Annotated in this window: 98 protein-coding genes and 1 other annotated feature (1 of these 99 running past the window's edge); of the genes, 83 read left to right on the forward strand and 15 right to left on the reverse strand. The window is 38.1% G+C overall.

Going from position 1 to position 115,343, the window contains the following annotated elements; genetic code table 11:
- From dnaA to IGM04_RS00070, 14 genes are all read left to right on the forward strand, one after another.
- Complete coding sequence (gene dnaA / locus IGM04_RS00005) at positions 1–1,344, forward strand: chromosomal replication initiator protein DnaA (protein WP_002356013.1); 1,344 nt, start codon at positions 1–3, stop codon at positions 1,342–1,344.
- 201 nt (positions 1,345–1,545) lie between these two features.
- Positions 1,546–2,676 (forward strand): DNA polymerase III subunit beta, encoded by a 1,131-nt coding sequence (gene dnaN, locus IGM04_RS00010; RefSeq protein WP_002356014.1) that lies wholly within the window; start codon positions 1,546–1,548, stop codon positions 2,674–2,676.
- A 579-nt stretch (positions 2,677–3,255) separates the two neighbouring features.
- The gene (gene yaaA, locus IGM04_RS00015; protein ID WP_002356015.1) at positions 3,256–3,501 is read left to right on the forward strand and encodes a S4 domain-containing protein YaaA; all 246 of its coding nucleotides are present in this window, start codon (positions 3,256–3,258) and stop codon (positions 3,499–3,501) included.
- Positions 3,488–4,615, forward strand: coding sequence for a DNA replication/repair protein RecF (recF, locus tag IGM04_RS00020; RefSeq protein ID WP_010824889.1), 1,128 nt, complete (start codon positions 3,488–3,490; stop codon positions 4,613–4,615). The genes yaaA and recF overlap by 14 nt, the downstream gene beginning before the upstream one ends.
- A complete protein-coding gene (gene gyrB, locus IGM04_RS00025; RefSeq protein ID WP_002359210.1) occupies positions 4,612–6,561 on the forward strand; it encodes a DNA topoisomerase (ATP-hydrolyzing) subunit B in 1,950 nt (649 codons plus the stop codon). The genes recF and gyrB overlap by 4 nt, the downstream gene beginning before the upstream one ends.
- 55 nt (positions 6,562–6,616) lie before the next feature.
- Entirely contained in the window at positions 6,617–9,118 is a 2,502-nt protein-coding gene (gene gyrA / locus IGM04_RS00030) for a DNA gyrase subunit A (protein ID WP_002361457.1), read from the forward strand.
- Positions 9,119–9,292: 174 nt separating this feature from the next.
- Positions 9,293–9,595 (forward strand): 30S ribosomal protein S6, encoded by a 303-nt coding sequence (gene rpsF / locus IGM04_RS00035; RefSeq protein ID WP_002356019.1) that lies wholly within the window; start codon positions 9,293–9,295, stop codon positions 9,593–9,595.
- A 44-nt stretch (positions 9,596–9,639) separates the two neighbouring features.
- On the forward strand, positions 9,640–10,206 hold the full coding sequence (gene ssb / locus IGM04_RS00040; RefSeq protein ID WP_002364599.1) for a single-stranded DNA-binding protein: 567 nt from the start codon (positions 9,640–9,642) through the stop codon (positions 10,204–10,206).
- 25 nt (positions 10,207–10,231) lie between these two features.
- Positions 10,232–10,471, forward strand: a complete 240-nt coding sequence (gene rpsR, locus IGM04_RS00045) for a 30S ribosomal protein S18 (protein WP_002356021.1) — start codon at positions 10,232–10,234, stop codon at positions 10,469–10,471.
- 156 nt (positions 10,472–10,627) lie between these two features.
- Positions 10,628–12,652, forward strand: a complete 2,025-nt coding sequence (locus IGM04_RS00050; RefSeq protein WP_002363542.1) for a DHH family phosphoesterase — start codon at positions 10,628–10,630, stop codon at positions 12,650–12,652.
- A gap of 5 nt (positions 12,653–12,657) precedes the next feature.
- Positions 12,658–13,110, forward strand: a complete 453-nt coding sequence (rplI, locus tag IGM04_RS00055; RefSeq protein ID WP_002356023.1) for a 50S ribosomal protein L9 — start codon at positions 12,658–12,660, stop codon at positions 13,108–13,110.
- A gap of 272 nt (positions 13,111–13,382) precedes the next feature.
- A complete protein-coding gene (gene dnaB / locus IGM04_RS00060; protein ID WP_002381331.1) occupies positions 13,383–14,750 on the forward strand; it encodes a replicative DNA helicase in 1,368 nt (455 codons plus the stop codon).
- Between the two features lie 237 nt (positions 14,751–14,987).
- Entirely contained in the window at positions 14,988–16,280 is a 1,293-nt protein-coding gene (locus IGM04_RS00065; protein ID WP_002359213.1) for an adenylosuccinate synthase, read from the forward strand.
- A 124-nt stretch (positions 16,281–16,404) separates the two neighbouring features.
- Positions 16,405–17,274, forward strand: a complete 870-nt coding sequence (locus tag IGM04_RS00070; protein WP_002359214.1) for a DegV family protein — start codon at positions 16,405–16,407, stop codon at positions 17,272–17,274.
- 291 nt (positions 17,275–17,565) lie between these two features.
- On the opposite strand, the gene IGM04_RS00075 is transcribed toward IGM04_RS00070, so the two are convergent.
- Positions 17,566–19,197 (reverse strand): ABC-F family ATP-binding cassette domain-containing protein, encoded by a 1,632-nt coding sequence (locus IGM04_RS00075; RefSeq protein WP_002359215.1) that lies wholly within the window; start codon positions 19,195–19,197, stop codon positions 17,566–17,568.
- Positions 19,198–19,449: 252 nt separating this feature from the next.
- On the opposite strand from IGM04_RS00075, the gene IGM04_RS00080 reads away from it, so the two are divergent.
- From IGM04_RS00080 to IGM04_RS00110, 7 genes are all read left to right on the forward strand, one after another.
- Entirely contained in the window at positions 19,450–22,335 is a 2,886-nt protein-coding gene (locus IGM04_RS00080) for a sigma 54-interacting transcriptional regulator (RefSeq protein WP_002367555.1), read from the forward strand.
- A 202-nt stretch (positions 22,336–22,537) separates the two neighbouring features.
- A complete protein-coding gene (locus IGM04_RS00085; protein ID WP_002385473.1) occupies positions 22,538–23,050 on the forward strand; it encodes a mannose/fructose/sorbose PTS transporter subunit IIB in 513 nt (170 codons plus the stop codon).
- A gap of 234 nt (positions 23,051–23,284) precedes the next feature.
- A complete protein-coding gene (locus IGM04_RS00090) occupies positions 23,285–24,277 on the forward strand; it encodes a mannose/fructose/sorbose PTS transporter subunit IIA (protein ID WP_002356030.1) in 993 nt (330 codons plus the stop codon).
- A 34-nt stretch (positions 24,278–24,311) separates the two neighbouring features.
- On the forward strand, positions 24,312–25,115 hold the full coding sequence (locus tag IGM04_RS00095; protein WP_002356031.1) for a PTS mannose/fructose/sorbose transporter subunit IIC: 804 nt from the start codon (positions 24,312–24,314) through the stop codon (positions 25,113–25,115).
- 22 nt (positions 25,116–25,137) lie between these two features.
- The gene (locus IGM04_RS00100) at positions 25,138–26,049 is read left to right on the forward strand and encodes a PTS system mannose/fructose/sorbose family transporter subunit IID (protein ID WP_002356032.1); all 912 of its coding nucleotides are present in this window, start codon (positions 25,138–25,140) and stop codon (positions 26,047–26,049) included.
- A 161-nt stretch (positions 26,050–26,210) separates the two neighbouring features.
- Entirely contained in the window at positions 26,211–26,588 is a 378-nt protein-coding gene (locus IGM04_RS00105) for a DUF956 family protein (RefSeq protein WP_002356033.1), read from the forward strand.
- A gap of 247 nt (positions 26,589–26,835) precedes the next feature.
- A complete protein-coding gene (locus IGM04_RS00110) occupies positions 26,836–27,363 on the forward strand; it encodes an HdeD family acid-resistance protein (protein ID WP_002356034.1) in 528 nt (175 codons plus the stop codon).
- A 47-nt stretch (positions 27,364–27,410) separates the two neighbouring features.
- Here the strand turns inward: IGM04_RS00110 and IGM04_RS00115 are convergent, their stop codons facing one another.
- The gene (locus tag IGM04_RS00115) at positions 27,411–27,614 is read right to left on the reverse strand and encodes a hypothetical protein (RefSeq protein ID WP_002381332.1); all 204 of its coding nucleotides are present in this window, start codon (positions 27,612–27,614) and stop codon (positions 27,411–27,413) included.
- Between the two features lie 197 nt (positions 27,615–27,811).
- Between IGM04_RS00115 and IGM04_RS00120 the strand changes: the two genes are divergently transcribed.
- The 5 genes from IGM04_RS00120 to mprF all read left to right on the forward strand — a co-directional run bounded on the left by IGM04_RS00120 (position 27,812) and on the right by mprF (position 34,790).
- Positions 27,812–28,582: a MurR/RpiR family transcriptional regulator gene (locus tag IGM04_RS00120; protein ID WP_002387434.1), complete on the forward strand. Its 771-nt coding sequence runs from the start codon at positions 27,812–27,814 to the stop codon at positions 28,580–28,582.
- A 148-nt stretch (positions 28,583–28,730) separates the two neighbouring features.
- Positions 28,731–30,299: a maltose/glucose-specific PTS transporter subunit IIBC gene (gene malX / locus IGM04_RS00125; RefSeq protein WP_002361463.1), complete on the forward strand. Its 1,569-nt coding sequence runs from the start codon at positions 28,731–28,733 to the stop codon at positions 30,297–30,299.
- 14 nt (positions 30,300–30,313) lie between these two features.
- The gene (locus tag IGM04_RS00130) at positions 30,314–31,528 is read left to right on the forward strand and encodes a MalY/PatB family protein (protein WP_086317558.1); all 1,215 of its coding nucleotides are present in this window, start codon (positions 30,314–30,316) and stop codon (positions 31,526–31,528) included.
- 99 nt (positions 31,529–31,627) lie between these two features.
- Entirely contained in the window at positions 31,628–32,008 is a 381-nt protein-coding gene (locus tag IGM04_RS00135) for a RidA family protein (protein WP_086317559.1), read from the forward strand.
- A gap of 190 nt (positions 32,009–32,198) precedes the next feature.
- Complete coding sequence (gene mprF / locus IGM04_RS00140) at positions 32,199–34,790, forward strand: bifunctional lysylphosphatidylglycerol flippase/synthetase MprF (RefSeq protein ID WP_016633036.1); 2,592 nt, start codon at positions 32,199–32,201, stop codon at positions 34,788–34,790.
- A 1,325-nt stretch (positions 34,791–36,115) separates the two neighbouring features.
- On the opposite strand, the gene IGM04_RS00145 is transcribed toward mprF, so the two are convergent.
- The 3 genes from IGM04_RS00145 to IGM04_RS00155 form a co-directional block, all read right to left on the reverse strand.
- Positions 36,116–38,731: a YfhO family protein gene (locus tag IGM04_RS00145; RefSeq protein ID WP_086317560.1), complete on the reverse strand. Its 2,616-nt coding sequence runs from the start codon at positions 38,729–38,731 to the stop codon at positions 36,116–36,118.
- A gap of 543 nt (positions 38,732–39,274) precedes the next feature.
- Positions 39,275–39,784 carry a ClbS/DfsB family four-helix bundle protein gene (locus IGM04_RS00150; RefSeq protein ID WP_086317561.1) on the reverse strand — a complete coding sequence of 170 codons (510 nt, stop codon included), beginning with the start codon at positions 39,782–39,784 and terminating at the stop codon, positions 39,275–39,277.
- Positions 39,785–39,791: 7 nt separating this feature from the next.
- Positions 39,792–40,259, reverse strand: a complete 468-nt coding sequence (locus tag IGM04_RS00155) for a VOC family protein (protein WP_002368625.1) — start codon at positions 40,257–40,259, stop codon at positions 39,792–39,794.
- 64 nt (positions 40,260–40,323) lie between these two features.
- On the opposite strand from IGM04_RS00155, the gene IGM04_RS00160 reads away from it, so the two are divergent.
- Complete coding sequence (locus tag IGM04_RS00160) at positions 40,324–41,271, forward strand: helix-turn-helix transcriptional regulator (RefSeq protein ID WP_002389777.1); 948 nt, start codon at positions 40,324–40,326, stop codon at positions 41,269–41,271.
- Between the two features lie 91 nt (positions 41,272–41,362).
- Here the strand turns inward: IGM04_RS00160 and IGM04_RS00165 are convergent, their stop codons facing one another.
- Together IGM04_RS00165 and proB are read right to left on the reverse strand one after the other, a co-directional pair.
- Positions 41,363–42,616, reverse strand: coding sequence for a glutamate-5-semialdehyde dehydrogenase (locus IGM04_RS00165; protein ID WP_002385467.1), 1,254 nt, complete (start codon positions 42,614–42,616; stop codon positions 41,363–41,365).
- Positions 42,603–43,418: a glutamate 5-kinase gene (gene proB / locus IGM04_RS00170; protein WP_002389550.1), complete on the reverse strand. Its 816-nt coding sequence runs from the start codon at positions 43,416–43,418 to the stop codon at positions 42,603–42,605. The genes IGM04_RS00165 and proB overlap by 14 nt, the downstream gene beginning before the upstream one ends.
- Positions 43,419–43,737: 319 nt before the next feature.
- On the opposite strand from proB, the gene IGM04_RS00175 reads away from it, so the two are divergent.
- From IGM04_RS00175 to IGM04_RS00270, 20 genes are all read left to right on the forward strand, one after another.
- Entirely contained in the window at positions 43,738–44,223 is a 486-nt protein-coding gene (locus IGM04_RS00175) for a dUTP diphosphatase (protein WP_002361472.1), read from the forward strand.
- A 78-nt stretch (positions 44,224–44,301) separates the two neighbouring features.
- Positions 44,302–45,672 carry a DNA repair protein RadA gene (gene radA, locus IGM04_RS00180; protein WP_002356050.1) on the forward strand — a complete coding sequence of 457 codons (1,371 nt, stop codon included), beginning with the start codon at positions 44,302–44,304 and terminating at the stop codon, positions 45,670–45,672.
- 103 nt (positions 45,673–45,775) lie between these two features.
- On the forward strand, positions 45,776–46,921 hold the full coding sequence (locus tag IGM04_RS00185; RefSeq protein WP_002368622.1) for a PIN/TRAM domain-containing protein: 1,146 nt from the start codon (positions 45,776–45,778) through the stop codon (positions 46,919–46,921).
- A gap of 18 nt (positions 46,922–46,939) precedes the next feature.
- Positions 46,940–47,413, forward strand: a complete 474-nt coding sequence (gene ispF, locus IGM04_RS00190; RefSeq protein ID WP_002367570.1) for a 2-C-methyl-D-erythritol 2,4-cyclodiphosphate synthase — start codon at positions 46,940–46,942, stop codon at positions 47,411–47,413.
- 52 nt (positions 47,414–47,465) lie between these two features.
- Positions 47,466–48,923, forward strand: a complete 1,458-nt coding sequence (gene gltX / locus IGM04_RS00195) for a glutamate--tRNA ligase (RefSeq protein ID WP_010783845.1) — start codon at positions 47,466–47,468, stop codon at positions 48,921–48,923.
- Positions 48,922–49,128: a binding site (T-box leader), on the forward strand. It overlaps the preceding gene by 2 nt.
- Positions 49,129–49,192: 64 nt before the next feature.
- Positions 49,193–49,732 carry a serine O-acetyltransferase EpsC gene (gene epsC, locus IGM04_RS00200; protein ID WP_002356054.1) on the forward strand — a complete coding sequence of 180 codons (540 nt, stop codon included), beginning with the start codon at positions 49,193–49,195 and terminating at the stop codon, positions 49,730–49,732.
- A complete protein-coding gene (gene cysS, locus IGM04_RS00205) occupies positions 49,725–51,137 on the forward strand; it encodes a cysteine--tRNA ligase (RefSeq protein ID WP_086317562.1) in 1,413 nt (470 codons plus the stop codon). The genes epsC and cysS overlap by 8 nt, the downstream gene beginning before the upstream one ends.
- Positions 51,134–51,532: a Mini-ribonuclease 3 gene (locus IGM04_RS00210; protein WP_002356056.1), complete on the forward strand. Its 399-nt coding sequence runs from the start codon at positions 51,134–51,136 to the stop codon at positions 51,530–51,532. The genes cysS and IGM04_RS00210 overlap by 4 nt, the downstream gene beginning before the upstream one ends.
- Positions 51,522–52,379: a 23S rRNA (guanosine(2251)-2'-O)-methyltransferase RlmB gene (rlmB, locus tag IGM04_RS00215; protein ID WP_002356057.1), complete on the forward strand. Its 858-nt coding sequence runs from the start codon at positions 51,522–51,524 to the stop codon at positions 52,377–52,379. Before IGM04_RS00210 ends, rlmB begins: the two co-directional genes overlap by 11 nt.
- 14 nt (positions 52,380–52,393) lie before the next feature.
- Positions 52,394–52,924, forward strand: a complete 531-nt coding sequence (locus tag IGM04_RS00220; RefSeq protein WP_002356058.1) for an NYN domain-containing protein — start codon at positions 52,394–52,396, stop codon at positions 52,922–52,924.
- A gap of 85 nt (positions 52,925–53,009) precedes the next feature.
- The gene (locus tag IGM04_RS00225; protein WP_002356059.1) at positions 53,010–53,576 is read left to right on the forward strand and encodes a sigma-70 family RNA polymerase sigma factor; all 567 of its coding nucleotides are present in this window, start codon (positions 53,010–53,012) and stop codon (positions 53,574–53,576) included.
- A gap of 57 nt (positions 53,577–53,633) precedes the next feature.
- Positions 53,634–53,936, forward strand: a complete 303-nt coding sequence (locus IGM04_RS00230; protein ID WP_002383497.1) for a Veg family protein — start codon at positions 53,634–53,636, stop codon at positions 53,934–53,936.
- A 180-nt stretch (positions 53,937–54,116) separates the two neighbouring features.
- Entirely contained in the window at positions 54,117–54,968 is an 852-nt protein-coding gene (gene ispE / locus IGM04_RS00235) for a 4-(cytidine 5'-diphospho)-2-C-methyl-D-erythritol kinase (protein ID WP_086317563.1), read from the forward strand.
- Between the two features lie 166 nt (positions 54,969–55,134).
- A complete protein-coding gene (locus tag IGM04_RS00240; protein ID WP_002367576.1) occupies positions 55,135–56,088 on the forward strand; it encodes a metal ABC transporter substrate-binding protein in 954 nt (317 codons plus the stop codon).
- Between the two features lie 25 nt (positions 56,089–56,113).
- Positions 56,114–56,806 (forward strand): metal ABC transporter ATP-binding protein, encoded by a 693-nt coding sequence (locus IGM04_RS00245; RefSeq protein WP_002356064.1) that lies wholly within the window; start codon positions 56,114–56,116, stop codon positions 56,804–56,806.
- Between the two features lie 161 nt (positions 56,807–56,967).
- Positions 56,968–57,807, forward strand: coding sequence for a metal ABC transporter permease (locus tag IGM04_RS00250; protein ID WP_002383493.1), 840 nt, complete (start codon positions 56,968–56,970; stop codon positions 57,805–57,807).
- 143 nt (positions 57,808–57,950) lie between these two features.
- A complete protein-coding gene (gene purR / locus IGM04_RS00255; RefSeq protein WP_002381336.1) occupies positions 57,951–58,772 on the forward strand; it encodes a pur operon repressor in 822 nt (273 codons plus the stop codon).
- Between the two features lie 201 nt (positions 58,773–58,973).
- A complete protein-coding gene (glmU, locus tag IGM04_RS00260; protein ID WP_002356067.1) occupies positions 58,974–60,359 on the forward strand; it encodes a bifunctional UDP-N-acetylglucosamine diphosphorylase/glucosamine-1-phosphate N-acetyltransferase GlmU in 1,386 nt (461 codons plus the stop codon).
- 441 nt (positions 60,360–60,800) lie between these two features.
- Positions 60,801–64,835, forward strand: a complete 4,035-nt coding sequence (locus tag IGM04_RS00265) for a 5'-nucleotidase C-terminal domain-containing protein (RefSeq protein ID WP_086317564.1) — start codon at positions 60,801–60,803, stop codon at positions 64,833–64,835.
- A 135-nt stretch (positions 64,836–64,970) separates the two neighbouring features.
- A complete protein-coding gene (locus tag IGM04_RS00270; RefSeq protein ID WP_002361487.1) occupies positions 64,971–66,650 on the forward strand; it encodes a peptide ABC transporter substrate-binding protein in 1,680 nt (559 codons plus the stop codon).
- Positions 66,651–66,696: 46 nt separating this feature from the next.
- Here the strand turns inward: IGM04_RS00270 and IGM04_RS00275 are convergent, their stop codons facing one another.
- Positions 66,697–66,921, reverse strand: a complete 225-nt coding sequence (locus tag IGM04_RS00275) for a DUF896 domain-containing protein (protein WP_002386409.1) — start codon at positions 66,919–66,921, stop codon at positions 66,697–66,699.
- A 14-nt stretch (positions 66,922–66,935) separates the two neighbouring features.
- Positions 66,936–67,922 (reverse strand): LLM class flavin-dependent oxidoreductase, encoded by a 987-nt coding sequence (locus IGM04_RS00280; RefSeq protein WP_002356071.1) that lies wholly within the window; start codon positions 67,920–67,922, stop codon positions 66,936–66,938.
- Between the two features lie 399 nt (positions 67,923–68,321).
- Between IGM04_RS00280 and IGM04_RS00285 the strand changes: the two genes are divergently transcribed.
- The 6 genes from IGM04_RS00285 to IGM04_RS00310 all read left to right on the forward strand — a co-directional run bounded on the left by IGM04_RS00285 (position 68,322) and on the right by IGM04_RS00310 (position 76,005).
- Entirely contained in the window at positions 68,322–69,296 is a 975-nt protein-coding gene (locus IGM04_RS00285) for an Abi family protein (protein ID WP_002407578.1), read from the forward strand.
- 246 nt (positions 69,297–69,542) lie between these two features.
- Positions 69,543–70,157 (forward strand): Holliday junction branch migration protein RuvA, encoded by a 615-nt coding sequence (ruvA, locus tag IGM04_RS00290; protein ID WP_025187792.1) that lies wholly within the window; start codon positions 69,543–69,545, stop codon positions 70,155–70,157.
- A 12-nt stretch (positions 70,158–70,169) separates the two neighbouring features.
- Complete coding sequence (ruvB, locus tag IGM04_RS00295) at positions 70,170–71,186, forward strand: Holliday junction branch migration DNA helicase RuvB (RefSeq protein WP_002381340.1); 1,017 nt, start codon at positions 70,170–70,172, stop codon at positions 71,184–71,186.
- A gap of 141 nt (positions 71,187–71,327) precedes the next feature.
- Positions 71,328–72,026 carry an N-acetylmannosamine-6-phosphate 2-epimerase gene (locus IGM04_RS00300; RefSeq protein WP_086317565.1) on the forward strand — a complete coding sequence of 233 codons (699 nt, stop codon included), beginning with the start codon at positions 71,328–71,330 and terminating at the stop codon, positions 72,024–72,026.
- A 177-nt stretch (positions 72,027–72,203) separates the two neighbouring features.
- The gene (gene ygjK, locus IGM04_RS00305; protein ID WP_086317566.1) at positions 72,204–74,543 is read left to right on the forward strand and encodes an alpha-glucosidase; all 2,340 of its coding nucleotides are present in this window, start codon (positions 72,204–72,206) and stop codon (positions 74,541–74,543) included.
- Between the two features lie 544 nt (positions 74,544–75,087).
- A complete protein-coding gene (locus tag IGM04_RS00310) occupies positions 75,088–76,005 on the forward strand; it encodes a helix-turn-helix domain-containing protein (protein ID WP_048941923.1) in 918 nt (305 codons plus the stop codon).
- A 42-nt stretch (positions 76,006–76,047) separates the two neighbouring features.
- On the opposite strand, the gene IGM04_RS00315 is transcribed toward IGM04_RS00310, so the two are convergent.
- On the reverse strand, positions 76,048–76,701 hold the full coding sequence (locus IGM04_RS00315; RefSeq protein ID WP_002356081.1) for a Crp/Fnr family transcriptional regulator: 654 nt from the start codon (positions 76,699–76,701) through the stop codon (positions 76,048–76,050).
- A gap of 273 nt (positions 76,702–76,974) precedes the next feature.
- Here IGM04_RS00315 and IGM04_RS00320 point away from each other — a divergent pair, with 273 nt between their 5' ends.
- The 13 genes from IGM04_RS00320 (at position 76,975) to IGM04_RS00380 (ending at position 85,125) form a co-directional block, all read left to right on the forward strand.
- Positions 76,975–77,868: an SDR family oxidoreductase gene (locus IGM04_RS00320; RefSeq protein ID WP_002359245.1), complete on the forward strand. Its 894-nt coding sequence runs from the start codon at positions 76,975–76,977 to the stop codon at positions 77,866–77,868.
- Positions 77,869–77,880: 12 nt separating this feature from the next.
- The gene (amaP, locus tag IGM04_RS00325) at positions 77,881–78,453 is read left to right on the forward strand and encodes an alkaline shock response membrane anchor protein AmaP (protein ID WP_002381343.1); all 573 of its coding nucleotides are present in this window, start codon (positions 77,881–77,883) and stop codon (positions 78,451–78,453) included.
- A 12-nt stretch (positions 78,454–78,465) separates the two neighbouring features.
- On the forward strand, positions 78,466–78,657 hold the full coding sequence (locus IGM04_RS00330) for a DUF2273 domain-containing protein (RefSeq protein ID WP_002356087.1): 192 nt from the start codon (positions 78,466–78,468) through the stop codon (positions 78,655–78,657).
- Positions 78,658–78,669: 12 nt separating this feature from the next.
- Positions 78,670–79,182 carry an Asp23/Gls24 family envelope stress response protein gene (locus IGM04_RS00335; protein ID WP_002383483.1) on the forward strand — a complete coding sequence of 171 codons (513 nt, stop codon included), beginning with the start codon at positions 78,670–78,672 and terminating at the stop codon, positions 79,180–79,182.
- A gap of 58 nt (positions 79,183–79,240) precedes the next feature.
- Positions 79,241–79,801, forward strand: coding sequence for an Asp23/Gls24 family envelope stress response protein (locus IGM04_RS00340; protein ID WP_002356090.1), 561 nt, complete (start codon positions 79,241–79,243; stop codon positions 79,799–79,801).
- A 23-nt stretch (positions 79,802–79,824) separates the two neighbouring features.
- Positions 79,825–80,067, forward strand: coding sequence for a GlsB/YeaQ/YmgE family stress response membrane protein (locus IGM04_RS00345; protein WP_002356092.1), 243 nt, complete (start codon positions 79,825–79,827; stop codon positions 80,065–80,067).
- A gap of 164 nt (positions 80,068–80,231) precedes the next feature.
- Complete coding sequence (locus tag IGM04_RS00350) at positions 80,232–80,747, forward strand: hypothetical protein (protein ID WP_174125705.1); 516 nt, start codon at positions 80,232–80,234, stop codon at positions 80,745–80,747.
- Positions 80,748–80,902: 155 nt separating this feature from the next.
- Positions 80,903–81,418: a hypothetical protein gene (locus tag IGM04_RS00355; protein ID WP_033594356.1), complete on the forward strand. Its 516-nt coding sequence runs from the start codon at positions 80,903–80,905 to the stop codon at positions 81,416–81,418.
- Positions 81,418–82,815, forward strand: coding sequence for a DUF2974 domain-containing protein (locus IGM04_RS00360; protein WP_086317568.1), 1,398 nt, complete (start codon positions 81,418–81,420; stop codon positions 82,813–82,815). Before IGM04_RS00355 ends, IGM04_RS00360 begins: the two co-directional genes overlap by 1 nt.
- The gene (locus tag IGM04_RS00365) at positions 82,812–83,117 is read left to right on the forward strand and encodes a hypothetical protein (RefSeq protein WP_016630651.1); all 306 of its coding nucleotides are present in this window, start codon (positions 82,812–82,814) and stop codon (positions 83,115–83,117) included. Before IGM04_RS00360 ends, IGM04_RS00365 begins: the two co-directional genes overlap by 4 nt.
- Positions 83,118–83,126: 9 nt before the next feature.
- The gene (locus IGM04_RS00370) at positions 83,127–83,393 is read left to right on the forward strand and encodes a hypothetical protein (RefSeq protein ID WP_086317569.1); all 267 of its coding nucleotides are present in this window, start codon (positions 83,127–83,129) and stop codon (positions 83,391–83,393) included.
- Between the two features lie 296 nt (positions 83,394–83,689).
- On the forward strand, positions 83,690–84,925 hold the full coding sequence (locus tag IGM04_RS00375; RefSeq protein WP_002356101.1) for an MFS transporter: 1,236 nt from the start codon (positions 83,690–83,692) through the stop codon (positions 84,923–84,925).
- Positions 84,926–84,945: 20 nt separating this feature from the next.
- Complete coding sequence (locus IGM04_RS00380; protein WP_002381345.1) at positions 84,946–85,125, forward strand: hypothetical protein; 180 nt, start codon at positions 84,946–84,948, stop codon at positions 85,123–85,125.
- Between the two features lie 206 nt (positions 85,126–85,331).
- On the opposite strand, the gene IGM04_RS00385 is transcribed toward IGM04_RS00380, so the two are convergent.
- Together IGM04_RS00385 and IGM04_RS00390 are read right to left on the reverse strand one after the other, a co-directional pair.
- Positions 85,332–86,816 carry a helix-turn-helix domain-containing protein gene (locus IGM04_RS00385; protein WP_002396762.1) on the reverse strand — a complete coding sequence of 495 codons (1,485 nt, stop codon included), beginning with the start codon at positions 86,814–86,816 and terminating at the stop codon, positions 85,332–85,334.
- Positions 86,810–88,297, reverse strand: coding sequence for a helix-turn-helix domain-containing protein (locus IGM04_RS00390; RefSeq protein ID WP_086317570.1), 1,488 nt, complete (start codon positions 88,295–88,297; stop codon positions 86,810–86,812). Before IGM04_RS00390 ends, IGM04_RS00385 begins: the two co-directional genes overlap by 7 nt.
- 709 nt (positions 88,298–89,006) lie before the next feature.
- Between IGM04_RS00390 and fss1 the strand changes: the two genes are divergently transcribed.
- The 7 genes from fss1 (at position 89,007) to IGM04_RS00425 (ending at position 103,443) form a co-directional block, all read left to right on the forward strand.
- Positions 89,007–95,105 carry a fibrinogen-binding MSCRAMM adhesin Fss1 gene (gene fss1 / locus IGM04_RS00395; protein ID WP_179189082.1) on the forward strand — a complete coding sequence of 2,033 codons (6,099 nt, stop codon included), beginning with the start codon at positions 89,007–89,009 and terminating at the stop codon, positions 95,103–95,105.
- A gap of 273 nt (positions 95,106–95,378) precedes the next feature.
- Positions 95,379–96,293, forward strand: coding sequence for a diacylglycerol/lipid kinase family protein (locus IGM04_RS00400; protein ID WP_002407569.1), 915 nt, complete (start codon positions 95,379–95,381; stop codon positions 96,291–96,293).
- A gap of 81 nt (positions 96,294–96,374) precedes the next feature.
- Positions 96,375–97,880 (forward strand): helix-turn-helix domain-containing protein, encoded by a 1,506-nt coding sequence (locus IGM04_RS00405; RefSeq protein ID WP_086317572.1) that lies wholly within the window; start codon positions 96,375–96,377, stop codon positions 97,878–97,880.
- A 344-nt stretch (positions 97,881–98,224) separates the two neighbouring features.
- Entirely contained in the window at positions 98,225–98,464 is a 240-nt protein-coding gene (locus tag IGM04_RS00410; protein ID WP_086317573.1) for a hypothetical protein, read from the forward strand.
- Positions 98,461–101,565, forward strand: coding sequence for a glycosyl hydrolase family 28-related protein (locus IGM04_RS00415; protein WP_438756588.1), 3,105 nt, complete (start codon positions 98,461–98,463; stop codon positions 101,563–101,565). The genes IGM04_RS00410 and IGM04_RS00415 overlap by 4 nt, the downstream gene beginning before the upstream one ends.
- Before the next feature lie 176 nt (positions 101,566–101,741).
- Positions 101,742–102,503, forward strand: coding sequence for a formate/nitrite transporter family protein (locus IGM04_RS00420; RefSeq protein WP_002389593.1), 762 nt, complete (start codon positions 101,742–101,744; stop codon positions 102,501–102,503).
- Positions 102,504–102,657: 154 nt separating this feature from the next.
- Positions 102,658–103,443, forward strand: coding sequence for a lipoprotein (locus IGM04_RS00425; RefSeq protein ID WP_002356118.1), 786 nt, complete (start codon positions 102,658–102,660; stop codon positions 103,441–103,443).
- Positions 103,444–103,501: 58 nt separating this feature from the next.
- Here the strand turns inward: IGM04_RS00425 and IGM04_RS00430 are convergent, their stop codons facing one another.
- Positions 103,502–104,122, reverse strand: a complete 621-nt coding sequence (locus IGM04_RS00430) for a helix-turn-helix transcriptional regulator (protein WP_002383467.1) — start codon at positions 104,120–104,122, stop codon at positions 103,502–103,504.
- A 316-nt stretch (positions 104,123–104,438) separates the two neighbouring features.
- Here IGM04_RS00430 and IGM04_RS00435 point away from each other — a divergent pair, with 316 nt between their 5' ends.
- Genes IGM04_RS00435 through serS form a run of 4 tightly spaced genes read left to right on the forward strand, consistent with a single transcriptional unit; the run spans position 104,439 to position 108,427 of the window.
- Positions 104,439–105,539, forward strand: a complete 1,101-nt coding sequence (locus IGM04_RS00435) for a PTS sugar transporter subunit IIC (protein WP_002386389.1) — start codon at positions 104,439–104,441, stop codon at positions 105,537–105,539.
- A complete protein-coding gene (sdaAB, locus tag IGM04_RS00440) occupies positions 105,526–106,221 on the forward strand; it encodes an L-serine ammonia-lyase, iron-sulfur-dependent subunit beta (protein ID WP_002387470.1) in 696 nt (231 codons plus the stop codon). Before IGM04_RS00435 ends, sdaAB begins: the two co-directional genes overlap by 14 nt.
- Positions 106,222–106,235: 14 nt before the next feature.
- The gene (gene sdaAA / locus IGM04_RS00445; RefSeq protein WP_002356122.1) at positions 106,236–107,129 is read left to right on the forward strand and encodes an L-serine ammonia-lyase, iron-sulfur-dependent, subunit alpha; all 894 of its coding nucleotides are present in this window, start codon (positions 106,236–106,238) and stop codon (positions 107,127–107,129) included.
- Positions 107,130–107,155: 26 nt separating this feature from the next.
- Complete coding sequence (serS, locus tag IGM04_RS00450) at positions 107,156–108,427, forward strand: serine--tRNA ligase (protein WP_086317575.1); 1,272 nt, start codon at positions 107,156–107,158, stop codon at positions 108,425–108,427.
- Between the two features lie 36 nt (positions 108,428–108,463).
- Here serS and IGM04_RS00455 read toward each other — a convergent pair whose 3' ends face one another.
- Both IGM04_RS00455 and IGM04_RS00460 read right to left on the reverse strand, forming a co-directional pair.
- On the reverse strand, positions 108,464–109,414 hold the full coding sequence (locus IGM04_RS00455; protein WP_016614437.1) for an alpha/beta hydrolase: 951 nt from the start codon (positions 109,412–109,414) through the stop codon (positions 108,464–108,466).
- A gap of 130 nt (positions 109,415–109,544) precedes the next feature.
- Positions 109,545–110,024 (reverse strand): arginine repressor, encoded by a 480-nt coding sequence (locus IGM04_RS00460; protein WP_002356125.1) that lies wholly within the window; start codon positions 110,022–110,024, stop codon positions 109,545–109,547.
- A 218-nt stretch (positions 110,025–110,242) separates the two neighbouring features.
- Between IGM04_RS00460 and IGM04_RS00465 the strand changes: the two genes are divergently transcribed.
- From IGM04_RS00465 to IGM04_RS00490, 6 genes are all read left to right on the forward strand, one after another.
- Positions 110,243–110,755 (forward strand): arginine repressor, encoded by a 513-nt coding sequence (locus IGM04_RS00465; protein ID WP_002387472.1) that lies wholly within the window; start codon positions 110,243–110,245, stop codon positions 110,753–110,755.
- A 296-nt stretch (positions 110,756–111,051) separates the two neighbouring features.
- Positions 111,052–112,278, forward strand: a complete 1,227-nt coding sequence (gene arcA / locus IGM04_RS00470) for an arginine deiminase (RefSeq protein ID WP_002356129.1) — start codon at positions 111,052–111,054, stop codon at positions 112,276–112,278.
- Between the two features lie 25 nt (positions 112,279–112,303).
- On the forward strand, positions 112,304–113,326 hold the full coding sequence (argF, locus tag IGM04_RS00475; RefSeq protein ID WP_160747730.1) for an ornithine carbamoyltransferase: 1,023 nt from the start codon (positions 112,304–112,306) through the stop codon (positions 113,324–113,326).
- 105 nt (positions 113,327–113,431) lie between these two features.
- Positions 113,432–114,364, forward strand: a complete 933-nt coding sequence (arcC, locus tag IGM04_RS00480) for a carbamate kinase (protein ID WP_002356132.1) — start codon at positions 113,432–113,434, stop codon at positions 114,362–114,364.
- Positions 114,365–114,388: 24 nt separating this feature from the next.
- A complete protein-coding gene (locus tag IGM04_RS00485; protein WP_002356133.1) occupies positions 114,389–115,081 on the forward strand; it encodes a Crp/Fnr family transcriptional regulator in 693 nt (230 codons plus the stop codon).
- Between the two features lie 47 nt (positions 115,082–115,128).
- Positions 115,129–115,343, forward strand: partial view of a YfcC family protein gene (locus tag IGM04_RS00490; protein WP_002383451.1) — the 5' end (the start) only. Its footprint extends 1,237 nt past the window's final position; 215 of the gene's 1,452 nt are visible here — the first part of the coding sequence; its start codon is at positions 115,129–115,131; the stop codon falls past the right edge of the window.

Genomic DNA, 115,343 nt, shown 5'->3' on the forward strand with positions numbered 1-115,343 from the left:
ATGCCCGACGTGGAAAGTTTTTGGCATAGCCTTGAAGAAGCCTATCAAGCGATTTTGTCGGCGCCAAGTTTTGATGCTTGGATTAAAACCACACGCCCTTTGAAATTAGACAACAATCAATTGTGGCTAGAAGTCCCTTCTGCAGTTCATCGTGATTACTGGGAAAAAAATCTTTCGGCAAAAATTGTCGAAACTGGATTTAAATTGACCGGTGCAGAAGTGATGCCCCATTTTGTTGTTGCCGATGAAAAAGACGCAGCACTGGCACAAGAACTCGAAGAACCTGCCGAAGAAGAAGTTGTTTTTAGTGAACAAAGTAAAAAAGCGATGCTTAATCCTAAGTACACTTTCGACACCTTCGTTATTGGTAAAGGAAACCAAATGGCGCACGCTGCAGCGCTTGTTGTTGCCGAGGATCCAGGTTCGATTTACAATCCCCTTTTCTTCTATGGTGGTGTAGGGTTAGGGAAAACCCATTTGATGCATGCTATTGGTCATCAAATGTTAGTGAATCAACCAGATGCCAAAGTCAAATATGTTAGTAGCGAAACGTTTACGAATGAATTTATCAACTCAATTCAAACAAAGACATCCGAACAATTTCGGAAAGAATATCGCAATGTTGACTTATTATTAGTCGATGATATTCAATTTTTGGCGGAAAAAGAAGCAACATTGGAAGAATTTTTCCATACCTTCAACGATCTTTACAATGAAAATAAACAAATTGTTTTAACAAGTGATCGCCCGCCGAATGATATTCCAAAATTACCTGAACGATTAGTCTCTCGCTTTGCTTGGGGTTTGTCTGTTGATATCACCCCGCCTGATTTAGAAACACGGATTGCAATTTTGCGCAAAAAAGCAGATGCCGAGCGTTTAGAAATTCCGGATGATACACTAAGTTATATCGCTGGTCAAATTGATTCCAACATCCGTGAATTAGAGGGTGCTTTGGTCCGCGTTCAAGCCTTTGCAACTATTAATGGAGAAGATATTACCACTAGTTTAGCGGCGGACGCCTTGAAATCTCTAAAATCAGTTGGTAGTAAAAATCAATTGTCCATTTTACAAATTCAAGAAGAAGTATCCAAATATTATCATGTGCCTCTTAAGGATTTAAAAGGGAAAAAACGGGTGAAAACAATTGTGGTTCCTCGTCAAATCTCAATGTATCTTGCTAGAGAAATGACCGACAATTCCTTGCCAAAAATTGGTGCCGAATTTGGCGGCAAAGATCATACAACGGTGATTCATGCGCACGAAAAGATTCAGCAATTATTGGAAAAAGATCCAGCGATTCAAAAAGAAGTCAGTGAAATTAAAAATTTATTGAACTCTTAGGATGTGGAAAACTAAACAAAAAAGAACAAAGTTATCCACAACTTATACACAAGTGGATAACTTAGTAAAATCAATGCTTTTTTGACTTTTCCACAGAATCAACATGCCCTATTACTTTTATTATTTATTTATATATAATATACAAAACAGTGGCGTACAAAATTAGAATGTATTGAAAATACTTAAAAAGGAGTTTACATTATGAAATTAACGGTCAAACGAAGTGTCTTTTTACAAGAATTACAAACTGTTCAACGAGCAATTTCTTCTAAAACAACGATTCCAATCTTAACAGGTGTTAAAATTGTATTATCAGAAGATGGCTTATCACTTACTGGGAGTAACGCGGATATTTCAATTGAAAGTTTTTTAAGTAAAGATGATGAAAAAGCTCAAATGACCATTGAACGCACAGGTAGCATCGTTTTACAATCTCGTTTCTTTGGCGAAATTATTCGTAAATTACCAGAAGATATGTTCACAATGGAAGTTCTAGATAACAATCAAGTTGCAATCACTTCAGGAAAAGCTGATTTTACGGTTAATGGATTAGATGCGGATAATTATCCGCACTTACCAGTAATTGATACTCAAAACCAAATGAAATTACCTGTTCATTTATTGACAAAAATTATTAGTGAAACAGGATTTGCTGTATCGATGCACGAAAGTCGTCCAATTTTAACTGGGGTTCACTTTATTTTAGAAAATCAAAAATTACTTGCCGTTGCGACAGATTCACATCGTTTAAGTCAACGTGTGATCCCGACAGAACAAGCAGTAGAAGACTTTAACATTGTAATTCCAGGAAAAAGTTTAACTGAACTTTCTCGTTCATTAACCAATGAAGAAGAAATGGTTGAAATCAGCATTATGGAAAACCAAGTGCTATTTAAAACAGAAACAATGTACTTCTATTCTCGTTTGTTAGAAGGAAATTATCCTGATACCAACCGTTTAATTCCAACTAGCCATAACACGCAAATTGAATTTTATGTACCAGAATTGCTTTCAGCAATCGAACGTGCCTCTTTACTTTCTCATGAAGGACGTAACAATATTGTTCGCCTTTCAATTTCACCAGACTCTGTTGTTTTATATGGAAATTCACCTGAAATTGGAAAAGTCGAAGAAGCTTTAAACTATGAAAATGTTTCTGGTGAAGCGTTGGATATTTCTTTCAACCCAGATTATATGAAAGATGCGTTGCGAGCGTTTGGCGATATGAATATTACCGTGAAATTCCTTTCTCCAATTCGTCCGTTTACATTGGAGCCAACCGAAACAGAACTAGATTTCATTCAACTAATTACACCGGTTCGTACAAATTAATCATGTTTAAAAAAGACCTTCGGAAAATCACTATGATCGCCGAAGGTTCTTTTTTGTCGTCTGTTTAAAGCCGATAAACGCTGCTAGATAAGCTTTTTATAACTAGAATAGCTTTTACGCTAATATGATTGTGAATGTTTGAACTATCGTTTGACGAATAAATTCTGCCTTTTTTTTCGTGGATAAAGAAAAAAGCCCTTTAATTTTTCGTTTAAGGGCTGTTCATTTTTTTATGAATATTTCCTAGTGAAAGAAGTTTACGTTGCTTAAAACGACGCTCAGACCTCTACAAGCTACTTTTCTTCAATGCATGCCCTCTTCGTTTGTCTTTGAGTTACCCCAAATTGTTTTTTAGTTAAACGCTACTCGTCATTTCTGCCAAATCAGGCCCCTTTTTTCTCAAGAAAATATCAATTTCCGTTTTAAAATGCTTTTTAAGAGTTTTTTTATCCTAATAATATTTTCGGTCATTTAGAATTAAAATTGCTTAGAATGAAAATTAGACAGATAAATTTGTTTTCTCTTATGAAAAAGGGTATAATATATATGAGAACGTATTAGAAAAAAGAGGGATGCACATTGAAAAAAACGTTTGTTTTAGCAACTGAGTATATAACGCTTGGTCAGTTTCTTAAAGAAATCAACGTCATTGGTAGTGGCGGCCAAGCCAAATGGTATTTGGCAGACAATAGCGTGTTTGTTGATGGCGAGTTGGAAAATCGTCGCGGACGGAAACTTTATGCGGGCATGATGATTGAGATACCTGAAGAAGGTACTTTTTTTATGGTGAAAAACGGAAACGAGTCCGACGATGCGGCTGAATGAGCTGACACTTCAGCATTATCGTAATTATGAAACAGTCAACTTAGATTTTCCAAAAACGTTAAATCTTTTTTTAGGCGAAAACGCCCAAGGAAAAACCAACTTGTTAGAAAGCATTTATGTTCTAGCAATGACACGAAGTCATCGAACCAGCAATGAAAAAGAATTAATTGGCTGGGAACAAGCAGCAGCTAAAATTAGCGGTGTGGTTGAAAAAAAGACAGGCACCGTGCCGTTGGAAATTTTAATTTCCAACAAAGGACGTAAAACCAAGGTTAACCACATTGAGCAAAAAAGGCTCAGTGCGTACATTGGGCAACTGAATGTTATTTTATTTGCCCCAGAAGATTTATCTTTGGTGAAAGGCTCACCTCAAGTCCGCCGGAAATTTATTGACATGGAACTCGGACAAGTGAGTCCTATTTATCTTTATGATCTTGTCCAATATCAGTCTGTTTTAAAGCAACGGAACCAATACCTAAAACAACTAGCTGAAAAGAAACAAACAGATACTGTTTATCTGGATATTTTGACAGAACAGCTAGCTGAATTTGGCGGGAAAGTTCTATACGCTCGGTTAGGTTTTCTTAAAAAATTAGAACACTGGGCAAACTTACTCCATCAAAAAATTAGTCATGGACGCGAAACGCTCACCATTGACTACGCATCAAGCATCCCAATTGACAACACGGATCTTTCCTTAGAAGCACTTCAAAATCAATTGCTCCAACAATTAATGAACAATCGTAAGCGTGAATTGTTTAAAGCGAATACTTTTTTAGGCCCTCATCGTGACGATTTGCTGTTTATTGTCAATGGTCAAAATGTTCAAACGTATGGCTCACAAGGCCAACAGCGAACGACAGCTTTAAGTATTAAATTGGCAGAGATTGATTTGATGCATTCAGAAACAGGAGAATATCCTGTGTTATTACTAGATGATGTCATGAGTGAATTAGATAATGAACGTCAAATTCACTTGTTAGAAACGATTGAAGGCAAAGTTCAAACGTTCTTAACGACAACTAGTTTAGATCACATAAAAGACAAGCTAACAGTTGAACCAGATATTTTTTATGTTCAACAAGGCAAGATAGAAAGGAATTCAGCGACATGACAGAAGAAGAAAAAAACATGAGAGAACGTGCGCAAGAATATGACGCTAGTCAGATTCAAGTTTTGGAGGGCTTAGAAGCTGTCCGGAAACGTCCTGGTATGTACATAGGTTCTACTAGTGGCGAAGGGTTACACCACTTAGTATGGGAAATCGTTGACAACTCTATCGACGAAGCCTTAGCAGGATTTGCTAAATCAATTCAAGTAATTATCGAACCAGACGATAGTATTACTGTTATCGATGATGGTCGTGGAATTCCAGTCGGGATTCAAGCCAAAACAGGTCGCCCAGCTGTGGAAACAGTGTTTACAGTGCTACATGCCGGCGGGAAATTTGGCGGTGGCGGCTATAAAGTATCAGGTGGCTTGCACGGTGTTGGTTCCTCTGTTGTTAATGCTTTATCGACCAGTTTAGATGTTCGTGTTTATAAAGATGGCAAAGTGTACTACCAAGAATATCGTCGTGGTGCGGTTGTTGATGACCTAAAAGTTATCGAAGAAACGGATCGTCACGGAACCACTGTTCACTTTATTCCAGATCCTGAAATTTTTACAGAAACAACCGTTTATGATTTTGATAAATTAGCAACACGGGTTCGTGAATTAGCCTTTTTAAATCGAGGCTTACACATTTCAATTGAAGACCGTCGTGAAGGACAAGAAGATAAAAAAGAGTATCACTATGAAGGCGGGATTAAGAGTTATGTTGAGCATTTAAATGCCAATAAAGACGTTATTTTCCCAGAGCCAATCTTCATTGAAGGAGAGCAACAAGATATTACAGTGGAAGTGTCAATGCAGTATACAGATGGCTACCACTCAAATATTTTAAGTTTTGCCAACAATATTCATACTTATGAAGGCGGAACGCATGAATCTGGTTTTAAAACTTCTTTAACACGTGTGATTAATGACTATGCACGTAAACAAAAATTGATGAAAGAAAACGATGAAAAATTAACTGGGGAAGATGTTCGTGAAGGCTTAACCGCAGTGGTTTCCATCAAACATCCCGATCCTCAATTTGAAGGACAAACGAAAACGAAATTAGGGAACTCAGAAGTACGGACCGTTACGGATCGTCTATTCTCAGAATACTTTACAAAATTTTTAATGGAAAACCCAACAGTCGGCAAACAAATTGTCGAAAAAGGCATGTTGGCTTCAAAAGCTCGTTTAGCCGCTAAAAGAGCCCGTGAAGTCACCCGTCGTAAAGGCGCGTTAGAAATTAGCAACTTGCCAGGGAAGCTGGCTGATTGCTCAAGTAAAGATCCGGAAAAATGCGAATTATTTATCGTCGAAGGAGACTCGGCCGGCGGTTCAGCAAAACAAGGCCGTAGCCGTGAATTCCAAGCCATTTTACCAATTCGTGGGAAAATCTTGAATGTCGAGAAAGCCAGCATGGATAAAATTTTAGCCAATGAAGAAATTCGGTCATTATTTACAGCTATGGGAACAGGCTTCGGCGAAGATTTCGATGTTTCTAAAGCACGTTATCACAAACTAGTGATTATGACCGATGCCGATGTCGATGGTGCGCATATTCGAACGTTGTTATTAACCTTGTTCTATCGCTTCATGCGGCCAATTGTTGAAGCTGGTTATGTGTATATTGCCCAACCACCACTATATGGTGTGAAACAAGGGAAAAACATCACCTACGTTCAACCAGGCAAACATGCTGAAGAGGAACTAGCAAAAGTGTTAGAAGAATTACCTGCTTCACCAAAACCAAGTGTTCAACGTTACAAAGGGTTGGGTGAAATGGATGATCACCAACTTTGGGAAACAACAATGGACCCAGAAAAACGATTAATGGCGCGAGTGAGTGTCGATGATGCCATTGAAGCTGACCAAATTTTTGAAATGCTAATGGGCGATCGTGTGGAACCACGTCGTGCGTTTATCGAAGAAAATGCCCATTACGTGAAAAACTTGGATATTTAATGTGTCGCAACGTTGTAAGAGACGCTAGAACATATATTTAGAGGGGAAAAAATTCATGAGTGAAGAAATTAAAGAAAACATTCAAGACGTCAATCTGACCAGCGAAATGAAAGAATCTTTCATTGACTACGCAATGAGTGTTATCGTAGCCCGCGCGTTACCTGACGTTCGTGACGGTTTAAAACCTGTTCATCGCCGAATCTTATATGGAATGAACGAATTAGGGGTAACCCCTGATAAACCACACAAAAAATCAGCCCGGATTGTTGGGGATGTTATGGGTAAATATCACCCCCATGGGGACAGTGCGATTTACGAATCAATGGTGCGGATGGCACAACCTTTTAGTTATCGGGCTATGTTAGTTGACGGCCACGGAAACTTCGGTTCTGTCGATGGTGACGGCGCTGCCGCTATGCGTTATACCGAAGCACGTATGAGTAAAATTGCTTTAGAAATGCTACGAGATATTAACAAAAATACAGTCGATTTCCAAGGAAACTATGATGATTCAGAACAAGAACCAGTAGTCTTACCTGCTCGTTTTCCAAACTTACTAGTTAACGGAACAACGGGGATTGCGGTGGGGATGGCAACAAATATTCCACCACACAATTTAAGTGAAGTGATTGATGCAACAAGTTTATTGATGGACAATCCTGATGTAACGACGAATGAATTGATGGAAGTGTTACCTGGACCAGATTTTCCAACAGGCGGTTTAGTGATGGGGAAATCAGGGATTCGCCGAGCATATGAAACAGGGAAAGGTTCGATTACTGTTCGTGCAAAAGTTGAATTGACTGAAATGCCGAATGGAAAAGAACGTATTTTAGTAACTGAATTGCCTTATATGGTGAATAAAGCCAAATTAATCGAACGAATTTCTGAATTACACAGAGATAAACGAATTGAAGGAATTACTGATTTGCGGGATGAATCTTCTCGTGAAGGCATGCGGATCGTCATCGATGTTCGTCGAGATGTGAGTGCCTCTGTTGTGTTAAACAACTTGTACAAAATGACTGCCTTACAAACATCTTTTGGTTTTAACATGTTAGCCATCGAAAAAGGCGTACCGAAAATTTTAAGCTTGAAACGTATTTTAGAAAATTACGTCGAGCACCAAAAAGAAGTCATTACTCGCCGGACGATTTTTGACAAAAACAAAGCAGAAGCACGGGCGCATATTTTAGAAGGTCTACGAATTGCCTTAGATCATATCGATGAAATCATTGCCATTATCCGTGGATCACAATCAGATGACGAAGCAAAAGCAACGTTAATTGAACGCTTTGAATTTTCAGATCGTCAAGCGCAAGCGATTTTAGATATGCGTTTACGCCGTTTAACAGGCTTAGAACGCGACAAAATTGAAAATGAATATCAAGAGCTATTGAAATTCATTGCGGACTTAGAGGACATTTTAGCCCGCCCAGAACGCGTCATTGAAATCATTAAAACAGAGTTAAATGACGTTCGCACAAAATTTGGTGATGCACGACGCACAGAATTATTAGTAGGTGAAGTCTTAAGTCTTGAAGATGAAGATTTAATCGAAGAAGAAGAAGTCGTGATTACGTTAACCAATAACGGCTACATTAAGCGGATGGCAAACTCCGAATTCCGGGCGCAACGCCGCGGTGGACGTGGTGTCCAAGGGATGGGCGTTCATGATGATGATTTCGTGAAAAACCTAGTTTCTTGTTCAACACACGACACGTTATTATTCTTTACGAACACTGGGAAAGTTTACCGAGCAAAAGGTTACGAAATCCCTGAATACGGTAGAACAGCAAAAGGAATTCCAGTGATTAACTTACTGGGAATTGATTCTGCAGAAAAAATTCAAGCGATTATTTCTGTTGAGGGCAAAGCGGAAGCAGGTAAATACTTGTTCTTCACAACCTTAAAAGGAACCGTCAAACGGACAGCCGTAACAGCCTTTTCTAATATCCGTAGTAATGGATTAATCGCCATTAGCTTAAAAGAAGATGATGAGTTAGTTAACGTGGTAACGACTAATGGCAATCAGAAGATGATTATCGGAACACATGCAGGATACTCTGTCACGTTTGATGAAAATACTGTACGTGATATGGGCCGGACAGCATCAGGTGTTCGGGGAATCCGTCTCCGCGAAAATGATTATGTGGTCGGTGCAGCGATTCTGGATGAAAACAAAGAAGTCCTAGTCATTACTGAAAATGGTTATGGTAAGCGTACAAAAGCTTCTGAATATCCAGTTAAAGGACGTGGCGGTAAAGGGATTAAGACAGCAAATATCACTGAGAAAAATGGTCCATTAGCTGGTTTAACCACGGTCAATGGGGATGAAGATATCTTATTGATTACGAACAAAGGCGTCATTATCCGCTTTAACGTTGATTCTGTTTCTCAAACAGGACGCGCAACATTAGGGGTTCGTTTAATGAGAATGGAAGATGGTGCCAAAGTGGTAACAATGGCTGTTGTAGAACCAGAAGAAGTGGAAGAAGAAATCGTTGAAGTTGTAGAAACAACAGAAAACGAAACAACATCAGAAACAGAAGAATAACATAAAAAAGTTTCGCCAGTTGGCGAAACTTTTTTATTGGGGCTTTTCAAAACTATTTCTTGCTTTTGTCCATCAATTAGCATATAATTAGAGATTGTGAACTACCTTTTTAGGTATGTTCTCCTTGCTCTTAGCCAACTAAGAGCCTTGAAGTCCATAGGGAGGTGAAAATCAATGAGTCAAGATACGAAGTACGAAATCATGTACATTATTCGTCCGAACATTGATGAAGAAGCAAAAACTGCTTTAGTAGAACGTTTCGACACAATCTTAAAAGATAACGGAGCAGAAGTTATCGAATCTAAAGATTGGGAAAAACGCCGCTTAGCATATGAAATGAACGGATTCCGTGAAGGCATCTATCATATCGTTAACGTTACTTCTCCATCAACAGCTGGCGCAATCAACGAGTTTGATCGTTTAGCAAAAATCAATGACGATATTATCCGTCATATGATCGTGAAGGTAGAAGCATAATTTGTTTCACATGAAACATTTATTGACGAAAGGAGATGTTTTGAATGATTAATAACGTTGTATTAGTCGGAAGATTGACAAAAGATCCTGACTTACGTTACACCGCTAGTGGTTCAGCTGTTGCGACCTTTACACTTGCTGTAAACCGTAACTTTACGAATCAAAATGGTGACCGTGAAGCAGACTTTATCAACTGTGTGATTTGGCGTAAACCCGCAGAAACAATGGCTAATTATGCCCGTAAAGGTACATTATTAGGTGTTGTCGGAAGAATTCAAACTCGTAACTACGAGAACCAACAAGGTCAACGTGTCTACGTAACTGAAGTGGTTTGTGAAAACTTCCAATTGTTAGAATCTCGTTCTGCTTCAGAACAAAGAGGAACTGGCGGCGGTAGCTTTAATAACAACGAAAATGGTTATCAATCACAAAATCGTAGCTTTGGTAATAACAATGCCGGTTCTGGATTTAATAACAACAACAATAGTTTCAATCCATCATCTTCTCAGTCGCAAAACAATAACGGTATGCCTGATTTCGATAAAGATTCTGATCCATTTGGTGGCTCAGGTTCATCTATCGACATTTCAGATGATGATTTACCATTCTAAACGAATTTGATAGGAGGGAACAAGAATGGCACAACAAAGAAGAGGCGGACGTAAACGTCGGAAAGTCGACTACATCGCAGCAAACCACATCGAATACATCGATTATAAAGATACTGAATTGTTAAAACGATTCATTTCAGAACGTGGCAAAATTTTACCACGTCGTGTTACAGGTACTGGCGCTAAAAACCAACGTAAATTAACGATTGCTATTAAACGCGCACGTATCATGGGATTATTACCATTCGTTAGTGACGAACAATAATTTTATGACAATTTCCAGAACCAAAGAGCTTGCTCTTTGGTTCTTTTTTATCTTGACTAGTGTTTCACGTGAAACATAACAAGGTTCGCAGAATGAAGTGTTTTGTGATAAAATAAAGGATGAAATAACTAGTGAATCACCAGAGCAATATGCTCGTTGGAACAAGTCGCCTCAAAGGTCTGCAGAAAGATTGGAGGCAAAAAAATGCAAAAGAAGAGAATTCAAAAAAACGGTTTCTTAATTGTTGTGGGTCTTCTCTTAGTAGAATTTCTCCTCTATTTCTTACTGACAAATAAATGGCTGCTATTGGCGGTAATTATCGCATTAGATATCTTTCTCTTAGTGGTTATTCGGCTGTTGATTAGAGATGTAGAAATTACGAACGTAGAAAAGATTCAAGAAGCAAGTTCCATTGCTGAACAATCGTTGGATTATGTTGTGAATGAAGTACCTGTAGGAATTATTACGTATAACGGGGAAACACGCGCGGTAGAATGGCTTAATCCTTATGCTGCTTCTATTTTTAATAAAGACAATCAGCTAACGTTAACCGCTAGCCAAGTTACGTCTTATTTAGAATTAGCAGAACGAAACCAAGATATTTTTACGATTGACGAAAATACCTATCGCTTTAGCGTCAATAAAGAACAACATACAATTACTTTTGAAGATATCACTAAAGAAAGTAATTTGTATCAAGAAAAAGTCGAAATGCAAACGGCTATTGGCATTGTGTCTGTCGATAATTATGATGATGTCACCGATACAATGGATGAGAAAGAAATTTCTTATTTGAATAGTTTCATTACGACGATGGTTTCTGATTGGATGGACCAATACAAAGTTTTTTATAAGCGAATCAACGCAGAACGTTATTTTTTCATTGCCCAATGGGAAGATATTCAAAAAATGATGGACGAAAAATTTTCTATTTTGGATACGATCCGTAAGGAATCAGCTAACCATGAAGTAGCCATTACGTTAAGCATGGGGATTGCTTATGGGGGGCCAACATTAGATCAAACCGGGACCACGGCTCAAACAAACCTAGATACAGCTTTAGTACGTGGCGGCGATCAAGTGGTTGTAAAAGAAGCCAAAGATGAAGCGAAGCCGTTATTTTTTGGTGGAAAAACGGCAGTAACGACGAAACGTTCCCAAGTACGTTCTCGCGCAATGAGCATGGCAATTAAGGGAATTATTGCGGAATCTGCTGACATCTATATTATGGGCCATCGTTATCCAGATATGGATGCGTTAGGTTCAGCATTTGGTGTTGCTCGTTTAGCCTCGTTTAATAATCGAAAAGCGTGGATTGTTTTAGATGAAAATGAAATCATTCCCGATGTCAAAAGAGTGTTAGAGGCGATTAAAGAGTACCCAGAATTAGAAGAGCGCATTATTAGTCCTAAAGAGGCCATGAAGCGCAAGAAAGAAAGTAGCTTATTAGTTATGGTAGATTACCATAAACCGTCTCTATCGATCTCACAAGAGCTCTATGAGCGTTTTGATAAAGTAGTAATCATTGATCACCATCGACGAGGAGACGAATTTCCAGCAAAACCCTTGCTTTCTTATATTGAATCTTCTGCCTCTTCTGCTTCAGAATTAGTCACAGAATTGATCGAATACCAAAGTAATAGCGCAAATAAACTGCAGGCCTTTGAAGCAACCATGATGTTGGCGGGAATTGTGGTTGATACGAAAAGTTTCAATACACGAACGACGGCGCGAACATTTGATGTGGCTAGTTATTTACGAACTTGTGGAGCAGACTCATCTTTAGTACAATATCTATTAAGTTCTGATCTTACAAGCTATCTGGAAATGAACAACTTAATCTCTAAAAGCGAATATGTCACAAAAGATACCGTCGTTGTTGCCGGGAGTGAAGACAAAGAATATGATAGTGTCACAGCTGCCAAAACAGCGGACACATTACTTTCTATGGCAGGGATTAATGCAGCATTTGTCATTACCAAGCGGACGGATCAACAGATTGGCATTAGTGCTCGGAGTAATGGTTCAATTAATGTCCAAATTATTATGGAAAATTTAGGTGGTGGCGGTCACTTTACTAATGCGGCAGTACAATTATCAAACGTAACAGTAGCAGAAGTAAAAGAGCAACTACTTGATGTAATTCGTCAAAATATTAATGAAATGTATGAACAGGAGTGAAGGAAATGAAAGTCATTTTTTTACAAGACGTTAAAGGAAAAGGAAAAAAAGGGGACGTAAAAGAAGTGCCAACTGGTTACGCCCAAAACTTTTTAATTAAAAATGGTTATGCGAAAGAAGCCAATAAAGGGAGCATGAGTGCGTTAGCGGGTCAAAAGAAAGCCCAAGAAAAACATGAAGCAGAAGTTTTAGCACAAGCAAAAGAAATGCAAGCCTTTTTAGAAGATGAAAAGACTGTTGTAGAGATCAAGGCAAAAGCTGGAGAAGACAGCCGTTTATTTGGCTCAATTCCTTCAAAACAAATTGCAGAAGCCTTAAACAAACAATACAATGTAAAATTGGATAAACGCAAAATCGAATTAGCCAACCCAATTCGTTCTCTAGGTTACACTAACGTACCAGTCAAACTACATCATGAAGTTACAGCGAAAATTAAGGTTCATGTCGTAGCGGAATGATACAATCGATAAAAAAGAAGCCGATTTCTCCGGCTTCTTTTTTATGCCAAATAAATTACTCTAATTATTTTTATAATATTTAAAAATCAAATATACAACAATTTAAATTAACGAAAGTATTATATTTTTATTAATTGTATATTTTTTAAAATTGGGAAGTGAACTAAAAATAGAGAAATCAGCAGAGAAAAAATGTACTTTTTTTAATGAAATTGTGTTAAAATGGATAGACTAAATGAACCAGAAAGTAAGACATCGTGGGAGAGAACAAAATGAATGAATTATTGCAAGATAGGGTACCGCCACAAAATATTGAAGCGGAACAAGCCGTTTTAGGTTCTATTTTCTTAGATGCAGATGTGCTAATAGAAGCGATGGAATATGTGGAACCTAAAGATTTCTATCGTCGTAGTCATCAGTTGATTTTCCAAACGATGATGACCTTAAGCGACCGAAATGAAGCGATTGATGTGGTAACAATCAAAGATCGCCTAGAACAAGAGAATTTGTTAGAAGATGTTGGTGGACTAAGTTATCTGTCAGATTTAGCTTTAGCTGTGCCGACAGCTGCCAATGTCATTTATTATGCAAAAATTGTTGAACAAAAATCGTTGCTGCGCAACTTAATCCAAACTGCTACAGAGATTGTAACTAAAGGCTTTGAGCAAGGTGAAGATGTTGAATCTATTTTGGATGATGCAGAACGAAGCATTTTAGAAGTCTCTGAAAAGCGGAATCGCAGTGGCTTTTTATCAATTTCAGATGTTCTAAATACAACTATTGCGAATATTGACCAATTATACCAAAATGATGAAGAGATTACTGGTTTACCTACAGGCTATCAAGCATTGGATAAAATGACTGCTGGCTTGCAAGCGGAAGAGCTAATTATTTTAGCGGCCCGTCCAGCGGTAGGGAAAACCGCTTTTGCATTAAATATTGCCCAAAATGTCGGCACCAAAACAGATAAAGCTGTCGCTATTTTTAGTTTAGAAATGGGGGCAGAATCATTAGTGAACCGGATGCTTTGTGCAGAAGGATCCATTGAGGCCAGCCATTTAAGAACAGGGCAATTATCTGAAGAAGAATGGCAAAACTTAATTATTGCGATGGGTAGTTTGTCCCGTGCGAATATCTATATTGATGACACACCAGGGATTAAAATTACCGAAATTCGTGCGAAATGTCGTAAATTAGCACAAGAAAAAGGCAACTTAGGTCTAATTTTGATCGACTACCTACAATTGATTGAAGGAACTGGAAAAGAGAACCGCCAACAGGAGGTTTCTGATATTTCACGTCAATTAAAAAAATTAGCGAAAGAGTTAAAAGTCCCAGTTATCGCTTTGTCACAGCTTTCTCGTGGCGTGGAACAACGTCAAGATAAACGTCCTGTGTTAAGTGATATTCGTGAATCAGGTTCCATTGAGCAAGATGCCGATATCGTTGCCTTTCTTTATCGTGATGATTACTACGATCGTGGTGAAGGAGAAGACGGCGATCATGAGCCACCAGAAGTTGACAATGTTGTAGAAGTCATCATTGAGAAAAACCGTAGTGGTGCGCGTGGAACGGTCGAATTACTTTTCATTAAAGAATATAATAAATTTTCTTCGCTTTCGCCGAGGACAGAATTTTAAAAAAACGAACTCATTTTTTGAGTTCGTTTTTTTGCTTATTAAGGGATTAAAATCAGAGAGTAAAACACGAACAATATTCGTATATTTTATTATTTTACAAAAACATAACTAAAAATGTTCGTATTTTTGACAGAAACGCTTTTGATTGTGAAAGAATATTCGATTTTTACCCTTGAAAGGGACTGGTTTTACTGGTACAATGATTCAGGACAAAAAAATTATGAACGAGGTGTTCGAATGTCATCAGTAGTAGTTGTTGGAACGCAATGGGGCGACGAAGGTAAAGGAAAAATTACAGACTTTCTAAGTGAAAACGCAGAAGTGATCGCTCGTTACCAAGGCGGAGATAACGCCGGACATACCATTAAATTCGACGGCGTAACGTATAAATTACATTTAATTCCTTCAGGGATTTTCTATAAAGAAAAAATTAGTGTAATTGGTAACGGCGTAGTTGTGAATCCAAAATCTTTAGTAAAAGAATTAGCTTATTTAAAAGAAAATAATGTTGCCACTGATAATTTACGTATTTCAGATCGTGCCCATGTCATCTTGCCGTATCATATTAAATTGGATCAATTGCAAGAAGATGCGAAAGGTGAAAACAAGATTGGGACAACGATTAAAGGAATTGGCCCAGCCTACATGGATAAAGCAGCACGGGTGGGAATCCGTATCGCTGATTTATTGGATAAAGAAATTTTTGCGGAACGTTTGCAAATTAACTTAGAAGAAAAAAATCGTCAATTCGTTAAAATGTTTGATAGCGAAGCCATTGAATTTGATGATATTTTTGAAGAATACTATGAATACGGACAACAAATTAAACAATATGTTACAGATACTTCGGTTATTTTAAACGATGCATTAGATGCTGGAAAACGGGTTTTATTTGAAGGGGCACAAGGTGTCATGTTGGATATCGATCAAGGAACCTATCCATTTGTTACTTCCTCTAATCCAGTAGCTGGTGGCGTAACTATCGGTAGTGGCGTTGGTCCATCAAAAATTAATAAAGTGGTTGGTGTCTGCAAAGCGTACACTTCACGTGTCGGTGACGGCCCATTCCCAACAGAATTATTTGATGAAACAGGAGAAACCATTCGTCGTGTCGGTAAAGAATACGGAACAACAACAGGACGTCCGCGTCGTGTCGGTTGGTTTGATTCAGTAGTTATGCGTCATTCAAAACGTGTATCAGGAATTACAAACTTGTCATTAAACTCGATTGACGTGTTAAGTGGTTTAGAAACGGTGAAAATTTGTACAGCTTATGAACTTGATGGTGAATTAATTTATCATTATCCAGCAAGCTTGAAAGAATTAAGCCGCTGTAAACCAGTTTATGAAGAATTACCAGGTTGGTCTGAAGATATCACTGGTTGCAAAACTTTAGCCGATTTACCAGCTAATGCTCGTAACTATGTGCATCGGATTTCAGAATTAGTTGGTGTGCGCATTTCAACATTCTCTGTAGGTCCAGACCGTAACCAAACGAACGTTTTAGAAAGCGTTTGGGCACAAATTTAAGCAGATTTTTAAGGGAACGTAAAGGATGGCTTATGCCAGTTCAGCCTTTACGTTCTTTTTTAATTTTATATAAAAATGAAAAACTATGGTAAAATAAAAGAAAACATGAAGGGGGCAATTGTCCGTGAATTATCAATTAGTGACAGATTCTTGTTGTGACTTGCCGTATACATACTTAAAAGAAAACCAAGTACCTTTTATTAGCATGAATATTCAAATTGACGGGAAAGAATATCGCGATGATTTAGGTGAAACGTTTGATTATCAGAACTTCTTAACGGCTATTAAAAATGGAAGTATGCCCACTACCTCTCAAGTTAATGTGGGACGCTACAATGAATTTTTCCGTCCTTTTGTGGAGCAAGGGTTACCGGTGATTTATTTAGCTTTTTCATCTGGGTTAAGTGGCTCTTATCAAAGTGCGTTGCAATCAGTAGAGATGTTAAAAGAAGAGTACGATAATGTAGAAATTCATATTATTGACACAAAAGCAGCTAGCTTAGGTCAAGGGATGTTAGTCCGAGAAGCCATTCGATTACAAACAGATGGTCATTCATTAGGAGAAGTTGTTGCCTATCTTGAAGAGCAAAAAATGAAACTTCACTCGTGGGTAACGGTAGATGATTTAAAACATTTAGAACGTGGCGGACGGATTTCTAAAACAGCGGCAGCACTTGGTGGCTTAATGAACATTAAACCAATTATTCGCGTGGATGCGGCAGGCAAACTAGCATCCGTTGGTAAAACTCGTGGACGAAACAAGTCCTTGCAAAAGATTGCGCAAGAAACGATTCAAGGCATTGTAGAGCCAATGAAACAAACACTGTTGATTGCATATGCGGGAACGAAAGATGACGCGGAAAAAGTCAAAGAATTAATTGAAAAAGAAATAGAGGTTAATGAGATACTGATTTATCCTCTAGGACCCACCATTACTAGTCATACCGGAATAGGTTGTATTGCTGTGTTTTCTTTTGGTGAAAAAAGAAAATAAAAAATGAGCCTGGGACAAAAATCACTTTGGATTTTTGTCCCAGGCTTAAAAATTGATAAACGGCGGGAACAGAAGCAACACTACGCGTTGCTCCGATCTCAACAACTTCTAAGAGCTAAAGCTCTAAGAGTTGAAGGTCCTTCGGAAATAAGCCGAAATTGTTGAGAATCACGAAGAACGTAGTGATTCGATGATGAACAATACCTACTTGGTCTCCAAAAATTATAGAACAATTTTCGGAAATTCCTTCTTATTTCTCGGAGTTAAACGCTTCTGTCCCGACCTCATTTTTTAATAATCTGAACTGAATAAAACGTCCATTTGTTTTTGAATTTCTGGGTTTTCCAAGAATTCATCATAGGTTGTTTCTGCTCGATCAATGACCCCTTTATCAGAAACAGCAATAATTCGGTTCGCTAATGTTTGGATAAATTGGTGGTCATGTGAAGCAAAAAGAATTGAACCAGTGAAAGCCATCAACCCATCATTTAACGCAGTGATTGATTCTAAGTCTAAGTGGTTCGTTGGATCATCTAAAACTAAGACATTGGCTTTGGAAAGCATTAATTTTGAAAGCATGACACGCACTTTTTCGCCTCCGGAAAGAACATTGACTGGTTTTAGTACCTCTTCACCAGAGAATAACATCCGACCTAAGAAACTACGTAAGAACGTATTGTCATCTTCTTCTTTACCAGCAAATTGACGTAACCAATCTAAAATGGTTAATGGCTCTTCAAAGTCTTTGCTGTTGTCTTTTGGTAAATAAGCTTGGCTAGTTGTAACGCCCCAACGAACAGAACCTGTATCGGGAGTAATTTCGCCCATAATCACTTTGAATAACGTAGTCGTTGTAATATCTGAGTCAGCGATGAATGCCACTTTATCATCTTTTGTTAAGTTGAACGAGATATTATCTAAGATTTTTTTGCCATCAATCGTTACAGAGACATTTTCAACTTGTAATAAGTCATTGCCGATTTCACGTTCTGGTGTAAAACCAACGAATGGATAACGACGAGAGGAAGGTTGAATGTCATCTAAGGTAATTTTATCTAACATTTTTTTACGAGACGTTGCTTGTTTTGATTTTGAAGCATTGGCGCTAAAACGAGCGATAAAGTCTTGTAATTCTTTGATTTGTTCTTCTTTTTTGGCATTAGATTGTGCTTGCAATTTTGTCGCTAGTTGGCTTGATTCCAACCAGAAATCATAGTTACCAACGTAAAGTTTGATTTTACTAAAGTCTAAATCTGCCATGTGAGTGCAGACTTTGTTTAGGAAATGACGGTCATGGGAAACCACGATAACGGTATTTTCAAAGTTGATTAAAAATTCTTCTAACCAATTGATTGAGCGGGTGTCTAAACCATTTGTCGGCTCGTCTAATAGTAAGACATCTGGTTTACCAAAAAGAGATTGAGCTAATAACACTTTGACTTTTTGACCAGCTGTTAATTCGCTCATTTTTTGATCATGTAATTCTTCTGGAATGTTTAGCCCTTGGAGTAAAACAGCTGCTTCAGGTTCTGCTTCCCAACCGTCAAGTTCAGCAAATTCGCCTTCTAGTTCTGCGGCACGAATCCCATCTTCATCTGAAAAATCTTCTTTCATATAGATAGCATCTTTTTCTTTCATTACTTCGTAAAGACGTTTATGTCCCATAATTACAGTTTCTAAAACAGTGTAGTCTTCGTAGTCAAAGTGATTTTGTTTCAGCGTTGCTAGTCGCTCATTAGGACCCATTGAAACCACGCCAGTTGTCGGTTGAATCTCACCTGATAAAATTTTAAGAAACGTTGATTTTCCTGCACCGTTTGCGCCGATTAAGCCGTAACAGTTGCCAGGAGTAAATTTAATATTCACTTCTTCAAAAAGTTTACGATCTGGAAATTGTAAACTTACATCATTAACAGTAATCAATTGTTTTCCTCGCTTTTAATATATTCTTGAACCTCTCTGCATTATATCGGCTACAGAACCTTTTTTCAAGGAGTTTCAATCTTTTTACAGAAACGAATAAAAAGGTGGGTTTTTTATAGAAAAAAGGCGCTTTTTTAAAATGTTTCATGTGAAACAGAAATTTTTTTCATGAAAGGGTTTTTAGTGTATTTTTTTAATGATACACTGTATCATGTAAATTAATTAGTGTATCGATTAAAGGAGCCATCAAAAATGAAGCGGATTGAAAAAATCTATCAATATGTTAAAGAGCAAACGAAGAATTTAACGCCAATGACCTTAACAAGTGATGCGGGAGTCACGACACAAGAAATTTCAGAACGTTTAAACATTCAGCGGACCAATGCTAGTAAAGATTTGAATCAACTGGTTCGTGAAGGGCGCTTGAAAAAATTATCTGGTCGACCAGTAAAATATGTCGCGCAGGTGGCGTTTCAGCATCGACCATTAACCAAGCCAGTTAAAAGTTATCGGGAAAAATCAATGGATCATTCCACAAAAACTTTTATCGAACCATTGGTTGAACCAGTAGTCACGACCAGCAAAACCCCAGAAGTTGAAGATATTTTCAAAAAAATTATCGGTTCAGCTGGAAGCATGAAAACGCCGGTGGAACAAGCCAAAGCAGCGATTTTATATCCGCCAAAAGGCTTGAATTGTTTAATTACTGGACCAACAGGTTCTGGGAAAACTTATTTTGCTCATGCCATGTTTCAATTTGCGAAGCTGAACCAAATTGTGGCCAAAGAAAAAGAGTTTGTGGTGTTTAACTGTGCAGACTATGCGCATAATCCAGAACTTTTGATGTCGCATTTATTTGGGTATGTAGAAGGGGCCTTCACAGGCGCTACGAAAGCGAAAGAAGGGATTATTGATGAAGCAGATGGCAGCATTCTGTTTTTAGATGAAGTACATCGGTTACCACCCGAAGGACAAGAAATGATTTTTTATTTTATGGATCACGGCGTGTACGCGCGTTTAGGTGAAACAGTGAAATCACATCATGCGGATGTTCGGATTATTTGTGCTACGACGGAGAATCCTACTTCTTCTTTATTGAATACTTTTGTGCGACGCATTCCGATTATCATTCAATTACCGAACTTTAGTGACCGTCCTGCGAAAGAAAAAATTGACCTCCTAAAAGTGATGGTTTCAATGGAAGCAGCGCGGATTCAACGGCGAATCTCTTTGTCAGAAGATGTGGTCAAAGCGTTAATTGGAAGTGTTTCTTATGGAAATGTCGGTCAGCTAAAATCGAATGTGCAACTTGTGACTGCGCGAGGGTTCCTTAATCAGATGGAACAAGAGGAATTAATGATTACGATGGACGAATTAACGGACAATATTAAAGAAGGCATTATGCAACTTGCCAGTAATCGAGAAGTATTGTCGGAGTTATCGAAATATCTGGAACCGCAATTAGTGGTATCACCAAATGAATCTTTAGTAGCTATTCAGTCAGATGCCTATGAATTGCCTTACAATCTATATGAGATTATTGGAGATAAAGCGGCTCTCTTAAAAGCAGACGGCTTGGACCAAGAACTAATTAATAATTTTATTACAACGGATATCAATGTTCATTTAAAATCTTTCTACAAAGATTATGGGTTCACCTTTGATACAGAAAATAAATTGGCTGAAATTGTTGACCAACGAATTATTGATGTCACCAAGAAAATTTATAATTTTGCAGCGAAGCGGTTATCGTATTCGTTTCAACCCAACTTTATTTATGCAATGAGTTTACACATTAGTTCTTTCTTGAAACGCATCCAATTAGGCAAAGATCCTAAGCATCCTTTAAATGAAAGTATTCGAAATATGGTTTTAGATTATCCAACAGAGTTTGAAACAGCGAAAGAAATTAAAAATATTATTGAAAGTAGTTATCAGATGGAGATTCCTGAATCTGAAAGTTACTATTTAGCTGTTTTGCTCATTTCTTTAAGAGAAAATCCTGAGGCTGGCCGGATTGGCATTGTCGTGGCTGCGCACGGAAATAGTACCGCTAGCAGTATGGTACAAGTGGTTTCTCAATTGTTAAATGTTGATAATTTGAAGGCTGTGGATATGCCGTTAGATATGCCACCGAAAGAAGCTTTGCGTAAAATCGTTGAAGCAGTTGGTGAAGTGAATGAAGAAAATGGTGTACTATTATTAGTGGACATGGGTTCATTAAGTACGTTTTCAGAAGAAATTGTACGCCAGACAGGCATTGATGTGCGGACAGTAGACATGGTGACCACGCCAATTGTTCTTGAAGCGGCCCGCAAAACCGCATTAATTGATACGCAATTGGAAACACTTCACGAGTCTTTAAAAAACTTTCATGGCTATGCCGATATTCGCCAAAGTGAAACGAAACAAATCATTGAAAATTGGAAAACAAGAGCAATTATTGCTATCTGCGCTTCTGGAGAAGGAACTGCGCGCCGAATGAAAGAGCTTATTGAGGAAGCTGTCTTGCCACAAATAGACTGGCATTTAGAAGTGATTCCTTTGTCCATTGTAAATATGAAAGAAGTCTTGCCTAAAATTCAAGAAGACTATGAAATTATTGCGACAACTGGGATTACCAATCCCAAAATTGGAGTTCCTTATATTTCCATGGAAAATTTCTTTTCCGGTGAAGCAGAAAAAATTATTCAGCAATTACTAGCAGAGCGGAAAGAAGAAGTAATGAATAAGCCGTTGGACGAAGCGGCAGCAAAAGAAATTTGTCTCAAATATATGGAGCAAAGTTTCACTTTTATTAATGGAAAAAAAATCATTGAGCTGTTGTGGTCATTCGCTAAAAATATCCAAACCCAATTAGCGATGCCAGAAGAGTACACATTTTACATCAATTTGATTATGCACACATCGGGCATGTTGGAGCGTATTTTACGGAATGATACACTGACGGTTTCAGAAAAGGAACTTGGTCGATTGGTTCAAGAACCAATTTATCCAGTGATTGTGGCCTCAATTGAGACTATGGAAGAAGCTCTTAATATGGATGTTCCAGCAGAAGAAGTTTATTTTATCGCACAGTTAGTCAAAAATGCCCAGTGTATCGAAGATAAAATCACCGAAATTGATACACTAGATTAATACAGAAAAATCGATACACTATTTATTAGTGTATCGATTTTTTAATTTTCTTAAAAAAACCTATAATTTTCTAGGTTTCGAACCGATACACTAAAGTTGGCACGAAACTTGCTTGTAATAAGGTGTCCCTTTTTATCTAAAATTTTTAAGTAAAAAGACAAAGGTCCTAACCTTTAAAAATGAATTTAAAGGAGCATTCCCGATGGTAATGGATATTCGTTTAGCTCGAATTGATGATCGATTAATTCATGGCCAAGTAGCAACTGTTTGGGCAAAATTGACGAACATTAATCGCATTTTAGTGGTTAGTGATTCCGTTGCTCATGACAATTTGAGAAAAGCCTTGTTGGTCCAAGCTGCTCCACCTGGTGTCAAAGTAAATGTCATCACTGTTCAAAAAATGATTGATGTTTACCCTGATCCTCGTTTTGATTCGTTTCGAGCCATGTTGTTATTCACTAATCCTTTGGACGTGAAACGAGTGGTCGAAGGCGGTGTACAACTAACTTCTGTGAATATTGGCGGAATGAGTTTCAGTACAGGCAAGCGAATGATTACGAATGCAGTCGCAGTGGATGCCAACGATTTAAAAGCATTTCTGTTTTTAAATGAACAAGGTATTGAATTGGAAATTCGAAAAGTCGCAGCAGACAGCCAAGTGAATTTGATGGATTTACTGAAAAAAGAGCGTAGCAAAGAAAATAACGCCAGCTGACGTTCATTTTTACAGACGAAAGACATTGAAAGGATGTGGTGGCCTAGGACCAACATCATTGCTTCATGAACTGTATTGATAAAGGCAAGTGCTGATGTTGAAAAAAATCAAGAACTATTGAAATTTTTTCATTTATTTTTGTCAGAATCTGATTTATCTGATTTTTTTCAAAAAGTGAAAGCGTTTAGCAGTACAACCATGAAAAAAAACATCAATTATACAGGAGGTATAAAAATGGTAGGAATTATCCTAGCAAGTCACGGTGAATTTGCTGAAGGGATCTTGCAATCTGGTGCAATGATCTTTGGCGAACAAGAAAATGTAAAAGCAGTTACGTTAATGCCTAGCGAAGGTCCCGATGATGTAAAAGCAAAAATGCAAGAAGCCATTGCATCGTTTGACAATCAAGACGAAGTACTATTTTTAGTTGACCTATGGGGAGGAACACCATTTAACCAAGCGAACTCATTGTTAGAAGATCATAAAGACAAATGGGCAATCGTTGCAGGTATGAATTTACCAATGGTTATTGAAGCATATGCTTCTCGTTTCTCTATGGAATCAGCACAAGAAATTGCGACACACATTCTTGAAACAGCAAAAGATGGTGTCAAAGTTAAACCAGAAGAGTTACAACCAGCAGAAGCACCAAAAGCTGCTGCGACAGAAGATGCACAGCCAAAAGGTTCGTTACCACCAGGTACAGTTGTTGGCGATGGCAAAATTAAATTTGTGCTAGCACGTATTGATTCACGTTTATTACATGGTCAAGTAGCAACAGCTTGGACAAAAGCAACACAACCAAACAGAATTATTGTTGTTTCTGATGCCGTTGCAAAAGATGATTTACGCAAGAAATTAATCGAACAAGCAGCTCCTCCAGGAGTAAAAGCCAATGTTATTCCAATTAGTAAAATGATTGAAGTAGCGAAAGATCCACGTTTTGGCAATACAAAAGCATTATTATTATTTGAAAATCCTGAAGACGTCTTAAAAGTGGTTGAAGGCGGCGTAGAAATCCCAGAAGTAAACGTTGGTTCAATGGCTCACTCTGTTGGAAAAGTCGTTGTAAGCAAAGTATTATCAATGGGTCAAGAAGACGTTGATACGTTTGATGAATTAAAAGCCAAAGGCATCAAATTTGATGTGCGTAAAGTGCCAAATGATTCAAAAGCGAATATGGACGAAATTTTGAAAAAAGCAAAAAATGAGTTAGCAAACGCGTAACTCGCCAAATACAAATCAAAATAGGAGGCTTATCATGTCTGTTATATCAATTATTTTAGTTTTACTCGTTGCCTTTCTAGCTGGTATGGAAGGGATTTTGGATGAGTTCCAATTCCACCAACCGTTAGTAGCATGTACATTAATCGGATTAGTTACTGGTAATTTAGAAGCCGGAATTGTTTTAGGTGGTACTTTACAAATGATCGCGTTAGGTTGGGCGAACATCGGGGCTGCCGTTGCACCGGATGCCGCTTTAGCATCTGTTGCCTCAGCAATTATTTTAGTTTTAGGTGGCCAAGGTGTTAAAGGTGTTCCTTCAGCGATTGCCATCGCAGTTCCTTTAGCGGTTGCAGGTTTGTTCTTAACAATGATCGTTCGGACAGTTGCGGTTCCAATCGTTCACATGATGGACGCGGCTGCTGAAAAAGGCAACATTAAACAAGTTGAAATGTTACACATTTTCGCTGTATGTTTACAAGGTATTCGTATTGCGATTCCAGCAGGTGCGTTACTATTCATTCCTGCTGACACTGTTCGTAATTTCTTAGAATCAATGCCAGCTTGGTTAACTGATGGTATGGCTATCGGTGGTGGTATGGTCGTTGCCGTAGGTTATGCATTAGTAATCAACATGATGGCAACAAAAGAAGTATGGCCATTCTTCATTATCGGTTTCGTAGTCGCAGCGATTTCTCAATTAACATTAATCGCATTAGGTGCTTTAGGTGTCGCTTTAGCTCTTATTTACTTGAACTTATCTAAAATGGGCGGTTCTTCTAACTCAAATGGCGGAGGCAACTCTGGCGACCCATTAGGCGATATTTTAAACGACTACTAATTCTGAAGGAGGAGCAAAGAAAATGGCAGAAAAAATTCAATTAACTAAAAAAGATCGTTTAGCTGTAGCTTGGCGTTCAACATTTATCCAAGGTTCTTGGAACTATGAACGTATGCAAAACGGCGGCTGGGCATTCTCAATGATTCCAGCAATCAAAAAATTATATAAAACGAAAGAAGAACGTTCAGCGGCGTTAAAACGTCACTTAGAATTCTTTAATACACACCCATACATTGCCTCACCAATCCTTGGTGTAACATTAGCTTTGGAAGAAGAACGTGCCAATGGCGCACCAGTTGATGACGTAGCGATTCAAGGGGTTAAAGTTGGGATGATGGGTCCTTTAGCCGGTGTCGGTGACCCAGTTTTCTGGTTTACTGTTCGTCCAATGTTAGGCGCTTTAGGTGCTTCCTTAGCAATGGGTGGTAACATCTTAGGCCCAATCTTATTCTTCGTTGCTTGGAACTTAATTCGTTGGTCATTCATGTGGTATACACAAGAGTTTGGTTACAAAGCAGGTTCTAAAATTACTGATGACCTTTCAGGTGGTTTACTACAAGATATTACAAAAGGTGCTTCTATTTTAGGGATGTTCGTACTGGCCGCATTAGTTCAACGTTGGGTATCGATTAAGTTCTTACCAATTGTCTCACAAGTTAAGTTAGACAAAGGTGCTTATATCGAGTGGGATAAACTTCCTGCTGGCGGTGAAGGAATGCATAAAGCCTTTGAACAAGTGAACCAAGGCTTGGCGCTTTCACCAACGAAAGTTACTACTTTACAAGATAACTTAGATCAATTGATTCCAGGTCTAGCACCATTACTACTTACATTCTTATGTATGTGGTTATTGAAGAAAAAAGTTAGCCCAATCGTTATCATTCTTGGTTTATTCGTAGTCGGCGTAGTCGGCCACTTAATCGGCTTATTATAAGAATGACGAGGTAAGTTTATTACTTCTAATCAAAAAAAGCGGAAGAGAAGTCGAGAAACTTTTCTTCCGCTTTTTTAAACAAAGATGTAATTTTGTTTGTTTCGATCAGGAAAGAAACGTATAATAAAGAGGAATTAGTCGAATGAAATGGAGCAGATAACATGGTACAATCATTAAACACAAAAGTTGATTTAGTTATAGATGCGACGGCATTTACAGGATTAACAGATTATGGACAAATTATGATAGGTGACCGCGGGTTTGAATTTTACCATGCCAAAGATCCACGTAAGTTTATCCAAATTCCGTGGGAAGAAGTCGATTACGTGTTGGCTTCAGTAATGTTCAAAGGAAAATGGATTCCTCGTTATGCGATTCAAACCAAGAAAAATGGGACGTATACGTTTGCTTCAAAAGAGCCGAAGCGAGTGTTACGAGCTATTCGTGAATATGTTGACCCAGATCATATGGTCCAATCTTTGAGTTTCTTTGATGTCATAAAAAGAGGGATTCTCTCGATTGGGAAAAAGAAAAAATAATTTATAACTGTTACTTTTTTATAAACTAGATGAAAAAGTAGCGGTTTTTTTGTGGGAAAACGAGGGACTTATTTATACAAAAAAGGCACAATTTTGCACCAAAAAAGAGACAATCAAGTGATACGTTGTTTTTAATGGAGTTATCATTGAAATGGTTTTCAGAAAGCACGATGAAAATATTTGACACCTTGTAAAATAGTAGTAACATAATAAGTGTAATAAATTATTTTATAGAGGAGTGAGTGTCATGGAACAACGACAACATCATGGAATGGACTGGGGTTCATTAGTATTAGGAATTCTATTTGTTCTGACTGCATTAATTTCTTTCCAAAATCCTGCCGGTAATTTAATTGCCATTGTGATGGTTTTTGCGATTTTTGCTATTATTAAAGGGATTTTCGAAATTTTTGTACGTAATCGTATGAAAGAATTGCTAGGCTACAAAGCTTATGCACCAATCATCTTAGGGATTATTGATATCCTAATTGGTGTTTACTTATTGTTTAACTTAAATATTGGTGTCGCTGTGTTACCATTTGTTTTTGCAATTTGGTTTTTATTCGACTCAATTTTCGGCTTATTTACTTTAGATTTTGCTAAACGAGTAAGCACAGGTTACTTCTGGTTCACATTAATTGTTGACGTTTTAGGGATTATCTTAGGTGTAATGTTATTATTTAATCCATTGTCTTCAGCATTAACTCTAAGCTTCTTAGTTGGCTTCTACTTTATGATGTTTGGTATTAGTAATATTGTATATGCTTTTAGATAAAAGAAGTAAAAAAACAGGTTTTCCGAAAAGGAAAACCTGTTTTTTTTTTAATAACGACGGCGGCAGTTGCCATTATTTCCCGAAATTGTTCGAACAAGCCACACGATAATCGCTACGGGAACTAAAATTTTTACTGCTAGCCACAATAAGCTTCCCACGATACCGACAACGGCACTAAAGAGTGAACCGACAACTAAAAATAAAAGGACCACTAAAAGAATATTTATAAACATTGGTCGTTGATTATTCATACGTACTACCTCCAAATTTTTCCTGTTTTCTATATACAGAGTATAGCAAGAAAGCGCAACAAGCACCTCCATCGGAAGGCTGATTTTTTTCTCTGGCGAATGATGGAGCCGCTGTTGGTTATTTTGGACTTTCTTATTGAAATAATCAGAATATTCTGGTGTATAATTATAAAAAAGGATTTAAAGTGAGGGATTGGATGTCGACTGAGGGATTAATCGCTTTGTTAGAAAAGAAACGAAATCATTTAAGTAAAATTGAAAATCAAGTACTGGATTATATTTTGACGCATATGACGGAAATTAGTTCACAAACCATTTATGAGGTGGCGCAGGCGTTGTTTGTCTCAACAGCCACTATTTCTCGAACAGCAAAACACTTAGGTTATCGAGGCTTCCAAGAATTAAAATACGCGATCGTCCAATCGGTGCAGAGCGAGAGCACAGAAAGCGATAGTCGTAGTTTTCAAGCTATTACGCAACAGTTGATCGCCAATGTGCAAGACAGTTTTCAACAAATGGATGAAGCCAAAGTCGCGGAAATGCTTAAAATGATTGAGCGTGCGAATACGATTGAAGTGTTCGGTGTTGGTGGCAGTTTTCCTATTTGTACTGATTTTGCACGAAAGCTAACATTTTTAGGAAAAAAAGCCTATGCACGATCTGATTGGGATGAACAAGCGGCAGCAGTTAAGAATCTGGATGGACAGGATTTAGCCATTTTTGTCAGTTATACAGGAGAAACTAAAGGGATTTTAGCGTATGCACGTGTAGCGCAGGAACAGCAAGTGCCGATGATTAGTTTGATTTCGACTAAAGGAAGCACCTTGGAAAAATTGTCGACGACGACGTTATTTGCCAAAGGGACGACACGTTATCATCAGCGCGTGGATTTAAGTTCAAGAATTGCTGTCATTTGTTTGTTCGATACGGTTTTATTAATGTACGCAGAGGCAAAGCAACCGCGGTAATTTTATGCAACACCATACTAAATGATGTAAGGGGATACAGAAAGAGTGTAGCCTCTTTTTTCTTTGTTTTGGGCTAGTTATAATGAGGGTAATGAATGTAAACGCAATCATTTTTAGCTTTGTAAAGAATGAATGGAGGAGTTAAGAAATGGCAGTAAAGAAAAAGAAAGCGACTTTCTGGGAGTTTTTCCAAGGATTAGGCAAAACGTTTATGTTGCCAGTGGCTTTATTAGCTTTTATGGGGATTTTGTTGGGATTAGGAAGTTCTTTTTCCAGTGAATCAATGATTGAAACGGTCCCGTTTTTAGGAAAGCCCGCAGTGAAAATTATTTTCCAATTTATGTCGACAATTGGTGGTTTTGCGTTTGCCTATTTACCTGTCATGTTTGCAATGGCCATTCCGTTGGGGTTAGTTCGGAAAGAAAAAGGAATTGCTGCGTTTTCAGGTTTCGTAGGCTATACGGTGATGAATTTAGCGATTAATTTCTATTTAGTGCAGACGAATCGCCTCGTGGATCCTGAGCAGTTGCGGGAAGCCGGCCAAGGAATGGTTTTTGGGATTCAAACGATTGAAATGGGCGTTCTTGGTGGAATTATCGCTGGGCTTATTGTCTATAAGTTGCATAATCGATTTTATACGGTGCAACTACCAGATAGTTTTGCCTTTTTTTCTGGCGCACGGTTTGTACCAATTATTACTTCATTAGTGATGGCCTTCGTGGGCTTAGTAATTCCGTTAGTTTGGCCACTTTTCGCGCTAATGATTATGGCGATTGGCCAACTTATCCAACGTTCTGGTATTTTTGGGCCTTTTCTGTTTGGTTCAGGGGAACGTCTACTGTTACCGTTTGGGTTGCATCATATTTTGGTTTCCATGATTCGTTTTACTGAAGCAGGTGGTTCAGCGGTGGTGGCTGGCAAAGAAGTGTTTGGTGCGTTAAATATTTTCTATGCAGAATTGCAAAATAATTTACCGATTTCACCAAGCGCAACAGCTTTCTTGTCACAAGGGAAAATGCCGACCTTTATTTTTGGCTTACCAGCGGCGGCACTTGCGATGTATCATACTGCAGCTCCGGCGAATCGACATAAGATTAAAGGCTTACTCCTTTCGGGTGTAATTGCTACGGCTATCACTGGCATTACAGAACCAATTGAATTTTTATTTTTATTTATTAGTCCATTATTATGGCTGTTTCATGTCATTATGACTGGTCTAGGTTTCATGGTAATGGCTTTATTGGGTGTTGTGATTGGGAACACTGATGGCGGGCTACTGGACTTTGTTATTTTTGGCTTGTTACAAGGAACTTATACAAAATGGTGGTGGGTTCTCATTGTCGGCGCTATCTGGTTTGTTGTTTATTATTTCGTCTTTAAAACAGTCATTGTAACCTTTGATTTAAAAACACCTGGACGAGACAAGGTCTTAGATGAGACTGAATATACCGATCAAGAAGTTCAATATAAGAAAACGGGTGGCTATGATGCGCCTGGGATTTTAGCGGCTTTGGGTGGGCAAGAGAATATTCAAGCTATTGATAATTGCATTACGCGTTTACGTTTAGTGTTAGCAGATGCTAATAAAGTAGATGATGACAAATTAAAGCAATTAGGGGCTTTAGGTGTCGTGCATTTAGATGCGCAGAATGTACAAGTGATTATCGGAACCAAAGTGACAACGGTCCGTAATCAATTAGAGATGATTTTAGGTTAGAAAAAAGACAGAAGGTGAAGAGTGTGTCGTTTGATAAAGCAATTGATCGACGAGGAACGTATTGTACACAGTGGGATTTTGTAGAAGACCGATTTGGGGAAGCGGATTTGCTTCCCTTCACTATTTCCGATACGGATTTTGCTGTGCCAGAGGCAGTTATGGCAACATTACAGGAGCGTTTGAAACATCCAGTATTTGGCTATACGAGGTGGAATCATCCGCAATTAAAAGAAGCAATTCAAACGTGGTACCAGACAAGATTCCAGACGAAGATTGAAGAACACTGGATTATGTATACCCCGACCGTTATCTACGGGATTTCTGCTTTGATTCAATTATTAACTAACGAAGGGGAGGGCATTATTTTACAAACACCTGCCTATGATGCATTTTTTAAAGTTATTCAGGAAAATAAGCGGCAAGTAGTGGCGAATGAACTGCTTTATCAAGAGAAGCGCTACAGTATTGATTTTATTGATTTAGAAAAAAAACTAGCGCAACCAGAAAATCGCTGTTTGCTTTTATGTTCCCCGCATAATCCAACAGGACGTGTTTGGGAGCAATGGGAATTAGAGCGAATGGTTTCATTGTGCCAACAGTATGATGTGTTTTTACTTTCTGATGAAATTCATATGGATATCGTTAATAAAGGCCATGTTCATCGACCAATTACGCAATTTGGTTATAAAAAATCTGCCATTATTACCAGTGGCACGAAAACCTTTAATTTTCCAGGGCTGATTTTTGCTTACACCTTAATTCCAGATAACGAATTGCGTGACGCTTTTCAGCTCAAATTAAAAAACGCCGATGGTTTATCATCAACAAGTATTTTGGGAATGTTAGCAACCATGACGGCCTATCAAAAATGTGGTACTTGGGTTGACGAGTTGAATGATTATTTAGCGGAGAACCAACGTTACGTGAAAGATTTTTTACAGACATATTTGCCAAAAATTAAAGTGACGGAGCTGGAAGCCACTTACTTAATGTGGTTGGACGTATCAGCGGCAGTTCCAGATGTGGCCCGCTTACAAGAGGCTTTAGTTTCTGTGGGGAAAGTCGCCATTATGGACGGCTCGATTTATGGCGGTAATGGACAACGATTTTTACGGTTAAATATTGGCTGTTCGCAAGCAAAACTACACGAGGGACTTGAAAGGATGCGCCAAGGTTTTGAAGCTGTTTTACAAAAGGATGGCACAGCATCAGCACTTGGGAATAATTGAGAAAAGATAGCATTCCGAAATTGGTTGCAGTACAATGGAAAAATAGAAACAAATAAAATAACAAAAAGTAACAACTTGTCATTTACTGGGGGAAAAGAAATGAAAACAATTAAAACAAAGCAAGCACCACAAGCAATTGGGCCATATTCACAAGCAAAAATTGTGAATGGTTTATTGATTACTTCTGGTCAGATTCCACTGGATCCTGAAACAGGCAAGGTGGTTGGGACAACGATTAAAGAACAAACCAATCAAGTACTGAAAAATATTCAAGGGATTTTAACAGAAGCTGGTAGTGATTTTGCTCATGTAGTCAAAACGACATGCTATTTACAAAATATGGCGGATTTCACGGCATTCAATGAAGTCTATGCTGAGTATTTTAGTGCGGAATATCCTGCACGCACAACGATTGAAATCTCTAAATTACCGATGGATGTGTTGGTGGAGATTGAGATTGTCGCAGAAGTAGTGGCGTAAAAAATACAGTTAAAAGAGTGAGAAAAAATCGTCTTAGATTTTTTTCTCACTCTTTTTTTCAATAAAACAATACGATTCAGCCAAAATGTCTAGCCGTGCTGGAAAATTTTCAGCAAATAGGCTACCATGGAAGAAAATCGATAAAACGAAAGTTAAATGAATAGAAAAGAGATATGAAAGAGGCTATAAGATGAAAAAAAATATTAGCCAACTAACGCAGTGGTTGAAAGAACACAGTTTATTATTGAAACTAATTTTTCTTGGTTCTGTATTAGTTTTCGTGGCTAACCAAGTGACACATATCGCTCAAGGCATGACCTGGGCGGATATTTTTTCCACGATGGAACAACAAAGTACGGGGCGTTTAATTGGTATGGTCTTGGCAGGACTATTAGGGGTTATTCCGATGCTCCTTTATGACTATGTAGTCGTTAAATTATTGGAAAAAGAAGGTAAGCCACCAATGAAACGAATGGATTGGTTAACTTCGGCTTGGGTCACCAATACCATTAATAACTTAGCGGGTTTTGGCGGCGTGGTTGGGGCAACGCTACGGATTAATTTTTACGGAAAAGATGTACCGCGGGGCAAGGTTGTAGCAACGGTCTCAAAAGTTGCTCTGTTCTTGATTTCAGGGTTATCTATTTTATCTTTTGTGGCGTTTGTTGATTTATTTTTTATTCGAACCCAAAATGTTTTTCGTGAATATTGGGTTTGGTTATTATTGGGCAGCCTGATTGCGCCAGCGCTCTGGTTTTTCACGTATTTAAAACGGCGAACATTGTTTAAAACATTTTTTCCAAAAGCAGTGCTCCTATTATTCGGCGCTTCATTAGGTCAATGGCTAGGTGGGATGTTTGCTTTCTTGATGATAGGTCGCTTGATGCAGGTGCCAGTTTCGATGGTTTCTGTTTACCCAATGTTTGTTATCGCTACGTTAATCGGGATGTTGACCATGGTTCCTGGTGGTATGGGAACGTTTGATGTCTTAATGATTTTGGGCTTGTCACAATTAGGGATTGATCGATCACAAGCGGTCGTCTGGTTGTTGTATTATCGTTTGTTTTATTATGTGACGCCTTTTATGACAGGAGTTATTTTGTTCTTGCAACAAGCAGGCATGAAAGTCAATCAATTTTTTGATAATTTACCTCGGTTATTTTCACAAAAAGTGGCGCATTTTATTTTGGTGGCGGCGTTATATTTTGCAGGAATTATGATGGTTCTATTGTCGACTGTGACGAATTTGTCGAATGTCAGTCGTTTATTCCAAGTGTTACTTCCCTTTTCTTTTAATTTTTTAGATCAAACATTGAATTTATTTGTAGGATTCTTGTTATTAGGTTTAGCTCGAGGCATTTCTATGAAAGTGAAAAAAGCTTATTGGCCTACAATTATTTTACTAGGATTTTGTATTGTAAATACGGTGGCACGAACGACTTCGTGGCAGTTGATTGCTGTTTATGCTGTTATTTTATTGGCGGTTATTTTGGCTCGTAAAGAATTTTATCGTGAAAAGTTTGTTTATTCATGGGGCGCTTTAACGGTAGATAGTATTTTGTTTGGCTGCTTGTTTATCGGTTATGCGGTTGCTGGCTATTACGCCGCACGACCAGCTGGTGGCAATCAAGTTATCAATCACTTTTTGTTGTTTCCGTCAGATGATGTTTGGTTTAACGGATTGATTGGATTAAGTATTTCCTTGATTGGTTTATTCTTTTTGTATCAATATTTAGCCGAAACAACTGTTACTTTAGGTGAGGGGTTTGAGGAAGCGCGGTTGACACGCTTTTTGGAAAAATTTGGTGGCAACGAAGGCAGTCAATTTTTGTATTTAAAGGATTATGGTCATTTTTATTACCAAGAAGAAGGCGAAGATCAAGTACTTTTTGGGTTTCAAATGAAGTTTAATAAATGCTTTGTCTTGGCGGATCCAATTGGGCAACGAGAGAAATGGACAGCGGCGACACTGGCGTTTATGGATCAAGCTGATTTGTTAGGCTATCAATTAGTTTTTTATCGTATTTCGGAAGAATATGTTATGAATCTTCACGATTGCGGCTTTGAATTTATGAAAGTTGGGGAAGAAGGCTTGATTCAATTTGATGAGCCGTCAACAGTGAATCAAACAGCCTGGACGGAAACAGTGACTGAAAAAATAGCAGCAGAAGCAGCGGATTTTCAGTTTGAATTTTATCCCGAAACGATTAGTGATGCCTTATATCAAGAGTTAGAACGAGTTTCTGCGGACTGGTCACGGAATCAAAAAGAGCGCTACTTTATTGGTGGACGGTTGGATCCGGAGTACTTGAAATGCAGTAGTGTGGGCTTGGTGAGACAGAAACAAACGGTCATCGGTTTCATTACGGGAAAAGAAATGGAAAAAGGCAAAAGTATTTCGTATGATTTGTTACGTATTCGTTCAGAAGCACCTACTTTTACTAGAGAATATTTGTTCACTCATTTTATTGAAACCTATCAACAGCAGGGCTATCAATTAATTGATATTGGGATGGCGCCGTTGGCTAACGTAGGGGAGAGCAAGTACTCTTTCTTAAAAGAACGCTTTGTTAATATTTTTTACAAGTATAGTTATCAAATTTATGCGTTTCAAGATACACGCAAGCGCAAAGAACAATATGTCACTAGTTGGCAACCACGTTATTTTGCTTATCCTAAGCGGACCAGTGTACTCTTTGCTTTTGTGCAACTTTCCTTGTTGATTACGAAAGGGAGACATCAAAGTGTTTCGCTTGTGGAAGAAGCAATGACTGAAATTTAACTCTAATATAAATAAAAAAGTTAGACTTTGGTCTAACTTTTTTATTTATCACAAATTATTAATCAAAGAATATATTTTTTTATTAAAGAATGGTTGACATTAAGTTTGCGTATTATTAGAATTTAATTAGAATGACAGTTGTTTATCTTTTAATATGGAATCTCGTTATGTCGATATTTAACGTAAAATTTTGAGATTAGTAAGGCCGATAAACAGAAAGAACATAATTTTATAAGACCAGAAGTTAAGTATTCAAGTGAATAATTTGGCTAAGTATGTAATTGAATATTGTTTAGAACACTATCAGAATGGCCTGTAATGTAAAAATGTCGAGCTGTTTTATTCAAATTCATGGACTAGGGTTAACTAAATCAAAATTAGAATTAATCAAGATGTTTTACAATGATTATAAATAATTAGCCATTTTGGTAGAAAATGCCTCACTAGGAATGCGATTGGAAGCAGTAGGTGCATTTAATTATTTTAGTTTTACATAACGAATCAGAATATAACTATTTTGCTATAAACTTAGATGAGGTAGGTGAGCCAATTGAATACGAAGAAGTGGAACTGGTCGATACTTGCATTTTTTATACCGTACCTTGTTTCAAATATTTTTTTATTTTTTACTCTTACAGAAAAAGATAATAAGCTATTAAAAATGATTGAAGAGTCGTCAAAACTATTAAATATTTCAAACGGAGAATTTAATTTTTTTATGATAGTTATTGTTATAATCGCTAATTTGTGTATCTTTTTTGTTACGTTCATAATTTTGAAAATTGTTTTACTTATTTTTGGGTTTAAAAAAAATTATAATCAAGATATATTTATAAGTCTGCTATTGTCAGTAAGCGTAGTTAATCTTCTTGTTCTTTTTATATCTGAAATAGTAACAATTGATAGATTACCATTATCAATTAGTACTTCTTCTATTGAAGTGATAATCTTTTTATTGCTATTTTACAGTAATACCAAAGATGTAAAAGCAACTAAATTGTTGTTTTTTGGTAAATTATGGTTGCTTTTATTTAATATAGTGTCATTAGTAGTTTAAATGGAAATCATAGGAATTACATAAAAAAATCAAATTAATGTTTGTCTTGTTGGATAAAATTAGCAATTTGAAATTAAAAGGTTGAGGAAGCATAGATATTTCATAGAATAAACGAATATCTATTTTAACTGCCTAAATCATTTATAACAAAAAAATCTGAGACAGAATGAATCCCATTCTGTCTCAGATTTTGTTTTTCACAACTCATCAGACCTTATTGATAAAGAGTCATTTTAATAATAACCCTTAGTTTTTTGTGAAAGATTTTTTATTTGTCTTCTTTTTTACGGTTTCGTCTAGCAGGAATCAAGGTTACGTAGGCAACGAAACCACCAGTACATAGAACGAATAACACGATGCCAGGAATCAATCCTTCTGGTAAATAAGAGAACTGAATAGTATGGGTTCCAGCGCTGACAGGAACGCTTAGAAAGGCATCTTTAAAGGCTTTTGGGGTAACTTTTTTGCCATCAATTTTGACACGCCAACCTTTGTCATAAGGAATTGTAGTGACGAGTACTTGATCTTTGTCGGCGGTAAAGGTACCTGAAGCAGAGCGTTTGCCAGTGGTTAAATCAACGCCTTTTTCTTGCACAGCGGAAATGGCTTTTTCAAATGCATTGGTATTTAAGCCAACTACTTGCGGCTGAACAAAACTTACTGCTTTGGTTCCATAAAAACTTACTTTGAAGTTAACAGTTGTATCTTTTGGATAGTAGCCTAAATTATAATATTGGCCAGTAATGCCAATTTGTGATTGCTGACTCGAGCCATTCACGGTGACCGTCGCAGTGGAACTTTCCAATTGAGCAAAATCCGTTGGGAATAAACTTAAATAAGCTTGCGTATTGGCGGGCACATTGACTGTATAAGAAATCTCTTTGGCTACGTTATGTTGTTTCTCCGTAAAAGTTACGCCAGCTGTATTTTGCGTAATTGTCACGTTATTTTGAAGCGTCATCGTTGGTTGATAAAAGGTAAAATACCGTTCATTGGTATTGGCTAAAGCATTTAGTAAATTTGTTTGACTACCTAAATTATCATTTAGAGGTTGCCGAACATTGTAAATCTCTTTGTCTGCTAAAAATCCTAACGGCAAAGCATTTTCGTTACGATAAAGCTGATATTTACCAGCAGCTGCTTGTCGCTCAAAGCCGAATTTCATTGGATTGTTTTCAGCAATATTGTATTTAATGCCCATCAAAGCATCCATTAACAAGGTATTATTTTGGTAACGAATATTTAAATTCGTGCCTCGCGAGCGGAAACCTAAGGCGTTTAGGTATGTTGAAGAATGTCGGTTCCGTACGGAAGAAAACATGCTAATGCCACTGTAGCCATAGTTAATGCCGTCATTGGCCGAAACACCATTTAAATTTTCCAAGCGGTAAAAGGTATCATTTTCTTTTTTTGTTTGATCGACTAGATTTTTTAAGTCAGGATAAGGCTCAGAATACAAGCTGCGTGATGCGTAGTTCCAATCATCTAAAATACCAGTGACCATCGCCCGTGTATTAATGATTGCTTCACCAGAAACGAGCAGCAATAGTAAAATCACTAAGTATTGCATAGGCGCTTTTTTCAATTGATAAAAAGCAATTCCGAAAAAGTATAATAGTAAAAAAGTTGCCGTTAATACGAAAGAGGTTAAAGTCACATACGTATAACTAGTAGCACCTTTTGTGCCCATTGCAAGAGCAAAAATTGCTAAAAGAATCAAAATCAAGCCGCTTAAGACGCCGAGATCATCCTTTTCAAATTTCTCCCAACCATAACCTGCAAGCAAAATCACTAAGAATGAAAAGAGGAAACTATAGCGGAAAAGAAACATGTTCGGCGCATGCATACCGTGCCAGAATAAATTTAAGGGCGTGATGTAAAAGCTAGCAATCAATAGGAAAAACAAACTGCCAAAAAGTAGTTTGTTTTTCAATGGAATTTCTTTCGTAACGAAATAGAAGAGACAAAAAATCAAAGGCAACAACCCAATGTAAATAAAAGGAATGGACCCATATTTGGTTGTATCGTAAACGCCAATCATATTTTTCATAATAATATCTAAAAAGGCAGTCGCTTCTGTTTTAAAGGTTGTAATTTCAGAAAGAGTTTCACCATTGGTTCGTAAATCTAAGACAGCAGGTAAGACCATAATCATGGATGCTCCACCAGCTAAAAGAGAAGTAGTAAAATACGCAACGATTCGAGATTTATATCGTTGCCAGTCTGTAAACGTTCGTGCAAAATAGTACAGGAAGGAAAACAACCCAATCATAAAGCCAAAATAATAATTTGTAATGAAAAGCAAGAAATAACTGACAAACAATAATGTCGGTTTTCGTTGGTCCATTAAACGATGAATTCCTAAAATTACGAGTGGCAGATAAATAAAGGCATCCAGCCACATAATTAATTCTGAATGGGCCACAATGAAGGACATTAGCGCATAAGACACACTTAAAGTCACATGGGACCATTTAGGAATCTTAAAGGTTTGTTTTGCCAAGAACCAAAAACTCAAGCCAGCACTCCCAATTTTCAACAACGTTAGGAAATAGAGCGCATCAGGCATGTTTTGATTGTTAAAGAAAAAGACGAGCGGCGTAAATAAGCCACCAAGATAATAGGAAATTAAGGACAAGTAGTTTAGTCCCAAAGAAGCATTCCACGTATAGAAAAGACTTTGTTTTCCATGAAGAACATTGTTAAAGCTTGCGTGAAAATTTGAAAATTGAGAAAAGGCATCGCTGGCTAAAACACTGCGACTACTTCCTGGATAAATCCCAATACTCAAATAGATAATTGCCATAATTAAAAATGGAATGAAGAAACTGGCTAACATATAAGGCCAGTTGTTTTTTAAAAACTGCCTACTTTTATTTTTCATAAATAACCTCACCTGATTTTTCGAAAGTACCTATAGTTTATCATACTCTTTATTTGATGTACCAATAGAAGAAAAACTTTAAAATTTTATTAGGATCCTAAGGGTGGAGTGAAGAAGAATTAGGAGTAAGGGATTGACATTCAAATGCTAAATCACCAGATTAAAACAACGAATATTCTCCGAAAAATTGCTGAAAACACCCTGTGGATAACTTTGTGCATAACTCTGTTGAAAACCACAAAAAAGCTTTTTATCTCGGTTTATCCACAAGGATAAGTTTTCGAGTTGCTAAAAAAATAGACGTAAGTTCAGAAGGGCTGCTTGCTAAAAGTGAAGGAGCCCCTAAAGTTGAAAGAAGATGAAAACGTTATTAAAACAACGTTTTCATCTTCTTTTTTCTAGAATTTACAAGGATTTAATGTCGAACAAATAAGCACTGTGGAAAAGTTTTTTGGAAAAAACAAGAAATTTCATCCACAAAGTTTTCTGTGGAGAATTTAAAAATGCTTGTCAAGCTTTTTTTGAAAAAATGTGGATAACTTTTTAAAGACACGCTTTTTTCCATTTGCGAATTTGCGTTCGGAAACTAGTAAAAGGGGCAACGCTATTAATGTGAATCCATTTCCAAAGAGGCCATTGTGCTTTGGTAGTCGCCCAAGCCCGTTGTTGAGGTAAAAATAATTCGTCTTCGGAAAGCGAGTCAATCCAATGAAGTAATTTTTCTAAGATGTCTTGCAACGCAATCAGCTGACTTTCTAAACTCATTTGTCCATAGGTTTGATAAAATGATTGATAGAGAGCGCCCAGTTGATTCCATTTATAACCTTCAGCTGGCGTTTGAACGGTCAGACCACGTTGTTCTTGTTCTTCCCAAGAAAGCAGCAAGTTGAGCCAACCTAATTGATAGGCTAAGTTCTCTGAAGGTGTTTTAGCTACTGTTTCAATTCGGTAATCTTTAAGTGTTTCAGGAATTTCTGCAAATTCAGCTAAATATTTTTGTGAAGCTATTTGAATGGCCTCAATCAAGGCTTCTTTTGATTCATAGGTTCGCATTCTTCGGCTAACTTCCTTTCTTGGTAGGATCTGCTTGTTTTTCATGAGTAATTTGAGTGACTAAACCAAAAGGATCTTTCACAATCGCATAAAACGTTGCAAATTCATTTTCAATTGGTTCTTGGATAATACAGGATTCGGGATGGCGCGTGAGTTTTTCAAAAATTGTTTTGGCAGAGTGACGGCTCTCGACGGTTAAGCTGAGGGTCAATTGTTCTGTGGGCGTGGTATTCATTCCTGCAAACAAAGGATTATCAGCTAGTTGTAATTGAAAAGTGTCCATTTGTAAAATCGAGTGAGAAAGCCAGTGTTCTTCGCCAGCGGGAATGGTCAAAGAAGGATTTAAACGCTCTTTAAATTCTTGATTAGTAATTTTAAAAAGAATATCACCAGCAAAGGCTTCTTGGTAAAACGTCAAGGCTTCCGTTGCTCGTCCGTTTAAGACCATAAAAAGGGCAAATTGTGTGTTTTTCATTGTTTGAACCTCCTAAGATTGATAAGATAAGCATAACAATAAAAGGTGTCAAAAAGTGACACCGATGGAGGGAAAAATGAAAAAATCAGAACGTTTAAATCAGGAACTTTTTTTCTTGAGAACCCATCCTCAGTTTAATTTAAATCAGTTAATGAAAACTTTTGGGATTTCTAAAAGCACAGCTTTGCGGGATATTGAAGCTTTGGAAAATTTAGGCGTACCGCTATATGTGGAGAATGGTCGTTATGGTGGCTATCGAGTTTTAAACAAACCGTTGTTGCCGCCGATTTATTTTAATGAAAATGAAGTGTTAGCGATCTTTTTTTCGTTACAATTACTGAAATTAGTCGCAGAGTCACCGTTTGGTCATTCCTATCAGCAAATTAAGCAAAAATTATTGCATTCTTTAGATGAACCAACCCAATTTAAAATCAGTCAAATGAGTAAGGTCGTCTATTACGAAGGAATTGAACAAGTAGAAGCACCAGGCAATTTAGAGCAGCTGTTTCATTGTATTTTGGCGCAACAAGTAATTCAGTTTAACTATACCAGATATGAAGCAACAACGAAAAAAATCTTACCAACCCGGTTAACTATTTTAGAAGGGTATTGGTATTGTTCAGGCTATGATGTGACTAAAAAGGCTTGGCGTACTTACCGCTGTGATTTTATGGAGGCTATTCAGCAATTAAACCAAACACTGGATTTTACGACTGAAGAATTGAAAGAATCGTATCGCCATCAACAAACGACGGCACGTACGATTCCATTTAAAGCAATCATTACAGAAAAAGGCAAAGAATTTTTTTATAAACATCGCTTTGACAATATTCAGTTGGAAGAAACGCCCACGCAGTGTTTTTTAGTTGGACAGATTCATCCAACAGAAACACAATTTTTAGCCAACTATTTTATGGGCTTTGGTGAAGAAGTGACAATTTTAGAGCCAGTCCAAGTGAAACAAGCATATGTAGAAAGTATAATGAGGATTCAAAAAAAATATCAAGAATAGATTGTGGAACTGTGAACAATCTCATGTGTAAAAATGCACATTGGAGAGGAGAAAGAAAAACCCTTGATTTTTAAATCAAGGGTTTTTCTTTCTAAGAACGTGCTTGCCCATTTCCATAAATAACATATTTTGTCGAAGTAAGCTCTGCTAGACCCATAGGTCCACGGGCATGTAATTTTTGCGTACTAATGCCGATTTCGGCGCCAAATCCAAATTCAAAACCGTCCGTGAAACGAGTTGAAGCATTCGCATAAACAGCGGCTGCATCCACTTGTTGTAAAAATTGTTGTGTGGCAAAGTAATTATCACTAATAATACTTTCAGAATGTTTTGTATTGTAGCGATTAATATGCTGGATGGCTTCGTCTAAAGAATCAACGACTTTCACTGCTAAGATAAAGTCGAGAAATTCCGTTTCCCAATCTTGTTCAGTCGCTGGAATGGCTTCTTCAAAAATTGCTAACGCACGTTCATCTGCCCGAAGTTCCACGTGAAACTCCTTCAAGGCTTTTTCAATTGTTGGTAAAAAGGCTTCAGCCACTTCTTGATGAATTAATAACGTTTCGGCGGCGTTACAGACAGAAGGACGTTGACATTTAGCATTGACAATAATTTCAGTTGCCATTGTTAACTGGGCGTCTTTGTCCACATAAATATGACAATTGCCCGTGCCCGTTTCAATAACAGGAACAGTGGCCGTCGTCAAAACAGTTTTGATTAAGTTGGCGCCGCCACGTGGAATGAGGACATCCAAGTAGTCATTTAAGCGCATAAGTTGTTGGGCTGTTTCTCTAGAAGTATCATCAACAAATTGAATGAGATGGGGAGAAACGGCTTCTTGTATTAGCGCTTCTTGTAAAATTGTCACCAATATCTGATTGGAGTGAAACGCTTCTTTTCCGCCTCGAAGAATAACAGCATTTCCCGATTTGAAACAAAGGCTAGCGGCATCCGTTGTCACGTTCGGCCGCGATTCATAAATGATTCCAATAACACCTAAAGGTACGCGTTGTTGCCCAATTAACAGCCCCGCTTCATTGCGCCACATTTTATCTACTTCCCCAATTGGATCGGGTAGAGTAGCGACTTGACGTATGCCCTCGGCCATCGCTGTGATCCGTTCTTCTGTTAAACGTAAGCGGTCTTGCATTGTTTCAGAAATTCCGTGGGTAGCGGCTTGCTCTAAATCTAATGCGTTTGCTTGTAAAATGCGGGGTGCATTGGCTTCAATGGCTGCGGCCATTTTGTTTAACAAAGTATTTTTTTGACGAGTATCCATCAAGCCTAGCGTATAAGAGGCTTCTTTAGCTTGTTGCCCTAGTTGCTTTAAATCAGTCACTTTCATGCCCTCCTTTAATAAATAACGTACCGATATCTTTTCCTTCTAAAATTTCAAAAATGATTTTTGGCTGCTTTCCGTTTGCTAAAATCATCGCCTGTTGATTAGCTAACACACGTTCAGCAGCTTTTAATTTACTAGACATCCCACCAGTGCCAAAGCGGCTCCCCTTACCACCGGCTAATTGGAACAAGTCTTCATTAATTTCATTGATTTCAGAAAATAACGTGGCTTCTTTGTTGACAGTAGGGTTGTCTGAAAAGAAACCATCAATATCTGATAACATAACTAACAAGTCAGCTTGAACAATTTGGCAGACAATGGCAGACAATTGATCGTTATCCCCGAACTTGGTTAAGTGATCCAATTCTTCAATTGCGACAGTATCATTTTCATTGACGATAGGAATAATATTCATTTTTAACAGTTGTTCAAAAGTATTGGTAACATTATTGCGACTTTCAGGATATTCAATAACATCACGAGTTAATAAAACTTGTGCCATTTGTTGGCTATAGGTTGAAAACCGCTGATTATAAATGTTCATTAATTCTGCTTGTCCGACTGCAGCGACTGCCTGTTGTTCGGGAATTGTCGTTGGGCGTACAGATAGATTTAATTTATTCAGTCCGACACCAATTGCGCCAGAAGAAACTAAAATAATTTCTTTGCCTTGGTTGCTTAAATCACTCAAAGTAAAGGCTAATTGATCAATTGCTTTTAAGTTAATATTGCCATTGGGATAAATCAGAGAACTGGTTCCGACTTTGATCACAATTCGTTTGGCCTGTTGGAGTTTGTTTCTCATAAGTGCCTCGTTTCTTTTTACAGTAAAATTTGACACTCATTATAACAAAATCAGCGGCTACTAGAAAGTGCTAAATAATGAATAGTAAAGAAAGTTTAATGAAAGTGTGAACTTTTTGAGGGAATCTTGGGACTTTTTGGGATTTGGTCTGTTTATTTTAAGAGAAGATGATAGACTAAAAGAAGGAAAATAAACAAAAATTCTCCTCTTTTTTGCGTAGTCTAGATTAACTGGGCTTTTAGAAATGAGAAACTTACTAAAAACAACCAGAGTATCAGAGATTATGGTAAAATAGGAGTAGTTTAGACAGTAGGGGAGAATGAATATGAAACAACGTGGTTTTGAGATTATTTCTAAGTATCAAGAAGAGGGCTTGAGTGTCCCACAACGAGCAACAAAAGGTGCCGCTGGGTATGATTTTCAAGCAGCCGAAACGGTCGTTGTACCAAGTCTTTGGAAGTTACAACAAGCTGGAGAAAATCCCAAACCAATTTTAGTTAAAACAGGAATTAAGGCGTATATGCCTGATTCTGAATATTTAGAATTGGTGAGTCGTTCTTCGAACCCGCTAAAACGGTTCCTACTTTTAGCGAATGGTGTCGGAGTCATTGACAGTGATTATTATAATAACGAGAATAACGAAGGACATATCATGTTCCAATTTTTAAACTTTGGATATGAAGATGTTGTCATTGAGAAAGGCGAACGAATTGGCCAAGGGATTTTTAAGCCGTTTTTATTAGCGGATGATGACCAAGTCGAGGCAGAAAGAACGGGCGGTTTTGGTTCGTCTGGACAAAAATAAAGCCCATTTTTTCAGTAGGCAACGTTATTCAAACCATTTAATAAATGTTAAAATAAACAACAGATAAGGAGATTCTACATGGCAAAAAAAGCAAAAGTTCAATTTGAATGTCAAAGCTGTGGGTATGTGTCTCCAAAATATCTCGGCCGCTGTCCTAATTGTGGACAATGGAATTCGATGGTGGAAGAGGTTATTCAAGATACTTCTGATCGTCGTGCTAGAGTAAGTTTGACTGGTAAAAAGACACAACCACAACGGCTATCTGAAGTTGTACCTAAAAAAGAGCCGCGTGTAAAAACTGAATTAGTGGAGCTGAATCGGGTTTTAGGTGGTGGCGTTGTTCCAGGTTCGTTAGTTTTAATCGGTGGCGATCCCGGAATAGGTAAGTCAACATTGCTCTTACAAGTATCGCAACAATTAGCAGCCACAGGTGGCACGGTTTTATATGTTTCTGGTGAAGAAAGTGCTGAGCAAATTAAATTGCGAGCGGAGCGTCTAGGCACCGTCAACGAGACATTTTACTTATACGCAGAAACAGATATGCACGAAATATCACGAGCCATTGAAAAATTAGAACCAGATTATGTCATTATTGACTCGATTCAAACAATGACGCAGCCAGATGTTACCAGCGTTGCTGGTAGTGTCAGTCAAGTCCGAGAAACAACTGCCGAATTATTGAAACTGGCAAAAACGAATGGGATTGCCATTTTTATTGTCGGACACGTAACGAAGGAAGGGTCTATTGCAGGGCCACGGATGTTGGAACATATGGTAGACACGGTTCTTTATTTTGAAGGAGATAAGCATCACACCTTTAGAATCTTACGGGCTGTCAAAAATCGGTTTGGCTCAACGAATGAGATTGGTATTTTTGAAATGCAGACACATGGATTGGTTGAAGTTATGAATCCTTCTCAGGTCTTTTTAGAAGAACGTTTAGAAGGAGCCACTGGGTCTTCGATTGTGGTAGCAATGGAAGGTTCACGCCCCATTTTGGTGGAAATCCAAGCGTTAGTTACCCCAACGATGTTTGGCAATGCCAAGCGAACGACCACCGGGTTGGACTTTAATCGCGTTTCTTTAATCATGGCGGTTTTAGAAAAACGGGCAGGCCTTTTATTACAAAACCAGGATGCGTATCTAAAAGCGGCTGGTGGAGTCAAAATTAATGAACCAGCTATTGATTTAGCGTTAGCAATCAGTATTGCTTCTAGCTATAAAGAAAAAGGAACCTCATCTTCAGAATGTTTCATTGGTGAGATTGGTTTAACTGGTGAAATCCGCCGCGTGAATAGTATTGAACAACGAGTGCGTGAAGCGCAAAAACTAGGCTTTACAAAAGTCTATGTCCCTAAAAATAACCTTGGTGGCTGGGAAGCGCCTGAAGGGATTGAAATTATTGGCGTTTCAACAATTGGTGAAACGTTAAGAAAAGTTTTTAAATAATGAAAAAAGTAGAAATAATCCGTTTAGGTTTTTGGTGGCGTATGATTTTTGTACGCCCCACAACACTAGACGTCTTTATTAAATAAACGAGGAGGATGGCTATATGCAAAAACGAATCATCACGTTGCTGATGATCATTGCTGGTGCAAGTTTAGGAATTTCTCTTTTCCCAATGGCTTGGGAAATGGCTAAGCAAGGCAATAACAGTTGGTTAAACAATAACTTTACGAACGGATTAATCGGTGCAATTATTTTCTTTATTTTATCTTTAGGGTTAGCAAAGTATATTGTTTCCGCTGTCAAAAAAATCGAAGCAGCTTTAAATGAAATGAGTTTAACCTATTTATTATTTGGAAGTATTGGTGCCATCATTGGTTTAACAATTGGCGTCATTATCTCCATTCCAATGTACAACTTACAAATTCCTGTCGTGAATAGTTTACTGCCAATTCTAGTTATGATTATTCTGGGTTACTTAGGTTTCCGAATGGGAACAACACGGATTGAGGAGTGGAAAAAAGTTTTTACACCTCGCCAAAAGAAAGCAAATACGGAAGACACCGAAGGACAAATGTTGGAACGTAAAGTGGAAGACAACTTCCATAAATACAAAATTTTAGACACCAGTGTCATCATTGATGGCAGAATCTACGATATCGCTAAAACAGGCTTTTTAGAAGGTGTTTTGCTCATCCCTAACTTTGTTTTATATGAATTACAATACATTGCTGATTCTGGAGACAGTTTAAAACGGGTGAGAGGTCGTCGTGGCTTAGATATTTTAAATGCTTTACAAAAAGAAGAAGGTATCTCCGTTGAGATGTATGACGGAGATTTCGAGGATATCTCTGAAGTAGACAGTAAATTAATCAAATTAGCAAAATTATTAGATGGCGTGGTTGTGACCAATGACTACAACTTAAACAAAGTCTCTGAATTTCAAAATGTGCCTGTTTTAAACATTAATGCTTTAGCTAATGCTGTGAAACCAGTGGTGATTCCAGGTGAAACGATGAATGTGATGGTTGTAAAAGCCGGAACAGAGCGTCAACAAGGGGTCGCTTACTTAGATGATGGCACAATGGTTGTGGTTGAAGATGGCCAGCATTACATGAATGAGCAAATCGAAGTGGTCGTTACAAGTGCTTTACAAACCGCAGCTGGGCGTATGATTTTTGCCAAACCGGCGCACGCGGGTCGCGGGATTAATGATCGCAAGGATAACCATCCTAAAAACGATAAAAATTAAGCAAAGTGAGGACTTAGTATGATTCGAATCGGTCAAGGTTTTGATGTTCATCAATTAGTTCCGCAACGACCTTTAATTATTGGTGGGGTTACTCTTCCTTATGAAAAAGGTTTGTTAGGTCACTCAGATGCCGATGTTTTAACACATGCAATTATTGATGCAATCCTTGGTGCCGCTGGTCTGGGTGATATTGGGCAACTGTTTCCCGAAACCGATCCGCAGTTCAAAAATGCGAATTCTGTAAACTTATTAAAAAAAGTAAATGAAAAAGTTGGGCGGTCGGGCTTTACTATTGGCAATATTGATTGTACAATTTTAGCGGAAGAGCCAAAGATGAGCCCATACTTGGCAGAGATGAAAAAGAATCTAGCCGCGAGTTGCCACTTAGCGGTCACACAAGTGAACATTAAGGCAACGACCATGGAAACGATGGGCTTTGTTGGTAAAAAAGAAGGAATCGGCGCAATTGCCGTTGCTTTATTGGAAAAATAACTGAAAACGACGTTAAACCGTCTGTTTTTAAAAAATGGAAAGAGGAATGAACATGACGAAAGTTCGTGTGCGTTACGCACCAAGTCCAACTGGACACTTGCACATTGGGAATGCAAGAACAGCATTATTTAACTACTTATTTGCCCGCCACAATGACGGAGAATTTATCATTCGTATCGAGGATACCGACCAAAAACGGAACATCGAAGACGGCGAGAAAAGTCAGTTGGAAAACTTAGCATGGTTAGGGATGGAATGGGATGAATCACCTGCTCATCCGGGAGAATATGGTCCATATCGTCAATCAGAACGTAAAGAAATTTACCAACCATTGATTGATCAATTATTAAGTAGCAATCGTGCGTATAAGTGTTATTGTACGCCAGAAGAATTAGAAGCAGAACGTGAAGCACAACAAGCTCGTGGGGAAATGCCTCACTACGCAGGCACTTGTGCGAATTTAACACCTTCTGAACAAGCAGCCAAAGAAGCGGCTGGTCTAGAACCAGTGATTCGTTTCCGTGTGCCACGTAACACAGAATACAAATTTGATGACATCGTGAAAGGTGAAATTACTTTTGAGTCAGATAACATTGGTGGCGATTTTGTCATCCAAAAACGCGATGGGATGCCAACGTATAACTTTGCCGTTGCAGTAGATGATCACTTAATGAAAATTTCTCATGTTTTACGTGGCGATGATCACATTGCGAACACACCAAAACAATTAATGATTTACGAAGCGTTTGAATGGACACCACCTGTCTTTGGCCATATGACCTTAATCATTAATTCAGAAACTGGCAAAAAATTGAGCAAACGTGATGAAACAATTTTACAATTTATTGAACAATACCGTGAATTAGGTTACTTACCAGAAGCCATGTTCAACTTTATTGCTTTACTAGGATGGTCTCCTGTTGGCGAAGAAGAAATCTTCTCACAAGAAGACTTGATTAAATTGTTTGATGAACAACGCTTAAGCAAGTCACCAGCGGCCTTTGATGCGAAAAAATTAGAATGGATTAACAATCAATACATGAAACAAATGGACTTAAGTGAACTAACAGATATGTGTCTTCCTTATTTAGTCGCTGACGGTCGTGTTGAAGAAAATCCATCTCCTGAAAAAATCGAATGGTTAAAACAATTAGTTAGCTTGTATCAACCACAAATGAGTTATGCAGCTGAAATTGTGGAACTATCAAACTTGTTCTTTAATGAACATCCAGTTTTAGATGATGCTGCGAAAGAATTCTTGCAAGGAGAAACAGTGCCAACTGTGTTACAGGCGTTTAAAGAACAATTAGAAGCCTTGGACGTTTTCGATGTACCAAGTATTAAAGCAGCGATTAAAGCCGTCCAAAAAGAAACCGGCGTTAAAGGCAAAAACTTGTTTATGCCAATTCGAATTGCTGTTTCTGGACAAATGCATGGTCCTGAATTAGGCGAAACCATCGAATTATTAGGCAAAGAAAAAGCATTAGATCATTTAAATAAAGTGTTATAAAAACACAAAGAATAGAAGAAGTAGACAATCAGATGGATTTCAGAGACGCTGTGGGTGGTGAGAACAGCGAGCATCTTTTGTCGAAATGCATCTATGAGTGGCTTTGGTGAAAAAAGTAACCGAAGACGTCGGCAGGCGTTAACTGTATCGAGGCAAGAGCTAGTTCTTGTGAAGAAAAGTGGAACCACGCATGGGCGTCTTTTAAGCAACGTTTTTTTGTTGCTTAAAAGACGTTTTTTATTTTTGTATAGTAGAAAGGAGTTCACCCTATGAGTTGGTTGAAACGTAGCGTCGCAGCTGTTAAAAGAAACGATCCTGCAGCGCGGACCACACTAGAAGTTCTTTTAACGTATCCTGGCTTGCACGCCCTGTTTTGGCATCGCTTGTCTCATTTCTTATATAGGCATCAGTTGTTTTTGTTGGCGAAGATTCATGCACAATTTTGGCGTTTCATAACGGGCGTAGAAATTCATCCCGGAGCCACAATTGGTGCGGGGGTTTTTATCGATCACGGCATGGGCATTGTGATTGGGGAAACCGCGGAAATAGAAGAAGATGTTGTTTTGTTTCACGGAGTGACGTTAGGTGGGACCGGTCGTGATACGGGTAAACGCCATCCAACAGTGAAAAAAGGAGCGATGATTTCGGCACGAGCTCAAATTTTAGGGCCAGTTGTGATTGGTGAACGTTCAAAAATTGGGGCGGGTGCTGTTGTTATTTCAGACATCCCAGCAGATGCCACAGCTGTGGGTGTTCCTGCGAAAGTCGTTCGTCTAAATGGAAGAAAGGTGGAAAAAGGGCATGATTAAAATTTATAATACATTGACCAGAGAAAAAGAAGTATTTACGCCAATTGAGGCGCATAAAGTTCGGATGTATGTCTGCGGACCAACCGTGTATAACTATATCCATATCGGTAATGCGCGCAGTGCGATCGCCTTTGATACGATTCGTCGTTATTTTGAATATCGTGGGTATGAAGTGAATTATGTCTCGAACTTTACAGATGTCGATGATAAAATTATCAAGGCAGCTAAAGAATTGAAAATTACTGCGCCGGAAGTGGCAGATCGTTTTATCAAAGCCTTTGAAGAAGACACGCAAGCATTGAATGTCCAACCAGCAACGCTACATCCCCGGGTGATGGACCATATGCCTGATATCTTAGCTTTTATCGACGTTTTAATTGAAAAAGGTTTTGCTTATGAGGTCGCAGGTGATGTGTATTATCGCACCCGTAAATTCCCTAATTATGGTAAATTAAGCCATCAATCGATTGATGAATTAGAAGTGGGGGCAAGTCAACGAACTGGCGTTGAACAACAATTAAAAGAAGACCCATTGGATTTTGCTCTTTGGAAAAGTGCCAAAGAAGATGAAATTTCTTGGGATTCTCCTTGGGGGAAAGGACGTCCCGGCTGGCATATTGAATGCTCTGTCATGGCGACAAAACACTTGGGAGAGACGATTGATATTCATGGCGGTGGACAAGATTTAGAATTTCCACATCATGAGAATGAAATTGCACAGAGCGAAGCCAAAACAGGTCATACCTTTGCCAATTACTGGATGCATAACGGCTATGTCACAATTGGTGAAGACGATGAAAAAATGAGTAAATCCCTAGGTAACTTCATTACTGTTCATGAAATGATTCAAAAAGTGGATCCGCAAATTTTACGTTTCTTTATGTCCACCACCCAGTACCGTCGCCCGATTCGTTATAGCGAAAGCACTCTAAAAGAGGCAGCAGCCAATTATCAAAAATTGAAAAATGCGTTTGAAAATTTACGTTTTAGACAAGCAGATGCGGTCGCAAGTTTGCCAGAGGATGAACACTATTTGGCTCAATTAAACGAATTAGAACAACGTTTTATTACGGAAATGGACGATGATTTCAATGCAGCTAACGGGATTACGGTCGTTTATGAATTAGCGAAGATGATGAATCAGTACAGTGAACAAGCGACAGTTTCGGAACCAGTTCTAGTGGCGATGGATAAGCTTTTCAGTGGCTGGTTAGCTATTTTTGGTTTATTCTTTAAAAACGAAGAATTAGTGGATGCACAAGTCGATGCGTTAATTGAAGAACGGAACCAAGCACGGAAAGACCGTGATTTTGCCCGAAGTGATGAAATCCGCGATTTATTAAAAGAACAAGGCATTGTTTTAGAAGATACTCCGCAAGGAACGAGATGGAGAAGAAGTGAATGAGAGATTACAAACAATTAAACGGTTTAGCTTTGGCCTATGTTGGCGATGCGATTTATGAAATTTACATTCGTGATTATTTAGTTTCCTTAGGACAAACGAAACCGAATGTTTTGCATCGCATGGCGACACACTACGTGTCAGCAAAAGCCCAAGCAAGCTTAATGCAAGCGATGTTAGCGGGAGAAATGCTAACGGAGGAAGAAGAAGTGATGTACAAACGCGGTCGGAATGCTAAAAGTCACACCTTTGCCAAAAATGCTGATGTGACGACCTATCGGGTAGCGACCGGTTTCGAATCCTTGATGGGTTATTTACATTTAACACAACAAAAAGAACGTTTAGAAGAATTAATTAACTGGTGTATCAAGAAAGTAGGTGAAACCAATGAAAAATGAAAAATCTCGTCCTTTTAAAAAAGGTAAGAAACGTCCAGAACGTTCAGATAAGCGTTCAAAAGAACGGAACCCACGACCAGCGACAGCAGGTGCTGATGGAACCTCAGAAGAGCTAGCAGATAACTTTGTCTTTGGTTTCCATGCCACTGTTGAGGCGTTGCAGCAAGGACGCGGGAATAAATTGTTTTTACAAGAAGATGCTCGTGGCGAGAAAATTGAGCAATTAAAACAAGCAGCGAAAGAACAGGCTGTTCCAGTTAAATGGGTGCCTAAAGCAAAATTAGATACGATGAGTGATCACGGCGTGCATCAAGGCATGGTTTTAGCAATCACGGCGTATCAATATTTAACTTTAGAAGAATTATTGGAACAAACAAAAGAAAAGACAGAAACACCATTTTTCCTAATTTTAGACAGTCTAGAGGACCCACATAACTTTGGCTCAATTTTGCGAACAGCTGATGCGACAGGCGTGGACGGTATTATCATTCCGAAACATCGTGCAGTGGGAATTACACCAACCGTAACCAAAGCGTCAACAGGGGCCGTGGAACATATTCCAGTGGCTCGTGTAACGAATCTAGCGCAAAGTATTGCAACGCTAAAAGAGAATCAATTTTGGATTTTTGGTACAGATATGTCTGGGACGGATTATCGTCGCTGGAATACACAAGGCGCAATTGCCTTAATCATCGGAAATGAAGGTCGTGGCATGAGTCAAGGTCTTCATAAAGAAGTGGATGAATTATTAACGATTCCAATGACTGGACACGTTCAAAGCTTAAACGCTGGTGTGGCTGCAGGCTTGCTAATGTATGAAGTCTATCGTGGCCGCAACCCATTATAGAAGAAGGCGATTGTATGAAAAAACAATTGTTAATCGTTGATGGCTATAATATGATTGGTGCTTGGCCAGAATTGGTCCAGTTGAAAAAGCAAGAGCGTTTAGAGGATGCGCGTGAACTGCTTCTTAGTCGTCTGTCCAATTACGCCAAATATGAAGGGTTGGAAATCATTGTGGTCTTTGATGCCCAATTAGTCCCAGGTATTCAGCAAACGTACAAAAAGTACCTTTTGACCGTGGTTTTCACCAAAGAAGATGAAACAGCAGATAGTTATATTGAACGTCTAGCTGGTGAAAAAAATGATCGTTTAACGCAAGTAACAGTCGCAACGAGTGATTTGGCTGAACAATGGGTGGTCTTTTCACAAGGTGCATTGCGGACTTCGGCCAATGAACTTTACAAAGCTGTCCAGAAAACAGAAAAGACGATTGCCATTCATGCAACGGATATCCATTTCCAGCAATTTCGTCGAAATTCTCCATGGAACGTGGAGCAGTTATCAAAACTTTCTGAGAAGCTAGAAGAATTGTCTCAAAAAAAAGATTAAACAAATGTTCGCTTAAGTCATAAATTTCTAACATGCTATGCTCTCCTAAATCATTCGATACGTTTATCGAAAAGGAGGGCTTTTTATGTTAGAACAGATTCAACAAGCATTAGCAGGAGACCAAGAACAATTTCAAGCCTTATATGGGCAATATCAGCCAGTGATTTATAAGTGCATGAAAAAATACTATTTAAAAGATTATGATACTGAAGACTGGCTTCAAGAAGGACGAATTGTCTTCTTTCGGACGTTAGAACGATTTGATTCAGAAAAACAAGCATCATTAGGAAAGTTTTTTAAACGAAATTTTGAAAATCACGTACATAGCTTAATTCGCCATCAATGCGCCTATAAGCGACGAACAGATACCTTGTCTATTTCTCTGGAACAACGATTAGAAAGCGCTGGTGAAGAGTTAGTGGACTATTTAGGGACAGCGGCCACCGATCCATTAGGTCAATTAATGATTCAAGAAAAATTGGCAGCTTTTCCGACACGTCTTTCCTCGTTGGAACAACAAATTTTAAACGCATACTTAAAAGGCTACACGTTAGAAGAAATCGCTAAAGTGCGTGGGGGAACTTTTTCAGCTGTCCGAAGTGCCTATGATCGTGCCAAAGCAAAAATGAAATATACATTAGAAAATGAATAAAAATTCGACAAAACAGCCGGTTTGTCGAGCAAAAGTAGTTGCAAACAGACTTCTAGTATGATAAACTTGAAATTTTTTAAAAAAAGTGATATAATGTTTCTCGAGGTGAATGCAATGCCAACAACGTTATCGTCAATTAAGAAAGATTTGGAAGGCCGTATCGGCAGTGAAATTATGTTAGTTGCTCAGACTGGAAGAAAGCGCCAAACAGAACGTAAAGGAATCTTAACGGAGACTTATCCATCTGTTTTTGTTGTTGACTTGGATCCAGACGAGAACTCATTTGAACGTGTATCTTATAGCTATTCAGATGTTTTAACACGCACCGTTGAAATCGAATTCATCGGTCAAGCCGTATAATTTAGAAAGTCCGCTTAGGAGTGAAGGAAGAGCCCTTCGTTCCTAAGCTCTTTTTAATTTCAGCCATCTGTCGTCAGAGAAAGAGCAATCTTCGGTGTACTTCTTCATGGACATATGATAGAATCTAAAAGATTAAAATGTTGGTAGACAAAAGATTAAGGAAGGTGAATCAGGGAACCGATGGAAATAATCGAACGAGCTCCTGCGAAAATTAATCTTGGGTTAGATGTTCTGCATAAACGTGTGGATGGCTATCATGAAGTTGAATCTATTTTTGCAAGTGTAGATTTAGCCGATCATTTAACTTTTGAAAATCTAGAAGAAGACATCATTCGTATTGAAACGGACAGCTCTTTTTTACCCGTGGATCGACGGAATCATGTCTATCAAGCAGTTGACTTATTAAAGCGTACCTATAATATTCATAAAGGAATTAAAATATATATTGAAAAACGTATCCCCGTGGCAGCTGGTTTAGCAGGGGGGAGCAGTGACTGTGCCGCAGCATTACGAGGCTTGAACAAACTGTGGAATCTGGGGTTGACGATGGACGAACTCTGTGAAATTGGCAGCCAAATTGGTATGGATGTTCCTTATTGTTTAAGGGGCGGAACAGCCTTTGCAAACGGACGTGGGGAGAAAATTGAAGCATTACCGACCATGCCTCAATGTTGGATTGTGTTAGTTAAACCAAGAATTAGTGTATCCACTAGTACCGTTTTTAATGATTTAGCGGTAGATGAATTGCACCATCCAGATATTTCTGGACTAAGAATAGCTATTGAGAATGGTGATTATACTGGGATGACCCAAACGGTTGGCAATGCGTTGGAAAGTGTCACGATTGCCAGACATCCAATCGTGCAACAAATCAAGGATCGCATGCTGAAGTACGGCGCTGATGCAGCGTTGATGAGCGGCAGTGGACCGACAGTCTTTGCTTTATGTGAAAAGAAAACACGAGCACAACGGATTTATAATGGACTTAAAGGCTTTTGTGAAGAAGTTTATTTGGTTCGGACATTGAAATAAATAAAAACAACAGAGCGTGGAGCAAAAACCCAAAGTGATTTTTGTCCCACGCTCTGTTGTTTTTTTTAATTTATTCCTTGACGTCCCGTGATCCATTTGGTACATTATTCCTGGCAAATCGTAAATATTACGGTTTATGATAGGTAAATCGAAAAGAGGACAGAACATGACGAAAATCTACCGCCGTTTGATAATCGGCGTTACTTTAGCAATCAGTGCTTTTCTTTTAGCTAGCTGTGGGCAAACCACACAATCGCCAAAAGAGAAGAAAGAGCTCACGGTAATGACTACTTTTTATCCGATGTACGACTTCGCAAAACAAGTCGTTGGTGATGAGGGAGAGGTTGAGCTGTTGATTCCAGCTGGAACGGAACCACACGATTATGAACCAAGCGCAAAAGACTTAGCGAAAATTACTGATGCGGATGTCTTTGTTTATAATAGTAAAGAGCTAGAAACTTGGGTTCCGAATGTTATTGAAAACTTGGACACGAAAAAAGTTTCAATCGTGGAAGCCAGTCAATCCATTCAATTGATGCAAGGAACAGAAGAGGAAGAATCTGGCGAAGAAGGTCATGAAGGCCATAACCATTCCCACGAACTGGATCCGCATGTCTGGTTAGATCCCGTGTTAGCGCAAAAAGAAGTGACAGCGATTCGGGATGCGCTTATCAAAAAATATCCTGAGAAAAAAGCCGTATTTGAAAAAAATACCGCTGCTTATTTGGAAAAATTGACTGCGTTAGATAAGGAATACCAAGCTGCATTTGCAGGCGCTAAAAATCGGACCTTTGTGACGCAACATGCTGCATTTGGCTATTTGGCGAAACAATATGGCTTGACCCAAGAACCGATTGCGGGGATTTCTCCAGACCAAGAACCTTCGCCAAGTCGTTTAGCCGAATTAAAAAAATATATTAAAACAAACAATGTTTCTGTGATCTATTTTGAAGCATCGGCTTCTACAAAAGTAGCCAAAACATTGGCAGACGAGACAGGCGTCGAATTAGCCGTATTGAATCCTTTAGAGAGTTTAACTCAAAAAGAACAAGAAGCAGGTGAGAACTACGTGTCTGTCATGAAAGAAAACCTCGCTGCTTTACAAAAAAGCATTCATTAATCTGGCAACAGAAAGGAGCCAACTTATGCATTATATTGAAGTCGAAAATTTAACCTTCTATTATGATGATGAACCTGTTTTAGAAGATGTTTCTTATTATGTTGATCCAGGGGAATTCGTTATTTTAACAGGAGAAAATGGCGCTGCCAAGTCAACGCTGATCAAAAGTACCTTAGGGTTATTAAAACCAACAAGTGGCAAAATTACGGTCGCTAAAAAAAATAGTGCTGGTGAAAAAATCAGCATTGGCTACATTCCACAACAAGTCGCTTCTTTCAATGCGGGCTTTCCTAGCACCGTCATTGAATTAGTACGTTCAGGTCGTTTTCCCAGAAATCGTTGGTTCAAACCGTTGACGAAAAAAGATCATCTTCATGTGGAAAAAGCTTTGAAATCAGTGGACATGTGGGAAATGCGCCACAAACGAATTGGCGAGCTTTCTGGAGGGCAAAAGCAACGAATTAGTTTAGCACGAGTGTTTGCGACCGATCCAGATTTGTTTATTTTAGATGAACCAACAACAGGTATGGATGAACAATCGCGAAACGAATTTTATCAATTGTTGCAACACAGTGCGCATGAACATGGAAAAGCTATTTTGATGATTACGCATGATCATGAAGATATCAAAACCTATGTGGATCGTCAAATTCGTCTTGTCCGCAAAGAAGATTCGAAATGGCGTTGTTTCCATATGAGTGAAGAATCGTATACGTAAAGTTTCCAATAAAACGTTATCTGGCTCGATCATAACGAAAGCCAAGGAACGGCTTAAAGAAATGTTGGAAAAATTTAAAAAATAAGCAGGAATTAAAAAATTAATTCGCTTAAACGTCGCTACAATGGTAGTGTTCATTTTAGCGGTAAGGAGTGAATCGTATGGCAGAAATGCTTTCTTATGCATTTATGCAAAAGGCCTTTTTAGCAGCACTGTTTATCTCAGTGATTGCTCCAATGCTCGGCGTCTTTCTAGTTATTCGCCGACAATCTTTAATGGCAGATACCCTTTCACATGTGTCATTAGCCGGTGTGGCTCTAGGCTTCTTTTTTAATTGGAATCCTAATTTAATGACCTTAATTGTCGTGATTGTGGCTGCAATCATTCTAGAATATTTACGAATGATTTATAGCACCTATTCAGAAATTTCGATTGCTATTTTAATGTCAGGCGGTTTGGCTTTGGCGTTAGTTTTGATGAATTTAACAGGAGGCAATTCAGCTGCTAGTATTCAATCGTATTTATTTGGTTCCATCGTCACGATTACGTGGGATCAAGTGGTTATGTTGGCAATTTTATTCGTAGTTTTAGTTCTATTGTTTATGTTATTTAAACGTCCAATGTATGTTTTAACATTTGATGAAGATACTGCTCATGTTGATGGGCTACCTATTCATTGGATGTCGATGCTTTTTAATGTAATTACTGGTGTGGCGATTGCTGTGATGATTCCGATTGCGGGAGCCTTGTTAATTTCAGCAATTATGGTCTTACCAGCTGCAATAGGTATGCGAATTGGTAAAGGCTTTAACACGGTGATTATTATCAGTGTGTTTATGGGCTTGATTGGCATGCTAACAGGGTTGACTAGCTCGTATTATTTGGAAACACCACCGAGTGCAAGTATTACCCTAATTTTTATTGGTTTATTCTTATTAGTCAATATTTATCGCCGAGTGGTTGTTATGGTCCAACGAAAACAAAAAATGCAAAGAAACTAAGGAGAAAAACGAAAGTTTTTCTCCTTTATTTCTTTTTTTTTAAAGAAATGGCGAACTATTTTCAGTTATTTGAAAAAAATCCTCGAATTTTTCGGTTAAACCCCTTATAATAAGGAACGATAGAATGAAAAGGAGTGACGAATTTGAAAATTCGGAGAAGTGAACGATTAATCGATATGACCCAATATCTTTTAGATCATCCCCATACATTGGTTTCTTTGACATATTTTGCTGACCGATACCAATCTGCCAAGTCTTCCATTAGTGAAGATTTAGCAATTGTTAAAAAAACATTTAAAGAACGTGGAACAGGTATTTTAGAAACGATTCCAGGCGCTGCAGGCGGTGTCCGCTTTATCCCTGAAATTCCTTATGAGGAAGCGGAGCAGTTGATTATGGATTTATGTGATCGTTTGTCAGAACAAGATCGCTTATTACCTGGGGGCTATGTTTATCTTTCAGATTTACTTGGGGAACCGAATTTATTAAGACAAGTGGGCCGGATTATTGCTTCTAAATATTTAGGCAAACAAATTGATGCGGTAATGACCGTTGCGACTAAAGGAGTGCCAATTGCGCAAGCTGTGTCTTATTACTTAAATGTTCCGTTTGTGATTGTTCGTCGCGATTCTAAGATTACTGAAGGTTCAACGGTGAGCGTGAACTATGTATCAGGGTCTTCAGAACGTATCGAAAAAATGGAACTTTCAAAACGCAGTTTAAAACGCGGATCAAAAGTTTTAGTCGTGGATGACTTCATGAAAGGCGGCGGCACCGTCAATGGTATGAAGAGTATGATTGAAGAATTTGAAGCAGAACTTGTGGGCATTACCGTTTTTGCTGAGTCAAAATTCAATGGCCGTCGTGCAATCGATGACTACACTTCGCTATTATATGTGGAAGATGTGGATACACAAACAAAAACGATTAGCGTAGTCCCAGGAAACTATTTCACAGAGAAATAATTTGAAAAAGAACCTGAAAATGGTCCATTCCATTTTCAGGTTCTTTTTTTCTGTTTTATTCCTTTAAAAAAAGATGAGAAAATAAATTGGTCTACCTTTTAAATGCCTTATTTTGTTGAAAAAGACAAAAGAGTAAGATAAACTAGAAAAGGTATAATGAGGACGATTTAGAAGAAAATCAAACAATTTAGTTAATTTGAGGTGGCAAACGTGGAAAATAGATACGCAATTATTTTAGCAGCTGGTAAAGGAACACGCATGAAATCTAAACTTTATAAAGTATTGCATCCAGTTGCTGGTAAACCAATGGTCGAACATATTTTAGATCAAGTAGAACAAACAGAACCAACAGAAATCGTGACGATCGTTGGACACGGGGCGGAAATGATTAAAAGCCATTTAGGCGAACGTAGTCAATATGCCTTACAAGCTGAACAATTGGGAACTGGGCATGCAGTCATGCAAGCACAAGAGTTATTAGGTGGCAAACAAGGAACAACATTAGTTATTACAGGGGATACGCCGTTATTAACTGCGGAAACCTTGAAAAATTTATTCGATTACCATCAAGGTAAGAATGCAAGTGCGACTATTTTAACAGCGCATGCGGAAGACCCAACAGGCTATGGTCGAATTATTCGTGACCATGTGGGCATTGTTGAACGAATCGTGGAACAAAAAGATGCCAGTGAAGAAGAAGCACGTGTTCAAGAAATTAATACAGGAACCTTCTGTTTTGATAATGAATCATTGTTTGAAGCGTTAGCGAAAACAGATACAAACAACACACAAGGGGAATACTATTTAACAGATATCATTGAAATTTTGAAAAAAGAAGGCAAAGCTGTCGCTGCTTATCAAATGGCAGACTTTGACGAAGCAATGGGTGTAAATGATCGTGTCGCTTTATCCACTGCTAATAAAATTATGCATCGTCGTTTAAATGAAATGCATATGCGAAATGGTGTTACATTTATTGATCCAGATACAACGTATATTGATGAAGGCGTGGTAATTGGTTCAGACACAGTCATTGAAGCGGGAGTCACTATCAAAGGAAAAACAGTGATTGGCGAAGATTGCTTGATTGGCGCACATTCAGAAATCGTTGATAGTCACATCGGCAATCAAGTGGTTGTTAAACAGTCTGTGATTGAAGAAAGTGTGGTTCGCGAGGGGGCCGATGTGGGTCCGTATGCACATTTACGTCCTAAAGCAGATGTGGGGGCAAACGTACACATTGGTAACTTCGTGGAAGTAAAAAATGCAACAATCGATGAAGGCACAAAAGTGGGCCATTTAACATACGTTGGTGATGCAACATTAGGCAAAGATATTAATGTCGGTTGCGGCGTTGTTTTTGTTAATTATGATGGCAAAAATAAACACCAAACAGTCGTGGGTGATCACGCGTTTATTGGCTCTGCAACGAACATTGTTGCGCCAGTCACGATTGGTGATCATGCGGTGACTGCTGCTGGTTCAACTATCACAGAAGATGTCCCTTCAGAAGATTTGGCGATTGCCCGGGCACGTCAAGTGAATAAAGAAGGCTATGCTAAAAAGTTACCTTATATGAAGGATTAATCTCAAATAAAAAAGAACGCTCTTTTGCTTAAGCAAAAGAGCGTTCTTTTTCCTCCTTAAAGACTAGACCAATTGCTGCTAGTATTTGTTTAGAGACGTCCAAGGACTAGACCAATGCTGTTTATTCGGTATTTTTAGTTATTTTTTTCAAAAAAATAGTTTTTGTTCCGCTTTTCCAATATAAAAAGACTTTCTTTTTTTATAAAGTTCGTGTTTTGGTCAAAATTACTATTTTTTTCACAAACAAATCCGCTATATTGTCCAAAAATAAAAACAATTTACAGGAAAAACATCTTATTTTAACGGAATTTACTGTTTTTTATTTAACGGATATATTATGATAGGAAAAGAAGAGCAGCGTGATGGGGGAAGGCTCTTTTTGTTGTTTGTTACTTTGACAATTGTTTGTTGCAAATGGGTTGAAACACAAGGAGGAAATTTGTGAAAAAGTTGAGCTTTAAAAAAGTGAAGTGGGGCATGCATTTTTTAATGGCTGTTGCGTTGATAGCGCCAAGCGTTACTAGTACGGCATATGCAGTAGAAACAACGAGTCAACAAAGTTCAGAAGCAGTAACAAGTACCACCGATTCAAGTAGAAAACAAGAACCAGTCATCACACAGGAAACAACAGACATCAAACAAGAAGCACCAAATCAGGCTACGAGTGACAGTGTCAAGCAGTCACAAGAAACCACGGCACCAGCAGAAACGACGAATTTAGAAACGTCAACCGCTGAAAAAGAAGAAACGAGCACACCACAAAAAATAACAATTTTAGGTACGTCAGATGTTCATGGTCAATTATGGAATTGGTCTTATGAAGATGATAAAGAACTACCAGTTGGTTTGTCCCAAGTAAGTACAGTCGTCAACCAAGTCCGGGCACAAAACCCAGCAGGCACCGTTTTAATTGATAATGGCGACAATATTCAAGGCACTATTTTAACAGATGACTTGTATAATAAAGCACCTTTAGTGAATGAAAAGACCCATCCAATGATCACCGCCATGAATGTGATGAAGTATGATGCAATGGTTTTGGGGAATCATGAGTTTAATTTTGGTTTACCGTTAATCAAAAAAATTCAACAAGAAGCCACTTTTCCAATCTTGTCTGCGAATACCTACAATAAGGATGGTGGTCGTTTTGTTGAAGGGACTACCACGAAGGAACTTGATCTTAATCAAGATGGGCAGCCAGATTTAAAAGTTGGGATTATCGGCTTAACAATCCCGCACATTCCTTTGTGGGATGGCCCTCGTGTTACTTCGCTTAATTTTTTACCTTTGAAAGAAGAAGCAGAAAAAGCAGTTGCTGAGTTGAAAACTAACGATCAAGCTGACATTATTGTTGCTTCGATTCATGCGGGACAACAAAATAGTGATCCGGCTGCCAGTGCCGACCAAGTAATTGAAAATGTCGCGGGGATTGATGCGTATATTCTAGGTCATGACCACCTTTCTTTTACCAAGCAAGGAGCAGCGCCGAATGGAAAAACTGTACCGGTAGGGGGACCGAAAGATACGGGGACAGAAGTTGTCAAAATTGATCTTTCAGTTGCTAAAAATGCCGATAAGTGGGAAGTGCAAGAAGGTACAGCAACGATTGTACCAACAACGAATGTTCCAGCAGATGAAGCAGTTAAGGCAGCGACAAAAGAATACCATGAGCAAACGCGAGCGTTTATTCAGGAGGAGATCGGCACAGCAACAGCTGATTTTTTACCAAAACAAGAAATTAAAGGAATTCCCGAAGCACAATTACAACCAACAGCGATGATTTCTTTAATTAATAATGTTCAAAAAGAAGTAACAGGCGCACAATTAAGTGCGGCAGCGTTGTTTAAATACGACAGTAAATTACCTGCGGGGAAGATTTCCTATGCCACGATTTTTGATATCTACAAATACCCGAATACCTTAGTGAGTGTTCCCATTAACGGTGAAAACTTACTGAAGTATTTAGAAAAACAAGGGGCGTACTATAACCAAACACAGCCAGATGATTTGACCATTAGTTTTAATCCAAACATTCGTGTATATAACTATGACATGATTTCTGGAGTGGACTACAAGATTGACATTTCAAAACCAGTGGGTGAACGAATTGTAGATGCGAAAATTGACGGCCAACCGCTGGATCCTGCCAAAGAATATACGATTGCTATGAATAATTATCGTTACGGCGGTTTAGCTAGCCAAGGGATTCAAGTAGGAGAACCTATTAAAAATTCTGATCCAGAAACCTTACGAGGAATGATTGTTGATTATATTAAGAAAAAAGGAACGCTTGATCCAGAACAAGAAATCGAACGAAATTGGTCAATTATTGGGACAAATTTTGATGAAAAATGGCGTGCCAAAGCAATCGAATTAGTGAATGACGGCACTCTTCAAATTCCGACTTCTCCTGATGGACGTACACCAAACGCCGCCGCTATTACGAAACAAGATGTCCGTAATGCGGGCTTTGATTTAGATAATGCATATACCATTATGCACACAAATGACGTTCATGGCCGACTAGAAGCAGGGAAAGGCGAATTAGGTATGGCGCGTCTAAAAACCTTTAAAGACCAAGAAAACCCAACCTTGATGGTGGATGCAGGGGATGTTTTCCAAGGATTACCAATCTCCAATTTCTCCAAAGGCGCGGATATGGCCAAAGCAATGAATGAAGTTGGTTATGATGCCATGGCGGTGGGAAATCACGAGTTTGATTTTGGTTTAGAGATTGCACTAGGTTATAAAGACCAACTGAATTTTCCGATTTTATCTAGTAATACGTATTACAAAGATGGCAGTGGACGGGTTTTTGATCCGTATACTATCGTAGAAAAAGCCGGGAAAAAGTTTGCCATTGTAGGTGTGACGACCCCAGAAACAGCAACGAAAACACACCCGAAAAACGTAGAGAAGGTGACATTTAAAGATCCGATTCCAGAAGTAGAAGCAGTGATTAATGAAATTAAAGAGAAGTACGCGGATATTCAAGCTTTCGTGGTTACTGGGCATTTAGGCGTAGATGAAACGACGCCGCATATCTGGCGTGGTGATACGCTAGCAGAAACCCTTAGTCAAACATATCCTGAGTTAGATATCACTGTGATTGATGGACATTCGCATACAGCCGTCGAAAGCGGCAAACGTTATGGCAAAGTGATCTATGCTCAAACAGGTAATTATTTAAATAATGTTGGGATCGTCACAGCACCAGAGAGTGAACCAACTAAGAAAACAGCAAAATTGATTTCAGCAGCAGAGTTGCTAGAATTGCCAGAAAACCCGGCAGTTAAAGCCATCGTTGATGAAGCACGAACGAATTTTAACGCTGAAAATGAAAAAGTAATTGTCGATTATATTCCATTCACATTGGATGGACAACGAGAAAATGTGCGCACACGAGAGACCAACTTAGGGAATTTGATTGGTGATGCGATTATGTCATATGGCCAAGACGCGTTTAGTCAACCTGCTGATTTTGCAGTAACCAATGGTGGCGGCATTCGCGCTGATATTAAACAAGGGCCAATTAAAGTTGGGGATGTCATTGCTGTGTTACCTTTTGGCAATAGCATTGCGCAAATTCAAGTAACCGGCGCTCAAGTTAAAGAAATGTTTGAAATGTCTGTTCGTTCGATTCCACAAAAAGATGAGAATGGCACAATTTTACTAGATGATGCTGGGCAACCAAAACTTGGCGCAAATGGTGGTTTCCTACATGTTTCAAGCTCCATTCGTATCCACTATGATTCCACAAAACCAGGTACTCGCTTGGATAGTGACGAAGGCAATGAAACAGGACAAACGATTGTCGGTAGTCGCGTATTAGGAATAGAAATTAAAAATCGGCAAACACAAAAGTTTGAACCATTGGATGAGAAGAAACAATACCGGATGGCTACCAATGATTTCTTAGCTGCTGGTGGTGATGGTTACGATATGCTAGGTGGTGAACGAGAAGAAGGGATTTCACTAGATGCTGTCTTGATTGAATACTTGAAAAGTGCAACCAGCTTGCGGTTGTATCGTGCAGCAACGACGATTGATTTAGCACAATATAAAGAACCATTCCCAGGCGAACGAATTGTTTCTATTTCGGAAGAAGCTTACAAAGAGTTAATCGGTGGAGGAGAGACGCCAAAACCAGATCCAACACCAGATCCAACACCAGATCCAACACCAGATCCGAAACCAGATCCGAAACCAGATCCGAAACCAGATCCAACACCAGATCCAAAACCAGACCCGAAACCAGATCCAATACCAACACCAGAAACACCAGTAGCAACCAATAAACAAAACCAAGCGGGAGCAAGACAGAACAATCCATCCGTAACAGAGAAGAAAAAGTATGGCGGCTTTTTACCTAAAACGGGTACAGAAACAGAAACGCTTGCATTATATGGTTTACTGTTCGTTGGACTTTCTTCTTCTGGCTGGTATATTTATAAACGACGTAACAAAGCTAGTTAGTCATTTTTTAAGAACCGTCCTTCGGGATTGGTTCTTTTTTTATTTTAATGCTTGCCATTTGTTTTTAATTTTAGTATTATAAGAATATTCTAAAAATTAAAAAATGAAGAGTTTTTTCTGTGAAGGGAGAAAGGCATGAAAAGTAAACGTATAAAAGGACTTATCGGGTTAAGTTTAACAACGCTGTTAGTTTTAGCTGCTTGTGGTGGCGATGGGGGAGCTGGCGCCGAAAAAGCAAAGGGCGGATCAGAGAAAACTGCCGCTAAACAAGAATTTAAAGTAGTAGTTCAACAAGAAATGCCTTCTGCAGATTTATCTTTAGGAACAGATACAATTAGTTTTACGGCACTGAATAATGCGTATGAAGGAATTTATCGTTTAGATGATAAAAGCAAGCCGCAACCAGCAGGGGCTAAAGAAAAAGTGCAAGTCAGTGATGATGGTCTGACATACACAGTGAAACTAAGAGAAGAAGCAAAATGGTCCAATGGTGATCCTGTCACAGCTGCCGATTATGTTTTTAGTTGGCAACGTACAGCAGATCCTCAGACTGGCGCTGAGTATGCTTATTTTCTAGAAATGATTGAAAACGGTGCAGACATTGTAGCTGGTAAGAAACCAGTTTCTGAATTAGGCATTAAAGCAAACGGAGATTACGAGCTAGAAATTAAACTGGCAAAACCAACACCATATTTTGATTATTTACTGGCCTTTCCACTATTTTTCCCGCAACATCAAGCAACCGTAGAGAAATATGGCAAAGATTACGCTGCTTCCAGTGAAAAAGCAGTCTATAATGGTCCGTTTGTCTTAGCTAACTTTGAAGGGGCTGGCTCAGATACCAATTGGACTTTGGAAAAAAATGAAAACTATTGGGATAAAGACAATGTCAAATTAGATAAAATCAATTTTGATGTTGTTAAGGAGGCACCAACTGCCTTGAACTTATTCCAAGATGGCCAAGCAGATGATGTTATTTTAAGTGGCGAATTGGCCCAGCAAATGGCGAAGGATCCAGAATTGGTTATCGAAAAAGAAGCACGAACCAGCTATTTGGAATTTAATCAGCGAGATAAAAATTCACCGTATAATAATGTGAATTTACGCAAAGCAATTTCAGCAGCGATTGATCGCAACGCATTAGTAGATAAAATTTTAGGCGACGGCTCAGTAGTCGCTACTGGCTTAATTCCAGAAGGGATGTCGTATTCGCCGACAGATGACAAAGATTTTGCTGATGAAAATAAAAAAATTGTTGAATATAGCCCAGAAAAAGCAAAAGAATATTGGGCAAAAGCGAAGAAAGAATTGGGCATAACAACACTCAAAATGGATATTGTTGCCGATGATGTCGATTCTACGAAAAAGTTAGCGGAATATATTCAAGGTACGTTAAAGGATACTTTAGAGGGCATTGATGTAACAGTGAGCCCAGTGCCGTTTTCAGTTCGAATTGATCGAGGTAGTCGCGGCGATTTTGAGACAATCTTAGGTGGTTGGGCTGCGGATTACGCAGATCCAAGTAGTTTCTTAGACCTTTTTGTTACTGGTAATAACTATAATCGCGGGCGTTTTTCAAGTAAAGCCTACGATGAGTTGATCGAGGCTTCAGCCACAAGAGATGCTTCAGATCCTGAAAAACGTTGGGAAGATATGGTTAAGGCTGAGAAGTTATTGATTGGTGAAGAGACCGCTTTAGCACCACTTTATCAAAAGGCGACTGCCCATCTACGCAGTAAAGAAGTGAAAGGCGTCGTTGCCCATGGTGCTGGCGCACAATATGATTATAAGTGGACATATGTAACAGAAGAGTAGTTAAAAAGAGACACAGAATAGTCAAATCGACTGTTCTGTGTCTCTTTTAATCAAAATATTTCTGCTGTTCTTCTTTTAATTTTTCTGGGGTTACATCTTCACCAGTAGGATCATAAATAGTGACGCCCATTAATGTTTTATTGAATTGTTCACGAATGGTCCGCAAATATTCTTGTCGCAAATCGACACGAAGAGCTTGTTCTTCAGATGTTAAGCCTTGTTCACGCTCTTTTTGTGCAAGCGTATTAATTCTTTTTAAAACATCTAACATTTCTCATTTCCTTTCTATAATAATTCTTTTGCTAGGCGTTCAAACGATTGAAAGCGCGTTTGTTTGTCATAACCTGGGGTGATTAGCATCGCTTCTGTCAACCCTAGTTCTTCTTGTTGGTGGAAAAACTCCGCAACTTCTTGGCTACTGCCAATGACAAAGCGTTGTTTATTTTGTTCTAAAACCAGTTTGTCCATTTCACTGTAAGGGAAAGCTAGGGCTTCTTCTGGCGATAAAAATTTATTTGGAAGCCCATGTTCGGTGGCAAAGATATAATGCTCGAAACTAGCCGCATGGTATTCTGCTTCTTCTTTCGTGTCGGCGGCGAAAGTGAAATACGCAGCGCTCACTTGAGGCTCTTGTTGTTCAGTTACTGGTCGGAAATGCTTGTAATATGCGGACAATACTTCTTTGGGCAAATGTCCATGAATAAACTGCGCAAAGGAAAAATTAATGCCATATTCACCAGCTGAACGTGCGCTTTCTTTACTAGCACCTAGTAACCAAGGTTGTGGTAATAGAACTTCTCGCGGAACAGCTGAAATTTTAGAATATAAATGATCTTCAGGAAATTCCTCTCTTAAAAAGAGTAAAATTTCAGGTAATTTATCAAATTGATCTAGTTGTGGTGGCTGACCATTATTTAACGCCAACGTAGTTAAAGGGCTGCCGCCAGGCGAGCGGCCCATGCCTAAATCGATTCGATCAGGATATAAAGCTGCTAACGTTTTAAACGTTTCTGCGACTTTAAATGGCGCATAATGCATGGTCATGATGCCACCCGCGCCAACACGAATTTTTTCGGTGGCACTAGCAATATGTGCAACTAAAATTTCTGGCGTTGCACTGGCAAAGGCGTCTGAGCCGTGATGTTCGGCATACCAAATTCTTGTGTAACCAAGTTTTTCCGCTAATTGAGCGAGCTCTTTGGCTTCTTGTAATGTGTCGCTTGCTGATTGATTTTTAGGAACCGTTAATTGATCTAAGATACTTAATTTCATGTATGTAGTCTCCTTCTTGGTTATTTTTTTGAAGCTACCGCTATTATTACGCAAGCATGTCAAAAAAAACAGTACGCACTTTTTAATTCCCTAGTGAGCGAAAAGTAACAAATAGATGTAGCCAAGGTCGATGATAAAAAATTCTCCGCTATGGCTGTGTGCATTTTGATTTTTTGGCCAATGTATAGAAATATACTTAATATTTTTTCTGTTTTTATACAACGTATTGTATTTTTTAGTATAAAAAGCTTTTTCTTTAGAAAATTGGGCTATTGACTAGCTACAAAACAAATGATAGCATAGAGATAACCTTAAAGAAGAGCTGCTGTGCGGCTAACCAAGAACGTCTATTAGTTTTTCTAATAGACGTTCTTGTGCTAATTAATAGGAGAACAGTATATGAAGCCTTTTAAAACATTAGATGAACAATTAGCTATTTTGGAAGCTCGAGGATTGGTTTTCTCGGATAAAGAAAATGCAAAAAAGAAATTATCTTTTTATGGCTATTATGAGATTATCAATGGCTATAAAGACTTCCTTTTGGAAAAAAAGCAAAAAATAACTGACCATCAAGAAGAATGTTTTATAGAAAACAGTACATTTGATCATATTTTTTCTTTATTTATGATGGACAAAACAATAACTTCATCTGTAATTGATGCGACATGTGATGTTGAGATGTATGTAAGAGCAGCTATTTCTTACGTTGTCAGTAAAAATATAGGTGAACAACAAATAGACTATTTGAATAGACGTCATTATCAAAGTGGAAAGAAAAACAAAAACGGACAAGGATATAAAGTTGATCAGCTAATTACAAAGTTTAAAAAGATTATCTACGATGATATAGAACCCATGAAACACTATCGTGGTTATCATGGAAACGTTCCACCTTGGATTATGTTAAAAGGAACAACATTTGGAAACCTGGCTAATTTTTATAAATTACAAAAAAGTGAAAATAAAAAAGAAGTTATAGCGATGATTCTAGGAATACCTAAAGAAATCGTGGATGAAGGGATTACCAATATGTTTACTGACATTATCTTTTTATGTCATAGTTATAGGAATAGAGCTGCACATGGTGGACGAATGTATAACTATCGGTCGGCTAAAGCAGTTATTAGATATAGTGAAAATTTTCATCCCCGAGCAAATATTACTCAGGCAGAGTATAGAAAAGGCAAAGGAATATCCTGTTTAGGTACCCTATTTCATGCATTGACATGGATGGATAATAAAGTAGCTTTAGCAAGGTTACAAGCAGGGGTATCTGTTGCGTTAGATCAGCACTTAAAAGTTTACCCAGAAGATTATGATTTAGTTTTGTCTGAAAGTAATATCAATCCTAAATTTTTACAGCTTTCTAGATAGAATTATTAGACTGAGTTGTACATAAAATTATTGTCTCTACTAGGGAGAGCGTGTTAATCTGTCTTCTGTTAGTTATTAATTATTGTTTGCTTCATCAATAGAAAGCTGTTTTATAAAGAGTGTTTTCAGGCTATTAGTATAGATTGCTCATAGGAATATTTGCAAACGATGAAGATATCGCTTAAAATAAATGAATCAAGTAAAATGGAACATATGTACGCAATCAGCAATTGGAAAGGTGACAACATGTACGAATATATTATTGGAAAAGTAACGTTTGTTAGCCCATACTATATTGTCGTTGAAACAAATGGCATTGGCTATCAGATTTCAGTCGATAACCCGTATCGCTATTCAGGAAAAATGGATACGGACATTAAACTATATCTTCACCAAGTCGTGCGGGAAGATGCACAACTTTTATTTGGTTTTGGCAGTTTAGAAGAAAAACAATTGTTCTTAAAATTAATCAGTGTCTCTGGAATTGGCCCTAAAAGTGGCTTAGCTATCATGGCTTCTGTGGCTGATCATGGTGGTTTAATCAATGCAATTGAAGGGGAAGATGTTACATATTTAACGAAGTTCCCAGGTGTTGGCAAGAAAACGGCCCAACAAATGATTTTAGATTTAAAAGGAAAATTAGGCGAATTAGAGTCTTCCGAAGCAGCGGTGGCTGCCATGACCGCAACCGAAGTGATGACAACAAGCAATCAAGCATTGGCAGAAGCGTTAGAAGCATTAAGTGCCCTAGGCTATAGTGACCGCGAGATTAAGCGTATCACTAAGCAATTGGAAGCGTTAGGTGAGACAACGACAGATGTTTATTTGAGCAATGCGTTAAAATTCATGATGAAACGCTAAGGAGGAATAACGATGACAGAAGAAGAACGGTTGCTTTCAGCTGCAAGTCAAGAAGCAGAAGCTTCAATTGAAAAATCGTTACGTCCACAATTTTTAGCACAATATATTGGTCAAGACAAAGTAAAACAAGAACTAACGATTTATATTGAAGCGGCGAAAAATCGGAATGAAGCGTTGGATCATACCCTTCTTTATGGTCCGCCAGGTTTAGGGAAAACGACAATGGCGATGGTCATCGCCAATGAAATGAATGTGAACATTCGTACCACAAGTGGACCAGCCATCGAACGGGCGGGAGATTTAGTCGCTATTTTGAACGAATTAGAGCCTGGTGATGTGTTATTTATCGATGAAATTCATCGTTTGCCGCGAGTTGTGGAAGAAATGCTGTATTCCGCAATGGAAGATTTTTACATTGATATCATGGTCGGTCAAGGAACCACTGCACATCCCGTTCATTTTCCATTACCGCCTTTTACTTTAGTGGGCGCTACCACACGGGCAGGGATGCTTTCAGCGCCATTACGAGATCGTTTTGGGATTATTTCTCACATGGAGTATTATCAAGAGCAGGATTTAAAAGAAATCGTTCTTCGTTCCGCGGATATTTTTCAAACGGAGATTTTTGAGGAAGGTGCCTTTGAAATTGCGCGCCGCTCAAGAGGAACCCCCCGAATTGCTAACCGTTTGTTAAAACGTGTCCGTGATTTTGCCCAAGTCCAATCAGATGGCAAAATCGACCGAGCGATTGCAGACAAAGCGTTAACCTTACTGCAAGTGGACCATCAAGGCTTGGATTATGTCGATCAAAAATTGTTGAAAACAATGATTGATTTATACGGCGGCGGTCCGGTTGGTTTAAGTACCTTGTCTGTAAACATCGGTGAAGAAACCGAAACGGTGGAAGATATGTATGAACCCTATCTTATTCAAAAAGGTTTCATTAAACGAACACCGCGAGGACGAATTGCAACGCCATTTGCGTATGCACATTTTGGGTATGATTATTTAGAGGGTCGTAAAAATTAAAAATAAGTCAAAAGAAAGCAAGCCTTAACCGCTTGCTTTCTTTTGTTTCACGTGAAACGTTTGTTCTTATTTAGAAGAGTGGCATATTTCAGCTGTTGTAGTTATACTGTGCTTGTAATCGCTTTTAAATTGGAGGGATCAATGTTGAATGAAGAAATCAAAGGGTCATTAATTGTTTCTTGCCAAGCGTTGGCAGACGAACCGTTGCATAGTTCTTTTATCATGTCCAAGATGGCTTTGGCCGCTAAACAAGGAGGGGCTAAAGGTATTCGAGCAAATTCTGTGGTAGACATTCGAGCAATCCGGAAAGAGGTTGATTTACCAATCATTGGGATTATTAAACGAGATTATCCTGATGCAGAAGTATATATTACTGCAACTATGCGTGAGGTAGATGAATTAATGGCTGTTCAGCCAGAAATTATCGCTCTCGATGCAACCCATTCGAAACGACCAAATGGCGAAACGTTAGCCACATTTTTCAAAAGAATAAAAGAAAAGTATCCTAACCAAGAATGGATGGCGGATTGTTCCACACTGGAAGAGATGATTGAAGCGGCGGAGTTAGGTTTTGATTATATTGGCACAACGTTAGTCGGCTATACGCCGCAAAGTGAAAATCAGCGGATTGAACAAAATGATTTTGAACTGTTAAGAGAAGCAAAGAAGCATTTTACTACACCAATTATTGCAGAAGGAATGGTTGATACGCCAGCAAAAGTCCAACGTGTTCTGGAGCTAGGTGCTTATAGCGTGGTGGTGGGATCTGTTATTACACGACCGCAAAAAATTACTGAAAAATTTGTGGAAGCTACGAAAATAAAACAGAATCAAGCATAAACTAAATACACTATCGATACACTCGTTATTTTTTGATCAATACACTTCGATACGGTCGCTTTTTTTCTAGAGAAAGTTGAATCTTTCAATAATAAAAAGGGATACACTCCATTTGGCATAGTCCTTGCTGATAATAAATCAGTGTATAAAGCGCTATCATTTTATAGGAGGGGTTTTATGAAGGGTTTATCAAAAAAGAAACGGGTGTCTACTTGGTTAGCGTTAGGAATCACCGTAGTCAGCTGTTTTCCGTTAAGCGGGGAAGTGCAAGCAAGTGTTGAAAGAACAAAAGTTGATGAATTTGCAAATGTTTTAGATGTGAGTGCATCACCAACCGAACGGACGAATGGCGTATACGATACCAATTATTTTAATAATTTTTCTGATTTAGGTGCATGGCATGGCTACTATTTACCTGAAAAAAGCAATAAAGAGCTACTGGGTGGTTTTGCGGGGCCATTGATTATTGCGGAAGAATATCCAGTAAACTTGGCGGCAAGTTTAAACAAATTAACGGTCAAAAATAAAAAAACGGGAGAAACCTATGATTTAAGCCAAAGCAACCGCATGGACCTGTCTTATTATCCTGGGCGCCTAGAGCAAACCTATGAATTAGACGATCTAACGATTCATTTAGCTTTAATTTTTGTCAGCAATCGAACGGCGCTTATCCAAACGACACTTGAAAACACTGGTGAAGAGCCCTTGTCACTTGAAGCAAGCTGGACAGGTGCGGTCTTTGATAAAATTCAAGAGGGAACGGAAACCTTAGATATTGGTACTCGTTTAACTGCTAAAGACAATGACATTCAAGTGAATTTTGGCGAAGTCAGAGAAACGTGGAATTATTTTGCTACGAAAGACACAAAATATACGATTCATCATGCGGATAAAGTTTCAACAAAAATTGATAATCGGAATTATACAGCGACCGCTGAACCAATTGAATTGAAGCCTAAACAAACGTACAATACCTATACAACAGAAAGCTATACTTTTACAAAAGAAGAAGAGGCAAAGGAACAACAACAAGCACCCGAATACACCAAAAATGCGGCGCGCTATTTCAAAGAGAACAAGCAAAGATGGCAAGGATATCTAGATAAAACGTTTGATCAAAAGAAAACAGCAGAATTTCCTGAATATCAAAATGCGCTAGTCAAATCGATTGAAACGATTAATACCAATTGGCGAAGTGCGGCAGGTGCCTTTAAGCATGACGGGATTGTTCCGTCCATGTCTTATAAATGGTTTATTGGTATGTGGGCTTGGGATTCGTGGAAAGCGGATGTAGCAACGGCTGATTTTAATCCTGAGTTAGCTAAAAATAATATGCGGGCCTTGTTTGATTATCAAATTCAAAAAGATGATACCGTACGTCCACAAGATGCAGGAGCGATCATTGATGCTGTCTTTTACAATCAAGACAGTGCGCGTGGTGGTGAAGGTGGCAACTGGAATGAACGAAATTCTAAACCACCATTGGCTGCATGGGCAGTTTGGCATATTTATCAAGAAACCAAAGATAAGGAATTTTTAAAAGAAATGTATCCCAAACTTGTGGCTTATCACAATTGGTGGTATACCAACCGAGACCACAATAAAAATGGGATAGCAGAATATGGAAGCATGGTCAGTGATGCTCACTGGCAAAAAGACGACAAGGATCAAATCATTAAAGATAAAAATGGCCAACCTAAAGTGGACGATGATGCTGTTATTGAAGCAGCCGCATGGGAAAGTGGCATGGATAACGCTACACGGTTTGACAAAGAAGGTGTGGGCAAAGGCGATGATGGAGTTAAAGTTTTTGAAAACAAAAATAAAGGAAAAGTAGTGGGGTATTCGATTAATCAAGAATCAGTGGATTTGAATGCGTATCTCTACGCTGAAAAGGGCTATTTAGCTTCGATAGCAGAAGAACTAGGCAAAAAAGAGGACTATAAGAACTATCAAAAAGAAGCGAAGAAACTAAAAAAATATATTCAAGAAAATATGTTTGATGAAAAAACAGGCTTCTTCTATGACTTACAAATAAATGAAGACGGCTCGAAAACAAAATTGTTAGTCAATCGTGGCAAAGGAACAGAAGGCTGGTTGCCGCTCTGGGCAAAAGTAGCGACCAAAGAACAGGCGGCGGCAGTTAAGAAAAACATGATGAATCAAGAAATGTTCAATACCTTTATGCCATTCCCAACAGCATCCAAAGACAATGAAAAATTTGCTGCAACGAAATATTGGCGGGGACCAGTTTGGCTTGATCAAGCCTTGTTTGGTGTAGAAGCTCTTCAAAACTATGACTATACAAAAGAAGCAAAAGAAATGACACAAAAACTCTTCTTACATGCCGAAGGATTGATGGGAGAAGGACCTATTCATGAAAATTATGATCCACTGACAGGGAAGGGCCTAAGTACGAAAAACTTTAGTTGGTCAGCAGCAGCGTACTATTTATTGTATAAAAACACCTTATTAAGTAATAACCCCACAACGCAAACCGCTTTTGAAATAAAATAGAAAAACAGCTCTTGAGAAAATATCTCTCAAGAGCTATTTTTTTTCTTCACTTGCTACAATCTGTTTCCCTCTGATTTAATTAAAGGTAATTTATTTGTTTAAATAAATATATTCCATATAATTAAATAAAACATCTAAAAATAAACGATATGTACTTTTATTAAAAATGTTATTTAATAAAAATGAAATAGATATTCAACGAAATTGATTGTACAATGGTTAATGAAGAGTGGGTTTAACGGAACCGAGTAATAAGAAATAAACTAATATTGAAACCAAACATTGCGACACCTCCTACTCTAAGTTATATTGAATTTCATTATAAGACAGATATCTTAGTTTCTTCAAGAACGAATTAGAAAAGTTTTTTTAAATTTGTTGACGTCTAACAATTATAATGTGCGAAAAAATAATTCAAACAAATATATTATTCGATTATTTGATAATATTAAAGTTCGTAGAAATAATTTTTTAGAAAATAGTATATTTTAGTTAATAAAAAAATAATACTTAATATTAACTTATTAATAGAAAGGAGCATATTATGGATGTGTTAGAGGCATTAAAGTATTTTAGAAAAAAGAAAAAAATTGCTCAGAAAGATGTTTTACCAAAAAAAGGGAAACAAACCTATCGAAGAATCGAAATTGGTGAAGCCAAGCTAAGTTACGAGGATTTAATGACAGCATTACAGTCACTGGGGATTACCTTTAATGAATTTTTTCATATGGTCTCTGAAACAAGAAGTACGGCTTCATCTAAAATTATGCATCAAATTGAATGTTGTCAAATGGGAGTGAACAATACAAGTGAAAAAAAGAACCTGATTCATTACTTTTATCAATTAGAGCGCAATCCCCACAAAAACGCAGTAGAGATGTCTATTTATACAGATATTAAGCTAACTTTCAGTAATGATTGGGAGGAAATTCCAGAATTTGATGAAACTGATCGAATAGCAATTCTCGCACTTATCTCTAGCAAAAGCTACTATACATATTACGATTATCAAATGGTGACTAATACAGGGGCGTTATTTTCTGAAAACGAAGTCCTTCAGATTCTTGAGCAGATGTTTCCTGTCAAAGATGCTGAATTACGTGATACCCAAACATTAAATGTCGCCTATGGTTTTTACCTAAATATCATTACAGCGCAACTTTATAAGAAAAATTATGCGAAAGCCCGGGAATATTTAGCGCTAATGAGTGTTACCACGATTCCTGCCGAAATCTACTATATTCATTTTAACTTACGTTATTTAAAAAATCTTACGTATTATCTGTACACTGGCAAAATGAGATATTATAAAGAAGTAATCACCGTTATTGATATGATTGAAAGTTTTGGGGATGCACGTTTGGCGGAAGGCATGAAAAAAGAAATGCTTCAGCTGACGGCTGGTCGGACATTTAATTTAGATTATGGACAATTTCCTGTGAATATTGTCACTGAAAAATAAAAAGCACCCCCCGCAAGGTCAAACTTGCGGGGGGTGCTGATGTTAAACAATAATGTTATCTCTAATCATATCTAAATCTTTAATCAAAATTTTGCGGTTACGTAGTTCAATTGCCCCTAACTCTTTTAGTTGCTGCATCATCCGGTTAACGCTACTAGCAGAAGTTATCCCACAAAAATGTGCAATTTCTTCATTGGTCACCACGAAATCAATTAAAATACCTTCCTCTGTTTCTACGCCAAATGAATCGTACATTTCATAGATTTGTGTACAAACGGCCCCAAATTTGCCATTCATCAACATTTGCTGCATCTTTTTCATGGAATGCATTAAACGGTCCCGATAGTATTCTTTGACATACATTTGCAAGTCTTTACTATTATTGATATCCCGCCAAAATTGAACACGGTCGATTTGGTAAAGTTCTGCTTGTGGAGATTCGATGCGAATATTAAAAGGTGCATCAATAAATTCTGAATATTCATCACGTAGCAATGAAACAATTTCCAAATTGTTGATATAACGTAAATTAAATTCACGACCGTCTTTGGAAATAACGCTAGTTTTGATGATGCCACTTTTTAAAATATAGGCATAACGATCTTGCAGTCCTTCATAAGTTAAATAATTTTTCTTCTTTTTTACAACGACTCGAAAGGAATGTTCATCTAAGTAGTCTTGTAAAACATTTCTCATTGGCGGTAACTCCTCAATTATCTCTAAATATTTTTGTTTTTGCCTGTTGGGCTTCTTTCTTATTTAAGCGAATTGGACATCATATGTCAATAACAAATGTTGATAAAAAAGGTCAATTAAACGCTATTTTGAAAAATAAAATCAGCTTTTAGATAATTTTGCCAAAAATTTCGCTTAATGAGTATTAAAAATATTTTTTTTATTTTATGTGCTCAAATATTTTTCAAAAAGAAAAAATTGTATTAAGGTAATAGTAGAAAGGGAGGAGATTTAATGACAGAACCAAACTTAAAAGACCCAAGAAAGTTATTTTATAGTGATGGATTTCCGCAACAAGATCAAGAAACTCCCGCATTACAGGACAAAATGGTCCCTAAACCAGATTGTGGGGAAGACAGCTATGTCGGAAATCACAAATTAGAAAATCGTCGGGTATTAATTACAGGCGGTGATTCTGGGATTGGACGAGCGGCGGCGATTGCTTTTGCTCGCGAAGGCGCAGATATCGCATTACATTTTTTCCCAGGTGAAGAAAAAGACGCCGAAGAAGTGGCGCACTATATACGAGAAGCTGGCCGAAAAGTCGTTCTTTTGCCAGCAGATTTAAGAGATAAACAGGCACCTGAAGAATTGGTTGCACAAGCTCGTGAATCTTTAGGCGGCTTGGATACCCTCGTTTTAAATGCAGCCCAACAAATTTCCTGTGCTGCTATTGAAGAATTGCCAATGGAACAAGTGATAGACACTTTCCATGTCAATATTATTGCGATGTTTGGCATTGTCAAAGCAGCAGTGCCTCACTTGCCTGCCGGAAGTAGCATTGTGACAACGACTTCCGTCCAAGCTTTTAATCCCAGTGAGCATTTGTTGGATTATGCAGCAACGAAGGCATCAATTGCCAACTTTACCGTTGGTTTAGCAAAACAACTGGCACCAAAAGGCATTCGGGTAAATGGCGTGGCTCCAGGACCAATCTGGACACCGTTACAGTTAGATCATGGACAACCAATTGAAGAGTTGCCAGAATTTGGGCAACATTCTTTACTGGAACGTGCGGGTCAGCCTGCTGAATTAGCCCCTGTTTATGTTTTCTTGGCGTCCAATGATGCAAGTTATGTTACGGCTCAAGTTTATGGCGTAACTGGTGGAGAAGCAATTAATCTTTAGGAGGGATGTTCCGTGAATAAAGTTGTTAAAATACTTTTGCTTCTAGGTTCACTGATTTTAATGGCATTATTTGGCGCGGTGGCCATCACCACTTGGTCAGCCGATACAGCTTGGCAACCACCAGATAATGTCCAATGGTTCTTGCAAGACAACGAGTACGCACGTCAAGCAATCTTTTGGGTAGCGCTAGTTTTACTAGGAATTATGCTCTTTCTCTTTTTATTCATTCTTTTATTCCCAAGAAGAAAAGGCACGTTTGAATTAAAAGAAGAGCAAGGAAAGTTAGTGTTACACCGTAAAGCCATCGAAGGATTTGTACGCTCTAGCTTGCAAGACAGTGACTTTCTGGAAGCACCAACCATTCGTGTAAAGGCGACAAAACGGCGCATTAAGGTCAATGTCAAAGGCACACTGAAACGAACGGCAGATTTAATTGGACAAACAGAAGCTTGGTCAAAAACAATGGAAGAACGGCTTGCTCGTTTGGTGGGAACTGGTCACAAGATTACGATTGATGTTCATTTTGAAGATATTCAATCAATGAAACGACCACAACAACAGCAAACACAAGCACGTGTGGAGTAGGAGGGATGTACAATGGTTGAATGGATAAAACAATATGCCGTTCCGTTAATTGGTGGCCTAGTCGGCTTGGTTTTTGCAATCTTGTTTCTGTCAATCGGCTTCTTTAAAACATTGTTAGTAGTACTCCTGACAGGACTAGGTATTTGGCTAGGTTTGTATTTGGAACAGACAGGCATTGTCAAAAATTATTTTCATCATAAATAGGAGGTTTTGGCTATGGAAAATGCAAATGTATCGATTGTTAAAGGTGAGTTGACGTTTGAGGATAAAGTAATCCAAAAAATTATTGGCATTGCTTTGGAAGAAGTCGACGGTTTGTTAACTGTGGACGGTGGTTTTTTCTCGAATTTACGAGATAAAATGATTAATAGTGAAGATGTTACAACAGGCATTCACACCGAGGTCGGCAAAAAACAAGTCGCAGTGGATATGGACATCGTAGCTGAATACGGGAAAGATATCGAGACCATTTATGATCAAATGAAAGAGGTTATTACTCGTGAAGTCCAACAAATGACTCACTTGGAAGTAATCGAAGTCAATGTCAACGTAGTAGATATCAAAACACAAGCAGAGTACCAAGAAGAAAGTGAAACAGTCCAAGATAAACTTGGCAACGCCGCTGAAGCGACAGGTAGTTTTATGTCAAAACAAACCAACAAAGCCAAACATGCGGTAACTAAAGGCAAGACAAAAGTCAAAGAAAACACGGCACCTCGTGTTCAATAATTGGTTATTATTTTATTAAAAATAAAGCAATAATAGAAGAAACTAGGAGGAATGAACCATGAGTAACGAAAAATTCAATAATGTACCAAAACCAGCAGGAAACGGACCACACACACCAGAAGACCATGCAATCAAAGGTGAATTAACATTTGAAGATAAAGTCGTTCAAAAAATTATCGGTTTAGCCTTAGAAAATGTCGATGGTCTATTAACAGTCGATGGCGGCTTTTTCTCAAATATTGCTGAAAAATTAGTAAACACAGATAACGTCACAGCGGGTATTGATACCGAAGTTGGTAAAAAACAAGTCGCTGTTGATATGGATATCGTGGTAGAATACGGCAAAGATATTCAAGACATTTACGAAAAAATGAAAGAATTAATCAGCCGTGAAGTGAAAAAAATGACCCACTTAGATGTGATTGAAGTGAATGTTAACGTAGTCGATATCAAATCAAAAGAAGAATACGAAGAAGATAGCGAAACGGTTCAAGATAAAGTCACAGGCGCTGCCAAAAGTACCGGTGAATTTGCTTCTGAACAAACAGAAAAAGCAAAAAAAGCTGTGAATAAAGGAACAGAACAAGTCAAAGAAAATATGGAACCACGTGTAGAATAAACAGTTAAAGGGAGGAAACAATCATGGGCTTTATTTGGGCATTAATTGTCGGTGGTGTCATTGGGGCAATCGCTGGAGCAATTACTAAAAAAGGATCATCGATGGGTATTATTGCCAATATCATTGCAGGGTTAGTTGGTTCAACAATTGGTCAAGCCATTTTAGGCACATGGGGACCAAGCTTAGCTGGGATGGCTATTGTGCCATCGATTATCGGGGCAGTGATTTTAGTTGCCATCGTTTCATGGATTTTAGGACGAAAATAGAGAAGAGTTTTCAGAAGAGTTTGGGCGATTGTCCAAACTCTTTTTTTATATTCTTTAATATTATCCAGTTTATTAAAATTAGATTAAATATAACTTTCCTTTGATAGGTGGTTTTGTTAAAATTTAATCAAAAAGTCGTTGCGTGGCAAAAAGGAGGTGAATCAGTGAAACATAAGAAGCAATGGTTAATCGGATTACTCATTATTTTAATCATAGGAATTGGAGGGAAATGGTACAGGGACGAACAAGAAAAAGCAAAACTACACGAAATCCAAACAGACTTAGCGAACTATTTGTATAATGACTATCGGATTTATACAAAAAATAAAGAAAAATCGGAAGAAATAAAGAAAAAATATAATCGAGGAAATGGTTCAATAACAGAAAAAGAATATCTGCAAAACATGAAAAGTATTAGAGAATACTCCGATATTACCAAAATAGAATTCACAGGATTTTCGGTGAGTCCAATGAAGATGTTGAAAGTACACTATACAATAAATAATAAGCTAGATAAACAGACGTATCTCAACACTATTTCCGCAGAGACAAATAAGTTAGTATTCAAAATCGGTGAGCATGAGGGAGAAGGCCCCTATTATCTTGAGAAAAAGCCAACAGCAACCAATTTACCTTTACCAGAAAATTTAGTGACGTATGATGAAGGAGGAATTCGTTAATGGATCAAAATAGAATCTTATCAGATAAGGTCTATGGCGTTCAAAAGGATAAAATAAATACTAAGCTTGAAGGTACTGACTAAATTGTAATCGATGACATATAAAGGAACAAACCAATAAAAATTATCGTACATAAAGAACAAGGAGGTGAATCAGTGAAACATAGGAAGCAATGGTTAATCGGATTACTCATTATTTTAATCATAGGAATTGGAGGGAAATGGTACATGGACGAACAAGAAAAAGCAAAACTACACGAAATCCAAACAGACTTAGCGAACTATTTGTATAATAACTATCGGATTTATACGAGAAATCAAAAAAAAGTCGAAGAGATTTATCAAGAGTTTAATAAGGGAAAAGGAAGTATTTCAGAAGAGGAGTATTTTAATAAATTAAGTGCGTTAAGAGAATACTCCGACATTACCAAAATAGAATTTACAAGTTTTTCAATAGGACCAATGAAAGGTTTAGAGGTCGAATTTATTATTAACGATGTGTATGAAGATAATACAACATTAAGTACTATCTCAGCAGAAACAGGAAAATTTCGCTATAGTTTGGATCCAGGAAATACGAGAAATAATTATGTTTTAGAAGAAAAAGAACAGCCAACTTCTGTAACAATGTCCAAGAATAAAATTATGTATTATGAAGGAGGGATAAAGTAATGGATAACTATCGGAAATTTTCTGAAACAGTATATGGAGTGCAGAAAGAAACAACAAATTCAGGAGATGTTATTAAATACAAAGGGGCGAAGTACCTTGTAATCAATACCATCGATACTGATAAAGATACCCTCGGATACGAACATGAACCAAGAAGTAATAGCATGCAAGCCATGACAGTAGCAGAACTCAAAGATGAATACAAGGGTAAAGAAGAGGTTGATTTAAAAAATGTACCAGGCTATCCCCAATCCGTAATCAACCAAAATCTAACCATTGTCTACGCTGGTACCAAATCATGGCAAGATTGGAAAACCAATTTTCGAGAAATTGGCTTTAATGACAAACACCAAGCTGGAGCGTTCCAAGCTGCTTTAACATATGCCAGTCAGATTGAGCGCCAATATTCTCCTGAAGCTGGCTATACAATTAACACGACAGGTCATTCTCTTGGTGGTGCCGAAGCAATTTATGTTGCGGTTTTGAAAGGCTACAATGCCATCACGTATGGTGCGGCTGGTTCAGGATTGACAGACGAACAAATTAAAAACTACAAAGGTCAAATTATTAATTTCTATGATACTTCAGATGCGGTCACCAGCAGTTTTGTAACAGGTGGACAAGGGAAAATTCCTTTTTATAGTTTTGGAGTTGATAATTATAGTGGCGTAATTGTCGGTTGGGTTAAAAAGACGTTCGGCCATGATTTGGATATGTTTAAAACTGATGATGCCGGTAATTATATTGATAAATTTGGCGATATTGCTGTCTATTCAGATGGGCATGGTGGCGTTGCAATCGAGCAAACCATCCTGGCGCAGCAGATTTTAGAAAATAAAAATAGAATCCGTGGGCTGGAGACTTACGACGGCACGAATCCTGAGACATTGGCAGAAATCAACCGTTTAAAAAAAGAAAACAAATGGCTTCAAGAACAACTGAAACAATTTAATCAGTTGAATGAATTACGTGTTTCTTTAACGGCGAGCGGTGGCGGATTATCTAGTAATGAACGGATTTATTTAGAAGATAGTCAAGCCTTAGCGGTTGTTAAAGTCGCCGCATCACAATTTGATGTAGCGATGGAAGAGTGCCTACATATTTACAAAAAAGTGATGCAAGAATTACAAGAAGATTGGGAAAACGGATTGCAACTCATTCAACGACATACACCAGAACTTTCGTATGCAGAAATGAGAGAGGCGATGGATCAAGTCCAATGTACGAAACAAACGATGGTTGACCAAGATCTGGAATATTTCCAGCAAAAATTCAGCAAAATCAATCGTATTAGAACTTCATTTGTTCAATTAACCCAACAAATTACCGCTAAAATAAATGAATTGGTTCAGAGAGATCAAGAATTAGCGAACCAACTGAAAGGAGCCTTAACATGACGACAGCCGATGAGCTAGAAAGATGCCGCAGACAATTGCGGGAGTTAGATGAGCAAGAAATGCTCTTAGCTTCTTATCAGAGAAAAAGCCAACAACTCGCTGAAGAAACCTATTATAACATTCAGTCTGCTATTCGAATGATTGCCGAAAATCAGCAACCACTACAACAAGCGAGACAAGCGCTTGGCCGATTAGAATATGACTTTTCAGAAGAAGTAAGTCATGCTAAGAGAAAACTTTACCGTCAGAGGGAAGAGTTAGAAATAACGTATAGAAAATTAAATGCACAGCGGGAAAGTTAACGAAGGAGGATGTTCATGGAGTTATTGGAGAAATTATGGAAAGAATACCAAAAGAATCTGCAAAAAGTAACAGCGCAGTCTCTCGGTTTATCGCTGTTACAACAACAGAGTAAAAAAGTACAGAAAAGCAAGCGAAGGGAAAAAAATGCTTTAGCACAAGCCAAACGCTCAATAGAAAATGCAAATACTGGCTTAGAAAAGTCGGTCCAAGGACAATTTGGTAAAAAAGTAACCGATGTCTTAGACATACAGAGTCAAACTATAGACAGTTTGTAATAGATGTGAACTTATTTTTAATTAAAAGAAAGAGTCCTCAACCATTCGATATTTTGAGAATAGTTGAGGACTCTTTCTTCAACAAAAATCAACAACATTTGTTGAAGTTATTTGTAGATAACGTTTATCATTCACAAATTTACATTTTTTTGTAACGGATATCTCGTATAGTAATAACTGCAAATGAATTTCAGAAAATTTTTTGATAAGTCATCAAAGTGAGGGGATAGCGGTCTTTTATTGAAAAATAGCAACACAAAATAAACAGAACAAAAGAGAGAGGAATTCAAAGAATTATGACAGAACAAACACCAACAAAGCTTTTGAATAAAGGCTTTATCAGTATTACAGTGATTAATTTCATTGTCTATCTTGTTTATTATTTATTAATGGTTATTATTGCGGTGATTGCGCAAGATAGCTTACACGCTACTTTAGGTCAAGCTGGTTTGGCCTCAGGAATTTACATCATCGGGACATTGCTTGCACGACTTTTCATGGGAAAACTCCTTGAACTGATTGGGCGCAAACAAGTCTTACGTTATGGGGCTTTGTTTTATCTTTTAACGACTGTTGCGTATATGTATATGCCAAGTATGGGCATTCTTTATCTGGTCCGTTTTTTAAATGGGTTTGGTTACGGAACCGTTTCGACAGCGACCAACGCAATTGTTACCGCCTATATCCCTAAAAACAAAAAAGGGGAAGGGATCAATTATTATGGTTTGAGTACTAGTTTAGCAGCCGGCATTGGGCCATTTATTGGGATGTTATTGTTAAATGTTTCCAACTTCCATGTCATTATTAACTTTTCAATTATTTTAATTTTGTTAACAACCATTGCTTGCTTCATTTTCCCAGTGAAAAATATTGAGTTAACACCTGAACATCGTGAAGCTTTATCTAAATGGAATTTTGATAGTTTTGTTGAAAAGAAAGTTTTATTTATTACATTTATCGCCTTTTTAATGGGGCTTGCTTATTCAAGTGTCTTATCTTTCTTATCTTCTTATGTCAAAGTAATCGATTTAGTTGACGTCAGCACCTTCTTCTTTATCGTCTATGCGGTCGTGATTACCTTAACACGTCCATCGACAGGTCGGATTTTCGATGTCAAAGGTGAACGCTACGTCATGTATCCGAGCTACATTTTCTTAACACTAGGCTTATTCTTATTAAGTATGACTACGTCTGGTTGGATGTTATTAGTTTCAGGTGGGTTAATTGGCTTAGGTTATGGTACTTTCATGTCAAATGGCCAAGCGGTTTGTCTTCAAGAAAGCCCAAGTCCTCACCGTATAGGGATTGCTTTATCGACTTATTTCATCGGTTTAGACCTTGGATTAGGGGTTGGTCCGTACGTTTTAGGTGAATTACGTAACTTTATGTCATTCCAACAAATGTACTTCTTAGCAGGCTGTATCCCAATCGTTTGTACTATTTTATATATGGTCTTCCACAAAGCTAAAAATGATGCCAAAGATTTGTCTCTTGAAACGATTGAAGAGATTGAACACGGCTCAGAACTATAAATGGACAAGGAGTGATTTCAATGCCTAACGATGAACGGATTTTAAACGTTTTACAACAAACACTAACGGAAATTCAACGCATGAACACGCGTTTAGCTAAAATTGAAACAGAGTTAGCCGATGTCGATCAACATCACGCGACTTTGGATCATTACTTGCAAGAGCTAGAATTGGTGACAGAAAATAATAACGTCATGTAAAGTGAGTAGTTAGTAAATGAATGTTCTACGCTTCGTTATCACTAGAGTGGAACATTGAAAAATTTTCGTAACGTCAAAAGGTAGCAGTTTTTCTGCTACCTTTTGACGTTTTTTGTAATTTAAAGAAAATAAGCAAGAAACATAAGCTAGTTTAACTTATGTTTCTTGCTTATTTTTAACACTTAAAATGTTTCACGTGAAAACTTTTAAAAGTGGCGTGGACTTTGTTTGGTGACAATTTGTGTATTTAAATTTTCTAAGCTTTGCGCTAGTTCACCAATGCTAGCAGAAAAATCAACATAATAAGTGGGAACCGTTGATTTGACACTAACTTCTGAAAAGATATCTGTAATAATTACATCGAAAGGCTTTTCTGGTGAAGCGACAAAAATTAATTTTTTATCCACGGCTTTACTTAGCTTTTCATAAAGGGTATCTAAAATTAAATTACTTTGATTGGTCCTTACTAAGACACGAATCGGTGGTAAAGATTTCGTTTTCAATGTACAAAAAAGAATAAACAAGCAGTCAACTAACAATTTTTCATTGCCCATCAATGTCGGAAGCATTTCGATTGTAAGTCGCTTCACATCTTTGTAGAGACTTGGATTTTTTTGAAGCGCTTCTTTTAAAAAGCTTTCTTGTACAAATGGATTGGCAATCGTGACAAAGGTCTTAAAAAAGACACTTAAATTTTGGATAGAAGTATATAGATAAAGATACTCGTGAAATGTCAATTTAATTTGATAAAAAGACGTTAGTTGATAAATGATCTCTTTAATGGGTGAGCCTAATAGCTGGACCATATGCATCCGTGCTGCTGGAATTTCCAAGACATCTTGTGTAGCGTAGCTGACACTAATCGTCAATAAGAAAAAGGCAAAAAGGCCTTCTTTTTGTATAAATTTTGTTGGAACTTGGTGTAAGGCTTCTTCTTTAAAAAACAATTCAAATTCACTCAGATTAACAAAGGGATTAACAATCGCTTCTTCCTCCACGAAAGTTTCTTTGATAAAAAAGCCCTCTTTCCAACGCGCTAAAATCACCGCAGAAAAAATTAAGTCTTTTGTAAAATCTTGTGTTGTATTGAAAGAAACAGAGTGTTTTAAACGTCGAAAGAGACTATGGACTTCTTTTTTAGTAATCGTGTGCAACGGCCAATCCCCTTCAGAGTAATTGTTCCAAAAAAGCATCATAAAGAAAATCCGGATATCTTTTTCTTTGCCCACCAACACATTGGTACGTTTTAAATTGATTTCAATCTGATATTTTTGGAGCCATTGGTTTAATTGTCCAATTTTTCGCGTAAAGGTTGATGAAGAAATTTCTAGGACTTTTTCAAAATGTTTGCTATCAATTGCATTATGGTTAAAGGCATAGGTCAGTACTTGATACGCGAAACTTTTTTTGACAAAGTAGGGCATCAAGAACGATAGTTGGAAATAGGGTGCAAACCAAAATGTGATTTCTTTGGCGTTTGCCGACAAAGAAAATAAGTTTTCCCAGCCGTTTTTTTCAATTTCTGTTTGGAGCAAAGCTACAGATTGTAGAATGGTATTTTGTTGCATTTTTAATTGAGTCGCTAAAGTAGAAATCGCCAATGTTTGTTCTTCTGCTTCACGACGTTCGAGTAACTCTTCTAAAAGAGCAAAACTTTTACGATAAGGTACATCAAGTAACCCTGTTAACATCCGATTCCCTCCAAACTGTTTTCCCCACGCAATTTGGCAAAATAAATTTTGCGAACTACTTGTTTTAGGTTATAGTATTCGTCTAAATAAGGAACGGGATGCCAATAAAAAGTTTTACTGGCGTGAAAAAGCGGATTATTTTTGTCAGTAATGACTAAGTCAGGCACTTCTTGAATATGATTAACAAATTTCAAAGGAACATCGCAATAATTATTGATTTCCTTCGCTAACCAATTTTCTTGTATCTGATTAATAGATGAATGAAGTAAAATTTTAACAGGAATTTGTTTATTTAATAAAACGCTCCGAATAATTAAAAAAATGGTTTCTTTAAATAACGCATCTAGTGGATGTTGTTTGTCAAAAGGCAAACGCTTTAAGAAATAGTTGGTTGTTCGTGAAACATTTGGGTATTGTTTTTCATACAAAGAGACATTAGCAACCTCATAGCTCAATTCCTCTTCCACAGGGAAATGAATCAGTCGTTCACTGGCATTAGATAAATTAACCAACAAAAAGACCACTTCTATTGCGCTTAAATCCAACTGTAATTGCGTACATTTTTCAAAAATCCAGGTGACATGGGGACTTTCATCCATGCCCATAATCGCTAAGTTGGCAAAGTTGACCGTTTCTATTTGTTCAAGTGAATACATCGTTAGTGTACTGAAAAAATCATAGTAGAAACGAATTTCAGCCCGCCAAGTGTCGGGTTCTTGTTGTTCATTGATAAAACAATCATTCACTAATAATTGAAATTCTGAATAAGGAAAGGCTAAATTGATCGTAGCAATTTCAGGATAATCGCTGATTGTAAAATCAGATTGGTAACGGAGTAAACCTATGGACATAATTAATTTTAATTTGCGTAAATCGGTATATGTAAAGTAAGGATAACGGTTTTTGATGATTTCAATAAAATTCTGCAATTGCGCTTGATTAGTCTTAGATAAAAATGGTACTAGAGAAGTTCCTGAAATGAAGAATAAGGAATAAAAGAAACTGCGAAAATCTTTTTCAGCACCACAAATTTTTTCTCGTCTTTTTAAGTTTAAATAACAATTAAATCTAGCTAGATAATTGTTTAAACGGTCACTGACTTGTTTGAAAATAGAAAAGTTAATGAAATGCTCTTCACAAAAATCTTTGGCTGAAGTATAGCGTTTTAAAAGTAAATCTAAGGCTAACATATAAGTTAATGACCCGCGAACTACGGCTTCTTTCATTAACTCAATCGGGATATTTTCATCGGCAACTAATTCTATGGACTGTTGATTATTAATGATGCGAATATGTACATTTTCATGTGTATTGACTCGAGAAATTAACAAAGTTAATTGATTCAATAAATTGTTGATATTGTAATGGGAAAATTCATATTTTCGTCGGAGTACTTGCATGGGGACTTTTTCTTTACTGTCATACAAGTATTCAATTAGGGAAAGCAACTGAATTTCCTGTTTGGTTAATAAGTTATACATAATAACCACCTTTCTAATTGGTTATGATTGTTTGATTTTTCAGATAATACAGATAGGGCATTCTTTTCTAAATGACATTGACGATTGCCAGTGAAAGAACTAGTTGTTCTTATGCTACTGTATCTATTCTTAAAAATCAAGAAGAACTGAATGTGTCAAATGGAAGAAAACATGGACAAAAAATGATAGAGCAAAAAATTATTAAGAAAAACAACCAGTTTATATAAAACATTTAAATAACAAGAATGATAATTTGAGTCTATTGATTTTTTAGCTTAAATAGCTTATACAAATAGGCTTTTTTGTCTGGTTAGTTCTTATGAAAAAAATTAAAAAAAACGGTATAGTGGAAGAAGGAATAGTAAAAATAAGAAAGGATAAGGACGTGTTTTCATAAAGATGAAAAGGGTTTCTGGGATTTCATCAACTTTTTCTATTTGGAGGAGAAGTTGTTGATAATTTTCGCTGAAAAATCCCGTTATACTCTTCTTATTCTTATAGAAGAGTCTATAGGAAAAAGCAGAAAATGAATCCGCATTCGAAGGAAGAGTGCGTTTTGAGGAGATAAAAAGAAAAGGTGTGTTGGCTGTCTGTTTTAGCAAGGAAGAAAGACAACAGAAGAGCACTCACTTATTTGGTTTAAAATAAAAAATTGGTACGAAGTGAACGTTCTCTTCTATGTGTCGTTAGTAGAGGAAGGATGAAAGAAATGAGAAAGAATGGTCCAATGGTAAACCGTTGGCTCTACGGGTTGATGTGTTTGTTACTTGTTCTAAATTATGGCACACCACTCATGGCTTTGGCGGAAGATGTTAACAGCGATGGCCAGTTAACGTTAGGAGAAGTGAAGCAAACCAGCCAACAAGAAATGACCTTAGCGCTTCAAGGAAAAGCACAACCAGTAACACAAGAGGTTGTAGTGCATTATAGTGCCAATGTGTCAATCAAAGCTGCACATTGGGCAGCGCCCAATAATACGCGCAAGATTCAAGTGGATGACCAGAAGAAACAGATTCAAATTGAATTGAATCAGCAAGCGTTAGCAGATACGTTAGTCTTAACGTTGAACCCTACAGCTACAGAAGATGTGACGTTTTCTTATGGACAACAGCAACGAGCGTTGACGTTAAATACTGGTACTGATCCGACAGAATCAACGGCAATCACGAGTTCGCCAGCCGCATCAGCGAATGAAGGTCCAACAGAAGAAGCATCTACAAACTCCTCTGTTCCTCGTTCGTCCGAAGAAACTGTCGCCAGCACGACAAAAGCGATAGAAAGTAAAACAACCGAGTCTACGACTGTCAAACCGCGCGTAGCAGGACCAACAGATATCAGTGACTATTTTACAGGTGATGAAACAACGATTATCGATAATTTTGAAGATCCGATTTATTTAAATCCTGATGGCACACCAGCAACACCGCCGTATAAAGAAGATGTGACCATTCATTGGAACTTTAACTGGTCGATTCCAGAAGATGTGCGAGAACAAATGAAAGCAGGCGATTACTTCGAGTTTCAATTACCTGGCAATTTGAAACCTAATAAACCAGGTTCAGGTGATTTAGTTGATGCAGAAGGCAATGTCTATGGAACCTACACAATTAGTGAAGATGGTACGGTTCGTTTTACCTTTAATGAGCGAATCACGTCTGAAAGTGACATTCACGGGGACTTTTCTTTAGATACTCATTTGAATGATTCAGATGGGCGGGGCCCAGGAGATTGGGTGATTGATATTCCTACACAAGAAGATTTGCCGCCTGTAGTGATTCCGATTGTCCCAGATACCGAACAACAAATTGATAAACAAGGCCATTTTGATCGAACGCCCAATCCTAGTGCGATTACTTGGACGGTAGATATCAATCAAGCGATGAAAGATCAAACAAATCCAACTGTGACGGAAACATGGCCAACAGGGAATACCTTTAAGTCCGTGAAAGTCTATGAGTTAGTGATGAATCTTGATGGAACAATTAAAGAAGTGGGTCGCGAACTTAGTCCAGATGAATATACCGTTGATAAAAATGGCAATGTGACGATTAAAGGTGACACCAACAAAGCGTATCGTCTTGAGTACCAAACGACGATTGACGAGGCGGTTATTCCAGATGGCGGCGGCGATGTGCCTTTTAAAAATCACGCGACGTTAACAAGTGATAATAATCCAAATGGGTTAGATGCTGAAGCAACTGTGACGGCAACCTATGGCAAAATGTTAGATAAGCGCAATATAGATTACGACGAAGCCAATCAAGAATTCACTTGGGAAATTAACTACAACTATGGTGAACAAACCATTCCAAAAGACCAAGCAGTCATTACAGACACAATGGGCGATAATTTAACGTTTGAACCAGATTCTTTACATTTATATTCAGTGACATTTGATGACAAAGGAAATGAAGTCGTTGGAGCAGAACTTGTGGAAGGAAAAGATTACAAAGTGGTAATCAACGGAGACGGTTCCTTTGCAATTGACTTTTTACATGATGTGACTGGCGCAGTCAAGATTGATTATAAAACCAAAGTTGATGGAATTGTCGAAGGCAATGTTGCCGTGAATAATCGTGTGGATGTTGGCACTGGTCAGCATTCAGAAGGTGATGGCACAGCCAGTCAACAAAATATTATTAAAAACACTGGTGCAGTTGATTATCAAAATTCAACGATTGGTTGGACGTTAGCTGTGAATCAAAATAATTATTTGATGGAAAATGCCGTGATTACGGACACATACGAACCAGTTCCTGGCTTAACCATGGTACCCAATTCGTTGGTTGTTAAAGATACAACCACTGGTGCTCAGTTGACGTTAGGTAAAGATTACATGGTAGAAATAACTCATAATGCAGATGGTGAAACAGGCTTTAAGTTAAGTTTTATAGGGGCGTATGCCAAAACAAGTGATGCCTTCTACGTAACTTATACTACCGTTTTCGATGTTACCGAGTTAGACGCTAACAATCCTGCATTGGACCATTACCGAAATACCGCTGCCATTGATTGGATGGATGAAGCAGGAAACAATCATCACTCAGAGGATAATAAACCGTTTAAACCTTTACCTGCTTTTGATTTAAATGCGCAAAAAAGCGGTGTTTACAATGCCGTCACCAAAGAAATCACTTGGACGATTGCTGTTAATTTAAGTAATAATCGTTTAGTCGACGCCTTTTTGACGGATCCAATTTTAGCCAATCAAACCTATTTGGCTGGGAGCTTGAAAGTCTATGAAGGCAATACAAAACCAGATGGTTCGGTTGAAAAAGTGAAACCAGCGCAACCGTTGACGGATATCACAATGGAAGAACCAAGCGAGAAAAACCAAAATACTTGGCGTGTTGATTTTCCTAATGATAGTCGTACGTATGTGATTGAATTTAAGACGTCTGTTGATGAAAAAGTTATCGAAGGTTCGGCTAGTTATGACAACACCGCATCTTATACAAACCAAGGTTCTTCACGTGATGTGACAGGAAAAGTTTCTATTCAACATGGTGGCGAATCAGTGAAAAAAGGTGGCGAATACCACAAAGATGATCCAGATCATGTGTACTGGCATGTAATGATCAATGGCGCCCAATCGGTTTTAGACGATGTGGTTATTACTGATACACCCTCACCAAACCAAGTGTTAGATCCCGAGTCATTGGTGATTTACGGTACCAACGTAACAGAAGACGGAACGATTACGCCAGATAAATCTGTTATTTTAGAAGAAGGAAAAGATTACACACTGGAAGTTACCACCGATAATGAAACAGGACAACAAAAAATTGTCGTTAAAATGGCCCATATTGAAGCACCTTATTATATGGAATATCGTAGTTTAGTGACTTCTTCAGCAGCGGGGAGTACAGACACGGTATCCAACCAAGTGTCAATTACTGGAAATGGTTCAGAAGTCGTTCATGGGGATGACAATGGCGATGTGGTCGTTGACATCGATCACAGTGGCGGGCATGCCACAGGGACTAAAGGCAAAATTCAGCTGAAGAAAACAGCCATGGATGGGACGACTATTTTAGCAGGCGCCCATTTCCAAATTTGGGACCAAGCCAAAACACAAGTCCTACGTGAAGGTACAGTAGACGCCACTGGGGTTATCACATTTGGTGGGTTGCCGCAAGGGCAATACATTTTGGTGGAGACAAAAGCACCAGAAGGCTATACAGTTTCGGACGAATTAGCTAAAGGCCGAGTCATTACTATTGATGAAGAAACTTCAGCCGAGGGAGCACAACCAACCATTATTAAAAACGATGTCAATAAAGTAATTTTAGAAAAAACAGATGAGAAGGGCAAAAAATTAGTCAATGCACGCTTTAAATTAGAGCATGCTGTAACCACGCCGTTTACTCATTGGGAAGAAGTTCCCCTTGCGCCGGATCGAACCAACGCGAATGGCCAGTTAGAGGTGGATAGTTTAAAACCGGGGCTTTATCAGTTCACAGAAATCGAAGCACCGACAGGCTATCTTTTAGACACGACACCCAAACGGTTCATTGTGACACAAAACACGAGCGGACAAATTCGTGATGTTCATGTTAAAATGCTTAATTACCAAGGTTCTGCTGAACTAATTAAAAAAGACCAAGCAGGCAATCCATTAGCAGGTGCTGAATTTTCAGTCCTTGATGCCACAGGACAAGCGGTTCGAGAACACTTAGTTTCGGATGCAAACGGAAAAGTCACAGTGACGGATTTAGCCCCAGGAAAATATCAATTTGTGGAAACCAAAGCGCCAGCAGGGTACCTTTTAAACACTGAACCAAGTGCTTTCACGATTGCAGCAAGCGATCGGGGCAAACCAGCAACAGTTATAGCAACGGCTAACTTTATTAACTATCAAGGCGCAGCTAAATTAATCAAAAAAGATGTGAATGGACACTTATTAAGTGGTGCGACATTTAAAGTGCTTGATGCGAAGGGACAAACGATTCAAACAGGCTTGACGACAAATAATCAAGGGGAAATTATTGCAGAGCACTTAGCCCCAGGTAAATATCGCTTTGTAGAAACCAAAGCGCCAACAGGCTATTTGTTAAATACCACGCCAGTCCCATTTGAAATTGCTGAGAAAAATGCTGGTAAACCAGCGGTCGTTGTTGCTAGTGACAACTTTGTGAATTACAAAGGGGCTTTCCAAATCGTGAAAACGAATAGCGCAGACCAACCATTAGCAGGTGCTGTTTTTGAATTATATGATCACAATAAACAATCATTAGGGATTACAGCAACGAGTGGCAAAGATGGCAAAATTATCTTTAGAGACTTGGCGCCAGGTACCTATTATTATAAAGAAATCAAAGCACCAAAATTACCAGATGGCGCAGATTATATTATTTATCCTGAATTAGTAAAAGTAGAAGTTCGTGGTGATTTCAAAGGTGATCCGGAGATCTTCCAATTAGGGGCCTTCGCCAATTTCAAAGGACGTGCTGTCTTTAAGAAAATCGATGCCAATGCGAACCCACTTCCAGGAACGATTTTTAAATTGTATCGAATCGAAAACGGGGAAAAAATCTTTGAAAGAGAAGTAACTGCTGAAAAAGATGGTTCATTGGCTATGGAGGATTTAGGCGCTGGTAGTTATGAATTAGATGAACTGGATGCAACGGATGGCTATATCGTCAATAAACAACCCATTTATTTTGTAGTGAAGAAGAATTCAAATGATAAACAACCACTAGATGAGTTAGAGTTTGTAAATTATCAAGCGGAAGTAACGGGACGTAAAGTCAACGAGCAAGGTCAAGCCTTAGCGGGTGCAGTTTTTGCAATTTACAATGCCGATGAGCAGAATCAGCCCCAAGGTTCACCGATAACATTCTTGAATCGTGCAGGAGAAAAGGTTTCTGAAATAACAACGGATAAGACTGGCGAAATTTACGCTAAAGGGCTGAATGAAGGGCATTACGTTTTAGTGGAAACGAAAGCACCAACAGGCTATCTGTTAGACACAACGCCACATCCATTTGATGTAACCGCCCAATTAGGAAAAGAGCAGCCAATTGCTTTAGGCGATCTTATCAATTATCAAGGAACTGCTCAATTAACCAAAGAAAACGAAACAGGTGAAGCATTGGCAGGTGCGGTGTTTAAGGTCATTGATGAAACAGGGCAAACCGTAGCTGGACAAGCCAATCTGATGTCTGACAAGCAAGGCAAAGTCATTGCGAAAAATTTAGCACCGGGAACGTATCGTTTTGTGGAGACACAAGCGCCAACAGGCTATCTTCTTAATGAAACGCCAAGCTCAAGCTTTACGATTGCGAAAGACAACCAAGGCAAACCAGCCACTGTGGTACTTAAAGCACCTTTTATTAATTACCAAGGTACTGCCAAGCTGGTGAAAATTGATCAGCAAAAGAATGCCTTAGCAGGTGCTGAATTTAAAGTGACAGATGCAGAGACAGGGCAAACTGTCGCTCGTTCATTACGTTCTGACAACCAAGGGTTAGTTCAAGTGAACCACTTACAACCAGGAAAATATACCTTTGTGGAAACAAAAGCACCGGATGGTTACCAACTATCTAAGCAAGCTGTCGCATTCACTATTGCAGCAACAGCGAAAGACAAACCTGAACTTGTGGATGCGGGCACGTTTGTTAACGAGAAACAACCTGTATCCAAAAAAACAAAACCAAATCAGCCAACAACGAAACAAGCAGCTAGAGAGACAGGTTGGCTTGGTTTACCGAAAACCAACACACAAGTCAATTACTTCTTTGTCTTTATCGGCCTCCTGTTGGTCGGTTTGGCAAGTTGGCTCTTCTATAAAAAGAGCAAGAAATAAGCAAAAGCTATAAAAAAACAGGCCATCCGTCGAAAGGACGGATGGCCTGTTTTTTCCTCTTAAGCTAATCAACTGAACAAAAGTAGCTCCTTCTTATTGATATTCTCAGGTAAGCCTTCATCTCAGTTTAGCCTTTGAACAGAACTTACTGGGTTCTTGGAGATAACCGCTTGTGCCTAAGCCTTTGTTTTTCGATGCTATCTTTAGGTATTTTGGCTAAAATATTGTACACTTTACATGTGCAAGAAATTTAGTTAGAGATATGAGGATAGAATGATGAAAAAGATGATGGTTTTATACAACGAAACTTCAGGAAGTAGTGAAAGTAAAGAGATTGCAGAACGCTTTAAAAAAGCTGCAGAAGCGAAAGGGGAAGCGGTTATTTTGCAACCTTCTAATCCAGACATTGATCCTGAAGAAATGCGGAAAAATGCCAAAGAAAATCAAGTGGGTGTCTTGGTCGTTATTGGTGGTGACGGGACCATTCATCATGCCGTTCAAAATTTTAAAGACACCATTCGTGACTATCAAATAGGGATTATTCCAGGTGGAACAGTCAATAATTTTGCACGTGTGTTAAGTATTCCTTTGAAAGAAGAAGACGCCTTTGAGACTATTTTGGCAGGACAGACCACGCCAGTTGACTTTGGGATGGTAAATCAAGATGTGATGATTTCGACCTTAACAATTGGACTATTAGCGGACACAGCAGCAAATGTGACCCAACAGGAGAAACAAAAATATGGTCCTTTAGCCTTTACAAAGCAATTTTTCCGCTTATTAATGAAAAAGAAAAAATACAAACTAAAAATTGATGGCGATGAAAGACGTTGGCATGGCAAAGCCCAATTATTAACGATGACCATGACGAATTCTGCTGGCGGCTTTACCAATTTCGATGCCAATGCTACGCCAGATGACGGCGAAGTGCACATTATCATTTTGCCTAAGTTAGTTTTTTACAAGTTTGTCTATTATTTACCTAAAATTATCAGAGGACAATTAAATGAAATTCCTGGTGTCGTGTATTTCTCTGGGAGTCAATTTAAAATTAGTGGCGAAAAAGACAAGAAAGTCCAAACACGAACAGATGGCGACCCTACCGATGATTTACCGATTAAAGTAACGGTGGAAGCTGGGGGACTCAACGTGTTTGTTCCTGAAACGTCCACATCTACGAAAGAATAAAAGAAACAACTGTTATTTTTTCGTGGAATAGATTTCTCATTTTGTGTACAATAGAACAGAAGAGAGGCAGTTGAGTGAACAGTGAAATGGGATGAATATGTTGATATATTCGATACAGATGTCGTTTCTAAAATTATTATTTTAAGAAACTTGCCAATTAATGAAGGCTGGATTGACATCAATGAGTTAGCAGAAGAATTACAATTAAACAAAAAATCAGTCAAAAAATACGTAGAACTTCTAAAAGATGACATTACGTATTATGCTGTGGATAATGATGCTTCTTTGGCTTTTGAAAAGGGGCATGGTTATCGCTTGAACTTGGCGTCTAGCCAAGCCTTCCAGAAACTTTATACAGCAATTTTTCGGGATAGTTTAACTTATCAAGTAATGGAAGATTTATTCTGGGGTCGATTTAATGGGATTGTGCCAGCGACAGCAAAATATCATACCAGTGATGCCACGATTCGGCGCTTGCTTAAAGGGTTTACAGAAATTTTAGCGCCATTGGGGTTAGTGATTAATAAAAGCACCTGGAAAATTGAAGGCAATGAAGCGTATTTGCGCCATTTTGCTTACACTATTTTTATGGACTTAATCCGTGATACTTGGCCTTTTGACTATATACAAGAAACGGAAGTCGCACAAACCGTCCAAAAAGTGATGGCTTTTTTCAACGTAGAAGTTGCGGAAACGGTGTTACGCCGAGTTAAGTATATGGTCGCTATCTCAAAAGTCCGGAGTGCGCAAGGTGCTGAATACCGACCTTCAGCCGAGCAAGAAACCTATTTAGAAGGAAATAAACATTACCAAGCATTTATAGAAGAGATGACAGCTACCACCCTTTTCCTTAATAAAAACGATTTAACTTTTGTGTACTTTTTCTTGTTAGCCAATGACCAATTTTATCAAGATGAAGCCACTGCACAAGCAATTTTAGCGCATTTTGATGAGTCTGAAGCGCCTGTTTACATGTTGACTCATTTAGTCCAACATTTCTTATTAGAAGAAATACACATGACGCCGCAATTGGAGAAAATTCGTCCGCAAATTTTTTATTATTTGTTTGCTACACATTTATTTGCCGAACTTTACTATGTCCAAAATGTGAAAATGTACAATGTCTTTTGGAATAAAGTTAAAGAAAAATATCCAGTTCTTTTAGAAGAATTAAGCCAAGGCTTAAATCAACTTTACGAACAAACAGGCAATGAATTATTTACAAATAAAGAATTTTTGGCTCTGCGTTATTCTAGTGTTTTGGCGCTTTCCGATGATTTAATTCATCGCGAACAAAAAATTGTTTTAGGTTTAAAATCAGGCTTGCCAGTACTGGAAGAAGAACGGGTGAAACTTTCGATTGAAAATAATTTTCGTCGGTTTTATGCATTGGAAGTTTTACGATACAGTGAAGCAAGCAAAGAAGAATGGCAAAATATTGATTTACTATTAGTGACTTCTTTGGCAGATGTGGAAACGGGTCATCCAGAGATCTTTTTACTTTCAAGTGAGTTAACGTTTGAGCAATATAATCGTTTGAACCAAAAAATAGTAAAAATTAACGAGAAAAGAACCACGTCACTTTAATAAAAAATCAAAAAAATGGGCTTTTTTGATGCATATGTCCCATAAATTGTAAAAAAATTTTTCTAAAAAGTAAAAAAAGACAAGAAGAAAACGTCAATAAGTAGGTAATCAACACCTACTTATTGACGTTTTCTCGTTGTTTTTTAATAAATACTGCGTCAATTCTTCTGAAAATTATGTCAAAAAGGTACTTTTTTTGCTTTTTTTATCGTAAATAATAGATGATTAGCTATTGATAGCAAAGGAACTACTACTTTTTTTAACAGGTGGTTAAAAAATATTGAGGGTTCTCACAAGAATTTTTCTATATAATAGAAAGAGCAAGGGAAGGAAGGCGGGATAGAATGAAAAAACGGATGGAACAAATTGAAGAAATCTTAAGTTGTGAAGAAAATAGTGCTGGTGTCCGATTAAAAGAATTGGTTGAGGCTTTAGAATTAGAAGTCACAAATCAAAACTTGTTAAAGGTAACAAGTGTTTTACATATGAATCCAAAATTCAAAAAAATTTATGCATACGAAGACAGTCATGTCATTACGCTGTATCAACTTTTACAAAATAAGCCGTTAGAAGTAACGGAATGAAAAGAGGGAACTCCATGAAGAAAACAATGCTCATACTTCTGTTTGGTTTATTAACAGTGGTTGGTCTACCAATGGTGACCGAAGCGGTTGAACCAGTTAATGCAACAGATACAACGATTTTTGGTACGCAAGCGATGGTGCCTAATAGTGCAGAAGATCAATCAGATAAGTTACAGACGTTGCTGAGTCAGACAGCAAAGGAAGGAAACGCATTATTTTTACCACAGGGAAGTTATGCTTTGTCAAAAGATATTACGATTTCTTCAAATTATCAATTAATTGGCGATACAACAGGAGCCACTATTTTACATAATGCTACAGGTACACCGATTCAACTGAAAGACACTACGTACGGAACGAAAACCAATGTACGACTTCAAAATATTGCTTTTGATGGCATCAATGTGACCTTGAAATTGACGAATCAATTAACGCTAGCAAACAATATCTTCTATAATCCATTAAAAGGATTTGTGGTCAATTTAAATGCAGACATTGGCGTTAAGATTTCAGGCAATATTTTCATGCGAGACACAGCACACATGCAACCCAAGATTGATTTTAACCGAGCGATTTACATTGGTGGTTATTCAACACCAAGTCGCTTCCAGTATATGTCAGATGTAGACATCGTGGACAATCTATTTGGGTTAAAAGTGACAGAATTAGATGCAATTAAAAGTACCAGTCGTTCAGATTTAGCAGCGACTATTACACGTTTGCAAACAGCCATTGAAGCTGGTGCTATTTCAGTACCTAATGAACAAAACTATCTATCCACCGGGGTTAATTCTTTTAATATGCTGAAGGATGTAACTGTTCAACATAATTTTTTCTATTCACCTTATGATAATGAAGACTTGAATGGTCTGGTGGGAGATCATGCAATTTATTTCCGTGGCGCTCAAAACATCACGGTGGTGGGGAATCATTTACGTGGACTACAAAATGGTCCAGCTGGCGGATTTAAATTTAAATCAGGCCGTAATATTACGATTATGAATAATTATTTGCGAAATACAGGTCTCATTATGTATGGAACACCAGAGATTGGTTTGGCAGAAACGCAAGCAGAGGGAGCTATTTCAGAATTATCCAACTGGCTAGTGGCTAATAACATTTTTGATTGGAAGTATTGGGACAATCAATATGCAATTGGGATGGAATACAATCGACATACAGGGAATAACAATGTGTTCAATGGCGTATTTATCAACAATCAGTTTGTTAACTACCATAATATTCCGCAAAATCGACGTCGGGAATTGTTAATCGCTAGTGGCGGTGGTTTCCGACCAGAAACGAGTTTTGTGAAAGACAATACTCGAGATGATGGCCTTAAAAACGGCCAATTATTAGTAGAAAATTGGACAGAGGCAGACTATCGCTTAATGCCAGCAACATGGGAATCGTTAATTTCACCAACACTTTATGAGCAATATAAAAATACGCCAATTCCGGTTAGAAATACTTTAGCAACCCCTGTGGCTACAACGATTGTGCAAGGACAATCAATCGATCCGCAGCAACTGGTTGCTAATACAAATGACGCGGATGAAGCAGTCCCAACTGCTAAAATCGTCAATCCAGAGGTTTTAAATGAAATCGGCCAACAAAAAGTGACTGTTCAATTAACTTATGAAACAGGTTCATTGGTAACAGTGAACGTACCGGTGACGGTAGAGGCCCCTGCAAAAAAGCTTGATTTGTCCCGACTACAAACCGTTTATGCTTCGATTGGTGAAGCAAACCAATATACGGTTTACTCTTGGCAGCTATTCACTGCCATTGGGCCTAAAACGATTGTTCCTTCCTATTATCAGCAGGCGACACAATTGTTAGCAGAAGGTCAGGTGAGTGGGGACAAAACTCAAGAACAAGTGGATCAGTTAACAAGTAATTTGCAATTTGCAATGAAAGTATTAGTCAAAAAAGCCGATATCACGCTAGAGCGTACAGAAGCAGAAAATGAACTTGCAAGCGTTCATAAATTAGACGAATCTGTATATACCAAAGACTCTTGGCAAGCCATGCAAGAAGCCTTAATAGATACAACAACTGGCGAAGGAAGCTCTAAGCAGTTACAACAACTGCTTGCTTGGTCAGATGAAGAATTATTAGAGCCAACACTTGGTGGCTTTAAAACGCCTGCAGATGCACAAAAGCGTATTAATCAATTAACACAAACTATAAAAACGGCGTTACTTCTGTTAGTTGAAAAATCAATAGAGACAACTAGTAACACAAGCGAAAGCAGCACCTCAAGCACGACAAATGAAAGCAGTAGTACCAGCGAAAGCAGCACCTCAAGCACAACAAGTGAAAGCAGTAGTACCAGCGAAAGCAGCACGCCAAGCACGCCAAGCACGCCAAGTGAGAGCAGTAGTACGAGTGAAAGCAGCACGCCAAGCACGACAAGTGAGAGCAGTAGTACGAGTGAAAGCAGCACGCCAAGCACAACAAGTGAAAGCAGTAGTACGAGTGAAAGCAGCACGCCAAGCACGACAAGTGAGAGCAGTAGTACGAGTGAAAGCAGCACGCCAAGCACAACAAGTGAAAGCAGTAGTACGAGTGAAAGCAGCACGCCAAGCACGACAAGTGAGAGCAGTAGTACGAGTGAAAGCAGCACGCCAAGCACAACAAGTGAAAGCAGTAGTACGAGTGAAAGCAGCACGCCAAGCACGACAAGTGAGAGCAGTAGTACGAGTGAAAGCAACACGCCAAGCACAACCAGCGAAACCAACAGTACAAGTGAGAGTAGCACTCCAAGCACTGTAAACGAAAACAGTCAAAGCAAAGGCCAGAATTCTTTCATTTACGCGGTAGAGTCTAATCAAGATCCTAATGACGCTCAAAGTAATTCAAAGCCCTCTGCCAAGGCTAGTCAAACAAAGGAATCAGTAGCAGAAAACCAAGCAACTAAACAGATACGGACAAATAAAGAATCGTCAGGAACAGTCAAAAAAGCGGATAATACGACCAAAATTGCCAAGAAAAAATTCCCCAAAACAGGGGAACAATCTTCAGCAGTTGTGAGCTTCCTAGGCCTAAGCTTTTTATCGTTAGCCATAGCAACCTATTGTTTTAAAGTGAAAAGATAACTCTTTAAAAACGGATAAGTAAACATCCTGAAACAAGAAATAGGACTTGTTTCAGGATGTTTTCATATAAAATTAAAAGAACTACAGTTTTTAGTGAAAAAATACACAAAAGCACTTGAATTTCTGTGATATAAGGGTAAAGTAAAGGAGGACAAAAAACAAAGGAAGTGAAATATTTGTATACACCAGATGAAATTTTAAGTATTAGTATTGAAAATGGTCAGAAAAAAATTCAAAAGCCTTTGGTAGCAAAACTCATTTTAGGATTTATCGGCGGTGCCATGATTTCCCTCGGCTATTTGGCTTATGTGCGTGTTTCCGCCTCTATTCCAGCAGATTTAGCCAGTGTTCAAGCTTTAGTGGGAGCTGCGGTTTTCCCGATTGGTCTAATTGTTATTTTAATGGCTGGTGGTGAGTTAATCACAGGAAATATGATGGCGGTGAGTACGGCTTGGTTTGCTAAAAAGGTCTCTTTCAGAGAATTACTCGTGAACTGGGTCACAATTACATTGGCAAATATGGTTGGCGCCCTATTTGTTGCCTATTTTTTTGGCCATTATTTAGGTTTAACCAGTAGCGGCGCCTATTTAAATCAGGTTCTTTCTCTTGCAGAACATAAAGTTGCAGCAACTTGGCTTCAAGCAATTATTTCAGGTATTGGCTGTAACTGGTTCGTAGGTCTGGCCTTATGGCTTTGTTATGGTGCGAAAGATGCAGCGGGGAAACTATTAGGCATCTGGTTTCCAGTAATGATTTTTGTTGCAATTGGCTTTCAGCATAGTGTGGCGAATGCATTCATCATTCCAGCCGCAATTTTTGAAGGCGGCGTTCAGTGGGGAGACTTTTTCCGTAATTTTATTTTTGTTTATTTAGGTAATATCATTGGTGGCGCTATTTTTGTTTCTGGCTTTTACTATTTAAGCTATCGCAAACATTAAATCCATTTAGCAGATAAAAACCTGCACAAAGGCTAAATGCCTTTGTGCAGGTTTTTTCTTTTTAAACAAAAAGGAAAACGGTTGAAAAATTATTGCTAGATTTTTAAAAAATGTTACATTAATGTTACAAAAAGATTTCTGGAGGTAACGAAAAATGAAAAAAATTGCTTTGTTCAGTATGTTAACGTTCAGTGTATTGTCTTTAAGTCTAGCAGGATGTGGAAACAAAAAAACAGCAAGCACAAATGATTCTAAGCCAAAGCAAGAAACAAAGAAAGCCACGCAGAAATCCTCTAGTCAACAAGAAATGAAAAGTAGTCATTCGTCTGTCACGGGTCAAAATTCTAATGTGACAGGGGAAAATCCGTCAGAAAATGCCACGCAGCCTTCTGCAGGAACTGATGAAACGAATGAAGTCCCTCAAAACCAAGCACCTGATACAAACATTACAATTACCAATGTTGTTTTCAATCCTGAAAGAAATGAAATTAATGGTACTACATTACCTAATGCAACCATTACAGCAACGGTAGTCGGTGATGCTTCTGCACAAGCAGGTGTTTTTTATGCGGATGCCAATGGCAATTTTACAGTAATTAGTCCCAGAGCGGGAGCGACTACTCAATTAATCGCAACCGTTGATCAACGGAATAGTGCACCTGTCCAAATTGATATTCCAAGTTCAGGACAAGAAGCAGCGCTTTCTTTTAGCAATATTACGATTGATCCGAAACAAGGGACAATTTCTGGTAAAACAGCACCGAATGCAACTATTTTAGTGTCACGTGCAGATGATGCGCGGGTGATTCTAGCAAGTTTTACTGCGGATGCCCAAGGGAATTTCACAGCCAGTAATTTAGTTCCCGGCACAAAAAATCGCTTAGATGTTACGTTAAATGGAGAGATAGGGACACCTTACTTGTTTGATTTACCAAATTAAAATAGAAGAGAAGTGATCAAAGCCACCAACGCTAGTTAGCGTTGGTGGCTTTGATGTTTTAAGCTTCTTCTTTTTTATGATTGCGGATATGTAAATAGATGGTATTTTTTGAAATACCTAATCGATCGGCAATCTTTATGACAGAATCTTTGAGATTAAAAATTCCTTGATCATATAAACGAATAACAATTTCTTTATTTTGATTCAAATGTGATACATTTGGATCGCTTTCTACTGCTTGTTTTACTTTTGTCAGTGAAGTAGTGATTAATTCGTCAATATTGTCAGAAAAATGTTCAGAATTTTTAAGCTCTTGGGACATATCATTTTGTTGTCCTGAAGGTAATAAGTCTTGCAAGTAATCAATTAATGGCATTTCTAAATGCATATTAATACAGATCAATCCAATAATACGATCATTTTCACCGATAACTGGAATGGTGGAAGATTTTAAAATAACCCCTTTTTGATTTTTATTGTAGTAGGGTTTCACAGCGTAATCATGTTCCGACTCTACTTGACTTAACATTTTTAACGCCATATCAGTAATGGGGGCACCTTCCTTGCGGTTACTGAAATGGCCATTGATGACTTTGATAGCTGAACTTTCCAAATTTTCTAAACTATGAAGAATGACTTCATGGGTACTACCAAAGAAGTTCCCTAATCCATCAAGCATTAAGGCATGTGAATGTAAGATTTGTTTATCTACTTCACTTAAACGTAAATATGACTCCAAGTGATATCCTCCCCTACACTGAAATTAATTTTAGTGTAATACTTTTTTTATGGAAAAGCAATAAGATTCTTTACGTTAAAAAAATACATTGACTAAACTTTTGTTTAGTCGTATACTCTGAATGTGGAATGAAATTTTTGTTACTCATTGTACTTTAGTTCATCGGAATGCTCGCTCATTCTTTCACTTGTTGAGCAATAAAAATTTTATTCAGGAGTACCATCCGTTATAAAAAAATATAGTTGGAGGCAAAGAAATGAAAACGTTATCAGGAATCTTGATGTTAGTCTTAGTTTTATGTGGCATGTCCCTATTCTCTTTTAAAGCACCGCGAGGGAAAAAATCTTTAAGTGCTTTGTCTGGTGCAGCTTGTGCCACCTTTCTACCAGAGGCATTTTTGCGGTATGCAGTAGGCGGCGTTTTTCATTTAGATTATGTGTCGCAAATTGGTGAAACTATGGGTAGTCTAGGTGGTTTAGCAGCTGGAGCTCTTGTGCCGCTGGCTTTCGGGATTAGTCCAGTTTTTTCAATTATTTTAGGTCTGTCATTGATTAAAGTCAGCTTGTTACCAGCTTTTATTACCGCGTATCTTTTATCTTTTGTTGTTGAGCAGATGCAAAAACGTATTCCAGAAGGGATTGACTTATTAGTCGTTATTTTAGTCATTCCAGTTGCTGCTTCGTTAGTTGCTGGTTTTATTCAACCCGTTGTATTAGGTGTCCTAGAAGTTATTGGGGGCACGATTTTAAGTGCAGTAGATGGCAATCCATATGTGATGGGCGCAATTTTAGGTGCTATTATCCCGATTGTTGGTATGACACCGTTAAGTTCAATGGTTTTAACTGCCTTGATTGGTTTGACTGGTGTACCAATGGCTGTCGGTGCGTTGACTTGTTACGGCAGTTCCATTGTCAATGCGGCGCTATTTAAAAAGTTAAAACTAGGCACAGCTTCAACCCCGTTAGCTGTGGCAATTGAGCCATTAACACAAGTCGATATCATCAGCTCCAATCCAATACCTATTTATGCAACGAATTTATTTTCAGGAATGGTTAGTGGTATTGTAGTGACTTTCTTTGGCTTAAAAGTACCTGTGACAGGAATGGCAACACCGTGGGCTGGTTTACTTGTGACATTAGGTAACAATGCCATTCAAACGACTTTACTAGCAGTAGCGATTATCACAGTGGTCAGTCTGATGTTTGGATTTTTAGGTGCGCTGGTCTTTAAACGTTACAGAATTGAAGCGGTGGATAATACACCAGAATTTGAAGGAACGACGGAAGTAACCAGTGAAAAAGAAGCAGTAAAAACCAAAGGAGGAGTTACGTATGAACACAGCTATGGCCATCAATAAACCTAAAAAAGTGAACAAAGTAATGAACTACAAAAGTTGTTTTGACATTATTGGTCCTATTATGATTGGTCCTTCTAGTTCGCATACAGCTGGGGCCTTAGCAATTGGCTTAGCGGCAAGAAAGTTATTCGGCGGAACACCAGAAAAAATTGTGATTAAATACTATGAATCTTTTGCAGACACGCATAAAGGACATGGGACTGATTTTGCAATTATTGGCGGAATTCTTGGACTAGCAGCAGATGATGCCAACGTAACACAATCCATTGAACTTGCGGAAGAACAAGGAATTGAGATTCAATTTTTAGAAATGAGTGAAGAAAGTCCAGTGAAGCATGCTAATACAGCATGTGTGACACTCAGTGATGCAACGCACGAAATTCATTTAACAGGAATTTCTGTAGGTGGCGGCACTATCGAGGTGAAATACATTGAATTAGACGGTTTCAATGTCCAACTACATGGTCCTTTACCTATTTTGTTAGTCATTAATCAAGAAGAGCAGGCGATGCAAGCTTTTAAAGATACGTTACAAAAAAATAATATTCAAGTGAATGCGGTGTCTCGTTATGTGGAAGGGAATCAAATTTTATTCATCTTTGACTTAGATTCGGCACCAATTTCCTCGGTGAAAGAACAACTGTTTTCACTAGATGACACATCGAAAATAATCTTATTATGATAGGAGTTTGACATATGTACCTTTCGATTGAAGAATTTATCGATAAAGCTGAAAAAACAGGAAAAAAAATCTCTGATTTGATGATTGAGCAAGAAATGGAGCGTAGCCAAAAAAGCTATGAAGAAATTTGGACACAGATGGGTCAAAATTTGGATGTCATGGATGCTGCTGTCAAACGCTCGCAAGAAGGAGCGGGCGTTTTTTCTCCTACTGGGTTAACGGGCGGTGATGCGGCTCGTTTAAAAAAATACCGCGCAGCTGGCAAAACGTTATCAGGTGATTTAATGATGTCTGCAGTTCAAGCCGCACTAGGTACTAATGAAGTCAATGCAGCAATGGGCGTTGTTTGCGCAACGCCAACCGCTGGTGCAAGTGGCACCTTACCAGGGGTTTTAACAGCGATTAAAAATACCTTGAATTTAACGCGTGATCAACAAATTCGTTTCTTGTTTACCAGTTCTTTATTTGGAATGGTCACAGCCAACAATGCGATGATTGCTGGTGCTGTTGGTGGATGTCAAGCCGAAGTAGGCAGTGCTTCAGCGATGGCCGCCGCTGCAGCTGTTGAAGCGGCTGGCGGAACACCACGCCAATCTTCTGAAGCTTTTGCTATGGCTTTAGGGAATTTATTAGGTTTAGTTTGTGACCCAGTGGCTGGGTTAGTCGAAATTCCTTGTGTCAAACGAAATACAGTAGGTGCAGGCAATGCGTTAATCGCTGCAGATATGGCTTTAGCTGGAATTGTAAATAAAATACCAGCAGATGAAGTGGTGGAAGCCATGAATAAAGTCGGCCGTCAATTACCACGAGAATTGAGAGAAACGGGTTTAGGTGGCTTAGCTGGCACAGCGACTGGCCAACGAATGAAGAATGAAATTTTTGAAAAAGTAAAATTCACCATTGTTTAAAATTTAATCATGAAGAGGGAAATAAGATGCTGGATATGAAAAAAATTCGCCAAAATGTAGAAGTGGTACAGAAAAAGTTAAAAACACGTGGTGTGGACGAGGAAGTTTTATTACGCTTTTTGGCTTTAGATGAAGAACGGAGAGCGTTACTTGTTAAAGTTGAAGAACTGAAAAAACACCGTAATCAGGTATCAGGAGAAATTGCACAATTAAAGCGTGCACAAAAAGATGCTTCACAACAGTTGCTAAATATGCAAGAAGTTAGCGAGCAAATTAAAGTTTTAGACCAAGAAGTTGTTCATTTGCAAGAACAATGCACAGCCATTGCAGAACGTTTGCCTAACTTACCTCATGAGAGCGTGCCTGTTGGCGCAGACGAAGCCGCCAACGTAGAAGTTCGGCGGTGGAGTACGCCGAAAACTTTTTCATTTGAACCGAAACCACATTTGGAAATCGGTGAAGCCTTAGGAATTTTAGATTTTGAAAGAGGCGCGAAAGTATCTGGTAGCCGTTTTCTTTATTACAAAGACTTAGGGGCTCGTTTAGAACGAGCGGTCTATAATTTTATGTTAGATCAACATGTTAATGAACATGGTTATACCGAGGTGATTCCTCCTTATTTGGTCAATAGTAAAGCAATGTTTGGCACTGGTCAGTTTCCTAAGTTCAAAGAAGATGTCTTCCAAGTTGCAGAAAGTGATTTGACGCTGATCCCCACAGCGGAAGTCCCATTAACTAACTACTATAATAATGAAATTTTAGATGCGCAAGAGTTACCGATTTATTTTACTGCTTTAAGTCCTTCTTTTCGCTCGGAAGCGGGTAGTGCAGGTCGTGATACCCGAGGATTAATTCGTTTACACCAGTTCCATAAAGTAGAAATGGTTAAATTTAGTGATGCAGAACACTCCTATGAAGAATTAGAAAAAATGACCAACAATGCTGGAGACATTTTAGAAAAATTGGGCCTCCCTTATCGAGTGATTACTCTTTCGACAGGTGACATGGGCTTCTCGGCAGCGAAAACCTATGATTTAGAAGTTTGGATTCCGGCACAGAAAACGTATCGAGAAATTAGTTCTTGTTCAAACTGTGAAGACTTCCAAGCACGTCGGGCGTTGATTCGTTATCGTGATAAAACGGGTCATGTTCAATATGCCCATACTCTTAATGGGTCAGGACTTGCTGTTGGTCGAACAGTGGCTGCCATTTTGGAAAATTATCAAAATGAAGATGGCACGGTAACGATTCCAGAAGTTCTACGTCCTTATATGGGCGGTTTAACGAAAATAGATTAAAAAAGAAGGTTGATGTTGTGACATCAACCTTCTTTTTTAATTCGTTAAATCCGTTAACCAATGCCCAATTTCTTGAAAAACTGTTGCTTTTTCCGTTTCTAATAAAATTTCATGACGCAATGTGGGAAATAGTCGTAACGTCACGTGCTGAAAACCTGCATGCTTTAATTGCTTTTGAATTTTCGCTGGCCCCTTGCTGAAATCACCAACTGGGTCTTCAGCGCCACTAATGATTAAAATAGGCAATTCTTTTGGGATCGCTTGGTACCAATTCCTTTGATTTGCTCGTTTAACAAGCGAAAAAAGGGTAGCAAAACCATTGTTGGTAAATACGAAGCCCATTAATGGGTCATTTTCATAGTCAGCCACATTGGCTTGATTTTTAGAAAGCCAATTAAAGGAACTTGCTTCAGGAAATTTTTTACTAAAAGAACCAAATGCCAGCTTATCAATGAACGGAGCTGGTTTTTTCGGCTGTTTCTCGGCCATTTTTTTAATAAAAGGCAATGCGGCGGTTAAAGGTAACGGACTTGTTCCAGTGCCCATGAAAATGACTCCTTGCATAGTCACAGGATAGTCTTGCAGATAGTTGCGCAAGGCGAAAGACCCCATGCTGTGACCCATCATAAAATAGGGCAATTGTGGATAGTGATTCATAGCCCATTGTTTCACTTGATGAATATCTGTAACGACATTTTCAGGCCCTTGTTCTCCAAAAAAACCATAGATCGGTGCGCTTGGTTGTACAGATTCGCCATGACCTAGATGATCATGCCCAATTACGGCAAACCCTAATTGATTCAAAAAACGAGCAAATTCATCATAACGTTGGATATGCTCTGCCATGCCGTGAATCAATTGAACTACGGCTTTGGGTGAAGGACAGGGCCAATGACGTACATTGAGCTGAGTTTGTTGATCGTTTGAAGTGAGTATGAATTGTTCAGTCATAAGAAACCCTTTCTTTGCTTTTTGATTATTATACAAAAAAAAGACGGTGTTCAAAAGAAAAACTCATGAGAAAACGCCTCAGCTTTCACTGAGACGCCTTTTTTTATTTATCTTTAATAAAAATAGCAATGATGTCAAAAAATAGTCGATTTCACTAAGTGATGAATTATGGGTGGTACAAATACTGCTGGAAATAGTTGTTAACTTCAAGGGCATCTTCTTTATTTTTTGAAAGAATTAAGATGGTATCATCCCCAGCGATGCAGCCCAAGATATGAGGGTTGTGGATACGTATGCGATCAATTAAAACCCCAATGGCTTGCCCGTTGCCAGGTAAGACGGTTAAAAGATTTGTGAACTCTATTTGTGTTAAAGAAACACCAGTTTCAATAATAATGTCAACAAGACGTTCTTCATCTGTTTTATATTTTGGACGAAGGGCAGAATTATTCAAGATACGATAATAGGCTTCTCCTTGACCATTGTCTACTTTGTTTAAATTCAGCTCACGAATGTCACGAGAAATAGTTGCTTGTGTGGTGTGAATATTTTCTTTTTCCAATAATGCTAGTAATTCACTTTGTGTATGGATTTCATTTTCTGTGACCAATCGCTTAATCATCGTTTGGCGTTTTAATCGGTTCATTACTTTCCTCCAGTTCAGTTAATCATGCAAAAGAACATCATTGCTGTTATTTAAAACGGTGCCAGTAATTCCCTAAAATCACTGTACAACGTTTTACTAAATTGTGCAAGTCTCACTTTTTTAAATGCGAAATATCCGACAAAATCAATGAGAAGCTTTTAGCTAAACGACCCTTTTTCTATTCTAATTAGAGAGATTCTGCTAGTATTGCTTTGTAAATGTCTGGAGGAAGGGTGTTATTTGTGAATAAGCAAACACGCCAAAGTTTGATTAAAGAAATCATTCAAACAACTGTAATTCATAGTCAAAATGAGTTGTTAAGAGAATTAAAAAAGCGCGAGATAAATGTCGCACAAGCAACGATTTCACGGGATTTATGGGAATTAAAAGTCGTCAAAGCATTAGATGAGTCTGGCGAGATGCGGTTAACGATTTTTGAACAATTCACTTCTTTAGAAGAACGAAAAAAAGAACAGTTGATACAAGCAATTCGTGAGGTAGTGACCAAAGTTGAACGTGTCGCCTTTTTACTAGTGGTTCATACATTACCAGACAACGCAACATTGTTTTCAGCTGTACTTGATGAAGTGTCTTTGTGTGAAAAGAAATGTTCTGTCGCTGGCTTCGACACTGTTATTATTGTTTCATCATCCGAGGAAAAAGCACAAGAACTAGAGCAGTATTTTCAACAATTTATTCAGCCAACACCTTTGTCAAAAAGTAACGCATAAAAGGAAGGGAGCCAGAAGTCAAAACGACTTCTGGCTCCCTTCCTTTTACCTCTATAAGATTATAACTTTATGAAATGCATGGAGAAATAATTTTTTTTGAATAAATGCATTTTTTTTTATTTAATTATGCATTATTTTTTTAGAATATCTATGAAAGCGCATTCTTTTAGGTTGAAAATATGCATAAGAAAGAATACCGTTGTATATTTGGTATTTTGTTTGACAAATGGCTCACGTCCTAGGTTAATCAGGTCTGTTATTCTGTGTTTGTAATTAAGTTGAGGAGGTTATTTCACATGAGTCATCCAATTAATGTATTTTCTGAAATCGGGAAATTGAAAACAGTGATGTTACATCGTCCAGGTAAGGAATTAGAAAATTTAATGCCAGATTATCTGGAGAGACTGTTGTTTGATGATATTCCGTTTTTAGAAAAAGCACAAGCAGAACATGATGCATTTGCAGAGTTGTTACGATCAAAAGATATCGAAGTGGTCTATTTAGAGGACTTAGCTGCTGAAGCGTTGATTAATGAAGAGGTCCGCCGACAATTTATTGACCAATTCTTAGAAGAAGCCAATATTCGCAGCGAATCAGCAAAAGAAAAAGTTAGAGAGTTAATGTTAGAAATTGACGACAACGAAGAACTGATTCAAAAAGCGATTGCAGGCATTCAAAAACAAGAATTACCTAAATATGAGCAAGAATTTTTAACAGATATGGTTGAAGCGGATTATCCATTCATTATTGATCCAATGCCTAACTTATACTTCACACGTGATAACTTTGCGACAATGGGGCACGGGATTTCTTTAAATCATATGTATTCAGTAACTCGACAACGGGAAACCATTTTTGGGCAATACATTTTTGATTATCATCCTCGTTTTGCTGGAAAAGAGGTTCCTAGAGTCTATGATCGTTCAGAATCAACCAGAATTGAAGGTGGCGATGAATTAATTCTTTCAAAAGAAGTAGTGGCCATTGGGATTTCTCAAAGAACGGATGCCGCGTCAATTGAAAAAATTGCGAGAAATATTTTTGAACAAAAATTAGGGTTCAAAAATATCTTGGCTTTTGATATCGGTGAACATCGTAAATTCATGCATTTAGATACCGTTTTTACCATGATTGACTATGATAAATTTACGATTCATCCAGAAATCGAAGGCGGCTTGGTTGTTTACTCGATCACTGAAAAAGCAGATGGAGACATCCAAATTACAAAAGAAAAAGATACATTAGATAACATTTTATGCAAATACTTGCATTTAGACAATGTTCAACTAATCCGTTGCGGCGCTGGAAATTTAACAGCAGCAGCCCGTGAACAATGGAACGACGGTTCAAATACATTAGCAATTGCCCCTGGGGAAGTTGTTGTTTACGATCGGAATACGATTACGAATAAAGCGCTAGAAGAAGCAGGCGTGAAATTGAATTACATTCCAGGAAGTGAACTAGTACGTGGCCGTGGTGGCCCTCGTTGTATGAGTATGCCACTTTACCGTGAAGATCTTTAAAAAACACCCAAAAATAGGAGGAATCATCATGAATTCAGTATTTCAAGGACGTAGTTTATTAGCAGAAAAAGATTTTACAAGAGCAGAATTAGAGTATTTGGTAGACTTCAGTATTCACTTAAAAGAATTGAAGAAAAAAGGGATTCCACATCACTATTTAGAAGGAAAAAATATCGCTCTTTTATTTGAAAAAACTTCGACACGGACACGCTCTGCATTCACGACAGCAGCGATTGATTTAGGGGCACATCCTGAGTATTTAGGCGCCAACGATATTCAATTAGGTAAAAAAGAATCTGTTGAAGATACAGCGATTGTTTTAGGTAGTATGTTTGACGGGATTGAGTTCCGTGGGTTTAGTCAAGAAGTAGTGGAAGATTTAGCGAAATATTCTGGTGTTCCTGTTTGGAATGGATTAACGGATCAATGGCACCCAACACAAATGATTGCGGACTTTATGACAGTGAAAGAAAACTTTGGTCGTTTAGAAGGAATCACTTTAGTATATGTCGGCGATGGCCGTAACAACATGGCAAACAGCTTGTTAGTGACAGGTGCTATTTTAGGCGTAAATGTTCGCATTTGTGCACCAAAAGAATTGTTCCCTTCTGATGAAGTCGTTAATTACGCAAAAGAATTTGCGAAAGAATCTGGTGCAGAATTAATGATTACAGACGACGTTGCTAAAGGTGTTAAAGGAGCCAACGTGTTATATACAGACGTTTGGGTGTCCATGGGTGAAGAAGATAAATTTGAAGAACGTGTCAATCTGTTGAAACCTTATCAAATTAATATGGCTATGTTAGAAAAAACCGAAAACATGGATGGCGATTTAATCGTATTACACTGTTTACCAGCCTTTCATGATACGAAAACACAATACGGAGAAATGGTTGCTGAAAAATTCGGCATTACTGAAATGGAAATCACGGATGAAGTCTTCCGCAGTAAATATGGTCGTCAATTTGAAGAAGCAGAAAACAGAATGCATTCTATTAAAGCGATCATGGCAGCTACTTTAGGCAACTTATTCATTCCTCGTGTGTAGGAAGCAACTGAAAAAACATTGAAAAAAGAATAGTTGTTTCGCCCTTTAAGAGATTCTTTTGAAGGGCGGCCTATTCTTTATTATGATAGGAAAGAAGGATTTGTAATGGGGAAAAAAATGGTCGTTGCACTAGGCGGAAATGCCATCCTTTCAAATGATGCTAGCGCACACGCACAACAGCAAGCATTAGTTCAAACATCTGCCTATTTAGTTCATTTAATTAAACAAGGGCATCGGTTGATTGTTTCACATGGCAATGGTCCACAAGTCGGTAATCTATTATTGCAACAACAAGCAGCTGATTCTGAAAAAAATCCAGCGATGCCGCTAGATACGTGTGTTGCTATGACACAAGGAAGTATCGGCTACTGGTTGTCCAATGCGCTTAATCAAGAATTAAACAAAGCAGGAATCAAGAAACAAGTGGCTACTGTTTTAACACAGGTGGTCGTAGATCCAGCAGATGAGGCATTCAAAAATCCAACAAAACCGATCGGTCCATTTTTAACAGAAGCTGAAGCCAAAGAAGCAATGCAAGCAGGTGCTATTTTTAAAGAAGATGCAGGACGTGGCTGGCGCAAAGTCGTTCCAAGTCCTAAGCCAATTGACATCCACGAGGCTGAGACTATTAATACCTTAATAAAAAATGATATAATTACCATTTCATGTGGTGGTGGCGGCATCCCTGTCGTAGGACAAGAATTAAAAGGTGTCGAAGCAGTAATCGATAAAGATTTTGCTTCTGAAAAACTAGCAGAATTAGTAGATGCGGATGCACTAGTTATTTTAACTGGCGTGGATTATGTGTGCATTAATTATGGCAAACCAGATGAAAAACAATTAACCAATGTCACTGTAGCAGAGTTGGAAGAATACAAACAAGCGGGTCATTTTGCACCAGGTAGTATGTTACCGAAAATTGAAGCCGCCATTCAGTTTGTAGAAAGCCAACCCAATAAACAAGCAATTATCACTTCTTTGGAAAACTTAGGAAGTATGAGCGGCGATGAAATCGTAGGAACGGTTGTGACAAAATAAAGTATAGTATTTAGGAGAATTAAGATGATGATAGAGAAAATAATCACTAAAAATAATCAAGATTTTCAATACTTTTCTGAATCAGAACTAACAGAATTGCGCAACGAGAGTTTCGTTCGCTCCTATAAAAAAGGCCAAGTCCTTTTTTATCCAGGTGATCCGAGAAATCATTTGATTTTACTGGTTTCAGGTGTCATTAAAATTGAAAAAAATGATCGCAGTGGTAATTTTTCCTATCTGCATTTTATGAAAAAGCAGGCTCTTTTTCCGAGAATCGGACTGTTTCAAGATGAGGTTCATTACGACTCCGCGATTGCCTATACGGATATTGAGGTTGTGTTTGTGCCAGTTAAACTGTTTGAGCGTTTTCTCCAAAATAATCCCCAGCAATTGATTCATTGGATTCAAGAACAATCGGTCCTTTTAAAAGAAAGTATGATCAAAATCCAAAAAGGAACAACCAATGATGCATGTGAACGGATTGTGACATCACTGGCGATGTTATTAAATGATTTAGGAGAACGAATTGACAACAGAGAACGCGTTGCAATTACTTGTCCAATTACCATTAATGACATTGCACGAATGAGTGGAACTACGCGGGAAACAGCAAGCAGTGTTATGAAAAAATTAGTCCAAATGAACCGTATTAGCTACAGTCATAAATTCTTAACTTTTCTAGATACGCCATTCTTTATTGATCGATTGAGTAATTAATCATAGAGAAGGGAGATACAGGAAAGTAGGTTCCTGTATAAAAGGATATGGCAGAAAAAAAGAAGAAAAACAAAAAACAGCTTTCGTCTTTTAGTATTTTATTTATTATTTTAATTGTTTTAGGTATCGTAACGGTCTTGCTAAATGGCCAGCCATTTACCCCAAGAGAAATTGATGGCAAAATGGTTGACCACGTGGTAGGGGCCAAATTATCGGATATTATCATGGCTCCATTCAATGGGTTTAAAGATGCCATTGAAAT

The sequence above is a fragment of the Enterococcus sp. DIV2385 genome (genome assembly GCF_051711925.1).
In the GTDB taxonomy this organism is placed as follows: Bacteria; Bacillota; Bacilli; order Lactobacillales; family Enterococcaceae; genus Enterococcus; species Enterococcus faecalis.

Excerpts from the sequence above, each read along its gene's own strand:
- gyrB (WP_002359210.1), top strand. The coding sequence starts at position 4,612 with ATGACAGAAGAAGAAAAAAACATGAGAGAACGTGCGCAAGAATATGAC.
- IGM04_RS00335 (WP_002383483.1), top strand. The coding sequence starts at position 78,670 with ATGGAAAATGCAAATGTATCGATTGTTAAAGGTGAGTTGACGTTTGAG.
- rpsR (WP_002356021.1), top strand. The coding sequence starts at position 10,232 with ATGGCACAACAAAGAAGAGGCGGACGTAAACGTCGGAAAGTCGACTAC.
- IGM04_RS00410 (WP_086317573.1), top strand. The coding sequence starts at position 98,225 with ATGAAAAAACGGATGGAACAAATTGAAGAAATCTTAAGTTGTGAAGAA.
- IGM04_RS00085 (WP_002385473.1), top strand. The coding sequence starts at position 22,538 with ATGGTAATGGATATTCGTTTAGCTCGAATTGATGATCGATTAATTCAT.
- IGM04_RS00145 (WP_086317560.1), bottom strand. The coding sequence starts at position 38,731 with ATGAAAAATAAAAGTAGGCAGTTTTTAAAAAACAACTGGCCTTATATG.
- IGM04_RS00425 (WP_002356118.1), top strand. The coding sequence starts at position 102,658 with ATGAAAAAAATTGCTTTGTTCAGTATGTTAACGTTCAGTGTATTGTCT.
- IGM04_RS00090 (WP_002356030.1), top strand. The coding sequence starts at position 23,285 with ATGGTAGGAATTATCCTAGCAAGTCACGGTGAATTTGCTGAAGGGATC.
- proB (WP_002389550.1), bottom strand. The coding sequence starts at position 43,418 with ATGAGAAACAAACTCCAACAGGCCAAACGAATTGTGATCAAAGTCGGA.
- IGM04_RS00160 (WP_002389777.1), top strand. The coding sequence starts at position 40,324 with ATGGAGGGAAAAATGAAAAAATCAGAACGTTTAAATCAGGAACTTTTT.
- IGM04_RS00175 (WP_002361472.1), top strand. The coding sequence starts at position 43,738 with ATGAATATGAAACAACGTGGTTTTGAGATTATTTCTAAGTATCAAGAA.
- IGM04_RS00390 (WP_086317570.1), bottom strand. The coding sequence starts at position 88,297 with ATGTATAACTTATTAACCAAACAGGAAATTCAGTTGCTTTCCCTAATT.
- ispE (WP_086317563.1), top strand. The coding sequence starts at position 54,117 with ATGGAAATAATCGAACGAGCTCCTGCGAAAATTAATCTTGGGTTAGAT.
- dnaA (WP_002356013.1), top strand. The coding sequence starts at position 1 with ATGCCCGACGTGGAAAGTTTTTGGCATAGCCTTGAAGAAGCCTATCAA.
- IGM04_RS00210 (WP_002356056.1), top strand. The coding sequence starts at position 51,134 with ATGAGAGATTACAAACAATTAAACGGTTTAGCTTTGGCCTATGTTGGC.
- gyrA (WP_002361457.1), top strand. The coding sequence starts at position 6,617 with ATGAGTGAAGAAATTAAAGAAAACATTCAAGACGTCAATCTGACCAGC.
- IGM04_RS00485 (WP_002356133.1), top strand. The coding sequence starts at position 114,389 with ATGATGATAGAGAAAATAATCACTAAAAATAATCAAGATTTTCAATAC.
- rpsF (WP_002356019.1), top strand. The coding sequence starts at position 9,293 with ATGAGTCAAGATACGAAGTACGAAATCATGTACATTATTCGTCCGAAC.
- IGM04_RS00310 (WP_048941923.1), top strand. The coding sequence starts at position 75,088 with ATGGATGTGTTAGAGGCATTAAAGTATTTTAGAAAAAAGAAAAAAATT.
- IGM04_RS00375 (WP_002356101.1), top strand. The coding sequence starts at position 83,690 with ATGACAGAACAAACACCAACAAAGCTTTTGAATAAAGGCTTTATCAGT.
- arcC (WP_002356132.1), top strand. The coding sequence starts at position 113,432 with ATGGGGAAAAAAATGGTCGTTGCACTAGGCGGAAATGCCATCCTTTCA.
- IGM04_RS00155 (WP_002368625.1), bottom strand. The coding sequence starts at position 40,259 with ATGAAAAACACACAATTTGCCCTTTTTATGGTCTTAAACGGACGAGCA.
- IGM04_RS00240 (WP_002367576.1), top strand. The coding sequence starts at position 55,135 with ATGACGAAAATCTACCGCCGTTTGATAATCGGCGTTACTTTAGCAATC.
- gltX (WP_010783845.1), top strand. The coding sequence starts at position 47,466 with ATGACGAAAGTTCGTGTGCGTTACGCACCAAGTCCAACTGGACACTTG.
- IGM04_RS00430 (WP_002383467.1), bottom strand. The coding sequence starts at position 104,122 with ATGCTTGATGGATTAGGGAACTTCTTTGGTAGTACCCATGAAGTCATT.
- IGM04_RS00345 (WP_002356092.1), top strand. The coding sequence starts at position 79,825 with ATGGGCTTTATTTGGGCATTAATTGTCGGTGGTGTCATTGGGGCAATC.
- serS (WP_086317575.1), top strand. The coding sequence starts at position 107,156 with ATGCTGGATATGAAAAAAATTCGCCAAAATGTAGAAGTGGTACAGAAA.
- IGM04_RS00360 (WP_086317568.1), top strand. The coding sequence starts at position 81,418 with ATGGATAACTATCGGAAATTTTCTGAAACAGTATATGGAGTGCAGAAA.
- ispF (WP_002367570.1), top strand. The coding sequence starts at position 46,940 with ATGATTCGAATCGGTCAAGGTTTTGATGTTCATCAATTAGTTCCGCAA.
- IGM04_RS00080 (WP_002367555.1), top strand. The coding sequence starts at position 19,450 with ATGAAGCGGATTGAAAAAATCTATCAATATGTTAAAGAGCAAACGAAG.
- IGM04_RS00230 (WP_002383497.1), top strand. The coding sequence starts at position 53,634 with ATGATAAACTTGAAATTTTTTAAAAAAAGTGATATAATGTTTCTCGAG.
- radA (WP_002356050.1), top strand. The coding sequence starts at position 44,302 with ATGGCAAAAAAAGCAAAAGTTCAATTTGAATGTCAAAGCTGTGGGTAT.
- IGM04_RS00435 (WP_002386389.1), top strand. The coding sequence starts at position 104,439 with ATGAAAACGTTATCAGGAATCTTGATGTTAGTCTTAGTTTTATGTGGC.
- IGM04_RS00320 (WP_002359245.1), top strand. The coding sequence starts at position 76,975 with ATGACAGAACCAAACTTAAAAGACCCAAGAAAGTTATTTTATAGTGAT.
- fss1 (WP_179189082.1), top strand. The coding sequence starts at position 89,007 with ATGAGAAAGAATGGTCCAATGGTAAACCGTTGGCTCTACGGGTTGATG.
- epsC (WP_002356054.1), top strand. The coding sequence starts at position 49,193 with ATGAGTTGGTTGAAACGTAGCGTCGCAGCTGTTAAAAGAAACGATCCT.
- IGM04_RS00220 (WP_002356058.1), top strand. The coding sequence starts at position 52,394 with ATGAAAAAACAATTGTTAATCGTTGATGGCTATAATATGATTGGTGCT.
- IGM04_RS00380 (WP_002381345.1), top strand. The coding sequence starts at position 84,946 with ATGCCTAACGATGAACGGATTTTAAACGTTTTACAACAAACACTAACG.
- IGM04_RS00100 (WP_002356032.1), top strand. The coding sequence starts at position 25,138 with ATGGCAGAAAAAATTCAATTAACTAAAAAAGATCGTTTAGCTGTAGCT.
- IGM04_RS00300 (WP_086317565.1), top strand. The coding sequence starts at position 71,328 with ATGTTGAATGAAGAAATCAAAGGGTCATTAATTGTTTCTTGCCAAGCG.
- IGM04_RS00105 (WP_002356033.1), top strand. The coding sequence starts at position 26,211 with ATGGTACAATCATTAAACACAAAAGTTGATTTAGTTATAGATGCGACG.
- IGM04_RS00285 (WP_002407578.1), top strand. The coding sequence starts at position 68,322 with ATGAAGCCTTTTAAAACATTAGATGAACAATTAGCTATTTTGGAAGCT.
- IGM04_RS00095 (WP_002356031.1), top strand. The coding sequence starts at position 24,312 with ATGTCTGTTATATCAATTATTTTAGTTTTACTCGTTGCCTTTCTAGCT.
- recF (WP_010824889.1), top strand. The coding sequence starts at position 3,488 with ATGCGGCTGAATGAGCTGACACTTCAGCATTATCGTAATTATGAAACA.
- sdaAB (WP_002387470.1), top strand. The coding sequence starts at position 105,526 with ATGGCCATCAATAAACCTAAAAAAGTGAACAAAGTAATGAACTACAAA.
- ssb (WP_002364599.1), top strand. The coding sequence starts at position 9,640 with ATGATTAATAACGTTGTATTAGTCGGAAGATTGACAAAAGATCCTGAC.
- IGM04_RS00065 (WP_002359213.1), top strand. The coding sequence starts at position 14,988 with ATGTCATCAGTAGTAGTTGTTGGAACGCAATGGGGCGACGAAGGTAAA.
- IGM04_RS00250 (WP_002383493.1), top strand. The coding sequence starts at position 56,968 with ATGGCAGAAATGCTTTCTTATGCATTTATGCAAAAGGCCTTTTTAGCA.
- IGM04_RS00365 (WP_016630651.1), top strand. The coding sequence starts at position 82,812 with ATGACGACAGCCGATGAGCTAGAAAGATGCCGCAGACAATTGCGGGAG.
- IGM04_RS00110 (WP_002356034.1), top strand. The coding sequence starts at position 26,836 with ATGGAACAACGACAACATCATGGAATGGACTGGGGTTCATTAGTATTA.
- IGM04_RS00330 (WP_002356087.1), top strand. The coding sequence starts at position 78,466 with ATGGTTGAATGGATAAAACAATATGCCGTTCCGTTAATTGGTGGCCTA.
- IGM04_RS00245 (WP_002356064.1), top strand. The coding sequence starts at position 56,114 with ATGCATTATATTGAAGTCGAAAATTTAACCTTCTATTATGATGATGAA.
- IGM04_RS00460 (WP_002356125.1), bottom strand. The coding sequence starts at position 110,024 with ATGAACCGATTAAAACGCCAAACGATGATTAAGCGATTGGTCACAGAA.
- arcA (WP_002356129.1), top strand. The coding sequence starts at position 111,052 with ATGAGTCATCCAATTAATGTATTTTCTGAAATCGGGAAATTGAAAACA.
- ruvB (WP_002381340.1), top strand. The coding sequence starts at position 70,170 with ATGACAGAAGAAGAACGGTTGCTTTCAGCTGCAAGTCAAGAAGCAGAA.
- IGM04_RS00270 (WP_002361487.1), top strand. The coding sequence starts at position 64,971 with ATGAAAAGTAAACGTATAAAAGGACTTATCGGGTTAAGTTTAACAACG.
- rplI (WP_002356023.1), top strand. The coding sequence starts at position 12,658 with ATGAAAGTCATTTTTTTACAAGACGTTAAAGGAAAAGGAAAAAAAGGG.
- IGM04_RS00385 (WP_002396762.1), bottom strand. The coding sequence starts at position 86,816 with ATGTTAACAGGGTTACTTGATGTACCTTATCGTAAAAGTTTTGCTCTT.
- IGM04_RS00135 (WP_086317559.1), top strand. The coding sequence starts at position 31,628 with ATGAAAACAATTAAAACAAAGCAAGCACCACAAGCAATTGGGCCATAT.
- sdaAA (WP_002356122.1), top strand. The coding sequence starts at position 106,236 with ATGTACCTTTCGATTGAAGAATTTATCGATAAAGCTGAAAAAACAGGA.
- dnaB (WP_002381331.1), top strand. The coding sequence starts at position 13,383 with ATGAATGAATTATTGCAAGATAGGGTACCGCCACAAAATATTGAAGCG.
- IGM04_RS00275 (WP_002386409.1), bottom strand. The coding sequence starts at position 66,921 with ATGTTAGATGTTTTAAAAAGAATTAATACGCTTGCACAAAAAGAGCGT.
- dnaN (WP_002356014.1), top strand. The coding sequence starts at position 1,546 with ATGAAATTAACGGTCAAACGAAGTGTCTTTTTACAAGAATTACAAACT.
- IGM04_RS00165 (WP_002385467.1), bottom strand. The coding sequence starts at position 42,616 with ATGAAAGTGACTGATTTAAAGCAACTAGGGCAACAAGCTAAAGAAGCC.
- IGM04_RS00340 (WP_002356090.1), top strand. The coding sequence starts at position 79,241 with ATGAGTAACGAAAAATTCAATAATGTACCAAAACCAGCAGGAAACGGA.
- IGM04_RS00400 (WP_002407569.1), top strand. The coding sequence starts at position 95,379 with ATGATGAAAAAGATGATGGTTTTATACAACGAAACTTCAGGAAGTAGT.
- IGM04_RS00115 (WP_002381332.1), bottom strand. The coding sequence starts at position 27,614 with ATGAATAATCAACGACCAATGTTTATAAATATTCTTTTAGTGGTCCTT.
- rlmB (WP_002356057.1), top strand. The coding sequence starts at position 51,522 with ATGAAAAATGAAAAATCTCGTCCTTTTAAAAAAGGTAAGAAACGTCCA.
- malX (WP_002361463.1), top strand. The coding sequence starts at position 28,731 with ATGGCAGTAAAGAAAAAGAAAGCGACTTTCTGGGAGTTTTTCCAAGGA.
- IGM04_RS00465 (WP_002387472.1), top strand. The coding sequence starts at position 110,243 with ATGTCTGGAGGAAGGGTGTTATTTGTGAATAAGCAAACACGCCAAAGT.
- IGM04_RS00185 (WP_002368622.1), top strand. The coding sequence starts at position 45,776 with ATGCAAAAACGAATCATCACGTTGCTGATGATCATTGCTGGTGCAAGT.
- ruvA (WP_025187792.1), top strand. The coding sequence starts at position 69,543 with ATGTACGAATATATTATTGGAAAAGTAACGTTTGTTAGCCCATACTAT.
- mprF (WP_016633036.1), top strand. The coding sequence starts at position 32,199 with ATGAAAAAAAATATTAGCCAACTAACGCAGTGGTTGAAAGAACACAGT.
- IGM04_RS00315 (WP_002356081.1), bottom strand. The coding sequence starts at position 76,701 with ATGAGAAATGTTTTACAAGACTACTTAGATGAACATTCCTTTCGAGTC.
- IGM04_RS00370 (WP_086317569.1), top strand. The coding sequence starts at position 83,127 with ATGTTCATGGAGTTATTGGAGAAATTATGGAAAGAATACCAAAAGAAT.
- IGM04_RS00280 (WP_002356071.1), bottom strand. The coding sequence starts at position 67,922 with ATGAAATTAAGTATCTTAGATCAATTAACGGTTCCTAAAAATCAATCA.
- IGM04_RS00415 (WP_438756588.1), top strand. The coding sequence starts at position 98,461 with ATGAAAAGAGGGAACTCCATGAAGAAAACAATGCTCATACTTCTGTTT.
- IGM04_RS00150 (WP_086317561.1), bottom strand. The coding sequence starts at position 39,784 with ATGCGAACCTATGAATCAAAAGAAGCCTTGATTGAGGCCATTCAAATA.
- ygjK (WP_086317566.1), top strand. The coding sequence starts at position 72,204 with ATGAAGGGTTTATCAAAAAAGAAACGGGTGTCTACTTGGTTAGCGTTA.
- cysS (WP_086317562.1), top strand. The coding sequence starts at position 49,725 with ATGATTAAAATTTATAATACATTGACCAGAGAAAAAGAAGTATTTACG.
- IGM04_RS00225 (WP_002356059.1), top strand. The coding sequence starts at position 53,010 with ATGTTAGAACAGATTCAACAAGCATTAGCAGGAGACCAAGAACAATTT.
- IGM04_RS00120 (WP_002387434.1), top strand. The coding sequence starts at position 27,812 with ATGTCGACTGAGGGATTAATCGCTTTGTTAGAAAAGAAACGAAATCAT.